General features: G+C 72.5%; 99 protein-coding genes and 1 riboswitch (1 of these 100 running past the window's edge). Of the genes, 43 read left to right on the top strand and 56 right to left on the bottom strand.

Features of this window, described 5'->3' with window-relative positions:
* Positions 1-507, top strand: the end of a protein-coding gene (locus P3T41_RS21085; RefSeq protein ID WP_280691531.1) for an alpha/beta hydrolase-fold protein. It extends 654 nt beyond the left edge of the window; only the last 507 of its 1,161 coding nucleotides appear in the window; its start codon lies beyond the left edge, outside the window; the stop codon is at positions 505-507.
* A 43-nt stretch (positions 508-550) separates the two neighbouring features.
* On the opposite strand, the gene P3T41_RS21090 is transcribed toward P3T41_RS21085, so the two are convergent.
* Complete coding sequence (locus P3T41_RS21090) at positions 551-2,143, bottom strand: PucR family transcriptional regulator (RefSeq protein ID WP_280691532.1); 1,593 nt, start codon at positions 2,141-2,143, stop codon at positions 551-553.
* 486 nt (positions 2,144-2,629) lie between these two features.
* Between P3T41_RS21090 and P3T41_RS21095 the strand changes: the two genes are divergently transcribed.
* The 9 genes from P3T41_RS21095 (at position 2,630) to P3T41_RS21135 (ending at position 13,784) form a co-directional block, all read left to right on the top strand.
* The gene (locus P3T41_RS21095) at positions 2,630-3,517 is read left to right on the top strand and encodes an FAD binding domain-containing protein (protein WP_280691533.1); all 888 of its coding nucleotides are present in this window, start codon (positions 2,630-2,632) and stop codon (positions 3,515-3,517) included.
* Positions 3,514-3,999, top strand: coding sequence for a 2Fe-2S iron-sulfur cluster-binding protein (locus tag P3T41_RS21100; protein ID WP_280691534.1), 486 nt, complete (start codon positions 3,514-3,516; stop codon positions 3,997-3,999). Before P3T41_RS21095 ends, P3T41_RS21100 begins: the two co-directional genes overlap by 4 nt.
* On the top strand, positions 3,996-6,356 hold the full coding sequence (gene pucD / locus P3T41_RS21105) for a xanthine dehydrogenase subunit D (protein WP_280691535.1): 2,361 nt from the start codon (positions 3,996-3,998) through the stop codon (positions 6,354-6,356). Before P3T41_RS21100 ends, pucD begins: the two co-directional genes overlap by 4 nt.
* Before the next feature lie 262 nt (positions 6,357-6,618).
* Positions 6,619-8,115, top strand: a complete 1,497-nt coding sequence (locus P3T41_RS21110; RefSeq protein WP_280691536.1) for an NCS2 family permease — start codon at positions 6,619-6,621, stop codon at positions 8,113-8,115.
* A gap of 124 nt (positions 8,116-8,239) precedes the next feature.
* Positions 8,240-9,421 (top strand): XdhC family protein, encoded by a 1,182-nt coding sequence (locus P3T41_RS21115; RefSeq protein WP_280691537.1) that lies wholly within the window; start codon positions 8,240-8,242, stop codon positions 9,419-9,421.
* A gap of 329 nt (positions 9,422-9,750) precedes the next feature.
* Positions 9,751-10,335, top strand: a complete 585-nt coding sequence (locus tag P3T41_RS21120) for an RNA polymerase sigma factor (RefSeq protein WP_280691646.1) — start codon at positions 9,751-9,753, stop codon at positions 10,333-10,335.
* On the top strand, positions 10,332-11,429 hold the full coding sequence (locus P3T41_RS21125; RefSeq protein ID WP_280691538.1) for a hypothetical protein: 1,098 nt from the start codon (positions 10,332-10,334) through the stop codon (positions 11,427-11,429). Before P3T41_RS21120 ends, P3T41_RS21125 begins: the two co-directional genes overlap by 4 nt.
* Positions 11,430-11,925: 496 nt before the next feature.
* Entirely contained in the window at positions 11,926-12,546 is a 621-nt protein-coding gene (locus tag P3T41_RS21130) for a pyridoxamine 5'-phosphate oxidase family protein (protein WP_280691539.1), read from the top strand.
* A gap of 17 nt (positions 12,547-12,563) precedes the next feature.
* Positions 12,564-13,784 (top strand): globin domain-containing protein, encoded by a 1,221-nt coding sequence (locus P3T41_RS21135; RefSeq protein WP_280691540.1) that lies wholly within the window; start codon positions 12,564-12,566, stop codon positions 13,782-13,784.
* A 31-nt stretch (positions 13,785-13,815) separates the two neighbouring features.
* Here P3T41_RS21135 and P3T41_RS21140 read toward each other — a convergent pair whose 3' ends face one another.
* The 5 genes from P3T41_RS21140 to P3T41_RS21160 form a co-directional block, all read right to left on the bottom strand.
* On the bottom strand, positions 13,816-15,534 hold the full coding sequence (locus P3T41_RS21140) for an SDR family oxidoreductase (protein ID WP_280691541.1): 1,719 nt from the start codon (positions 15,532-15,534) through the stop codon (positions 13,816-13,818).
* Positions 15,531-16,364, bottom strand: a complete 834-nt coding sequence (locus tag P3T41_RS21145; RefSeq protein ID WP_280691542.1) for a M24 family metallopeptidase — start codon at positions 16,362-16,364, stop codon at positions 15,531-15,533. Before P3T41_RS21145 ends, P3T41_RS21140 begins: the two co-directional genes overlap by 4 nt.
* 3 nt (positions 16,365-16,367) lie before the next feature.
* A complete protein-coding gene (locus tag P3T41_RS21150; RefSeq protein ID WP_280691543.1) occupies positions 16,368-17,552 on the bottom strand; it encodes a PDR/VanB family oxidoreductase in 1,185 nt (394 codons plus the stop codon).
* A gap of 20 nt (positions 17,553-17,572) precedes the next feature.
* On the bottom strand, positions 17,573-18,457 hold the full coding sequence (locus P3T41_RS21155; protein WP_280691544.1) for a metal-dependent hydrolase: 885 nt from the start codon (positions 18,455-18,457) through the stop codon (positions 17,573-17,575).
* A 215-nt stretch (positions 18,458-18,672) separates the two neighbouring features.
* Entirely contained in the window at positions 18,673-19,407 is a 735-nt protein-coding gene (locus P3T41_RS21160) for a polyprenol monophosphomannose synthase (RefSeq protein WP_280691545.1), read from the bottom strand.
* A 232-nt stretch (positions 19,408-19,639) separates the two neighbouring features.
* Here P3T41_RS21160 and P3T41_RS21165 point away from each other — a divergent pair, with 232 nt between their 5' ends.
* Positions 19,640-20,074, top strand: a complete 435-nt coding sequence (locus P3T41_RS21165; RefSeq protein ID WP_280691546.1) for a CBS domain-containing protein — start codon at positions 19,640-19,642, stop codon at positions 20,072-20,074.
* Positions 20,075-20,188: 114 nt separating this feature from the next.
* Here P3T41_RS21165 and P3T41_RS21170 read toward each other — a convergent pair whose 3' ends face one another.
* The 7 genes from P3T41_RS21170 to P3T41_RS21200 form a co-directional block, all read right to left on the bottom strand.
* Positions 20,189-20,938, bottom strand: a complete 750-nt coding sequence (locus P3T41_RS21170) for an IclR family transcriptional regulator C-terminal domain-containing protein (RefSeq protein ID WP_280691647.1) — start codon at positions 20,936-20,938, stop codon at positions 20,189-20,191.
* A 274-nt stretch (positions 20,939-21,212) separates the two neighbouring features.
* Positions 21,213-22,673 (bottom strand): catalase, encoded by a 1,461-nt coding sequence (locus P3T41_RS21175; RefSeq protein ID WP_280691547.1) that lies wholly within the window; start codon positions 22,671-22,673, stop codon positions 21,213-21,215.
* 95 nt (positions 22,674-22,768) lie between these two features.
* Positions 22,769-24,043 carry an allantoicase gene (gene alc, locus P3T41_RS21180; RefSeq protein ID WP_280691548.1) on the bottom strand — a complete coding sequence of 425 codons (1,275 nt, stop codon included), beginning with the start codon at positions 24,041-24,043 and terminating at the stop codon, positions 22,769-22,771.
* Between the two features lie 30 nt (positions 24,044-24,073).
* Positions 24,074-25,426 carry an allantoinase AllB gene (allB, locus tag P3T41_RS21185; protein WP_280691549.1) on the bottom strand — a complete coding sequence of 451 codons (1,353 nt, stop codon included), beginning with the start codon at positions 25,424-25,426 and terminating at the stop codon, positions 24,074-24,076.
* A gap of 138 nt (positions 25,427-25,564) precedes the next feature.
* Positions 25,565-26,710 carry a glycerate kinase gene (locus tag P3T41_RS21190; protein ID WP_280691550.1) on the bottom strand — a complete coding sequence of 382 codons (1,146 nt, stop codon included), beginning with the start codon at positions 26,708-26,710 and terminating at the stop codon, positions 25,565-25,567.
* 319 nt (positions 26,711-27,029) lie between these two features.
* Positions 27,030-27,923, bottom strand: coding sequence for a 2-hydroxy-3-oxopropionate reductase (locus P3T41_RS21195; RefSeq protein WP_280691551.1), 894 nt, complete (start codon positions 27,921-27,923; stop codon positions 27,030-27,032).
* Between the two features lie 41 nt (positions 27,924-27,964).
* Positions 27,965-28,822 carry a TIM barrel protein gene (locus P3T41_RS21200; RefSeq protein ID WP_280691552.1) on the bottom strand — a complete coding sequence of 286 codons (858 nt, stop codon included), beginning with the start codon at positions 28,820-28,822 and terminating at the stop codon, positions 27,965-27,967.
* Between the two features lie 173 nt (positions 28,823-28,995).
* Between P3T41_RS21200 and P3T41_RS21205 the strand changes: the two genes are divergently transcribed.
* The 7 genes from P3T41_RS21205 to P3T41_RS21235 all read left to right on the top strand — a co-directional run bounded on the left by P3T41_RS21205 (position 28,996) and on the right by P3T41_RS21235 (position 35,158).
* Positions 28,996-29,268 (top strand): thiamine-binding protein, encoded by a 273-nt coding sequence (locus tag P3T41_RS21205; RefSeq protein WP_280691648.1) that lies wholly within the window; start codon positions 28,996-28,998, stop codon positions 29,266-29,268.
* Positions 29,265-29,648: a helix-turn-helix domain-containing protein gene (locus tag P3T41_RS21210; protein ID WP_280691553.1), complete on the top strand. Its 384-nt coding sequence runs from the start codon at positions 29,265-29,267 to the stop codon at positions 29,646-29,648. Before P3T41_RS21205 ends, P3T41_RS21210 begins: the two co-directional genes overlap by 4 nt.
* 186 nt (positions 29,649-29,834) lie before the next feature.
* Positions 29,835-30,365, top strand: coding sequence for a 2-oxo-4-hydroxy-4-carboxy-5-ureidoimidazoline decarboxylase (gene uraD, locus P3T41_RS21215; RefSeq protein WP_280691554.1), 531 nt, complete (start codon positions 29,835-29,837; stop codon positions 30,363-30,365).
* Positions 30,366-30,446: 81 nt separating this feature from the next.
* Positions 30,447-30,782 (top strand): hydroxyisourate hydrolase, encoded by a 336-nt coding sequence (uraH, locus tag P3T41_RS21220; protein ID WP_280691555.1) that lies wholly within the window; start codon positions 30,447-30,449, stop codon positions 30,780-30,782.
* Positions 30,783-30,799: 17 nt separating this feature from the next.
* Entirely contained in the window at positions 30,800-31,720 is a 921-nt protein-coding gene (gene pucL / locus P3T41_RS21225) for a factor-independent urate hydroxylase (protein WP_280691556.1), read from the top strand.
* A 194-nt stretch (positions 31,721-31,914) separates the two neighbouring features.
* Complete coding sequence (locus P3T41_RS21230) at positions 31,915-33,297, top strand: 8-oxoguanine deaminase (protein WP_280691557.1); 1,383 nt, start codon at positions 31,915-31,917, stop codon at positions 33,295-33,297.
* A gap of 220 nt (positions 33,298-33,517) precedes the next feature.
* Positions 33,518-35,158, top strand: coding sequence for an MFS transporter (locus tag P3T41_RS21235; RefSeq protein ID WP_280691558.1), 1,641 nt, complete (start codon positions 33,518-33,520; stop codon positions 35,156-35,158).
* A gap of 125 nt (positions 35,159-35,283) precedes the next feature.
* On the opposite strand, the gene gcl is transcribed toward P3T41_RS21235, so the two are convergent.
* The 3 genes from gcl to aceB all read right to left on the bottom strand — a co-directional run bounded on the left by gcl (position 35,284) and on the right by aceB (position 39,520).
* Entirely contained in the window at positions 35,284-37,071 is a 1,788-nt protein-coding gene (gcl, locus tag P3T41_RS21240) for a glyoxylate carboligase (RefSeq protein WP_280691559.1), read from the bottom strand.
* Between the two features lie 327 nt (positions 37,072-37,398).
* Positions 37,399-37,788, bottom strand: coding sequence for a gamma-glutamylcyclotransferase (locus P3T41_RS21245; RefSeq protein WP_280691560.1), 390 nt, complete (start codon positions 37,786-37,788; stop codon positions 37,399-37,401).
* A gap of 82 nt (positions 37,789-37,870) precedes the next feature.
* Complete coding sequence (gene aceB / locus P3T41_RS21250) at positions 37,871-39,520, bottom strand: malate synthase A (protein WP_280691561.1); 1,650 nt, start codon at positions 39,518-39,520, stop codon at positions 37,871-37,873.
* Between the two features lie 194 nt (positions 39,521-39,714).
* Between aceB and P3T41_RS21255 the strand changes: the two genes are divergently transcribed.
* Entirely contained in the window at positions 39,715-40,512 is a 798-nt protein-coding gene (locus tag P3T41_RS21255) for an IclR family transcriptional regulator (RefSeq protein WP_280691562.1), read from the top strand.
* An 88-nt stretch (positions 40,513-40,600) separates the two neighbouring features.
* Here the strand turns inward: P3T41_RS21255 and P3T41_RS21260 are convergent, their stop codons facing one another.
* Positions 40,601-41,815 carry a glycoside hydrolase family 16 protein gene (locus tag P3T41_RS21260; protein ID WP_280691563.1) on the bottom strand — a complete coding sequence of 405 codons (1,215 nt, stop codon included), beginning with the start codon at positions 41,813-41,815 and terminating at the stop codon, positions 40,601-40,603.
* A 2-nt stretch (positions 41,816-41,817) separates the two neighbouring features.
* A riboswitch (cyclic di-AMP (ydaO/yuaA leader) is annotated at positions 41,818-42,008 on the bottom strand.
* A gap of 245 nt (positions 42,009-42,253) precedes the next feature.
* Between P3T41_RS21260 and P3T41_RS21265 the strand changes: the two genes are divergently transcribed.
* Complete coding sequence (locus P3T41_RS21265; protein ID WP_280691564.1) at positions 42,254-42,646, top strand: ribonuclease domain-containing protein; 393 nt, start codon at positions 42,254-42,256, stop codon at positions 42,644-42,646.
* 522 nt (positions 42,647-43,168) lie between these two features.
* Here P3T41_RS21265 and P3T41_RS21270 read toward each other — a convergent pair.
* From P3T41_RS21270 to P3T41_RS21280, 3 genes are all read right to left on the bottom strand, one after another.
* Entirely contained in the window at positions 43,169-43,918 is a 750-nt protein-coding gene (locus P3T41_RS21270) for a helix-turn-helix transcriptional regulator (protein ID WP_280691565.1), read from the bottom strand.
* Between the two features lie 73 nt (positions 43,919-43,991).
* Entirely contained in the window at positions 43,992-45,050 is a 1,059-nt protein-coding gene (locus P3T41_RS21275; protein WP_280691566.1) for a class I SAM-dependent methyltransferase, read from the bottom strand.
* Positions 45,051-45,250: 200 nt separating this feature from the next.
* Positions 45,251-45,445 (bottom strand): DUF1059 domain-containing protein, encoded by a 195-nt coding sequence (locus P3T41_RS21280; protein ID WP_280691567.1) that lies wholly within the window; start codon positions 45,443-45,445, stop codon positions 45,251-45,253.
* A 189-nt stretch (positions 45,446-45,634) separates the two neighbouring features.
* Between P3T41_RS21280 and P3T41_RS21285 the strand changes: the two genes are divergently transcribed.
* Positions 45,635-45,970 carry a MoaF N-terminal domain-containing protein gene (locus tag P3T41_RS21285; protein ID WP_280691568.1) on the top strand — a complete coding sequence of 112 codons (336 nt, stop codon included), beginning with the start codon at positions 45,635-45,637 and terminating at the stop codon, positions 45,968-45,970.
* Positions 45,971-46,056: 86 nt separating this feature from the next.
* Here the strand turns inward: P3T41_RS21285 and P3T41_RS21290 are convergent, their stop codons facing one another.
* The 3 genes from P3T41_RS21290 to P3T41_RS21300 form a co-directional block, all read right to left on the bottom strand.
* The gene (locus P3T41_RS21290) at positions 46,057-46,998 is read right to left on the bottom strand and encodes a phosphotriesterase (protein ID WP_280691569.1); all 942 of its coding nucleotides are present in this window, start codon (positions 46,996-46,998) and stop codon (positions 46,057-46,059) included.
* Positions 46,995-47,405 carry a carboxymuconolactone decarboxylase family protein gene (locus tag P3T41_RS21295; protein ID WP_280691570.1) on the bottom strand — a complete coding sequence of 137 codons (411 nt, stop codon included), beginning with the start codon at positions 47,403-47,405 and terminating at the stop codon, positions 46,995-46,997. Before P3T41_RS21295 ends, P3T41_RS21290 begins: the two co-directional genes overlap by 4 nt.
* Positions 47,406-47,477: 72 nt before the next feature.
* Positions 47,478-48,056 (bottom strand): DUF4865 family protein, encoded by a 579-nt coding sequence (locus P3T41_RS21300; protein WP_280691571.1) that lies wholly within the window; start codon positions 48,054-48,056, stop codon positions 47,478-47,480.
* A 401-nt stretch (positions 48,057-48,457) separates the two neighbouring features.
* On the opposite strand from P3T41_RS21300, the gene P3T41_RS21305 reads away from it, so the two are divergent.
* Positions 48,458-49,354 (top strand): NAD(P)-dependent oxidoreductase, encoded by an 897-nt coding sequence (locus P3T41_RS21305; protein ID WP_280691572.1) that lies wholly within the window; start codon positions 48,458-48,460, stop codon positions 49,352-49,354.
* 62 nt (positions 49,355-49,416) lie between these two features.
* Here the strand turns inward: P3T41_RS21305 and P3T41_RS21310 are convergent, their stop codons facing one another.
* From P3T41_RS21310 to P3T41_RS21335, 6 genes are all read right to left on the bottom strand, one after another.
* Positions 49,417-50,220: an ABC transporter permease subunit gene (locus P3T41_RS21310; protein ID WP_280691573.1), complete on the bottom strand. Its 804-nt coding sequence runs from the start codon at positions 50,218-50,220 to the stop codon at positions 49,417-49,419.
* Positions 50,217-51,164 (bottom strand): ABC transporter ATP-binding protein, encoded by a 948-nt coding sequence (locus P3T41_RS21315; RefSeq protein WP_280691574.1) that lies wholly within the window; start codon positions 51,162-51,164, stop codon positions 50,217-50,219. The genes P3T41_RS21310 and P3T41_RS21315 overlap by 4 nt, the downstream gene beginning before the upstream one ends.
* Before the next feature lie 54 nt (positions 51,165-51,218).
* A complete protein-coding gene (locus tag P3T41_RS21320; protein ID WP_280691575.1) occupies positions 51,219-51,686 on the bottom strand; it encodes a MarR family transcriptional regulator in 468 nt (155 codons plus the stop codon).
* A 100-nt stretch (positions 51,687-51,786) separates the two neighbouring features.
* A complete protein-coding gene (locus tag P3T41_RS21325) occupies positions 51,787-52,344 on the bottom strand; it encodes an LURP-one-related family protein (protein WP_280691576.1) in 558 nt (185 codons plus the stop codon).
* A gap of 431 nt (positions 52,345-52,775) precedes the next feature.
* Complete coding sequence (locus P3T41_RS21330; protein WP_280691577.1) at positions 52,776-53,126, bottom strand: metalloregulator ArsR/SmtB family transcription factor; 351 nt, start codon at positions 53,124-53,126, stop codon at positions 52,776-52,778.
* Entirely contained in the window at positions 53,123-53,569 is a 447-nt protein-coding gene (locus tag P3T41_RS21335) for an SRPBCC domain-containing protein (RefSeq protein WP_280691578.1), read from the bottom strand. Before P3T41_RS21335 ends, P3T41_RS21330 begins: the two co-directional genes overlap by 4 nt.
* 260 nt (positions 53,570-53,829) lie before the next feature.
* Here P3T41_RS21335 and P3T41_RS21340 point away from each other — a divergent pair, with 260 nt between their 5' ends.
* From P3T41_RS21340 to P3T41_RS21360, 5 genes are all read left to right on the top strand, one after another.
* Positions 53,830-54,330 (top strand): pyridoxamine 5'-phosphate oxidase family protein, encoded by a 501-nt coding sequence (locus tag P3T41_RS21340; protein WP_280691579.1) that lies wholly within the window; start codon positions 53,830-53,832, stop codon positions 54,328-54,330.
* A gap of 244 nt (positions 54,331-54,574) precedes the next feature.
* Positions 54,575-55,339 carry a hypothetical protein gene (locus tag P3T41_RS21345; RefSeq protein ID WP_280691580.1) on the top strand — a complete coding sequence of 255 codons (765 nt, stop codon included), beginning with the start codon at positions 54,575-54,577 and terminating at the stop codon, positions 55,337-55,339.
* A 1-nt stretch (position 55,340) separates the two neighbouring features.
* Positions 55,341-57,023, top strand: coding sequence for a DNA polymerase Y family protein (locus tag P3T41_RS21350; protein ID WP_280691581.1), 1,683 nt, complete (start codon positions 55,341-55,343; stop codon positions 57,021-57,023).
* A 71-nt stretch (positions 57,024-57,094) separates the two neighbouring features.
* Complete coding sequence (locus P3T41_RS21355; protein WP_280691582.1) at positions 57,095-60,373, top strand: error-prone DNA polymerase; 3,279 nt, start codon at positions 57,095-57,097, stop codon at positions 60,371-60,373.
* A gap of 146 nt (positions 60,374-60,519) precedes the next feature.
* On the top strand, positions 60,520-61,509 hold the full coding sequence (locus P3T41_RS21360; protein ID WP_280691583.1) for an aldo/keto reductase: 990 nt from the start codon (positions 60,520-60,522) through the stop codon (positions 61,507-61,509).
* Positions 61,510-61,624: 115 nt separating this feature from the next.
* Here the strand turns inward: P3T41_RS21360 and P3T41_RS21365 are convergent, their stop codons facing one another.
* The 5 genes from P3T41_RS21365 to P3T41_RS21385 form a co-directional block, all read right to left on the bottom strand.
* A complete protein-coding gene (locus P3T41_RS21365) occupies positions 61,625-62,359 on the bottom strand; it encodes a winged helix-turn-helix domain-containing protein (protein WP_280691584.1) in 735 nt (244 codons plus the stop codon).
* 500 nt (positions 62,360-62,859) lie between these two features.
* Positions 62,860-63,471 (bottom strand): ATP/GTP-binding protein, encoded by a 612-nt coding sequence (locus tag P3T41_RS21370; protein WP_280691585.1) that lies wholly within the window; start codon positions 63,469-63,471, stop codon positions 62,860-62,862.
* Positions 63,452-63,913, bottom strand: coding sequence for a DUF742 domain-containing protein (locus tag P3T41_RS21375; RefSeq protein ID WP_280691586.1), 462 nt, complete (start codon positions 63,911-63,913; stop codon positions 63,452-63,454). Before P3T41_RS21375 ends, P3T41_RS21370 begins: the two co-directional genes overlap by 20 nt.
* The gene (locus tag P3T41_RS21380) at positions 63,910-64,317 is read right to left on the bottom strand and encodes a roadblock/LC7 domain-containing protein (RefSeq protein WP_280691587.1); all 408 of its coding nucleotides are present in this window, start codon (positions 64,315-64,317) and stop codon (positions 63,910-63,912) included. The genes P3T41_RS21375 and P3T41_RS21380 overlap by 4 nt, the downstream gene beginning before the upstream one ends.
* On the bottom strand, positions 64,314-67,025 hold the full coding sequence (locus P3T41_RS21385; protein WP_280691588.1) for a nitrate- and nitrite sensing domain-containing protein: 2,712 nt from the start codon (positions 67,023-67,025) through the stop codon (positions 64,314-64,316). Before P3T41_RS21385 ends, P3T41_RS21380 begins: the two co-directional genes overlap by 4 nt.
* A 443-nt stretch (positions 67,026-67,468) precedes the next feature.
* Here P3T41_RS21385 and P3T41_RS21390 point away from each other — a divergent pair, with 443 nt between their 5' ends.
* Entirely contained in the window at positions 67,469-69,298 is a 1,830-nt protein-coding gene (locus tag P3T41_RS21390; RefSeq protein ID WP_280691589.1) for a long-chain fatty acid--CoA ligase, read from the top strand.
* A gap of 201 nt (positions 69,299-69,499) precedes the next feature.
* Positions 69,500-70,810, top strand: coding sequence for a carbohydrate-binding protein (locus P3T41_RS21395; protein WP_280691590.1), 1,311 nt, complete (start codon positions 69,500-69,502; stop codon positions 70,808-70,810).
* A 143-nt stretch (positions 70,811-70,953) separates the two neighbouring features.
* On the opposite strand, the gene P3T41_RS21400 is transcribed toward P3T41_RS21395, so the two are convergent.
* From P3T41_RS21400 to P3T41_RS21415, 4 genes are all read right to left on the bottom strand, one after another.
* Positions 70,954-71,715, bottom strand: coding sequence for an SGNH/GDSL hydrolase family protein (locus P3T41_RS21400; RefSeq protein WP_280691649.1), 762 nt, complete (start codon positions 71,713-71,715; stop codon positions 70,954-70,956).
* Positions 71,716-71,990: 275 nt separating this feature from the next.
* Positions 71,991-72,350, bottom strand: coding sequence for a glyoxalase (locus tag P3T41_RS21405; protein ID WP_280691591.1), 360 nt, complete (start codon positions 72,348-72,350; stop codon positions 71,991-71,993).
* A gap of 181 nt (positions 72,351-72,531) precedes the next feature.
* Complete coding sequence (locus P3T41_RS21410) at positions 72,532-73,140, bottom strand: hypothetical protein (protein WP_280691592.1); 609 nt, start codon at positions 73,138-73,140, stop codon at positions 72,532-72,534.
* A 182-nt stretch (positions 73,141-73,322) separates the two neighbouring features.
* Positions 73,323-74,255, bottom strand: coding sequence for a hypothetical protein (locus P3T41_RS21415; RefSeq protein ID WP_280691593.1), 933 nt, complete (start codon positions 74,253-74,255; stop codon positions 73,323-73,325).
* Between the two features lie 197 nt (positions 74,256-74,452).
* Between P3T41_RS21415 and P3T41_RS21420 the strand changes: the two genes are divergently transcribed.
* Together P3T41_RS21420 and P3T41_RS21425 are read left to right on the top strand one after the other, a co-directional pair.
* Positions 74,453-75,622 carry an exonuclease SbcCD subunit D gene (locus tag P3T41_RS21420; RefSeq protein WP_280691594.1) on the top strand — a complete coding sequence of 390 codons (1,170 nt, stop codon included), beginning with the start codon at positions 74,453-74,455 and terminating at the stop codon, positions 75,620-75,622.
* Positions 75,619-78,663, top strand: a complete 3,045-nt coding sequence (locus tag P3T41_RS21425) for an SMC family ATPase (protein WP_280691595.1) — start codon at positions 75,619-75,621, stop codon at positions 78,661-78,663. Before P3T41_RS21420 ends, P3T41_RS21425 begins: the two co-directional genes overlap by 4 nt.
* 99 nt (positions 78,664-78,762) lie before the next feature.
* Here P3T41_RS21425 and P3T41_RS21430 read toward each other — a convergent pair whose 3' ends face one another.
* From P3T41_RS21430 to P3T41_RS21440, 3 genes are all read right to left on the bottom strand, one after another.
* Positions 78,763-78,984, bottom strand: coding sequence for a hypothetical protein (locus tag P3T41_RS21430; RefSeq protein ID WP_280691596.1), 222 nt, complete (start codon positions 78,982-78,984; stop codon positions 78,763-78,765).
* A gap of 8 nt (positions 78,985-78,992) precedes the next feature.
* Complete coding sequence (locus P3T41_RS21435) at positions 78,993-79,415, bottom strand: YjbQ family protein (RefSeq protein WP_280691597.1); 423 nt, start codon at positions 79,413-79,415, stop codon at positions 78,993-78,995.
* 111 nt (positions 79,416-79,526) lie between these two features.
* Positions 79,527-79,793, bottom strand: coding sequence for a hypothetical protein (locus P3T41_RS21440; RefSeq protein WP_280691598.1), 267 nt, complete (start codon positions 79,791-79,793; stop codon positions 79,527-79,529).
* An 805-nt stretch (positions 79,794-80,598) separates the two neighbouring features.
* Here P3T41_RS21440 and P3T41_RS21445 point away from each other — a divergent pair.
* Positions 80,599-81,636, top strand: a complete 1,038-nt coding sequence (locus tag P3T41_RS21445; protein ID WP_280691599.1) for a glycosyltransferase family 2 protein — start codon at positions 80,599-80,601, stop codon at positions 81,634-81,636.
* A 15-nt stretch (positions 81,637-81,651) separates the two neighbouring features.
* Here the strand turns inward: P3T41_RS21445 and P3T41_RS21450 are convergent, their stop codons facing one another.
* Positions 81,652-83,229, bottom strand: coding sequence for a Na+/H+ antiporter (locus tag P3T41_RS21450; protein WP_280691600.1), 1,578 nt, complete (start codon positions 83,227-83,229; stop codon positions 81,652-81,654).
* Between the two features lie 104 nt (positions 83,230-83,333).
* Here P3T41_RS21450 and P3T41_RS21455 point away from each other — a divergent pair, with 104 nt between their 5' ends.
* Entirely contained in the window at positions 83,334-84,002 is a 669-nt protein-coding gene (locus tag P3T41_RS21455; protein ID WP_280691601.1) for a lysophospholipid acyltransferase family protein, read from the top strand.
* Here P3T41_RS21455 and P3T41_RS21460 read toward each other — a convergent pair.
* The 6 genes from P3T41_RS21460 to P3T41_RS21485 all read right to left on the bottom strand — a co-directional run bounded on the left by P3T41_RS21460 (position 83,975) and on the right by P3T41_RS21485 (position 91,351).
* Entirely contained in the window at positions 83,975-85,876 is a 1,902-nt protein-coding gene (locus P3T41_RS21460; protein ID WP_280691602.1) for an ABC transporter ATP-binding protein, read from the bottom strand. The two genes, P3T41_RS21455 and P3T41_RS21460, sit on opposite strands and share 28 nt — an antisense overlap.
* A gap of 114 nt (positions 85,877-85,990) precedes the next feature.
* Positions 85,991-86,764 carry an SDR family oxidoreductase gene (locus P3T41_RS21465; RefSeq protein ID WP_280691603.1) on the bottom strand — a complete coding sequence of 258 codons (774 nt, stop codon included), beginning with the start codon at positions 86,762-86,764 and terminating at the stop codon, positions 85,991-85,993.
* 46 nt (positions 86,765-86,810) lie between these two features.
* The gene (locus P3T41_RS21470; RefSeq protein WP_280691604.1) at positions 86,811-87,860 is read right to left on the bottom strand and encodes a glycosyltransferase family 2 protein; all 1,050 of its coding nucleotides are present in this window, start codon (positions 87,858-87,860) and stop codon (positions 86,811-86,813) included.
* A gap of 115 nt (positions 87,861-87,975) precedes the next feature.
* A complete protein-coding gene (locus tag P3T41_RS21475) occupies positions 87,976-88,872 on the bottom strand; it encodes an SDR family oxidoreductase (protein WP_280691605.1) in 897 nt (298 codons plus the stop codon).
* A complete protein-coding gene (locus P3T41_RS21480) occupies positions 88,869-89,813 on the bottom strand; it encodes an alpha/beta hydrolase (RefSeq protein WP_280691606.1) in 945 nt (314 codons plus the stop codon). The genes P3T41_RS21475 and P3T41_RS21480 overlap by 4 nt, the downstream gene beginning before the upstream one ends.
* Positions 89,810-91,351 carry an NAD(P)/FAD-dependent oxidoreductase gene (locus P3T41_RS21485; protein ID WP_280691607.1) on the bottom strand — a complete coding sequence of 514 codons (1,542 nt, stop codon included), beginning with the start codon at positions 91,349-91,351 and terminating at the stop codon, positions 89,810-89,812. Before P3T41_RS21485 ends, P3T41_RS21480 begins: the two co-directional genes overlap by 4 nt.
* Before the next feature lie 153 nt (positions 91,352-91,504).
* Between P3T41_RS21485 and P3T41_RS21490 the strand changes: the two genes are divergently transcribed.
* The 3 genes from P3T41_RS21490 (at position 91,505) to P3T41_RS21500 (ending at position 94,984) form a co-directional block, all read left to right on the top strand.
* Complete coding sequence (locus P3T41_RS21490; protein WP_280691608.1) at positions 91,505-92,260, top strand: MerR family transcriptional regulator; 756 nt, start codon at positions 91,505-91,507, stop codon at positions 92,258-92,260.
* Between the two features lie 375 nt (positions 92,261-92,635).
* Entirely contained in the window at positions 92,636-93,865 is a 1,230-nt protein-coding gene (locus tag P3T41_RS21495; RefSeq protein ID WP_280691609.1) for an MFS transporter, read from the top strand.
* A 318-nt stretch (positions 93,866-94,183) separates the two neighbouring features.
* A complete protein-coding gene (locus P3T41_RS21500) occupies positions 94,184-94,984 on the top strand; it encodes an inositol monophosphatase family protein (protein ID WP_280691650.1) in 801 nt (266 codons plus the stop codon).
* A gap of 76 nt (positions 94,985-95,060) precedes the next feature.
* Here P3T41_RS21500 and P3T41_RS21505 read toward each other — a convergent pair whose 3' ends face one another.
* The 4 genes from P3T41_RS21505 to P3T41_RS21520 all read right to left on the bottom strand — a co-directional run bounded on the left by P3T41_RS21505 (position 95,061) and on the right by P3T41_RS21520 (position 100,830).
* Positions 95,061-96,272 carry a cytochrome P450 gene (locus tag P3T41_RS21505; RefSeq protein ID WP_280691610.1) on the bottom strand — a complete coding sequence of 404 codons (1,212 nt, stop codon included), beginning with the start codon at positions 96,270-96,272 and terminating at the stop codon, positions 95,061-95,063.
* Positions 96,273-96,336: 64 nt separating this feature from the next.
* Complete coding sequence (locus P3T41_RS21510; RefSeq protein ID WP_280691611.1) at positions 96,337-97,101, bottom strand: tRNA-dependent cyclodipeptide synthase; 765 nt, start codon at positions 97,099-97,101, stop codon at positions 96,337-96,339.
* Positions 97,102-97,876: 775 nt separating this feature from the next.
* Positions 97,877-99,472 (bottom strand): pyridoxal-dependent decarboxylase, encoded by a 1,596-nt coding sequence (locus tag P3T41_RS21515; RefSeq protein WP_280691612.1) that lies wholly within the window; start codon positions 99,470-99,472, stop codon positions 97,877-97,879.
* Entirely contained in the window at positions 99,469-100,830 is a 1,362-nt protein-coding gene (locus P3T41_RS21520) for a diaminobutyrate--2-oxoglutarate transaminase family protein (protein WP_280691613.1), read from the bottom strand. Before P3T41_RS21520 ends, P3T41_RS21515 begins: the two co-directional genes overlap by 4 nt.
* Before the next feature lie 120 nt (positions 100,831-100,950).
* Between P3T41_RS21520 and P3T41_RS21525 the strand changes: the two genes are divergently transcribed.
* Positions 100,951-101,559: a class I SAM-dependent methyltransferase gene (locus tag P3T41_RS21525; RefSeq protein WP_280691614.1), complete on the top strand. Its 609-nt coding sequence runs from the start codon at positions 100,951-100,953 to the stop codon at positions 101,557-101,559.
* A gap of 32 nt (positions 101,560-101,591) precedes the next feature.
* Here the strand turns inward: P3T41_RS21525 and P3T41_RS21530 are convergent, their stop codons facing one another.
* Complete coding sequence (locus P3T41_RS21530; protein ID WP_280691615.1) at positions 101,592-102,269, bottom strand: HAD-IA family hydrolase; 678 nt, start codon at positions 102,267-102,269, stop codon at positions 101,592-101,594.
* Between the two features lie 109 nt (positions 102,270-102,378).
* On the opposite strand from P3T41_RS21530, the gene P3T41_RS21535 reads away from it, so the two are divergent.
* Positions 102,379-102,879, top strand: a complete 501-nt coding sequence (locus P3T41_RS21535; protein ID WP_280691616.1) for a nuclear transport factor 2 family protein — start codon at positions 102,379-102,381, stop codon at positions 102,877-102,879.
* Here the strand turns inward: P3T41_RS21535 and P3T41_RS21540 are convergent.
* Positions 102,870-103,895 carry a hypothetical protein gene (locus tag P3T41_RS21540; RefSeq protein ID WP_280691617.1) on the bottom strand — a complete coding sequence of 342 codons (1,026 nt, stop codon included), beginning with the start codon at positions 103,893-103,895 and terminating at the stop codon, positions 102,870-102,872. The two genes, P3T41_RS21535 and P3T41_RS21540, sit on opposite strands and share 10 nt — an antisense overlap.
* A gap of 106 nt (positions 103,896-104,001) precedes the next feature.
* Positions 104,002-105,069, bottom strand: a complete 1,068-nt coding sequence (locus P3T41_RS21545) for an RNA ligase (ATP) (protein WP_280691618.1) — start codon at positions 105,067-105,069, stop codon at positions 104,002-104,004.
* Positions 105,070-105,486: 417 nt separating this feature from the next.
* On the opposite strand from P3T41_RS21545, the gene modA reads away from it, so the two are divergent.
* Genes modA through P3T41_RS21560 form a run of 3 tightly spaced genes read left to right on the top strand, consistent with a single transcriptional unit; the run spans position 105,487 to position 108,204 of the window.
* The gene (gene modA / locus P3T41_RS21550) at positions 105,487-106,335 is read left to right on the top strand and encodes a molybdate ABC transporter substrate-binding protein (RefSeq protein ID WP_280691619.1); all 849 of its coding nucleotides are present in this window, start codon (positions 105,487-105,489) and stop codon (positions 106,333-106,335) included.
* Between the two features lie 10 nt (positions 106,336-106,345).
* Positions 106,346-107,137 carry a molybdate ABC transporter permease subunit gene (gene modB, locus P3T41_RS21555; protein ID WP_280691620.1) on the top strand — a complete coding sequence of 264 codons (792 nt, stop codon included), beginning with the start codon at positions 106,346-106,348 and terminating at the stop codon, positions 107,135-107,137.
* Positions 107,134-108,204, top strand: a complete 1,071-nt coding sequence (locus tag P3T41_RS21560; RefSeq protein ID WP_280691621.1) for an ABC transporter ATP-binding protein — start codon at positions 107,134-107,136, stop codon at positions 108,202-108,204. Before modB ends, P3T41_RS21560 begins: the two co-directional genes overlap by 4 nt.
* Positions 108,205-108,474: 270 nt before the next feature.
* On the opposite strand, the gene P3T41_RS21565 is transcribed toward P3T41_RS21560, so the two are convergent.
* Complete coding sequence (locus tag P3T41_RS21565; RefSeq protein ID WP_280691622.1) at positions 108,475-109,446, bottom strand: LysR family transcriptional regulator; 972 nt, start codon at positions 109,444-109,446, stop codon at positions 108,475-108,477.
* Positions 109,447-109,704: 258 nt separating this feature from the next.
* Here P3T41_RS21565 and P3T41_RS21570 point away from each other — a divergent pair, with 258 nt between their 5' ends.
* On the top strand, positions 109,705-110,871 hold the full coding sequence (locus P3T41_RS21570) for an MFS transporter (RefSeq protein WP_280691623.1): 1,167 nt from the start codon (positions 109,705-109,707) through the stop codon (positions 110,869-110,871).
* 958 nt (positions 110,872-111,829) lie between these two features.
* Positions 111,830-112,339, top strand: coding sequence for a hypothetical protein (locus P3T41_RS21575; protein WP_280691624.1), 510 nt, complete (start codon positions 111,830-111,832; stop codon positions 112,337-112,339).
* Positions 112,340-112,609 lie beyond the last annotated feature (270 nt).

Raw genomic sequence — 112,609 nt, forward strand, 5'->3', positions numbered from 1 at the left:
ACCGGCTGCGCCAACGTGCCGGGCAAGGTCAACGCCGACACCTGGCTCTCCACCGACGTGCCGCAGATGATCCTGGACAACTTCCGGGCCGACCCCTCGCCGAACAGCTGGGCGGTGGCCGGCTATTCGGCCGGGGCGCACTGCGCGGACCGGATGGCGCTGCTGCACCCCGATCGCTACCGCGCCGCGATCAGCCTTTCGGGGTACAGCGACCCGGGCGCGCTCTCCTCCTCGCTCACCGCGAAGGACTCCAAGCTGCGCCAGACCGCCAACCCGCTCTACATCCTGGAGCACGCCCCGACCCCGCCGAAGGTGGCGCTCTTCCAGAGCGGCGACAAGGGCGACGGCTACGAGGACGGCCAGGCGCTGGCCACCGCCGCCAAGGCGCCGACCACGGTGCAGGTGCAGCTGACCACCGGGCCGCACACGCCCTCGACCTGGCGGCCGATGGTGCCGAGCGTCTTCAAGTGGCTGAGCGGCATCATCCCGGCGCCCAAGCCGTCCTGACGGTGCATCATCCCGAGGACGGTGCCGCTGGCCTGACCGACCGTCAGGCCAGCTCCAGGGCCAGGTAGAAGTCCACCCGGTCCTCCAGTCGGGACAGGTCACGCCCCGTCAGCTCCTCGATCCGGCCGATCCGGTAGCGCAGCGTGTTCACGTGCACGTGCAGCTGGGCGGCGCAGCGGGTCCAGGAGCCGTCGGAGCGCAGGAAGGCCTCCAGGGTGCGGACCAGGTCGGCCTGGTGCTCGATGTCGTAGCCGATCACCTTGTCGAGCAGCCGGCTGCGGAAGGCCCGGCGCACCTCGTCGGGCACCGCGGCGAGCAGCAGCACGTGCGAGGCCAGCTCCTCGGGGCCGGCCACGCAGACCCGGCCGACGCGGGCGGCGGCGATCCGGCGGGCGTGCCGGGCCTCCTCCAGGGCGCCGCGCAGACCGCCGGCCTCCAGCGCGGGGGCCGAGACGCCGACGGTGATCCGCCCCTCCGAGCCCAGGCCCGCCTCCAGCGGCGCGAGCAGCTCGCGCAGCGCGTCGGCGGGCACCGCGGTGCCCGGTGCGGGCAGCACGATCACCGCTCCGGCGCCGGTGCCGGCCACCAGCGCGCGGTCCGAGGTGTCGGTGAGAGCTTCCTCCAGGATTGAACGCACCGCCCCGTCGGGTAGACCTGTTCCTTCGGCGCTGAGCACCAGCCAGGAGCCCTGCGCCTGCTCGCCTTCGGGCGTGCTCCCCTCGTAGCGGGCGGCCATCGCCGAGGAGGCGAAGAGGGTGCGGCTGATCTCGGCCGGGTCGGCGTCGCGCTGAAGCAGCGTCAGCACCTCGTCGGCCAGCCGGCGGCGCAGCCGTCGGCTCTCGTCACGCCGGTTGCGCTCGGCGGCCACCAGCCGGGCCAGGTTCTCGGCGAGCTGCTGGCGCTTGGTGGTCCACTCGGTGACGTCGCCGGCGACGGCGAGCACCCAGTCGGCCAGCGGCGCCTCCTCCTCGGGGTGCGCGGGCGCGGGCAGCAGCGAGTAGGAGCCGGAGACCAGGCGGGCCCGGTGCGGGGGGCGGCGGCGCTGGCGCTGGGCGGCCAGATGGGCGCGGACCAGCTGGTCGCGGTCCTCGGCGCTCAGGTGCTCGGCGGGCCCGGCGACCACCCGGCCTGTGGGGGTGAGCACCCAGCAGTCCAGGTCGAGGTCGCCGCCGAGCAGGTCGAGCACCGCGTGCAGGCCCCCACCGCCGGCCGCCGAGACCAGCATCCGGTGCCGGTCGACCAGCGCGGCCAGGTCGGCGGCCCGGTCGGCGGAGACCTGCCGGCCGATGAACTCGGTCAGGGTCGAGAAGGCGATGTCGTCGGGCACCGCCAGCAGCGGCATCCGGTGCCGGCGGCAGGCCTCGATCAGGTCCTCGGGGATCGGTCCGACCTCGGCCTCGCCGGCCGCCAGCGCGACCGCCCCGCCGGCTGCCAGGGTGCGCACGAAGCGCTCGGAGTCCTCCGGCCCGGTGCGCCAGAGCATGCCGGTGAGGACCAGCTCGCCACCGTGCAGGTAGCGGCCGGGGTCGTACAGGTCCGTGGTCATCACACCGCTGACCTGTCGGTCGAGCTCGTCCTCGGCCGCGAGCAGCCGAAGTCTCGGGGCACCGGGGGCGAGTAGGTCACGGACGCGCATCCGCTGACTCCTTCGTCAGAACCGAAACGTGCGGGCAAGGAAACACCTGGGGCGGATCCGCGCAGGTCGGGGTGACAGTGTGCCCGACTTCCAGTCGTTCGGCGGTATGTATCAGCGCCCATCCGGGTCACGGGCCCGTCGCTTCGTCGTCACGGCCGGATTACGGTCGTAAGCGGCGGTTGGCAGACCGCTCAGCAGCAGTTTCATCGCCCTTAGAGGAACGTACAGGATGCCGGGCGGCACCGGCGCACGGGCTTCATGCCATCGGTGACTGCCAGTGGGCCCCGTCACAGCGGTTCACTGGCAAACACGCCGCCGGACACACCCCGGTGACCAGGACTCAACGCCCCGGCAACGCTTCGGAGGCCAGTCCGAGCACCGGAGGTTTGCGAATCCCGCGCCGACGCCCCCAACCGGGCGATGATCCGTGGATTCCGGGCACAGTGCCCACTGGTTCGATTGGCGACGACTTGAGGAGACACCCGCATGGAGTTCCTGCGGCCCGCTACCTGGGACGAGGCTCTCGCGGCTAAGGCTGAGCACCCGACCGCGCTGCCGATCTCGGGTGGCACGGATGTGATGGTCGAGATGAACTTCGACGTCCACCGGCCATCCGCGTTGCTCGACCTGAACCGCATCACCGAGCTGACCGAGTGGTCGATCACCGACGGTGTGGTGAGACTCGGGGCCGCGGTCCCGTATTCCCGGATCATCGACGAGCTGTCCGAGCCCCTGCCGGGGCTGGCGCGTGCGGCGCACACGGTCGGCTCACCGCAGATCCGCAACCGGGGCGGCGTCGGCGGGAACCTGGGCGGCGCCTCGCCCGCCGGTGACGCCCACCCCGCGCTGCTGGCCGCCGGGCGCGACGTCTACGTCGAGGCCTGCTCGGTGCGCGGCACCCGGCTGATCCCGATCGACGAGTTCTACGTCGGGGTGAAGCGCAACAGCCTGGAGAAGGACGAGCTGATCCGCTCGGTCTTCATCCCGGTGGCGGACGGCCCGCAGCAGTTCTCGAAGATCGGCACCCGCAACGCGATGGTGATCGCGGTCTGCGCCTTCGGCTTCGCGCTGCACCCCAAGAACCACACCGTCGGTACCGGTATCGGCTCGGCTGCCCCCACGCCGCGTCGCGCCGTCGAGGCGGAGCAGTACCTGCAGGGCGTGCTCGAGGAGCGCGGGCTGTGGGAGTCCGGTGACCTGCTGGGCACCGAGGTGATCCAGAAGTTCGGTGAGCTGGTGAAGGCCGCCGCCTCGCCGATCGACGACGTGCGCGGCACCGCCGACTACCGCCGGCACTCGCTGGCCGTGATGGCCCGCCGCACCCTCACCTGGACCTGGAACGACTACAGCAAGCAGATCAGGAGCGCGGCATGAGGGTCACTTTCACCGCCAACGGGAAGCCGGTCGAGGCCGACGACGTCTGGGAGGGCGAGAGCCTCCTGTACGTGCTGCGCGAGCGGGTCGGCCTGCCGGGTTCGAAGAACGCCTGCGAGCAGGGCGAGTGCGGCTCCTGCACGGTCTACCTGGACGGCACCCCGGTCTGCTCCTGCCTGGTCGCGGCCGGCCAGGTGCAGGACCGCGAGGTCCGCACCGTCGAGGGCCTGACCGACGGCGAGGAGCTGGGCCTGGTCCAGCAGGCGTTCGTCGACGCCGGCGCCGTCCAGTGCGGCTTCTGCACCCCGGGTCTGCTGGTGCAGACCGACGCGCTGCTCGACCGCAGCCCGCAGCCCAGCGACACCGACATCCGCGAGGCGCTCAGCGGCAACCTGTGCCGCTGCACCGGCTACGAGAAGATCATGGACGCGGTGCGGCTGGCGTCCGCCCGCAAGTGCCAGAAGGTGGGGACCTCCGAATGAGTGCTCGTACCATCCAGGGTCAGAAGAACCTTCAGGACATCACCACCGGCAGCCCGCACGGCATCGGCGGCTCGCCGCTGCGCCCGGACGGCACGCTGAAGGTCAAGGGCGAGTTCGCCTACTCCTCGGACATGTGGCACGAGGACATGCTCTGGGGCATGGCGCTGCGCTCGCCGCACCCGCGGGCCAACATCCTGAGCGTGGACATCTCCGAGGCGCTCAAGACGCCGGGCGTCTACGCGGTGCTGACCCACGAGGACATCCCGGGCTCGAAGTACTACGGCCTGGAGATCCAGGACCAGCCGGCGCTGGCGATCGACAAGGTCCGCTACCACGGTGAGGCGATCGCGCTGGTCGCGGCCGACCACCCGGAGACGGCCCGCCGCGCGGTGAAGAAGATCAAGGTCGAGTACGAGGTGCTCACCCCGATCACCACCGAGGAGCAGGCGCTCAACCCCGAGGTGCACGGCTACGTGCACGAGCCGCACGAGTACAAGTCGCACGGCTCGGGCAACATCTGCCACTCGCAGAAGCTGGTCTACGGCAAGGGCGTGACCGACGAGGTCAAGGCGCTGGCCGACGTGGTCGTCAAGGGCGAGTACGAGGTCGGCATGCAGGACCAGGCCTTCCTCGGCCCGGAGTCCGGCCTCGCGGTGCCCGCCGAGGACGGCGGCATCGACCTCTACGTGGCCACCCAGTGGCTGCACGTGGACCGCCAGCAGATGGCCCCGGTGCTCGGCCTGCCCGAGGAGAAGGTCCGCCTCACCCTGGCCGGCGTCGGCGGCGCCTTCGGCGGTCGCGAGGACCTGTCGATGCAGATCCACGCCTCGCTGCTGGCCCAGCGCACCGGCAAGCCGGTCAAGATCGTCTACGCCCGCGACGAGTCCTTCTTCGGCCACGTGCACCGCCACCCGGCCAAGATGAGCTACGAGCACGGCGCCACCCGCGACGGCAAGCTGGTCTACTCCGACGTGCGCCTGGTGCTGGACGGCGGCGCCTACGCCTCCGCCTCCCCCGCCGTGGTCGGCAACGCGGCCTCGCTGGGCAACGGCCCGTACAACATCCCGAACGTGCGGATGGAGGCCATCGCCCTCTACACCAACAACCCGAGCTGCGGCGCGATGCGCGGCTTCGGCGCGGTGCAGGCCTGCTTCGGCTATGAGACCCAGATGGACCGGCTCGCCGCCGAGCTGGGCATGGACCCGGTCGAGCTGCGCCAGCTGAACGCGATGTCGGAGGGCGACTACCTGCCCACCGGCCAGCAGATCGACTCGCCCGCCCCGGTCGCCGAACTGCTGCGCCGGGTCAAGGACATGCCGCTGCCGCCGCCGCTGGACCTGACCAACCTGGACATCCGCGAGCTGCCCGGCGCGCTGTCGAACACCTCGCACGGTGAGGGCATCGTGCGCGGCATCGGCTACTCGGTCGGCATCAAGAACGTCGGCTTCTCCGAGGGCTTCGACGACTACTCCACCGCCCGGGTCCGCCTGGAGGTCATCGGCGGCGAGCCGGTCGCCATGGTGCACACCGCGATGGCCGAGGTCGGCCAGGGCGGCGTCACCGTGCACGCCCAGATCGCCCGCACCGAGCTGGGCGTCGAGCAGGTCACCATCCACCCGGCCAACACCGAGGTCGGGTCGGCCGGTTCCACCTCCGCCTCGCGGCAGACCTACATGACCGGCGGCGCGGTCAAGCTCGCGGCCGAGGCCGTGAAGTACGCGCTGATCGAGAAGGGCCGCAAGCGCTACGGCTGGGCGCAGAACGACCTGAACCTGGTCGGCGGCAAGGTGGTCTCCGAGTCGGCCGGTGTGCTGGTCCCGATGGTCGACCTGCTCGGCGACGAGGCGATCGACCTGACCCGCGAGCACCACCACCGCCCGACCGAGGCGTTCGACAAGGAGACCGGGCAGGGCTTCGGCCACGTCCAGTACACCTTCTGCGCCAACCGCGCCGTGGTCGACGTGGACGTCGAGCTGGGCCTGGTCAAGGTGGTCGAGCTGACGGCGGCTCAGGACGTCGGCAAGGCGCTCAACCCGCTCTCGGTGGTCGGCCAGATCCAGGGCGGCTGCACCCAGGCGCTGGGCCTGGCGGTGATGGAGGAGATCATCGTCAAGGACGGCAAGGTGCGCAACGCCTCGTTCACCGACTACCTGATCCCGACCATCCTGGACGTCCCGCCGATCCCGGTGGACGTGCTGGAACTGCCGGACCCGAACGCCCCGTACGGGCTGCGCGGGGTCGGCGAGGCGCCCACCGTCTCGGCCACCCCTTCGATCGTCGCCGCGATCAGGCAGGCCACCGGCATCGCGCTCAACCGGATCCCGGTTCGGCCCGAGCACCTCACCGGGACGCTCTAGCCGCACCCCCACAACCTCCCCGGGGCGGTGACCACGTCTTCCCCACCGCCCCGGGGCGCACCAAAGGAAGTACCGAGCAAGTGTCCGTGCACCATCCCGCTGCCTCTCCCACGCCGGGGCTCTGCAGCGGTGCGCACCACCCCACGCACCGCACGCACACCGAGTGCACCTCGTGAGTCGAGCAAGTCCCCCTGCGCCGTCACCCCTCTGACGGGCGGGTCGGCTCGCCCACCCCAACCCCCTATGAACCTTGGGAGTGGACATGACCCGGATCCCCACGGAGCCCGGCACCACTGAATCCCCCACGACCGTCGACGGGCCCGACGAGGCCGGCACCCCCACGCCGCCCCCGACACCCGCGACCAGAAACGCGCTGGACGCGTATTTCAAGATCTCGGCCAGAGGTTCGACCTTCGGCAACGAGATCCGCGGCGGACTGACCACCTTCATGGCGATGGCCTACATCGTCCTGCTCAACCCGCTCATCCTGAGCGGCGCCGACGTCACCGGCGTCAAGCTGGACCACGCCCAGCTCACCACCGCGACGGCGCTCGCCGCCGCCGTGACCACGATCCTGATGGGCGTGGTGGGCAACGTGCCGCTGGCGGTCGCCGCCGGCCTGTCGGTCTCCGGGGCGGTCTCCGCACTGGTCGTACCGCACACCACCTGGGCCCAGGCGTTCGGCCTCTGCGTCATCTACGGTCTGCTGATCGTGCTGCTGGTGCTCTCCGGACTCCGCGAGAAGATCATGAACGGCATACCGCTGCCGCTCAAGCACGCGATCACCATCGGCATCGGCCTCTTCGTCTCGCTGATCGGCCTGCACAAGGCCGGTTTCGTGCAGAGCGGCGGGCCCACCCTGGTCTCGCTCGGCCCCGAGGGCGAGCTGGCCGGCTGGCCGGTGGTCTGCTTCGCCGTCACGCTGCTGATCATCTTCGTACTGCTGGCCCGCAACGTCCGCGGTGCCATCCTGATCGGCATCACGGCCGGCACGGTCTTCGCCTTCATCGTCAACGCGGTCGGCCACATCCCCGGCAAGTCCTGGGGCAGCGCCCCGCCGGTCTGGCCGGGCAGCCCGGTCGCCGCGCCCAACTTCGGACTCTTCGGCCACGTCGACCTGTTCGGCGCCTTCGGTTCCAAGGGCATGGGCGCGATCAGTGCCTCGGTCGCGGTCTTCACCCTGGTGCTGGCCGGCTTCTTCGACGCGATGGCCACCATCATCGGCGTCGGCACCGAGGCCGGCCTGGCCGACAAGCAGGGCCGGATGCCGGGCCTGTCCAAGGCACTCCTCATCGACGGCTCCGGCGGCGCGATCGGCGGCCTGGTCGGTGCCTCCGGCCAGACGGTCTTCGTGGAGTCCGCCACCGGCGTCGGTGAGGGCGCGCGGACCGGTCTCGCCTCGGTGGTCACCGGCGGCGTCTTCGTCCTGATGCTCTTCTTCTCCCCGCTGGCCGGCATCGTGCCGGTCGAGGTCGCTTCCGCCGCCCTGGTGGTGATCGGCTCGATGATGATGAGTCAGGCCCGGCACATCGACTGGGCCGACCGCGACGTGGCCATCCCCGCCTTCCTGACCTGCACCATGATGCCGTTCACCTACAGCATCACGGCGGGCGTCGCCGCCGGTGTGATCTCCTACACGGTGATCAAGGCCGGCAAGGGGCAGTGGCGCGAACCAGGTCCGCTGATGTGGATCCTGACCGCCGTCTTCGTCCTCTACTTCGCCCTCACCCCGGTCAAGGAGTGGCTGGGAGTCCACTAGGAGTTCGCCGGCGCGGCGCGCGGGGGCCGTCGGCCTCCCCGCGCCGCGCCGGACCGGCTGCCACCCCCCTCGACACCCCCGACAGCAACCGACACCCTCGACACCACCGATAGGAGCCACGGACATGCAGGACATCGCCGAGCAGTTGCAGGCCTGGCACGCCTCCGGGCGCTCCTTCGCGGTGGCCACCGTGGTCGGCGTCTCGGGCAGCGCGCCGCGCGACCCGGGCGCGGCGCTGGCCGTGGACGCGGACGGCGAGGCCGTCGGCAGCGTCTCGGGCGGCTGCGTCGAGGGCGCGGTGTACGAGCTGTGCCGGGAGGCGATCGACTCCGGCCGACCGGTCCTGGAGCGCTTCGGCTACAGCGACGAGGACGCCTTCGCGGTCGGGCTGACCTGCGGCGGCATCCTGGACGTCTTCGTCCAGCCGGTGGTCCCCGGCGCGGATGCCGGGCTGGACGCCGGGATCACCTACATCGCCTCGGGCACGCCGGTCGCGCTGGTCCGGGCGATCGAGGGGCCCGCCGGGCTGCTCGGCGCCACCGTCGCGGTGACCGCCGGCACCCATCACGGCACCCTCTCCCCCGGCGGCCCGAGCACCACCGGGGCGCTGGAGCGCTCGGTGGTCGCCGAGGCCCGCGCGCTGCTGGACGCCGGCAAGACCGCCACGGTGACCCTGGCGCTGGACGGCCGGCCCTGCGACCCGACGGCAGCCAGCACCGTCACCTTCTTCGTCGAGTCCTACGTCCCCAAGCCGCGGATGCTGGTCTTCGGCGCGATCGACTTCGCCGCCGCCGTGGTGCGGATCGGCAGGTTCCTCGGCTACCACGTGACGGTCTGCGACGCCCGGCCGGTCTTCGCCACCGCACGGCGCTTCCCCGAGGCCGACGAGGTGGTGGTCGACTGGCCGCACCGCTACCTGGACTCCCAGCTCGAGGCGCTGGACGGCCGAACCGTGCTGTGCGTGCTGACCCATGACGCCAAGTTCGACATCCCGCTGCTGGAACGCGCGCTGCGGCTGCCGGTCGGCTTCGTCGGCGCGATGGGCTCGCGCCGCACCCATCTGGAGCGCAACGCCAAGCTGCGCGACGTCGGCCTGAGCGAAGCCGAGATCGCCCGGTTGCGCTCGCCGATCGGCCTGGACCTGGGGGCCCGCACGCCCGAGGAGACCGCCGTCGCGGTCGCCGCCGAGATCGTCGCCAGCCGGCGCGGTGGCGGCTGCCTGCCGCTGTCTTCCGGCGCCGGCCCGATCCACCACGACCTGCAGCGCGCCGACGCCGGCGCACCGAAGGCCTGGCGGGTCGCCTGACCCGTCCGACCACCCTGACCCATGTCCCACCCACGCCTGACACCGCGTCAGCACCCAGCGAACTCCCAGGAAAGCCGCTCGTTCACGGCAGCCGGCTTCGAATGTCCCGCCCGGATGATCTCTCCGGGCGGGACATTGCATGTTCAGGCCCAGCGAGAGGGGATGATGGCCCGGTGCAAAACGCAGATCAGTTCGGGTACGCCGACGCCGCCGGCCCACCACCGAGCTCACCGACCTCACCGACCACGCCGACCGCCGATCCCTCGGAGACCGAGAGACTCGGGCGCGCGGTACGGGAGGCGCAGGCCGGCGACGAGCAGGCGTACCGGCTGGTCTTCCGGACCGTGCAGCCGCTGCTGCTGCGGTACCTGCGGGTCATGGTCGGCGGGGACGGCACGGACGCGGAGGACATCGCCTCCGAGGCCTGGCTGCAGATAGCCCGGGACCTGCACACCTTCCAGGGCGACGGCGACGGCTTCCGGGGTTGGGCGGCGACCATCGCCCGGCACCGGGCACTGGACCACCTGCGGGCCCGGCGGCGCCGGCCGACCGCCGATCTGCCGGTGGAGGAACTGCTCGACCTGCCCGCCCGCGACGACACCGAGGGCAGCGCGCTGGCCACCATGGGCACCCGCGAGGCGCTGGACCTGATCGCCGGGCTGCCCAAGGACCAGGCCGAGGCGGTCTTGCTGCGGGTGGTGCTGCAGCTGGACGCGGAGAGCGCGGCCCGGGTGCTCGGCAAGCGGGCCGGCAGCGTCCGGATGGCCGCCCATCGGGGCCTGCGCAAGCTGGCCAAGCTGCTGGACTCCCCCGCCACCGTGCCGGTCCAGCGGGGTCCCTCGAGGCGGCTCGAAAAAAAATCCGCCGAAGGTGTGACACAGCCCGGAGCTTCGACGCTGAAGGACATGAGATGAGCACCAACCGATCCCGTCGGATCGACCGCGACGCCGCCGAGCAGCTGCTGGCCGGCGCCGTGGACGATACGCAGGGCGGTCTGGACGCCCTCTCCGGATTGCTCGCCGCCGCGGCCGCTCCTGCCACGACGCGTGAACTGGCCGGGGAGGAAGCGGCCGTGACCGCGTTCCGGGAGGCCGCCCGCCTCACCGCGCCCCACCAGAACGCCGTGCCCCACCAGACCGCTGTGCCGCACCAGAACAGCGGCGCCCCGTCCCTGTCCCGGGCCACCAGGTCCAGCACCAACTCGCCCGCCTCGTCCAAGCCCCGGAGTCGCCCGATGGCCAGCTGCGCACCGCAGAGGTTCCGCGTGCCCACGCGGTTCCTCAGTGCGAAGGCCGCCGCGGCAGCGTTCGCGGTGACGGCGATCGGCGGGGTCGCGGTGGCGGCCGGGACCGGGCACCTGCCGGCCGCACTCGGCGGGCCCGGCCTCTCGGGCAGCACCGGGCGCGCCGACAACACGGCCGCCACCGGATCGGCGTCGGCCGCCCCGACCAGCAGTTGGGCCGGTCAGGCCGCCGGGCAGCTGCCCGGTACCGGTCGAGCCTCCGCCGGCGCCCGGCCGCTGCCCGGCGGCTCGAGCACCGGTCCGAGCGGTGGCGCCGCGAGCAGCGGGTCCACCCGCGGCGGTACGGACGGTGGCAGCACGCCGGCCACGGCCGATCCCTCGGGCGCCGGGCAGTCCGGCAAGGGCGTGCCGCCCGGGCAGCAGGCGACCGGCGGGGCCGACATCCCGTCGATCCTGCTGCCGCTCTGCCAGTTGTGGCCGGGCACCAGCCAACCAGGCGCCGCCGACTCCCGGTTCGAGCCGCTGACGCGCGCGGCGGGCGGCTCGGACCGGGTCCGCACGTACTGCGCCGCGCTACGGAGCGAGAGCGGCAAGCAGACGTCGGGGACCTCCCCGCTGCCCGTGCTGCCGGGCGGTACGCCCACCGCGGCCCACCCGCCGACCCCCGACCCCGGCACGTCCACCGCGTCCCCGCCCGGCGGGGACGGCCACGGCTACACCCCGCAGGGGCAGGCCATCGGCGGCAACGGCCCAGGGGGGTCCTGAGCCGCACCGAGCACAACCAGTAGTACCCCTCAGACTCCGGGACGGGTGGTGGCTTCCCCGGGCACACCACCCTCCCGGAACTCCGGCGGCCCCGACTGTGCATGAGTTTCGGTCGCCGGTGCCGACGGGGTGACGGACTCCCCCGGGTCCGTCACCCCGCGGCGCGAGTTCGGGCCCGGCCAGGTTGGGGTCGGCCGGGCCGGGTCCGGACTCGCCTTCGCCGCTCTGCCCTGCCTGCGCTCTGCTGAGCAGAGCCCTACGCCCGGGTATCGCTCACACCCTGCCTGCCCTGCCCGACCGGCGAGGAACTCGCCGCCGGTCCCGGCCGGTTGGCAGCGCGCCGACCGTCTGCGGCACGGCCGACCCACCCGCAGGTGACGCTCCATCGCGCTACGTGTAGGGTGCGCTGAGGAGTTCGAACGGGGGTGCGCTCAACGGCACTTGTGGAGGTCCGGGGGATATATTGTCATGCCCTTGACATAGACACGGAGAGTCGATGCCCGAGCACCTCCTGCACCAACCCGGTTCGGCCGGCGAGCACCGCCTGCAGCAGGCGTACGGGTCCACCGAGCGCGCCGAACGGTTCTACCGGGACCAGGTGTTGGACCACCTCAACGCGCGGATGCGGGAGTTCGTCGCCCGCCAGGAGATGGCCTTCGTCGCCAGCTCGGACGCCCACGGCGAGTGCGACGCCAGCTTCCGGGCCGGACCGCCCGGCTTCCTGCACGTGATCGACGAACGGACCCTGGCCTACCCCGAGTACCGCGGCAACGGCGTCATGGCGAGCCTGGGGAACATCAGCGAGAACGGCCATGTCGGGCTGCTGCTGGTCGACTTCGTCCATGACCTGATCGGCCTGCACGTCAACGGCCGGGCCCGGATCGTTTCGGACGCCGCATTACGCCCCGCGGCCCCCGGGCTGCCACTGGAGACCGCCCCCGGCCGAAGGGCCGAGCACTGGGTGCTGGTCGACATCGAGGAGGCCTACCTGCACTGCGCGAAGCACATCCCCCGGTTCATCCCCGCCCCCCGCACCCGGGCCTGGGGCACCGACGACGTACGACGCAAGGGCGGCGACTTCTTCGGCGCCAAGGAAACCAGCGGACAAGGAATCTGACCCAGCGTCATCAAGCCATGACTGATCAGAACGACAACCTCACCCTGATCCGCGAGAGCTTCGCGCTGGTCCAGCAGCACGCGGACAAGCTCACCGGCCACTTCTACGCCACCCTCTTCCTGCACCACCCCGAGGCCCGCGCCCTCTTCCCGCCCGCCATGGACCTGCAGCGTGACCGGCTCTTCCGGGCCCTGGCGGGCGCGGTCCGGATGCTCGACCGGCCCGCCGAACTGACCACGTTCCTCCAGCAGCTGGGCCGGGATCACCGCAAGTACGGGGTGCAGAGCGCGCATTACGACGCGGTCGGCGCGGCATTGCTGAGCACCCTGCGCCGGTTCGCCGGCGAGGCCTGGACGCCCGCCCACGAGCAGGCCTGGACCGAGGCCTACGGCCAGATCGCCGCGGCGATGAGCGGGGCCGCCGAGGCCGACGCCGCCGGCAGCCCGGCGAGTTGGCTGGCCGAGGTGGTGGGCCACGAGCAGCGCTCGGCCGACCTGGCGGTGCTGACCCTGCGCCCGGAGTCGCCGTTCCCCTACCGGGCCGGGCAGTACACCACCGTCGAGACCGCCCGCTGGCCGCGGGTCTGGCGCCCGTACTCGATCGCCAACGCGCCGCGCCGAGACGGCCTGTTGAACCTGCACGTGCGGGCCGTCCCGGCCGGCTGGGTGAGCAACACGCTGGTGCACCACACCCGGGTCGGCGACGTGCTGCGACTCGGCCCGGGCCGCGGCGCGATGACGCTGCCCGAGCGGCCGGCCCGCCGGGTGGTCTGCGTGGCCGGCGGCACCGGGTTGGCGCCGGTGAAGGCGCTGGTCGAGGAGATGATCGCGCGCAACCGGCCGCTCACCCTGCACCTGTTCGTCGGCGCACGGCGCGAGAGCGACCTGTACGACCTGCGCAGCCTGCGGCAACTGGCCAGCGTCTTCCCCCGGTTGCTGCTGGTCCCGGTGGTCTCCGAGCAGATCGAGTACCCGGGCGTGGTGGGCCGGCTGCCCGAGGTGGTGCCGGCCCAGGGGCACTGGGTGCACCATGAGGTCTTCGTCAGCGGGCCCGACGACATGGTGGTCAGCATGGTCGAGCGGTTCCAGCGCGACGGCGTGCCGGCCGAGCGGCTGCACTACGAGCTGAGCACCACGCCGGCCGAGCTGGACATCACCTCCGGACTGCTGGACGGCGGCGTCCCGCCGTTCCAGCAGCAGCCGCAGCAGCGCACCCGCACCGACGGCCCGTCGCGCTAGAACAGGGCGGCCCGGGTCAGCTGACGATCCGTCAGCCGGCGTTGATCCGGGCCGCCCGGCGCAGCAGTCCGGGCGAGATCCGGCCGGCCCAGCGCGCGAGCTTGGCCTCCACCGTCACGGGCACCACCGGCTTGCCGGTCCGCACCGCCTTGACGATCTCGGCCGCCACCTTCTCGGGCGGGAAGCCCCGGCGCGCGTAGAGCCTGGCCGCCCGGTCCTGCTTGGCCGTCTGCTCGCTCGCCGAGAGGCCGGAGAAGGTCGAGGTCCTGGTGATGTTGGTGTTGACGATGCCGGGGCAGATCGCGCTCACCCCGATGCCGCTGTCGGCGAGTTCGGCCCGCAGGCAGTCGGAGAGCATCAGCACGGCGGCCTTGCTGGTCGCGTAGGCGGCGAGCACCTTGGACGGCAGGTAGGCGGCCGCCGAGGCCAGGTTGACGATGTGGCCGCCCCGGCCGCGCGCCACCATCAGGGCGCCGAAGGCCCGGCAACCGTGGATCACGCCCCACAGGTTGACGTCCAGGACCCGCTGCCACTCCTTCTCGGTGGTCTGCAGGAAGGTGCCCGAGTGCCCGATCCCGGCGTTGTTGACCAGCACGTCCGGCACCCCGTGCTCGGTCGCCACCTGCTGCGCGAAGGCGTCCATGGCCGCGCCGTCGCTCACGTCCACCCGGTAGGCGTGGCCCGCGCCGCCGACCAGGGTGACCAGCTCGGCGGTCCGCTCGGCCGCCACCTGGTCCAGGTCGCAGACCACCACGGTGGCACCCTGCTCGCCGAAGGCCAGCGCGGTGGCCCGGCCGATCCCGCTGCCGGCGCCGGTGATCACCACCAACTTCTCGCCCGGGGCCGGCGGTTGGCCGGTGCTCTCGATCCGTGCGGTGAACTCGCGCACCAACCCCGCCACCACCGGGCCCTGTTCGAGCAGCGCGGACCAGTGGGTGGCGTTCAGCTCGCGCCGGGTCAGTCGGGGCACCCAGCGCTCCAGGCCCTCGGAGAGGAACGGGCTGACGTAGTGGTCACGGCGCAGCGTGATCAGCTGCACCGGGACCTCGGTGTGCCGCTCGCGCGGGTTGCGCAGCGTCGGGCGCATGTTCGCCCGGTACAACTCGATCCCGCGCACGGCATCCTGACGGATCGTCGGCTGGGGATGCCCGGCCCGTGGCCGCACGCCCTCCAGATCGCGCAGCACCCGCGGCCAGGCCCGGGCCAGGCCCAGCCGCCAGCCGGCGGGAGCCAGGAAGGGCAGGTGGAAGGCGGTGATGTACCAGGAGTGCGCGCCCTGGACCAGGAGTTGGCGCAGGTGCCGGGGGGTGGGGCGGCGCAGCCGGTACCGGATCCAGTGGCCCATGTGATCCAGGCAGGGCCCCGACATCGTGGTGTAGGAGGCCAGCCGGCGCTCGGCGCCGGGCTCGGTGACCGCCTCCCAGGACTGCAGCGAGCCCCAGTCGTGCGCGACCACGTGCACCGGGCGGTCGGGGCTGACCGCGTCGGCCACCGCGAACAGGTCGGCGGCCAGCAGCTCCAGGCGGTACTCGGCGCGCCCGGCCGGCACCGAGGACTCCCCGGCGCCGCGCACGTCGTAGCGGACCACGTGGTGGTCGGCGGCGAGGTCCTCGGCCACGTCGTCCCAGACCCGGTGGGTGTCCGGATAGCCGTGCACCAGCAGCACGGTGGGCGCCGCGGGGTCGCCCTGCTCGAAGACGGCCAGGTCGACGCCGGCGCTGTGCACCGTACGACGTGTCACCGGGCTCATGCGGCGGCCTCCTCAAGGCTCGTCCAGCGCCGCACGTGCGGCAGATCGTCGTCCAGCCAGTAGGCCTCGTCCTCGGTGACCACCAGCAGTTCCTCGAACTTGATACCCACCTCGCGGAACCCGATGTGCGGCTCGACCGCCCACAGGCCCGGCGTGGGCGCGTGCCGGGAGGCGCGACCGTCGGCCCAGAGCGGGGAGCGGCCGTGCAGCCGCTCGCTGATCAGCTCCCGGCCCAGCGTCTGCAGGGTGCGCAGGCCGAAGCCGAACAGGTTGACGCCCTTGGGCGCGCGGCTGGTGTTGCGGGTCACCTGATGGCCGATCACCCGCCCAGGGTAGACCTGGTGGCGGTTGTCGTAGCCGTGCGCGGCGAGCTGGGCGTCCACCGCCGCGTAGACCTCGTCCAGCGGCCTGCGGGCCCGCACCTCGCGCAGGATCAACTCCCGGTAGACCTTGAGGTCCTGGGCGAGCCGGTCCCAGACCGGGTTGGCGCCGACCTTGCCGCCGTAGCCGATGTCGGCGGTGTAGCCGTCCACCACCGGGGCGCAGTCCAGCACGTAGGGCATGCCCTCCTGGAGCACCCGGGAGCCGGCGAAGAACTGCAGCGGGGTGTGGAAGTGCCGGAAGGCGGTGCGGTCGCCGAACCAGGCGAACGGCACGTGGAAGAAGTCGTCCACGCCCTCGGCCACCAGGCACCGGCACAGCTTCTGGGTGGCCTGCCGCTCGGTCACCCCGGGCTCGATCCAGGCGGCGACCTGTTCGGCGCAGTGGTAGGCGAGTTGCTGGACCTCGCGGAACCGGTCGAGGTCGGCGGCGGAGTAGTCGAACGCCATCGGTCAGTCCTCCAGGACCAGGGTCTCGCCCTCGGCCGCGCGGGAGACGCACGGCAGCAGGGCGCCGCTCGCGCGCTCCTCGGCGGTGAGCCGGCGGTCACGGTGTTCGGGGGTGCCGGCCAGCAGCTGGACCCGGCAGGTGCCGCAGAAGCCCTGGTGGCAGGAGTACGGCAGGTCGGGCCTCGCCTCTCGCAGCACGTCGAGCGCGGAACGGTCGGCGGGGACGGGCAGCCGCGGTCCTTCCTGGCCGAGCTGGAGGGTGAACGGGCGGCCGTCCAGGATCGGGGCGGCGCCGAACCGCTCGTAGTGCAGGGCGGCGGCGGGTGAGGCCTCGAAGGCGGCTTGCACGGCGGCCAGCATGGGGGTCGGGCCGCAGCAGTAGACGGCGGTGCCGGGGCGGGCCGCGGCCAGCAGCTCGGCGCCGGTCGGCAGGCCCTCGGCGTCCTCGGTGCGAAAGCTCACCCGGTCGGGTGCCAGCGCGCGCAGTTCCTCGGTGAAGGGCATCGAGGCGGCGCTGCGGCCGGCGTGCACCAGGTGCCAGTCCAGGCCGCGCCGCTGGGCCTCGCGGGCCATCGGCAGCAGCGGGGTGATGCCGATCCCGCCGGCCACCAGCAGCAGCCGCGGCTCGCCACAGAAGGCGAAGCCGTTGCGCGGCCGACGGACCGTCAGGCGGGCGCCGAGGTGCAGTTCCTCGTGGATCTCGCGGGAGCCGCCGCCACCGTCGGCGATCCGGCGCACGGCGATCCGGTAGGTGGTGCGGTCGGCCGGGTCGCCACAGAGCGAGTAGTGGCGCTCGCGTCCCGAGGGCAGGATCAGCCGCAGGTGGGCGCCGGGCTGCCAGGACGGCAGGCGGTCGCCGGACGGGTCGGCCAGCCGCAGCTCGACCACCTCCTCGGCGACCGCCCGGTGTCCGGTGATCACCAGGGACAGCGGTGCCCGCGCCCGAGGCGCCGGCAGCCGCGGGTTGCGGCGCAGCAGCGGGCGGCCCATCGCCGGGGTGTAGAGGTCGCTGAAGGTGGTGACGGCGCGCATGAAGCGGTCCGGCTGCGGGCGGCCGTAGAGGTCCGGCGGCGGGTTGTCCACGTCCAGCTGGGTGGTGCGGCCGAAGACGGCGGTGGGTGCGGGCGCGGTCTCGCGCGAGGGCGTGCTCGGCTTCTTCGGGATCTTCTTCATCGGGTGCCCGTTCATCGGTCGGCTGCCTGGCGGCGTCAGCGGGCGGCGGCGCGGGCGGCCGGCGAGCTGGCGAGGTAGCTCAGCGCCTGCGCGCTGGAGCCCTCCTGGGTCGGGTGGTAGCCGCGCCTGAGGTAGCGCAGGCCCGAGCGCAGCGACGCCATCGGCTCCGGCAGCAGCCCGCGCCGGGAGATGTCCAGGGCCTTGCGCCAGGTCGGCACGATCCGGCCGTCCAGCGTCGGGTCGGCGGCCAGCAGGAACCGCACCCCGCGCACCCACAGGTGCACCAGCAGCGGCCCGGAGACCGCCATGCCGCGCACCCGCCGCAGGTAGCCCGGGTCCAGGTGGGTCATCAGGTCGAACGCCACGCTGCGGTGCTCGACCTCCTCCGCGCCGTGCCAGCGCAGCAGGTCCAGCATCGTCGGGTCGGCCTCGGCGCGGTCCAGGCCGGGCGAGTTGAGCGCCCAGTTGCCGAGGAAGGCGGTGAAGTGCTCGATCGCGGCGACGAAGGCCACCCGCTCGATGATGTTCTCCCGGCGCTGCCGGGGGCCGAGCTTCGGCTTCTCCCCCAGCACCCGCTGGAAGAGCCAGGCGATCTGCCGCACGTACGGGCGCGGGTCGAGCCCCTGGGCGAGCAGGTGGTCGAGCACCTCCTGGTGGGCCTCGGCGTGGATGGACTCCTGGCCGATGAAGCCGAGCACCTCCTCGCGCAGCTGCTCGTCGGTGATCAGCGGCAGCGCGTCCTTGAACACCTTGATGAACCAGCGCTCACCCTCGGGCAGCAGCAGGTGCAGCACGTTGATCGTGTGGGTGGCGAGCGGCTCGTCCGGGATCCAGTGCAGCGGCAGCCCGCTCCAGTCGAACGTGACGTCGCGCGGCTCCAACACGAGGTCGGCGTGCACCTCGGGGGCGGTTCTGGGCATGGGAGGACCCTCCTGACCTGCGGGGGTGGCGTCAGGACCTCAAACTACTGGCGGGTATCGCGGGCCACAAGGGTTTCGACCGTTTCTATCGACATCGAGTCTAATAAGCCGATCAAGGCCGGCCCTGGACCCGGACCCCGGAGGGGGCGGACACGCGGCGGGGCGGGCGACGCCCCGCGCCGTCACCCGCCCCTGCCGCGCACCCGCCCGACGGCTCAGCCCTGGGTGACCCCGCTGTGCTTGGCGCGCAGCCGCCACGGCATCCAGGCCGACTCCAACTGCGTGCTCAGCGACATCTTGGAGGTCCCGGCGACGCGCTGCCCGAAGCGGATCGGCACCTCGGCGATCCGCACCCCGGCGCGCGAGGCGAGGTACTTCATCTCCACCTGGAACGAGAAGCCGTTGGACTCGATCCGCTCCAGGCCGACGGCCGCCAGCGCGTCCCTGGACCAGAGGTTGAACCCGGCGGTCACGTCAGCGGCGGGCACCCCGAGGATCGTCTTGACGTAGAAGTTCGCCCACTGGGAGAGCAGCCGGCGGTGCAGACCCCAGGCCTCGTCCAGCGAGCCGCCGGTCGTGTAGCGCGAGCCGATGACCAGTCCGGCACCCCGCTCCGCGGCCTCGATCATGGGCGCCAGCGCCGTGGGCGGGTGCGAGAAGTCGGCGTCCATCTGGACCACCAGGTCGGCGCCGTCCTCGATCGCCTTGCCCATGCCGGCCCGGTAGGCCCGGCCGAGGCCGTCCTTGGTCGTCCGGTGCAGCACGTCGACCACGCCGGGGTGGGTGGCGGCGAGCTTGTCGGCCACCTCGCCGGTGCCGTCCGGGCTCCCGTCATCGACCACCAGGACACCGAGGCCCGGGACGTCCTGGCCGAGTATCTCCTGGACGATGCGCGGGAGATTCTCGACCTCGTTGTAGGTCGGGATCACCACGACGGTCTTGAGGGTCAAGGAACGCTCCGTTCAACGGGAAGGCAGTGGTCACGCGGTCGACTCCCAGGCGGTGCACCGCGCCGGCTAACTCACATATTCGCAAAGGCACATGAGAGCCGATCATGCCACCCCGGCCTCCCGGGCCCCGCGCCGCGGGCACCGCCGAACGGCCTCGGCTCCGCTCGCGGGCCCTCCGATCGCCACCTACCGTGAACGAGCCGGTACCCTCCGGCAGCGGAAGGAGAGAACAGTGATCACAGCGCGTGACATCATGCACCGCGGGGCCCAGTGCGTCGACGCCAGTCAGACGCTGATGGCGGCGGCCAAGATGATGCGGGACAAGGGCGTGGGCGCCCTCCCGATCTGCGGGCCGGACAAGAAGCTCAAGGGCATCATCACGGACCGCGACATCGTCACCCGATGTATCGCCGAGGGCAAGGACCCGTCGACCATGACGGCGATGGACCTGGGCGGCCACCTGCACTGCGTGCGCGCCGACGACGACATGGCGACGGTGCTCAAGAAGATGGAGCAGCACCAGATCCGCCGCATGCCGGTGATCGAGGACGGGATGCTGGTCGGCATGATCACCGAGAAGGACCTGGCCGACGCCCACAAGACGTCCAAGGGACTGACCGACAAGCAGATCATCGAGTTCATGGACAGCATGTTCGTCACGCACTGACGCGCTGTCACACGGCGGTCGTCGCACGGGTGCGGGCCGGGTCCGGAGTTCCGGACCCGGCCCGCACCCGTGTCGCTGCCCGACCCAGGTCGCCTCAGGCCGCCTCAGGCCGCTCTACACCGCCATCGCGAGCATCAACGGGGCGGCCCGCTCGGCCAGCAGCTCCGCGGCAGCGCGCAGCCGGTGGGCGTTGTCGACCGGGAGCGACATCGCCAGGCAGCCCACCGTGCTGCCCGCGGTGACCGGGACGGCGGCGCAGACCGTGCCCAACGCGTACTCCTGGAGGTCCAGCATCGGGACGGTGGCGGGCTGCCGCTCCAGACGCTGCATCAGCTGGTCGGCGTCGGTGATGGTGCGCGAGGTGAGCCGGGCGATCGGATGCCGGGCCAGGTGGTCCAGGCGGCCGTCGTGGTCGAGCTGGCTGAGCAGGCACTTGCCGATCGCGCTGGCGTGGGCGGTGGCCTTGAAGTCGACCCACTCGTGGACGGCGGGCGCGTGCGCGGCCTCGGCCACCGCCTCCACCCGCAGCTCGCCGTCGTGGTAGCGGCTGAAGTAGACGGCGGCGCCCAGCTCGTCGCGCAGCTCGGTGAGCTTGTGCTGCAGCCGGATCCGGATCAGCTGCTCGCGGTTGTACTGGCCGAGCATCGCGAAGGTGCCGCCCAGCACCCAACCGCCGTCGCTCGGCTGCAGGTAGCCCTCGGCGCAGAGCACGCCGACCAGTTCGCGCACCACCGGCTCGGGCAGCGCGGTCTCCCGGACCAGGTCGGGCAGCCCCGCGCCGTAGGGGTGGCGGTCGGCGGCCTCCAGCACCCGCAGGGCTCGCCGCAGCGAGGTGTGCGGGCCGGACTCGCCCTGGTCCAGCATGATCTGATGACCTTGTCCGTGTGCCGGCATGGCCTCCCCTTCCGCCGTCCCCGGGTATCCTCCCCCAGCCTATCCACCGAGCCGTCGTCGTACCCGACGGTCGGGCGAGAATCCCGCAGGTGACGGCTATTGGCCGAATGGCATATGCCAGACGGTCGACCGGGGCGTGAAACAGGCGATGGGCCCCTCCCCCACTGCCCGGGGGGAGGGGCCCATCTGAGGGTGTGTCAGTCAGCCTCTGGTCCTACGCGTCCTGACGGAACCTGAGGGTGGTTCAGCCCTCGTCGCCGGCACGGAGCTTGGCGACGGCCGCCTCCAGGCGGGAGCCGTACTCCTCGTCGGCGGCGTGGAAGTGCGCCAGGTTCTTCTCGATGACGTCCTCACGGCTGACCTGGGCCAGGAAGCCGGCCAGGTTGTCGATCAGGCGGCTCTTCTCGCCCTCGGACATCACCCGGTAGAGCTCGCCGGCCTGGAAGAAGTCGTCGTCCTTGGTGTGCGCCGGGGTGGTGTAGCTCCCGGTGTAGCCGTTCAGGGCGACCGGTGCGGCCAGCGCCCGGTCGGTCTGCGCCGGGCCGTCGTACGAGTTGGGCTCGTAGTTCTTGCCGCGGCCGGCCTTGTTGACGGCCGAGAAGCCGTCCCGGCCGTAGTTGTTCGCCTCGGTCGCCTTGGGGGCGTTGACGGCGAGCAGGGTGTGGTTGACGCCGAGGCGGTAGCGCTGGGCGTCGGCGTAGGCGAACAGGCGGCCCTGGAGCATCTTGTCGGGCGAGGGGCCGATGCCGGGCACGAAGTTGTTCGGCGAGAAGGCGGCCTGCTCGACCTCGGCGAAGACGTTCTCCGGGTTCTTGTTCAGGACCAGGCGGCCGACCTTGACCAGCGGGTAGTCGGCGTGCGGCCAGACCTTGGTGAGGTCGAACGGGTTGAAGCGGTACTCGGCCGCCTCGGCCACCGGCATCAGCTGGACGTAGAGGGTCCAGGACGGGAAGACGCCGCGCTCGATCGCCTGGTGCAGGTCGCGCTGGTGGCTGTCGGCATCGCCGCCCACCAGCTCGGCGGCCTGGGAGCCGTCCAGCGAGCGGACGCCCTGGTTCGTCTTGAAGTGGTACTTGACCCAGAAGGCCTCGCCCGACTCGCTGACCCACTGGTAGGTGTGCGAGCCGTAGCCGTTCATGTGGCGGTAGGAGGCGGGGATGCCACGGTCGCCGAAGAGCCAGGTGATCTGGTGGGTGGCCTCGGGGGCGTGCGCCCAGAAGTCCCAGACGTTGTCGGCCTCGGTGATGCCGGTGAACGGGTCGCGCTTCTGCGAGTGGATGAAGTCGGGGAACTTCAGCGGGTCCTTGATGAAGAAGACCGGGGTGTTGTTGCCGACCAGGTCGTAGTTGCCCTCGGCGGTGTAGAACTTCAGCGCGAAGCCGCGCGGGTCGCGGACCGCGTCGTTGGCGCCCAGGTTGCCGGCCACGGTGGAGAAGCGCAGGAAGACCTCGGTGCGCTTGCCGATCTCGGAGAGGAAGTCGGCGCGGGTGTACTGGGAGACCTCGTCGGTCACCTCGAAGTAGCCGTAGGCGCCGGAGCCGCGGGCGTGCACCACGCGCTCCGGGATGCGCTCGCGGTTGAACCGGGCGAGCTTCTCGATCAGCTGCTGGTCCTGGATGAGCAGCGGGCCGTACTCGCCGGCCGAGGCCGAGTTCTGGTTGTCGGCGATCGGGGCGCCGGACTCGGTGGTCAGGTTCTTGGGCATGGGGGTCCTTCAGGTACGAGAGTTGCTGGTCTGCAGACCTTGCAAAGCCACCGGAACGCGCTTGGCAGAGTCTGCAAAAGCCAAGAGAGGGAAGGTCAGACGCCCAGCAGGCGCCAGATCGCGGCGGCCCGCCGCGAGGTCTCGGTGCCGTCAGGGCCGTCGCTCGGCTGCAGCGCCGACACGGCCGTGGTCAGCTCCGCGGCGTCGGCCAGCGGGCGGACGGCGGTCAGCGTCCACGCCTCGGCCTCGGCCAGCCCGGCCTCGGTCAGCGCCTGCGCGGCCTCGGCGGCCGGCAGCGCGTTGAACCAGCGCAGCGCCAGGGCGCCGCGGCCGGCCTCGGTGAGCTTGCCGGTCAGCCGCAGCCGGGCCAGGCCGCCGTCCGGGTAGACGTTGATCCGCACATGGGTCACCGGACGGGCGGCGGACGACGCGCCCAGCCGCAGCCGGTGCCGGGTGTCCGGCTGCAGCCGGGTCCGCGGCAGCAGCTCGAACCAGCCCGCGGCGTCGGTCCGCGGGTCACCGCCGTTCGAGGCGTCGTAGCCCATCAGGTCGGCCCAGCCGGGAGCGTTGGCGACGAAGTGGGTGGTGTCCACCTCGACGGCAAGGACCTCGCCGCCCCCGGCCAGGGCGATCTGCACCCAGTCGTTGGCCTTGTCGCGCCGACGCCGGGTCTCCCAGCCCTCGCCCATGACGGAGGCGCGGCCGGGAGCGTTCAGGTTGTGCGGGGAGGAGAAGTACCGGTCCGAGGCCGCCTCGGCCACGCCGCCGTACTCCTGGGCGGCCAGGTCGAAGGTGAGCCCGTCCAGGTCGCGCGGGTCCGGCAGCACCTCGCCGTGCACCCGCAGCCGGGCCACGCCACCGTCCGGCCAGATGTTCAGCCGCACGTGGGTGTACCGGGTCGGGTCCTCGACCGCGAACTCGTGCGCGGTGTCGCCGCGCAGCGCGGTGCGCGCCACCAGGTCGGTCCACTCGGCCGCGGCCAGTTCCTCGACCGAGGGGATCCCGGGTATCGAGGCGGCCTGCACCGAGGCGGTCTCCGGGTAGTTGCCGGTGAAGTGCGCGGTGTCCACGATCACGCCGTGGATCCGGCCCGCGACGCCGAGCCGGACGATCGCCCAGTCGTGGTCCTCGTCGGTCGGGTGCGGCTGCTCGGCGCTGACGCCGCGGCGGCGCTTGCTCTCCCAGCCGTCCATGATCTGGCCCTTGTGGCCGAAGGTGTGGGCCCGGAACTCGGCGGGCTTGGCGACCAGCAGGTTCTCCGCGTCCGCGAAGGTGTCCTCGTTGGTGGCCACCACACCGGCGCCCAGCAGGCGGGAGGCCAGGTTGACCAGCTCGGTGAAAGGAGCGGCCGGGGTCTGACTGTCACTCATGTCGTCGTCGCTCCTCAGCGAGATCAGGGGTCAGCGGGTGCGCAGGAGCTGGCGGCCGAAGGGCTCGGCGTGCACGTCCACCACCCGGCCGCGCAGCCAGGTGGTGCGGACGGAGCCGGTCAGCGTCTTGCCGGCGTACGGGGTGACGGGGTTGCGGTGGTGCAGCCCGGCCGGATCGACCGAGAAGTCGGCATCCGGGTCGAAGGCGACCAGGTCGGCGTCGTGCCCGACGGCGATCGCGCCCTTGGTGCCGTCCAGGCCGACCAGCGAGGCCGGGCCACTGGACATCCAGCGCACCAGGTCGCCCAGCGTGTGGCCGCGCTTGCGGGCCTCGGTCCAGATCGCCGGCAGGCCCAGCTGCAGCGAGGCGATGCCGCCCCAGGCCTTGGCGAAGTCGCCGCTGCCGCCGTACTTCTGAAGCTGCTTCAGGTCGGGCGTGGAGGGCGAGTGGTCGGAGACGATGCCGATGAACTCGCCGCGGGCGAGCGCCGCCCAGAGCTGGTCGCGGTTGGACTCGTCACGGATCGGCGGGCAGCACTTGAAGGCGGTGTCGCCGTCCGGCACCTCTTCGGCGGCCAGCGTCAGGTAGTGCGGGCAGGTCTCCGCGGTGACCTGGACGCCGTCGGCGCGGGCCTGGGCCAGCAGCGGCAGCACCGCCGCCGAGGAGACGTGCAGGATGTGGACCCGGGCGCCGGTGCGCCGCGCGGTGTCCAGCAGCCGGGCGACGGCCGTCGTCTCGGCGTCGTCGGGGCGGGAGGCGAGGAAGTCGCGGTAGTGCGTGCCGGGTACCTGCGGGGCCGCGTCCAGCACCGCCGGGTCCTCGGCGTGGATGATCGCCAGCGCCCCGATCCGGGCCTGCTCGGCGAGCACGGCCGTCAGGTCGGCGGGCCCGACGTGCGGGAACTCGTCCACGCCGGACGGGGCCAGGAAGCTCTTGAAGCCGAACACGCCGGCCTGGTGCAGCGGTTCCAGGTCGCCGGTGTTGCCCGGTATCGCCCCGCCCCAGAAGCCGAGGTCGACCCAGGCCTGACCCTCGGCGGTGCGCCGCTTGGCCGCCAGCCCGGCCACCGTGGTGGTCGGCGGTATCGAGTTGAGCGGCATGTCGATGATCGTGGTGACGCCGCCGGCCGCGGCGGCCCGGGTGGCGGTGGCGAAGCCCTCCCACTCGGTCCGGCCCGGCTCGTTGACGTGCACGTGGGTGTCGACCAGGCCGGGCAGCAGCGCGATCTCGCCGAGGTCGGTGAGTCGTGCGTCGCCTGCCGGGACCGAACCGTGAGCGGCGATCCGCGCGATCCGACCGTCCTGGACCAGCACGTCGGCCGGGCGCTCACCGTCGGGGAGGACCACGCGACGGGAGCGGATCACCGCGGTCGACTGCTGCATCAAGACCTCCGGACTCAACTGCTGCGGTGGGAGTGGCTCGGAGCCTAGGCCCGCCTTCAACAAAACGTCAATGTAGGAAAATACGATGAACGCTTGGGGACTTAACGACGCGGGGACTTCATGCCGGACCGCGCGTTCCTACCGACCCACGAGCAGGTCCCTGGCCAGCGTCTCCCCCGCCAGCTCGGCCAGCTCCGCCGCCTTGGTGATGCTGTCCCCCGGCTGCTCGGCCAGCTCGACCAGCGCGTACGCGGCCGCGAAGCCGGCCCCGCGCCACTCGTCCTCGGCCAGCTCGAGTCGACCGGCCACAGCGGCCACCGGAACCCCCGCCCCGGTGGCCGCCGCGGCTACTCCGGCGGGGGCCTTGCCATGGAGCGTCTGCGCGTCCAGGCATCCCTCGCCGGTCACGACCAGGCGTGCCCCACGCACGGCCTCGTCGAAGCCCAGCAGTTCGAGCAGCAGCTCGATGCCGGGCCGCATGGTGGCGCCGAGCAGGGCCAGGGCGGCGAAGCCGACCCCGCCTGCGGCCCCGGCGCCGGGGGCGTCACGGAAGTCTGTTCCGGTGCTCTCGCGCACCACGTCGGCCCAGCGGGTCAGGCCCGCCTCCAGCACCACCAGGTCCTCGCCCTCGGCCCCCTTCTGGGGACCGTAGACGGCGGTGGCACCACGGGCGCCGAGCAGCGGATTGTCCACGTCGCAGGCGACCACGACCTCCACCCCGCGCAGCGTGTCGGCCAGCGCGCCCGGATCCAGGCGGTGCAGCCGGCGCAGGGCCGCACCGCCTGGCGGGAGCTCGGTGCCCTGGGCGTCGAACAGGCCGACGCCCAGCGCCTGGACCATGCCCGCGCCACCGTCGGTGCAGGCGCTGCCGCCCAGGCCCAGCACGATCCGCTTGGCGCCCAGCTGGACCGCCCGGCCGATCAGCTGACCGACCCCGAAGGAGCCGGCCGCGAGCGGCGCGGTGCGTCCGCCGGGCAGCCGGGCCAGGCCCGAGGCCTGGGCGAGCTCGACCACGGCGAGATCGCCCTTGACGGCGATCGCGGCGTCCACCGGCAGACCGGTCGGACCTGCCACCTTCGCCGGGATCCGGACGAAGCCGGCCGCGAGGGCCGCGGCCAGGGTGCCCTCGCCGCCGTCGGCGACCGGCAGTTCGCGGACCTCGACGCCGGGGACCACCCGGCGGATGCCGGCGGCCAGCCGGGCGGCGACCTCGGCGCCCTCCAGGGTGCCCTTGAACTTGTCGGGAGCTACGACCACATGGCCCTGAGTGGGGGTGGCGGGCATGGTGCTGGCCTCACTTCCGGGATGAGCTGATGGTCTTTCAATCATGCGGACTCACACCCGCCGAAGCGGGGTGCGACCCCCTCCCCGCCGTTCCTCCCGTCCCGCTTCCGACGTACGGGAGGCTCCCCTCGGCGAGGGAGGGGGCCGGGCGGCGCGTCGCGCACGACCGAAGTGCGCTTGCGCCGCCGGTTGGCACGACCAGCAGGCGAGGGAATATGAGCCCCACGGTCGCCTGCTGGTCGAAAGTGCCCTCCTGGTGACGCGGGCACGACCGGACAGGTACACGCCACCAGGAGGAGTTCAGTGGTAACCCTGCGGGTTACTTGACCTCGCGGCCCGCCAGGCGCTCCACACCGCGCAGCAGCGCCGAGTGGTCCAGCGAGCCGTCACCGTTGGCGCGGGCCGAGGCGACCAGCTGGGCGACGAGCGAGCCGACCGGCAGCGGGGCCTCGACGGCGCGCGCGGCGGCCGTCACGATGCCCATGTCCTTGTGGTGCAGGTCGATCCGGAAGCCCGGGGCGAACTCGCGGTCGACCATGTTGGCCTTCTTGCGGTTCAGCACGGTCGAACCGGCCAGGCCGCCCGCGAGCACGTCCAGCGCGGCCTGCAGGTCGACGCCCGCGTTCTCCAGGAAGACCACGGCCTCGGCCACCACCTGGATGTTCACGGCCACGATCAGCTGGTTGGCCGCCTTCACGGTCTGGCCGGCGCCGGCCGGACCCACGTGGATCACGGTGGTGCCCAGCACGTCGAAGAGCGGCTTGGCCTCGGCGAAGTCCTCGGCCGCGCCACCGACCATGATCGAGAGCACTGCCTCGATCGCGCCGGCCTCGCCGCCGGAGACCGGGGCGTCCAGGGTGCGGACGCCCTTCTCCTTGGCGGCGGCCTCGACCTTGATCGAGGTCTGCGGGGTGATCGAGGACATGTCGATCACCAGGGCGCCGGCCTTCGCGTTCTCCAGCACGCCACCCTCACCGAGGATGACCTGCTCGACGTGCGGGTCCGCCGGGACCATGGTGATGACGACCTCGGCGTCCTTGACGGCCTCGGCGATGCTGCTCGCACCGTGACCGCCGGCCGCGACCACGGCGTCGATCGCGGACTGCTCCAGGTTGAAGCCGGTGACGTGGTGGCCGGCCTTGACCAGGTTGATGGCCATGGGCTTGCCCATGATGCCCAGGCCGATGAAGGCGATCTTGCGGGAGGCGCTCATCGCGTCAAATCCTTTTGTACGAGGGGAGATTGTCCGATGGGTCAGCTGGCGCGCAGCTCGCGCGGCAGCCACCCGAAGCTGTCGGCGCTGACGCCGCCTGCGGGCTTGTACTCCAGGCCGATCGGACCGGTGTAACCGGCGGCGGTCAGCCGGTCCAGCAGCGCGGCGAGGTCGAGGTCGCCGGTGCCGGGCTCGTTGCGGCCCGGGTTGTCGGCGATCTGGACGTGGCCGATCTTGTCCGCGTGGGCGTCGATGACGGCGTTCAGGTCCTCGCCGTTGACCGACAGGTGGTAGAGGTCGCAGAGGAACTTGGCGTTGCCGAGCCCGGTGGCGGCGTTGACCCGGTCGACCACCTCGACGGCGGCCTCGGCGGTGTGCAGCGGGTAGTCGGGCGCGTCGTTCCGGTTCAGCGCCTCGATCAGCAGGATCGCGCCGATGGAGTGCGCGGCCCGGGCGGCCAGGACGAGGTTCTCCAGCGCGAGCGCGTCCTGCTCCTCGGCGGAGACGCCCTCGGTCCGGTTGCCGTAGATCGCGTTCAGCGCACCGGCACCGAGCGACTCGGCCAGCGCGGCGGCGACCGGGACGTTGGTGCGGAAGCGCTCGCGCTCGGCCGGGACCGAGGCGGTGCCCTTGGCGCCCACCGAGAGGTCGTCGAGGAAGTTGAGGCCGGTGAGGCGGACACCCGCGTCGCCGAAGGCCTTGCGCAGCGCGTCCAGCTCGGCCTCGGCGGGGGTCGTCTCGGTGCCGAAGGGCCACCAGAGCTCGGCCGCCGTGAAGCCGGCGGCGGCAGCCGCGGCGGGGCGCTCCAGGAGCGGGAGCTCCGTGAAGAGGATGGACAGGTTGATCGTGGCGCGTCCATTCACAGACGCGTACTCGGAAGCGGCCGTCACGTCCCTCACCTTTCAGTTCACCATCATCACAACTTCCATGATGCGGAAGAGGGATTCTGCTTGGTGGAAGCTTGCCACGAGTACCCGAGGAAGTGTCAAGGGCAATGCAACAGTTTGTTGAATCTCTTTCGCCCGACCGGTGCCACGGGCCACCCGCTCGCTACAGTGACCTGGTGCGATTGATGGTGGAGTTCACGACAGAACCGTTCGAACTGGTCAACTTCCCGGACCACGCGGTCGCGGCCCGGCGGGTGGTCGACGAGGCGGGCCTCGCCGTCTCGGTCGGCCCGTTCGGGACCAGCGCCGAGGGCGACGCCGAGCAGGTGCTCACCGCGGTGACCCGACTGCTGCACGACTCCCTGGACGCCGGCGCCAGCCGGATCTCGTTCCAGGTCAGCGTGGTTCCCGATGCCGAAGCCGGCCCCGAGACCCCCGAAGGAGTGGGTACACCGTGACCGACGCCCTGGAGCACCCGCTCAGCCGAGCGATAAAGCCGCTGCTGGACGCGGTCGGGGCGACCGCCCTCGACCTCGCCGAGGCGAAGCCGGACGACGTGGTCCTCGAGTGGGACGGCGAGGCGGCACTCGCCGTCCGCCTGCCCCACCTGAGCAGTGCGCTCGACCGGCTGCTGGCCGAGATGATCCGCCAGTTCGACGGCCGACCGCTCAGCGAGCTGGACCGGCTGGAGAAGCAGCGGGTCGTCGCCCTGCTGGAGGAGCGCGGCGCCTTCACCGTGCGACACGGTGTGGAAACCGTCGCCTCCGCGCTGGGCGTCAGCCGCTTCACGGTGTACAACTACCTCAACCGTCAGGTGGACGGACCGAAGAGCGGCTGACACCCCGGCCGACCAGGCAATTCTCACCGAGGGACGAGTCCGGCACACTTGGCGGATCGCACACGAAAGCGGTCGGCGAGCACCGGCGGTTCGAAACGTAACCACCAAGGCTTCAACAAAGTGTTGACGGCCGGAGGTGGTGGATCTAGCTTGTGCGGGTGGCACCACTCTTCAGGAGGTCCACCCGTGACCAACCACCCTCACGCGTCAGTTGACGCACCCGGCGCCCTCGGGGCGCTGGCGGCGGCCCCGGCCGCCGAGCTGGAGCGGACTCTGTTGGAGGTCTGCTCCAGCCCCACCTGGGCCGCCGCCGTCGCCGGCAGCCGGCCCTGGTCCGACCGCGACGCCCTGCTGGCCGCCAACGCGGCCGCCATGGCGGACCTCGCGGTCACCGACCTGGACGACGCGATGGCCGGCCACGCCCGGATCGGCAAGCCCAGGACGGGCGACGCCACCTCGGAGCGCGAGCAGGCCGGCATCCACGGAGTGGACCAGGCACTCCTCGATGAACTGCACGAGGCCAATGCCGCCTACGAGGCGAAGTTCGGCCACGTGTTCCTGATCTGCGCCACCGGGCGCACCGCGGCCACCATGCTCGCCGCACTGCGCGAGCGCTTCCCGAACGACGCGGCCACCGAGGCCGAGATCGTCCGCGGCGAGCTGCGCAAGATCAACGACATCCGGCTCAACCGCCTGCTGGACGAGCCGGCCGTCTGACCTACCGACGCACCGTCGGCCGGCTGTCGAACCATCAGCTGACGATCCGTCACTCCTGCCACCAGTAAGGTCACTTCCGCCATGACTGGCATCTCCACCCACGTGCTCGACACCAGCCTCGGCCGCCCGGCCGAGGGTGTGCCGGTCGAGCTCGCACTCAACACCGAGGGTGGCTGGACGGTGCTCGGCACCTCCGCCACGGACTCCGACGGCCGGGCCAAGGACCTGCCGGCCGTGGAGGCGGGCTCGGTCGTCCGGCTCCGCTTCGACACGGCGGCGTACTACGCCGCCAAGTCCAGCGAGACGCCGTTCTTCCCCGAGGTCTCGATCGTCTTCACGGTCGCGCCCGCGCAGCACCACTACCACGTGCCGCTGCTGCTGAACCCCTTCGGATATTCCGTCTACCGCGGAAGCTAGACAGCAAGGAGCCGACGATGGCCCACGTGCTCGGTCAGAACCAGTACGGCAAGGCGGAGAACCGCATCGTCCGGGTCTACCGTGACAGCACCCGTCACGAGATCAAGGACCTGAACGTCTCGGTCGCCCTCCAGGGCGAGTTCGAGGACGTCCACCTCACCGGCTCGAACGCCAACTGCCTGCCCACCGACACCACCAAGAACACCGTCTTCGCCTTCGCCAAGGAGCACGGCATCGAGTCGGCGGAGGCGTTCGGCATCACGCTGGCGCGCCACTTCGTCGACAACACCGAGCGTGGCGTGGTGCACAGCGCCCGGATCCGGATCGAGGAGTACACCTGGAACCGGATCAAGACCCCGGACAACACCTCGCGTTTCATCGGCTCGGAGGAGGTCGGCCACTCCTTCGTCCGCGACGGCGGTGAGACCCGCACCACCGAGATCGTGTACGACGGCGAGACCGTCCAGGTGATCTCCGGTCTCAAGGACCTGGTCGTGATGAACACGACCAACTCCGAGTTCTGGGGCTACATCAAGGACAAGTACACCACCCTCCAGGAGGCGTACGACCGGATCCTTGCCACCCAGGTCACGGCGCGCTGGAAGTACTCCTACAGCGGCCGCGAGGACGAGGCCCAGCCGAACTGGAACCGCTCCTACCAGCACGTGCGCCGCCACATGCTGGAGGCCTTCGCCGAGACCTACTCCTACTCGCTGCAGCAGACCCTGCACGCGATGGGCACCCGGGTGCTGAACAACCGCGCCGAGGTGGACGAGGTCCGCCTGGAGCTGCCGAACAAGCACCACTTCCTGGTCGACCTGTCGCCCTTCGACCTCAAGAACGAGAACGAGGTGTACTACGCCGCCGACCGGATGTACGGCCTGATCGAGGGCACCGTGCACCGCGACGGCGTCACCCCGGTCATCCCGGTCGTCTGACACCTCCCGGCTCACGACCGGCCCCCCACCCGAGGGATTCTCGCTCCGCCGTCCCGCCCTCGGGACCCCGGTACCGCTGACGGCGGTGACACCCTGGCCGGACCGCGCGGCCTGACGGCAGGCCTCCCGCCTCCCCGGCGCGCCGTCGGACCGCGCGGTCCCGCACAACGCCCCCCACTCCACAGGAGTCACCCATGGCAGTCCAGCCCCCGCCCGCCGATCAGCGGATCGTGATCGAGAACGTCGCGATCGCCACGGTCGACGCCGCCGACACCGAGTACGCCCGCGGCCACGTGGTGATCAAGGGCAACGTCATCGAGTCGGTCGGCGACGGCCCCGCGCCGCAGTGGCTGGACAACGTGGTACGCCGGATCAACGGCGAGGGGCACCTGGTCACCCCGGGCCTGGTCAACACCCACCACCACTTCTACCAGTGGATCACCCGCGGCCTGGCCCAGGACAACATCCTGTTCGACTGGCTGGTCGCGCTCTACCCGACCTGGGCCCGGATCGACGACAAGCTGGTGCACGCCGCCACCCTCGGCTCGGCCGCCGCACTGCTCAAGTCCGGCTGCACCACCGCCTCGGACCACCACTACGTGTTCCCGAAGGACGGCGGCGACATCCTGGGCGCCTCGATCGAGGCCGTCCAGTCGCTCGGCATGCGCTTCACCGCGCTGCGCGGCTCGATGGACCGCAGCAAGAAGGACGGCGGCCTGCCGCCGGACCACGCGGTGGAGACCACCGAGGACATCCTGATCGCCTCCGAGGCGGCCGTGGACACCTACCACGACGCCTCGTTCGGCTCGATGCTGCACGTCGCCATCGCGCCCTGCTCGCCGTTCTCGGTCTCCACCGAACTGATGCGCGAGGCCGCCGTGCTGGCCCGCCGCAAGGGCGTTCGGCTGCACACCCACGGCTCCGAGACGGCCGAGGAGGAGCAGTTCTGCAAGGAGCTGTTCGGCATGGGCCCCACCGACTACTTCGAGTCGACCGGCTGGCTGGGCGAGGACGTCTGGATGGCGCACTGCGTCCACATGAACGACTCCGACATCGCCAAGTTCGCCGAGACCGGCACCGGTGTGGCGCACTGCCCCTCCTCCAACGCGCGCCTGGCGGCCGGCATCGCCCGGGTCCCGGACATGCTGAAGGCCGGCGTCCCGGTGGGTCTGGGCGTGGACGGCACCGCCTCCAACGAGTCCGGCGAGCTGGGCACCGAGCTGCGCAACGCGCTGCTGATCAACCGGCTGCACGGCCGCCCCGACGCGCTGACCGCGCGCGGCGCGCTGCGCCTGGGCACCATGGGCGGCGCCCGGGTGCTGGGCCGGCAGCACGAGATCGGCTCGATCGAGGTGGGCAAGCTCGCCGACCTGGCGCTCTGGAAGGTCGACGGGATCATGCACTCCTCGATCGCCGACCCGGTGGCCGCGCTGACGCTGGGCGCGCTGCCGCCGCTGGCCGCGCTCTTCGTCAACGGCAACGCGGTGGTGGAGAAGGGCAACCTGACGACCGCCAACGAGGACCAGATCGCCCTGGCCTGCGCCCGCGCCGCCAAGGAGCTGGCCGCCCGCGGCTGACCGCCACTCAGCAGGCTCCCAGCTAAATCCCCCAGACTCCGGGCCGCCCAGGGACGGTGCGTGACCCGGACTCCGGACGACCGTCAGGTCGGCCGGAACGCAGCCCCGGACCCACGGCGAGGGTCCGGGGCTGTGGCGTACCGTGCGGGACGGCACCGTAGGTTACTGCTACTCAGCCCAGCTGACCGCACACCGCTCCTCGACGGCCGAAAGAGACCATATGACCACCGTGGGGTCGGCGATTCCCGCTGCCCGCCTGCCCGCCGCACTGCGCCACCCGGTGTTCGCCGCCACCCTGCTGGCCGCTGTGCTGCACCTGATCTGGGCCGTCGCCCTGGCCAACGACGCGGGCGATCTGGCCGCCCAGTACGCCTGGACCGAGTTCACCCGCCAGCACCCGGACGCGGCCTACAACCTGTCCTGGTACGGCGGGATGCACACCGCCTCGTACAGCGTGCTGTCGCCCTATCTGATGGGCCTGCTGGGAGTCAGGACCACCGGCATGCTGGTCGGCACCGCCTCCGCGGCGCTGGCCGCCACCCTGCTGACCCGCTCGGGTCTGCGGCGGCCGCTGGCCCCCGCGCTGTGGACGGCGTTCGCCCTCTGGTGTGACGTCGCCTCAGGACGGGTGACTTTCGCGATCGGGGTGGCCTTCGGTCTGGCGGCCACCGTGCTGGCCGTCGACCGCGGCGGCCCGCGGCGGCTGCGCGGCACCTGGCTCTTCGCGCTGGCGGCGCTGGCCACCATGGGCAGTCCGGTGGTCGGTCTCTTCCTGGAAGTGCTGGCCGCCGCGCTCTTCCTGACCGGGCGTCGCCGGGAGAGCTGTCCGCTGGCGGCGGCCCCGGTCCTGGTGGTGGCCGGCACCTCGGTGCTCTTCCCGTTCTACGGGGTGCAGCCCTTCGACTGGTGGGCGGCCGCGCCGGTGGTGGCGGCCGCGCTCGCGGTGGCCCTGCTGGTGCCGGGCGACTGGCTCGCGGTGCGGCGCGGGGCGCTGGTCTACTCGGCCGGGGTGGTGCTGGTCTGGCTGATCCCCTCGCCGGTGGGCAGCAACGTGGAGCGGCTCAGCCTGCTCTTCGCCGGCACCGTGCTGCTCGCGGTGCTGCTGAACGTCCGGCTGGCCCGGCGTCGGTCGCTGCTGGTGGGGGTCGCCTTCATCTCGGTGGCCGCCTGGCTGGCCGGGCGGACGCTGGGCGACCTGCTGGTGACCGTGCCGGTGGCCAGGGCGGCCTCCGACGGCAAGGCGCTGATCAACGAGTTGCACACGGTCGGCGCGGACCGCACCCGGGTGGAGGTGGTCCCGCTCGCCTCGCACTGGGAGGCCAGCGGGGTGGCCCCGTACGTGGACCTGGCCCGTGGCTGGAACCGGCAGACGGACGTCACCCGCAACCCGCTCTTCTACGCCGACAAGCTGGCCCCGAGCGACTACCACGCCTGGCTGCAGCGCTGGGGCGTCGGCTATGTGGCGCTCTCCAGCGACAAGCCGGACGACGCGGCGAAGGAGGAGGCGGCGCTGGTCGCCGCCGGGCAGCCCTGGCTGGACCCGATCTGGCAGCACGGCAGTTGGCGGCTGTACCAGGTCACCGACGCCACCCCGCTGGCCGCGCCGCCCGCCGTGGTGCAGCAGGCCGGCCCCGCGGCGCTGACCGTCCAGGTGCCCAGCGCGGGCTCGGTCCACCTGCTGCTGCCCTGGTCGCCGTGGCTGGGCATCGCGGGCGACCAGGGCGACGCGAACGGCTGCCTGGCCCAGCAGGGCGAGTGGACGGTGCTCTACGCGCCGGCCCCCGGCACCTACCGGATCACCGGGAAGTACTCGTTCGACCGGGGCAACCCGTGCCCGTCGGGCCTGGCCAAGGCGCGCTGAGCCGCACCGAACCACGCACGGCCAGAAGGCCCGTCGACTCCCCCGGGAGGTCGACGGGCCTTCGGCTTTCGCTCGGTCGGACTTTCAGCCAGAGCTTCCAGTCCGACCTTCGATCAGATCCTCGATCAGACCTTGAGCGTCTTGATCGCGGTCGGGGCGTGGCCCGGCTCGGTGGCCAGCTCCTCGAACTCGCTGATGTCGCTGATGTCGGCCGTCTTGCTCATCGCGATGTTGGTGATCCGCTCCAGGATCGCCTCGACCACGACCGGCACCTGGAACTCGGCGGCGAGCTTCTTGGCCTGCTCGAAGGCGGCGCCCAGCTCGTTCGGGTCGGTGACCCGGATCGCCTTGCAGCCCAGGCCCTCGACCACCTTGACGTGGTCGACGCCGTAGACGCCCAACTCCGGGGAGTTGATGTTCTCGAACTCCAGGTTGACCTGGAAGTTGATGTCCAGGCCGATCTGCGCCTGCCGGATCAGGCCCAGGTACGCGTTGTTCACCAGCACGTGCACGTACGGGATCTTGTGCTGGGCGCCGACCGCCAGCTCCTCCAGCATGAACTGGAAGTCGTAGTCGCCGGAGAGCGCGACGACCGGGCTCTCGGGGTCGGCGGTGGCGACACCGAGGGCGGCCGGGATGGTCCAGCCGAGCGGGCCGGCCTGGCCGCAGTTGATCCAGTGGCGCGGCTTGTAGACGTGCAGCATCTGCGCGCCGGCGATCTGGGAGAGGCCGATGGTGGTGACGTAGCGGGTCTCCGGACCGAACGCCTTGTTCATCTCCTCGTAGACGCGCTGCGGCTTCATCGGGATGTTGTCGAAGTGCGTGCGGCGCTGCAGGGTCGCCTTGCGCTCCTGGGTGGCGGCCACCCACTCGCCGCGGTCCGGCAGCTTGCCGGCGGCCTTGAGCTCCTTGGCCACCTCGACGAAGAGCTCCAGCGCGGCCTTGGCGTCGGAGGCGATGCCGAAGTCCGGGGCGAAGATCCGGCCGATCTGGGTGGGCTCGATGTCCACGTGGACGAACTTGCGCTCGCCGCGGTAGACGTCCAGCTTGTAGCCGGTGTGGCGGTTGGCCCAGCGGTTGCCGATGCCCAGGACGAAGTCCGACGCCAGGAAGTTCGCGTTGCCGTAGCGGTGCGAGGTCTGCACGCCGACCATGCCGGCGTTCAGCTCGTGGTCGTCGGCGATGGCGCCCCAGCCCATCAGGGTGGGGATCACCGGGGTGCCGGTCAGCTCGGCGAACTCGACCAGCAGGTCGGCGGCGTCGGCGTTGAGGATGCCGCCACCGGCGACGATCAGCGGCCGCTCGGACTCCAGCAGGAAGCCGATCGCCTTCTCGATCTGGGCGCGGCTGGCGGCCGGCTTGTAGACCGGCAGCGGCTGGTAGGTCTCCGGGTCGAACTCGATCTCGGTCAGCTGGACGTCGATCGGCAGGTCGATCAGGACCGGGCCGGGACGGCCCGAGCGCATCAGGTGGAAGGCCTGCTGGAAGACGCCGGGGACCTGGGCGGCCTCCAGCACGGTGGTCGCGGCCTTGGTGACCGGCTTGGCGATCGAGGCGATGTCGACGGCCTGGAAGTCCTCGGTGTGCAGCTTGGCGACCGGCGCCTGGCCGGTGATGCACAGGATCGGGATCGAGTCGGCGATCGCCGAGTACAGGCCGGTGATCATGTCGGTGCCGGCCGGGCCCGAGGTGCCGATGCAGACACCGATGTTGCCGGCCTTGGTGCGGGTGTAGCCCTCGGCCATGTGCGAGGCACCCTCGACGTGGCGGGCCAGCGTGTGCTTGATCCCGCCGCCGGCCTTCAGCGCGGCGTAGAAGGGGTTGATCGCGGCGCCCGGCACGCCGAACGCGACCTCAACGCCTTCGCGCTTGAGGATCTCCACTGCCGCACGGGCGGCTGTCATTCGTGGCATCGGGGTACTCCTGCGGGTCGGCTCTTATTCCACAATACGGAATATTGCTTTTAGGATGCGAAATAAAAGGTAGGCGGCGGCCCGACGGGGCGTCAAGGGTTCCGAGCACCCATCTTCAACAACTCGTTGAATCCGTGGCTATTGGCGATCCACCCAGCGCAGCCCCCGCGACCAGCCGACTCTTCGGAGCGAACACACCATTCGTATACGCACCCCTGGGGTGTGGTGGGCCCCCGATCCACCCCGAGGCCCGCTGGCAGGCCAACGGCCACCAGCGACCCGGTCATGGTGCCCGGGTCGCTGGTGGCCGTACTGGTGGTCAGGGGGTCAGAAGGTGCGCCCCAGCGTGGCCAGGTAGGCGCGCCAGCCGCCGAACTCGGTGATCTCGCGGTGGACGCCACGCTCCAGCTCGCCGCGGGCCAGCACCATCGAGAAGCAGGCGCTGCCGTCCGCCAGCTTGATCACGCCGAACTCGAGCTCTCGCGGCTCGCCCGGGAGCAGCTCGTCCCGCAGGAGCTCCAGGCTCACCTCGTACAGCTCGCCCTCGATCGCGGTGTCCGCCTTCGGGTCGGGCAGCACGCCCGGGCAGACGTCGCGGATGGAGAAGAAGCGGTGGCCGGGCGCGGTGCGGACCACGCCGAGGAAGGGGGCGTCGGCGACCAGCGGGTGGAACTCGCCGCCGCGCATCGCCTGGCCGTTGAGGAACATCCGGACCATGGGTGGAGCCTTTCTGGAAGGACGTGCATGGTCCACCGGGGCGTGTTCGCTCCGGTGGACCGTACGAAACGGCAGTAAGTGCTCAGCCGAGCAGTGCGTAGCCTGGCAGCGTCAGGAAGTCGACGAAGTCCTCGGCGAGCGAGACCTGCTCGAAGAGGTCGCGCGCCTCGGTCCACCGGCCGGCCGCGTACGCCTCGTCACCCAGCTCGGCCTTGATCACCGCGAGTTCCTCGGCGACCAGGCGGCGGGTCAGCTCGGCGGTGGCCTTCTCCCCGGTGTCGGCGAGCACCACGCCGTTGTGGATCCACTGCCAGATCTGCGAGCGGGAGATCTCGGCGGTGGCCGCGTCCTCCATCATGTTGAAGATGCCGACCGCGCCCAGTCCGCGCAGCCAGGCCTCGCAGTAGCGCAGGCCCACGGCGACCGCGTTCCGCAGACCGGCCTCGGTGCAGGAGCCGCCCGCGCCGGCGATGTCCAGCAGCTGAGCGGCCGTCACCTGCCCGGCGGAGCCGGGGTTCTCCTTCTGGTGGGGCCGCTCGCCGAGCACCGCGTCGAAGCAGGCGCGGGCGACCGGCACCAGGTCGGGGTGGGCGACCCAGGAGCCGTCGAAGCCGCCGGCGGCCTCGCGCTCCTTGTCCGCCCGGACCTTGACCAGCGCGGCCGCGTTGACCTCGGGGTCCTTGCGGCTCGGGATGAAGGCGGCCATCCCGCCGATCGCGTGCGCGCCGCGCCGGTGGCAGGTCTGCACCAGCAGGCCGGCGTAGGCGGCCATGAACGGCGAGGTCATGCCCACGCTGTTGCGGTCGGGCAGGATGAAGCGCTCGCCGGCGTCCCGGAAGTTCTTGACGATCGAGAAGAGGTAGTCCCAGCGGCCCGCGTTCAGCCCGGCTGCGTGGTCGCGCAGCTCGTAGAGGATCTCCTCCATCTCGAAGGCGGCCAGGATCGTCTCGATCAGCACGGTGGCCCGGATGGTGCCGTGCTCGATGCCCAACTGCTCCTGGGCGTAGGTGAAGACGTCGTTCCAGAGGCGCGCCTCCAGGTGGCTCTCGGTCTTCGGGAGGTAGAAGTAGGGCCCGGAGTTGGGGTCCTGCGCTCCCTTGGCGAGCAGCCGCGCGGCATTGTGGAAGAAGTAGAGCCCGAAGTCGAAGAACGCGCCGGCCACCGGCACGCCGTCCACCATCAGGTGGTTCTCGTCCAGGTGCCAGCCGCGCGGGCGGACCACCACGGTGGCGAGTTCGGCGGCGGGCTTGAGCCGGTACTCCTTGCCCTCGGGCGAGGTGAAGTCGATCCGGCCCTCGAAGGCGTCGATCAGGTTGACCTGCCCGGAGACCACCGACTGCCAGGTGGGCGAGGTGGCGTCCTCGAAGTCGGCCAGCCAGACCTTCGCGCCGGAGTTGAGCGCGTTGATCACCATCTTGCGGTCGGTCGGGCCGGTGATCTCCACTCGGCGGTCCTGCAGCGCCCGGGGGGCCGGGGCGACCTGCCAGTCCGCAGCGCGGATCTCGGCGGTCTCGGGCAGGAAGTCGAGGGTCCCGGCCTTGGCGATCTCGGCCCGACGGGTGTGGCGTCGGGCGAGGAGTTCCTGCCGGCGGCTCTCGAAGGTCCGATGGAGGCCCACGACGAACGCGACCGCCTCGGGCGTGAGCACCTCCTCCGCACGGGGGACGCGCGGACCGGCGACAGTGACGACCGGAGCGGCGGAAGTACCGACGGGTCCCTGGTCTGCAGCCATGGGCAGGACACTCCTTGAACGGTAGAACCTGTGTAGGGAGCTCCGGTAGGGGCTTCCCTCATCTGATCTGACCCACCTACTGGCGAGTTCGATTCTGTAAGGTGGACACTAGTTTCCGCGATACAGAATTTCAACGGTTTGTTGAGGTAGATCGCTGGGACTCTACTCCTCCCCCGACAGCAAAGGGAACGCCGGTGGCAAGCACCCCCGCCGCAGCTTCGACCGGATCCGAGCGCGCCGCCGCGGGCGGCGTGCAGTCGGTCGATCGCGCCTTCCAACTCCTGGAAGCACTAGCCGACTCGGGCGGCGTCGCGACCCTCAGCGAGCTGTCCACCACCTCGGGCCTCCCGATGCCGACCATCCACCGATTGGTTCGTACCCTCGCACAGCAGGGCTACGTCCGCCAGGACACCGCGCGGCGCTACACCCTGGGGCCGCGGCTGATCCGGCTCGGCGAGACCGCGGGCCGGCTGCTCGGCAGCTGGGCCCGCCCCTACCTGGCCGAACTGATGGAGGCCACCGGCGAGACCGCGAACCTGGCCGTCCTGGAGGGCGGCGAGGTGGTCTACGTCGGCCAGGTGCAGTCGCGCCGCTCGATGCGGATGTTCACCGAGGTCGGCCGCCGGGTGCAGCCGCACTGCACCGGCGTCGGCAAGGCGCTGCTCGCCCAGCTCACCGAGGACGAGGCCCGCGCCGTGCTCGGCACCCAACCCCTGCCCGCGCACACCGAGTTCACCGTCACCGATCCCGACGCCCTGCTCGCCCAGCTCGTCACCGCCCGGGAGGCCGGCTACGTGGTGGACGACCAGGAGCAGGAGATCGGCGTGCGCTGCATCGCCGTCGCGGTGCCGGGCGCCCCGACGCCGACCGCACTCTCGGTCTCCGGCCCGGAGGCGCGGATCCGGGCCCTGGAGGAGCAGATCGCTTCGACGGCGCTGGTGCCGGTCATGCGGCAGATCGCGCAGCGGCTGGGCGGCGTGCTGGCGCCCTGATCCTTCGCCCGTCATGACCGTGGCCCGGATCCAGGAGCGGATCCGGGCCACGGTCATGACGGCACGCCATCTGACGGTGCGTCAATTGTCAGCGGTACACCCGCACGTAGTCCGCGGCGAAGCTGATCGGCGCGGAGCCGCTCGGGGCCGGGTGGTACTGGCCGGCGCTGATCGACAGGTTGAGGATCAGGTAGGCCGACCAGTTGGCGCCGACGCCGGTGTTGTCGGAGAAGACCTTGACGCCGTTGACGTAGTAGTCGACGGAGTTGGCGCCGTAGTAGGTGCCGATGGTCACCCACTGGCCCGGCTTCACGGCGTTCGCGTCGGTGTAGTACTTCTGCGCGAAGTTGACGTGGTTGGTCAGCTCAAGCAGGTTCGGGTTGTCCGGGTGGTACTCGAAGGAGTCGATCTCGCTGCCGCCGTTCGACCAGGTCCACAGCGCGGGCCAGGCACCGGGCGCGGACGGCATCTGGACCCGGGCCTCGGCGTAGTCACCGGTCTTGACCTTGAAGCCCTGCCCGCTGCCCTCGGTGGTGAGCAGACCGGTGGTCCAGGCCTGCTTGCCGTTCTCCAGGGTGTGGCTGGACGGCTGCGCGGTGAAGGTGGCCACGCCGCCCGCGACCGAGACGCCGGACGGGTCGATCCAGTCGAGCTTGTTGTCGTCCGGGTTGTGGTTGCCGTACTTGTACGAGGTGGTGGAGCTGTCGTTCCACTTCGTGCTGTCGAGCGCGCCGTTGAACTCGTCGGACCAGGTCAGCGACTTGCCGGGGACGGGCGAGCTGCTGGGGGCGGGCGCCGGAGTCGGGGCGGGGGCGGGGGTCGGCGTGGGGGTCGGCGCGGGTGCGGGGGTCGGCGCCGGGGTGCTGCCGCCGCCGGCCGAGACCGTCAGGGTCTGCGACGCCAGGTTGTGCCAGGCACCGGCCTGGTCCTGGTAGAAGCCGAACATGGTGTACGTCCCACCCGCGAAGGTCCGCGCGGCGGTGGTCAGCGACAGCCCGCTCGGGCAGATCTGCTGGTTGCTGAGGTTCCCGGGGAAGTCCAGGTTGTTGCCGGCGGCGTCCCGCACGCCCACGCCCACCGTCTTCGCGGTGAAGCAGGAGCTGGCGTGCAGCGTCAGGGCGGCGGTGGTCGCCGCGCCGGTGGTGGCGGTGGCCGGGGTCAGCCGGTCCTGGGTCACGGTGGGCGCGGCGCTCGTCGACGGGTACCAGCTGAGGGCGTTCGCCTGGCCGACCATCGGGACGGCGAGCAGGCCGAGCGCACCGGCGAGGATGCCGAGGCGCGCAGGGGTGGCGGAAGGGATCACGGAGGTTCCTCTTGCGACGCCTACGAGGTGAGCTGTCGGGTTCGGACCGCAAGATGGCCCGGCCGAGTCGGCGACTGCCGGTCGGCCTCACCCCGAGCCGCACCCTCACCCGGCCTGGCGGTACGCAGGCGAGCGGGGACACGGCAGTACTACCTGGGTCCCCCGCTCCTGCCTGGTGCGGTGCTCTGGTTCCGACCCCGGGCAGGCAGGACTAGGCGTCCCGGGACTGGGCCCGCCGCTGCGTGGCGAGCAGCCTGCAGAGTAGGCAGATGACATGATCATCATCAATGTCACACGAGTCACACCGGCCACCCCGCGCATCGAAAGCGACGCACACCTGGCGCCTGCCCCGCGCGCTAGTTACATGCACATGAAGACTCTCTCAGCCCCCTCCCAGCACCTTCCCAGGCTTCCTGACGCCCCCTCAAACTGCTGTCCATGCAGACTCTTCTACGCGCGTTGAAGTCGCGTACCGCGTCCGTCGTCACCGTCGGCCTGCTCACCCTGGCCCCCACCGCCATGTTCGCCTCCGCCGCCCACGCGGACGTCAGCGGCAACATCTGCCAGACCGCCCTGCCCAGCCAGGCCGACGACACCCTCAACCTGATCGCCCAGGGCGGCCCCTTCCCGTACTCCCAGGACGGCGAGACCTTCCAGAACCGCGAGGGCGTCCTGCCCAGCGAGCCGAACGGCTACTACCAGGAGTACACGGTCATCACCCCGGGCGCCCCGACCCGCGGCACCCGCCGGATCATCACGGGCGAGGACGGCTCGGACTACTACACCTCGGACCACTACGTGTCGTTCTACCTGATCGACACCACTTGCTGAGGTAGCAGGGCCCACCGCTGCGTGAGGCCCGCACGGCCACCCGGAACGGGTAGCGCACTGGCCCGCGGTTCGCGAGACCGCGGGCCAGTGGGTGCCTAGGGCAGATAAGTGGTGAGGTGGCCGTCCTGCGCGGGGTCGGGGATCGGTCGTGCCTGGTCGAGCGACACGGTCGGCACGGTCGGGGATCGGCGACGCGTCGCGCGCGGGGCCCGGTGGGCGTCCGCCGTGCCCGGCGGGGCTCACTGATGAGGTGAACACGTCCCCACCCCTGGGGGCGTGCCGTTCATGGTGTCGAAAACGCTGTGAACGCGATCCCAGGTACACCGCGGAGTCGCTTGATCGCCATACCCCTCGGGCTCCACGGAGCCGGCGCCCGGATGCCGGATCACGCGCGGTCGCCGTCGGGCCCCGGGGTTCGTCTCCTCCGGGTGGATGTGGCGGCCGCGGTCGCCGAAGTTCGTCTCCTTCGGCACCCCTTCACCTCCATGGTGCCACCGCGGTCAGGTCCGCTCAATGCCGCGGTCAGGCCCGCTCAATGCCGCGGCTCACGTCCCGCCACACCGCGGCGGCCGCCACCCGGCTGTGCACCCGCAGCTTGGCGTAGGCGTGCTCCAGGTGCTTGTCCACGGTGCGGGCGGAGACGGCGAGCCGGTGCCCGATCTGCACGTCCGTCATGCCTCGGGCCAGCAGGTCGAGGACGTCCGCCTCGCGGGCGGTGAGGTCGACCGGCGGCGCCGCGACAGGCGGCGCCAGGCGGTCCAGGGCGTGGGTCAGCCGGGTGCGGAGCAGCACGGCTGAGTCCAGGTCGGCGTCGGGGAAGTCGCTGCCGGTCCGGTTGACGATCAGTGCGACGGTGCGACGGCCGCCACCGGGTGCCCAGCCGGCCGGGAAGGCCATCGCCAACTGGTACTCGGCACCGATCGGACCGAGCGTCGCACCATAGGTGCCCAGACGGTGGTACTCGGTGCGGGACATCAGGTCGGAGCGGCGCAGCGGGACGCCGCTACCGCTGTTGGTGTGCCGGAACAGCGCGTCCTCGGGGGCGTACCGGAAGAAGTCCGCCATCGCCTGCGGGGTGAAGAGCGCGCCGGGCAGGGTGACCGGATGGCGCCCGCTGGGGGTGCGGGTGGACCAGGTGAGGCTGTCGCCCGGAACCGCGCGCAGCAGCACGGGGAACAGCGCCGGCAGGAGGGTCTCCTCGTCGACGGCGTCGAGCAGCAGGTCGATCACGGCGCAGATCCGCCGCAGCCCGGCCTCCCCGGACGGTGTCACGCAACGAGCGTGCTCCCGTGGCGGAGGCCGGGTCAAGCCGGGTCCCGACAAACCCGGCCGGAGTGGGACGGCGCTACCGGGCGGCGGCGTAGACCCGGTTGACCGGGCTCTCGGCGGCCAGCTTCCAGTGGTGCAGGCCGGCGTCGTCGGCGAGGTGGCGCATGGCCTCCTCACCGGCGTGGTTGCCCATCGCCTGCGGCCCGTGCTGGGCGAGGGCGGAGGGCAGGCAGATCGCCACCGAGGCGGAGACCAGGGCGCGGCCGACCGGATTGATGTTCTCCTCGACCTCCGCCGAGGCGTTCGGCTCGACGATCATGCAGGCGCCGTCGGTGGCCAGCGCCCGCTCGGCGTGGTGCAGCGCGGCGCCGGGGTCGCCCATGTCGTGCAGGCAGTCGAAGAAGGTGATCAGGTCGTAGCCGTCACCGGGGAAGTCCTGCGCGCCGGCCACCTCGAAGCTGACCCGGTCGGCCAGCCCCTGCTCCGTCGCGAGCTCCCGGGCACGGTCGATCGAGGGCTGGTGGAAGTCGAAGCCGTGGAAGCGCGAGGCCGGGTAGGCCTTGGCCATCAGCATGGTGGACCAGCCGTACCCGCAGCCCACGTCGGCGACCTCGGCACCCGCCATCAGCCTGCGCTCGGTGCCGTTCATGGCGGGGATCCAGTCGGCGACCAGGGAGCCCGCGTAACCGGGGCGGAAGAACTTGGCGGTGCCGGCGAACAGGGCGTCGCTGTGCTCCTCCCAGCCCACCCCCTGTCCGGTGCGGAACGCGTCCATCAGCAGGTCCTCGGTGCCGTAGAGCGCCTGCATCATCGTGAAGAACCCGGCCGCGTAGGTGGGCGCGGTCGGATCGGCCAGCACGGCCGCGTGCTCGTCGGGCAGCAGGTAGCTGTCGGTGTCCCGGTCGTAGCTCACGTACTCACCGGCCACCTGGGCGGCCAGCCACTCGCGCAGGTAGCGCTCGTGCAGTCCGGTGCGCGCGGCGAGTTGGGCGGCGGTCATCGGCCCGGCGCCGGCCATCGCGGTGTACAGGCCGAGCCGGTCGCCGAGCGAGGTGCACAACCCGGCCACGGCGGCTCCGCCGTCGGTCACCACCCGGCCCAGGAACTCCATCACCTTGTCCTCGTCAACCGCCATCGGACCCACCTCCTAGGTGCTCCTCCCAGCCCAGCAGAAGGCGCCCGCTCCGGGCCATACGGGATTCTCCGTACGGACCCGGGGCGGGGCGTGTGCTGTTGACCGTCCGTCCCCAGATGGAACCGGTGTGCCAGGTGTTCCAGGTGCATCCGGTGTGCCAGGTGGGACAGATGTGTCAGGTGTTCCAGGTACATCCGGCGTCAGGTGTGCTGAAGGATCAGCTCGTCCTTGAGTCCGGACCGGATCTGGTCGCGGAGCTCCTTGGAGTCGGTGTGGCTGTGGACCGAGACCGCGTGCTCGGCGGCGGCCCGCACGACCTCTTCCTCCTCGCCGGAGATGGCGAGGGTGCAGTTCATCTCACTCGGGAATTCCCGGCAGTCGGCGACCTTGCGCATGATCGACCTCCCGACCGCGCCGTGCCGCACCCGTCGGCGGGCCACCCGCTGGCCGGAGGACCGGCGCGCGGCAGCACACGCGTGTCGCGGAACCATTGTCTCTCCGCCGGGCCGGTCGGATAGCTTTGGGGGCGCACGACCTCCGGGCTCCGGACCGGACACCCGCCAGAGAAGAGGACCTCCCCCAGCATGACCGAGACCGCTGCCCTGCCCGGCTTCGCCGGCCGGACCTACCTCTTCCAGGTCGACAACGGCGCCACCTTCCGCAACGCCTACTCGGCCGACGGCCGGCGGCTGCGCTGGGAGGGCCTCGGTGAGTCGGCGGGCCAGTGGGAGGACGTGGCGCTGCACGTCGCGCAGGTCGCGCCGGAGGTGTACTTCGTGAGCTGGACCGAGCAGAGCGGCATGACGATCAGCCACGTGATGGACCTGGCGGCGCTGACGGTCCGGGTGTTCTGGACCTACGAGGGCGAGGGCGGCCGGGTCGGCGAGCTGCACACCGGGACGCTGCAGCCGGTGGCCTGACGCTCCGGACATTCCTGATGTTCCGTCAGGTCTGACCGCCCGAGCCCGCGTGCGGCCGTCGTCGCCATTGCCACTTCCGCCGCCGCTCAGCGCCACTCGGCCGCGAAGGCGCGGGCCGGGTTCTGCCGGAAGATCAGGTCGGTCCGCTCCTCGCCCAGCGCGCGGTGCAGCCTCGGGCGCAGGCCGGTGAGCAGGAACGGCATCCCCGGGCCCGCACCGTCGGCCGCCCGCGCCGACCTGACCACGGTGTCCCCGCCGAGCAGCAGGCGCTCGCCGTAGCCTGCCTCGGCGAGCGTGACCAGGCAGTCGAGCAACCGCCAGTCGGTGGCGTGGTGCGCGCGGGAGGGTCCGTCGAAGGCCAGGTACGCGCCGGTGGCGGCCAGGTCCTGGTGGACCCTCGGCTCGGGGTAGCGGTTGAGGTGGCCGAGGATCAGGCTGCTCGGCGGCACGCCGAGGCGGTCGCAGAGCAGTTCGGCCACCTCGGGGGCGGCGGTGCCGTGCTCGTGGTGGACGGCGATCGGCGCGCCGGTGGCGTGGTGCGCCTCGGCGGCGGCCGTCATGGTGCGGCGGGCGTGCGCGTCCAGGCCGTGGTATCCGCCCGCGACCTTGATCAGGCCGGCCCGGGGAGCGTCGGGTCCGGTGCCGATGCCCACGGTCAGCTCGCGGACGAAGAGTTCGGCGAGGGTGTCGAGGTCGGGGAGCCGCTCGTAGTGCCCGGCCTGGTGCAGCCCGGTGGCCGCGACCAGGTGCACGCCGGCCGCCCGGGCCAGGGCGGGCAGTTCGGCGGCGCGACGGCCCATGCCGTACGGCGTCCACTGGATCACCGCCTGCCCGCCCGCCGCGCGGAACGCCACGAGTTCGGCGCCCGCGGCGACCGGGTCGTCCAGCTCCTGACCGGGGAGCCTGGGGCTGCGGAGGAAGAGATGGTCGTGCGCGTCGGTGACGCCCAGCTCGGCCGGATCGAGATCGCCGAGCACGGTGCGGACGGCGGCGGTGCTTTCGGCGGTGGCGGTGCTTTCGGCGGTCATGCCTGCTCCCGCGCGTCCAGCGCCTCGAAGGTGGCCGCCGCGACGCGCAGCGCGGCGAGCGCCTTCGGGGTGCCGAGGTAGGGCGCGAGGTGGACGAAGACCTCGACCACCTGCTGCCGGGTCAGCCCGACCCGCAGGCCGCTGCGGATGTGCCCGGTGAGCTGCGGGTCGACACCGCCGAGGGCGGCCAGCGCGGTGATGTTGATCAGCTGACGGTCGCGGTGCTCCAGGCCCGGGCGCTGGTAGGTGCCGCCGAAGAGGCTGGTCACGATCCAGTCCGGGAAGCCCGGGGCGATCCGCTCCAGCGCGGGCAGGGCGGCCTGCTGCGTCTCGCGGTCCTGCAGTTCGTCCAGCAGGCGGTAGCCGGCCGCGCGATCGAGGCGGGCCCGGGTCAGATCGAAGTCCATGGGGATGCTCCTGGCTCTTGAGGTCGGGGCGGCTGTGGCGGGCGGCTGTGGCTGTGGCGGGGTGACTGTTCGTCACCAGTGCCGGCCGCGCGGCAGTTGAGCCAGTTCGGGACGGCTCAGGTGCAGGACCTGGTAGCGCTCGCCGTACTCGGGGCCGGGCGTCGCGGTCCAGAGGGTGAAGGTCAGCAGCTCCCAGCAAGTGGTGTCGACGGCCAGCGCGGTGGTGTGCGCGCCCGGGCGGTCGGCGGGCAGGTCGGCCAGCGCCGACTCGATCGCCTCGGCCGGGTCCTGGTCGGGCCCGATGGGTGTACGGAGGCGGGTGGCGGCGGTCGGGGCTCCCTCGCGCCCAGGTCCGTCCTGGACGGCCAGACCGAGCCAGGAACGGACCACCGGCCGCCCGAAGTCCTCGCTGAGGCCACGGAATCCGGGTCCCCAGAGAAAGCGGTTCGCCCCCTCGTCCGCCCGCCAGAGATAGAACGGCGCGTACTGGTTGACCGGTGAACCGGCCACCCCGCGCTCCCGGAGCAGATAGGCCTTCAGCGCCAAACCCGGGAACTGGTCCAGCAGTTGACCCTTCATCGCGACCCGGCGGCGAATGATGTCCAGGTCGTAGTCGGCCGGCAGCGTGATCTCGTACTGCATCGCGTGCATCGGGTGCGTCCTCTCTCCTGTCTTCGACTGCTTCGCAAGGCTACTGTACATACTGGTAGGTACAGCGAGTGCGCGTTAATGTTCGAAAAAGGCTGGACAGGGACATGCAGACACGGAATAGTGTGATCTGAATTGTTGAATCTTCACGCGTTGTTCGCCACGCCCACCCATCTGCGTGGTGCCGCTCGACGCGTTCGCCCGAACTGCTGCTCCCCCACCTGACCGCCGCCCGCCCGCACCCCCACGCGGGCGGGCGGCTCGCTGAGCGGCGAGCCGAGCCAGCTGCCGAGCAGCCGGGCTGACACATCACCAGGTCGACATGCCGTCAGACCGACATGCCTCTTGATCGACACGCCGGATCGACATATCGGCATCACCGTCAAGCGAAAGAGAGCACCATCATGCGCATCCTGCTCGCCGGGGCCACCGGCGCCATCGGCCGCCGGCTGCTGCCGTTGTTGCTGGACTCCGGTCACCAGGTCGTCGCCACCTCGCGCTCCGCCGAGCGCCTGGCGCGGCTGCGCGAGCGCGGGGCCCAGGCGGTGCGGCTGGACGTCTTCGACCGGGCGGCGGTCGAGCGGGCCGTCGCCGAGGCCGCGCCGGACGCGATCATGCACCAGCTGACCGCGCTCGCCGACGTGGACCTCGCCGCGAACGCCAGGATCCGCCGCGAGGGCACCCGCAACCTGGTGGATGCCGCGCAGCGCGCCGGGGTGGGCCGGATCGTCGCGCAGTCCATCTCCTGGGCGTACCAGGGCGGCGATGCCCCGGCCACCGAGGCCACTCCGCTGGACGACACCATCGAGGAACCGCGCGCCACCACGGTCGGCGGGCTGCGCGCGCTGGAGCAGGCCGCCGCCGAGCTGCCCGAGCACGTGGTGCTGCGCTACGGCATCCTCTACGGCCCGGGCACCTGGTATGCGCCCGGCGGGCTGATGGCGCAGCGGCTGCACCGGGGCGAGCTGGCCGCCGGCGCCGCGGTGAGCTCGTTCCTGCACGTCGAGGACGCGGCGCTGGCGGCGCTCGCGGCGCTGGACTGGCCCAGCGGGACGGTCAACATCGTGGACGACGAGCCGGCCCCGGCGCGTGACTGGGTCCCGGCGCTGGCCGCCGCCCTCGGGGCACCGGCGCCCGCGGCGGTCCCGGCGACGGGGGATGCGACCGGGGACGGCACCGGGCGGGCCGGCTGGGAGCGCGGCGCCGACAACACGCTGGCCCGGGTGACCCGGGGCTGGCGCCCGACCCGGGCGTCCTGGCGGGACGGGTTCGCCGACTTCCGCTCCGGCAAGGACCGGTGAGAGGTGGTCAGAGACCGGGGAACCGCCCGGCGGGGGACGCGCGCCGAAGTCCGGGTCGGGCGTCAGCCTCCCTGCGCCACGTCCCGCCGGTCGAAGCCCCGGATCCCGACGGCGGCGCAGCAGAGGCTCAACCCGGCAAGCAGCGCGCAGTGCGTCCACTGGATGCCGTTGCGCAACGGGTCGCCTCCCAGGTACCAGGAGAACGGTGAGATGGCCTGGACCCAGTGCAGGCCGTTGATCTGCGGCAGGAACGAGTCGCACAGGTAGGACGCGACCGTCGCGTAGGCGCCGCCGACGACGGCGTAGAGCCGGCGGCCGGTGTAGGCGCCGATGCCGAAGGCGATCGAGGCGAAGCAGCATCCGAACAGGACCAGTTGGAAGGTCATGGCGGCCAGGTTCGCCGTGCTGATCGTGGTGAACTCGGCCGGTACCCGGATGGCGAGCTCCACGAGCAGCAGCACCACTCCGACCAGGACGATCGCGGCCAGCACGGCGAGCCAGCGGGCGGCCGCCAGCCGCACCCGCCGGACGGGGTGGGCCAGCACCAGGTCGAGCGTCCCGGCCTCCTCGTCACCGGCGATCGACTTCGTCCCGGCGGCGACGGCGAACACGGCGAGCAGGATCGGGACGAGCAGGCCGAAGACCGTGGAGCCGAAGTAGCCTGCGGCGGTGCCGTAGTCCTGGAGGTGGAACGCGTCGCGCATCGCCGTCGGGAACGAGTTGATCGCGCTGGACAGGCTCGAGTTCCGCCCCAGGACCGGCCACATCGACGAGTACATCGCCGCCACCGCGGTGATCGCCAGCGCCCAGCCCAGGAAGCCGCGCCGGTTGTCCGTCAGGTGTTTGCGGAAGACGGTGCTGCTCATGCTGCGAACTCCTTCGATCCGTTCCCGGTGGAGCCGTGCTCGTAGAAGGTGAAGAAGATCTCCTCCAACTCCGGCTCCTCGGCCAGCAGACTGGTCACCTCGAACCGGGCGGCGGCCTTCAGCAGCGCGTCCGGGCTGCCGGTCAGGATCGCGCGCAGCACGCTCGCGCCGTCGGGGGTGTCGGTGACGACGGTGTTCTGCAGCCCGGGCAGTGCCTCGAAGACCTCGGCGCCGACCCGCTCGGCGAAGGCGATCTCGACCTTGCGGTGCGCCGACTGGCGCAGCTGCTCGACATCCGCGACGGTGACCAGTTCACCGTCGCGGATGACGCCGACTCGTCGGCACGTCTGCTGCACCTCGCTCATCACGTGGGAGGAGAGGAAGACGGTCTGGCCGTTGGCGCTGGCCTCCTGGACCAGCTCGACGAACCGCTGCTGAAGGAACGGGTCCAGGCCGCTGGTCGGCTCGTCCAGGATGAGCAGTTCCGGGGCGTGCATGAACGCCTGGACGACGCCGACCTTCTGCCGGTTGCCCTTCGACAGGGTGCTGATCCGGCGGGTCAGGTCGAGGTCGAGGCGCTCGGCGAGCTCGGCTGTGCGGGCGGCGGGGACGCCGCCGCGCAGGTCGCCGAGGTACGTCAGCGCCTCGCGTCCGGTCTGGCGGCCGTCGATCCGGAAGTCCCCGGCGAGGTAGCCGATCCGACCCCGCAGCTGCGCGTTGTCGCGCGGATCGGCGCCCAGCACGCGGACCGTGCCGGACGTGGGCCGGATGAGGTCGAGCAGGAGGCGGATCGTCGTGGTCTTCCCGGCGCCGTTGGGCCCGAGGAACCCGAACACCTCGCCACGCTCCACGGTCAGGTCGAGGCCGACCAGGGCGGTCTTGCCGGTGCGGGCGTTCCCGTACCGCTTGGCCAGCCCGGCCGTTTCGACGGCGATGTCGGTCATCGCCACCCCCTTCTTCCTGCTTCTGGCTTCCGGCTCCGGTTCTGCCCGGTGCCGCTACAGCCCGTTGTCCCGCTTGAATTCCTCGATGAGGTCCGGCACCCGCTCGGCGATGAAGGCGAAGAAGTCCCTCGCGATGCGCACCCGCCGGGCCTCCGGCGCGTCCTCGTCCCCGATCAGCTCAACGCCCTTGGCCATCAGGACACTCAGGGCGCCCCAGATGGCCTTGCCGTTCATGGTCCCGGTGATCAGGGCGTCGGGGAGCACCTCGTAGGCATGCCCCCGCTGCCCCGGCCGGGTCACCCGCCGGGCGAGTTTGGCGCCCTCCAGCATGCGCATGCCGGTGGACACCGAGCCCTTGGAGAGCTGGAGCGCCCGGGCCAGTTCGGTGCTGGTCTGGTCCGGCGGGTCGCAGATCATCAGCCAGCCCAGGAGCTTGCCGTACGCGGGCGGCATGCCCAGCGTGGAGTAGAGCAGGCCGAACTCCTCGGCGTACCGCTGTTTGGCTTCCCGATCCATTGCCATCGCATCCGGTTTCGAACGTTCAGAATCTACTGAACATTCAACGCCTCCGGCAAGCCCAGGGCAAGAGAGCTGGAGCGGCGGGGCGGATCCCGGCGCCGCGTCAGCCGCCGTTCTCCTGGTGCACCAGGTGGTCGACGCAGACCGCCACCGCGAGCAGCAGAGCGGTGTCCGCGTCGTCGGCGATCCGGACTCCGTAGGTGTCGCGGAACCGGAACCACTTGCGGGAGATCTCGGCGACCCTCTCGCCGTGCCGCTCGATCCGGTAGTCCTTGTCGATCAGGTCGCCGTGGATCTCCAACTCCCCACCGTCACGCAGCTCGACGTGGTACTTGTCGCGGAACGGCGTGAAGAGCTTCTTGCGCACCGTGGCGACCACCTCCCCGTGCGCGTCCTCGATCTTCATGGCGTCCCGGATCGACAGCGCCTTCGCCTTGATCACCGCCGCCACCCGGCCGTTCGGGTCGCGCAGCTCGAAGGTGTCACGGATGCGCAGCACCTTGGCGTCCACCAGGAACGCCTTCTCGCCGTGCTCGTCCTCGATCCAGTAGTCGTCCCCGATCGCGAAGATCTTCTCCCTGACCTGGTACTTCCCCACCGGCCCGCTCCTCGTCTCGTCCTCGTCGCGCGGCACCACCGCGCCAGGGACATCCTGGCCCATCGCGCGCGGAACACCCGGCTACCACGGTGTGACCGCGATGCGCGGCGCCGCTCGGCGGTTCGCGGTCAGGGTGCGGGTGACGGCGCAGCCGGCCGGGGGGAATCCCGGCCGGCTGCGAGCCGCTGTTCACGGTGGATCCGGTGCGCGGCTGACACCGGTGACCGCTGACGGTCACTCACCGGGACCCGTTCGGGTGCCGACGCCAGCTCGTGCGGGGTGCTGCTGAACGGTCTTCCGGCTAGGGCCTCTCGTACGGATCTTGCCGGGCGCGCGACGCCGGGCATCCCGCCTGGACGCACCGGCGAATCATCCAAGTACGACCCAGTACGAGGACGATCCGCCGGCACGCCCAGCCGGGCGCCGTGGGGGCACCTCCCGGCCGAAGGCTGGGGGAGCCGCGCGCTGATCCGACAAGATCCGTAAGAGAGGCCCTAGGACGAATCCTGTTCCGCCGCCTCGGCGAGGCGCTTGATGGTTGCCAGTCGCCGATCCCAGTCGGCCGCGAGCGAGGCCATCCAACGCGCGGTCGCGTCCAGCGCTGCGGACCGCACCGCGTACCGCACCTCACGGCCGACCCGGCTTCCGGAGACCAGCCCGGCGGCGTCCAGGACGGCGAGGTGCTTGACCACCGCCTGCCGCGAGACGGGAAGCCTTTCGGCGAGCGTGGTGGCAGTGGCCTCGCCCTGGGCGGCCAGCAGATTCAGCAGCTGACGCCGCGTCGGGTCGGCCAGTGCGGCCAGGACGCTGTCGACCGGCCCGGCGGCGCGGGGTTCCTCCGTCACGCGGACGACTCCTCCGCGCGCTTCTTGAGCGCGTCGAGCTCCAGGGGCCAGCCGCCGGTGTTGTCCGTGACCGCCTTGCCGCGCAGCTCCTCGGACCCGGCCAGCGCCGCGAACCCGCTCTCCACGACGCGCAGCCTCGTCCTGTCGCCTTCCGGGGTCAGCGTGAACTCCACGAGGGTGCTGTTGTCCTCGCGCAGCTCCGCCCCGGGGAACGCGCTGGCCCAGCGGTACGCCAGGTACGTCGGCGGTTCGACCTTCTCCACGCGCACCGGAAAATCGCCGTACTCGGAGTTCTTCGCCACCATCGACTCGCCCGCCCTGGCCACGGTGCCGGGCAGGCTGGCCTTGTCGGCCACCCAGAAACCGGGTTGGGCCACCAGCGACCAGACCCGCTCCAGGGGCGCCCCGATCAGGGTTTCGCGTTCGATCCGGTCCTCGCTCATGAGGGGATCTCCTTTCCGTCCACTACTTCCGCCATTGGATGCAACTTCAGAGTTGCACATCGTCTCTTCAGGTGCAACCTAGAGGTTGCACGCCGATCGAGAGCCGCTCTCCATCGGCCTCATCGGATGCGGCCGGCATCCGGCAGCGGGGCCAGGGCTGCGCAGATCCGCACCAGCACTCTCGCGACCAGGGCCCGGGCTCCCGGGACCTCCTAAGCTGGGGAGACTGGTGGACGACCGTTGGAAGGTGGGTCCGAACCATGCGGCCGAGCGAGATTTCCGAGGTCCTGAACCGTCCGATCAGCCAGGAACTCCTGGCCCGCGACCTGACCCGCCTGGCCTACGTCGCCAAGGACGGCACACCCCGGGCCATTCCGATCGGCTTCGTCTGGAACGGCTCGGAATTCGTCATGTGCACAGCGAAGAACGCCGCGAAGCTACCGGCCCTGCGCCACAACCCGGCGGTTGCCCTGACGATCGACACCGAGGTGCACCCACCGAAGATCCTGCTCATCCGCGGTCGGGCCGAGCTGGACGCCGTCGAGGGCATCCCGGACGAGTTCCTCCAGATGAACGGCAGTTACACAATGACGCCCGAGCAACGGGTCGAGTGGGAGGCCGGCGTCCGCTCGCTCTACGACGGCATGGTCCGGATCGTGGTGACCCCGACGTGGGCGAAACTGATCGACTTCGAGACGACCCTCCCGAGCGCGGTCGAGGAGCTGGCCCGGCAGCGGGACGAGCGCGAACGCGGCGCCTGAACACCCTCACTCACGAGTCGCGTTGACCTGTGTGGACCGGCGTCCCGTCGCAGCGGAGGTCGACCTGACCGCAGGTAGCCCCGCCGGGAGGAGACCGAGCCACCGACGGCCTCACACCCTGGTCGATCCCGGTGACAGTTTGCACCCCGGCGCCGTGACACCGAGCGTGACCGCGCCCATCGAATTGGCGCACTAGTTCGATTCTGACTTGAATCTTTGCGAACGGATGTTCGATCCTGGACCCATGGCCACCCCCGTCCTCCTCCAGCCACAGGCGGCACCGGCGCCGGCGCCCGTGCCGGTGCCCGCCGCGCTGGCCGGGATGCTGCCTGCGGGCGGATTGCGGCGTGGGGTGGCGGTGTCGGTGCAGGACGACGCCGGGCTGCTGCTGGCGCTCGCCTCGGGGAACCGGGACGGGTGGTACGCGGCGGTGGGGCTGCCCGAGCTCGGGTTGCTGGCGGCCAGCGGGTACGGGATCGACCCCGGGCGGCTGCTCCTGGTGGACGCGCCCGGGCGGCAGTGGCCCGAGGTGGTGGCGGCGCTGGCGGGGGCGGTGGAGGTGATCCTGCTGCGCCCGTCCGGGGTGGTGGCGCCGCAGCTGGCGGCCCGGCTCGGGGCGGTGCTGCGGCGGAGCGGGTGCGTGCTGCTGGTGGCCGGCGAGTGGCCGGGGGCGGAGCTGCGGCTGAGCGTGCGGGAGAGCCGCTGGGTCGGGCTCGGGCCCGGGTACGGGCTGCTGGCCGGGCGGCAGGCGCTGGTTCAGGTCGAGGGCCGGGGCGCGGCCGCGCGTGGGCGGACGGCGCGGGTCTGGCTGCCGGACGAGCACGGGGTGGTCCGGGCGGCGGCGGAGGCCCCGGGGGCGGCATCTGGTGCGGCTCCGGGGATGACCTCCGGGATGGCTTCCGGGATGGACGAGACGCGGGACGGTGCCCTCGGGCCCGCCGCCGTCGGGGTGGGGCTCGACGAGGAGTCGGGCGACGCGGTGGGACGGGAGCGGCTGACGGCGGTGTGAGATGACTGCTGTCGAGAAGAGTGACGCCGCCGGTACCGGTGCGGCCCTGGCCGATGACGTCCTGGTCGACCCGGTGCGCGTGCTGGTGATCTGGTACCCGGACTGGCCGATCGTCGCCACCGGTGGAGTGGCGGAGCCCGGCCAGGCGGTGGCCGTGGTGGAGGGCGGCCGAGTGCTGGCCTGTTCGAACGCGGCGCGGCTGGCCGGGGTGCGACGCGGGCAGCGGCTCCGGCTGGCCCACCGGCTCTGCCCCGAGCTGCGGCTGCGGGAGCGGGACCCGGCGGGCGAGACCCGCTGCTTCGAGCCCGTGCTGGTCGCCGTCGAGTCGTTCACGCCTCGGGTGGAGGTGCTGCGGCCCGGGCTCTGCGCGATCCAGGTGAAGGGACCGGCCCGCTACTTCGGCGGGGAGCGGGCACTGGTCGCGGCGGTGCTGGCGGCGCTGGCCGAGCTGCGGGTGGGCGAGGGGGCGGAGGCGGACCGCGACACGGACTGGGGCGGGCCGGTGACGCCGGTGACGGCGCCGGCTGCCGCCCCTGAGCCCACCGCTGCCCCAGCCCCGCAGGCCGGGGTGGCGGACGGCGTCTTCGCCGCCGCGCTCGCCGCCCGCGCCGGGGTGCTGGTGCCCGCCGGCCGGACGGCCGAGTTCCTGGCCCCCTACCCGGTCGCCGCGCTGGAGGACGAACCGCTGGCCGAGCTGCTGGTGCGGCTCGGCGTGCCCACGCTGGGCGACTTCGCCCGGCTGCCGGCGGCCACCGTGGCCGACCGGTTCGGGCCCGCCGGGCGAGCCGCGCACCGGCTGGCCCGAGGCCGGACCGCCCGCCCGCCGGCCGGTCGAACGGCTGGGCCCGACCTGGCGGTCGAGCAGCGCTTCGACCCGCCCGAGTTGCTGGTCGAACCGCTGGTCTTCGTCGGCCGCGCACTCGCCGAGCGCCTGCACGAGGCGCTGGCCGGGGCCGGGCTGGCCTGCCGCCGGGTGGCCGTGGAGGTGACCTGCGCGGACGGCAGCAGCGCCGCCCGGCTCTGGCAGCACGAGGGGAGGCTGTCCGCGCCCGCGCTGGCCGAGCGGGTGCGCTGGCAGCTGCAGGCCTGGCAGGGCTCGGGGTTCTTCGCGCCCACCACCGGCGGGTTCACCGCGCTGCGGCTGGCGCCGGACGAGCTGGTGGCCGACCACGGGCGGCAGTTGGCGCTCTGGGGCCAGGCGGTGGTCGAGGACCGGGTGGAGCGGGCGGCGGCCCGGGTGCAGGCGCTGCTGGGGTACGGCGGGCTGAGCCGGGTGGAACGGATCGGCGGGCGCGGTCCGGACGAGGTGCTGGTCAGGGTGCCCTGGGGCGAGCGGCCTGCGCCGGCCGCCGACCGGGACGCGCCCTGGCCGGGACGGCTCGGCCACCCGGCGCCCGGCGTGGTGCCGTCGGCACCGGTGCCGGTGACCGTGCTGGACACGGCCGGACTGCCGGTCACCGTGACCGGGCGGGCCGAGGTCTCCGCGCCGCCGGTCCAGTTGGTGCTGGACGGACGGGTGACGGTGATCACCGGCTGGGCCGGGCCGTGGCCCGCCGTCGAGCGGTGGTGGGACCCGGACCTGGCGCGGCGCCGGGCCCGGTTCCAGGTCACCCTCGCCGACGGGCGGGCGCTGCTGCTCGTCCTGGAGGGCGGGGGCTGGGCGGTGGAGGCGGCCTATACCTGACGATCCATCAGTCGACGGTGAGATTTCGAACGGAACTTCCGAGCAGCACGAAGAACGAACGGCCCGGCACCATGGGATTCGACAGTCAGTCCAAGCTCCCCTGGAGCGAACTCCGGGACCGGATGCACGGCCGCGACCGGACGCACGGCCGGGACGGCGGCCACCACCCGGACCCGGGTGCGGGCGCCGACGTGCTGCGCCTGCCCGGGCCACCCCGGCCGTCCGGGCCCCGTAAGGGCGTCCCCTGGGCCGAGTTGCACGTGCACTCCGCGTTCAGCTTCCTGGACGGCGCGAGCGAACCGGAGGACCTGGTCGCCGAGGCGCTGCGGCTGGGCGTGGAGACCCTGGCGATCACCGACCACGACGGGCTCTACGGCGCGGTCCGGCTCCATCTGGCCGCCAAGGACACCGGCCTGCGCACCGTCTTCGGCGCCGAGCTCAACCTGCGGGGCTCCCCCGACGCGGCCCATTCCCCCGGCGTACCCGGCATGCCCACCGCACCTGGTGCGCCAGGCCTGCGTGGCGAGCACCTACTGGTCCTGGCCCGCTCCGCCGAGGGCTACCAGCGCCTGTCCGCCGCGATCGCCACCGCCCAGCTGGCCGGCGAGGGCAAGGGCCGGCCCGCCTACACGTTCGAGGAACTCGCCCAGGCGCACGGCGGCGAGTGGGCGGTGCTCACCGGCTGCCGCAACGGCCGGGTGCGGCGGGCCCTGGAGGAGCGCGGACCGGACGCAGCGCTGCGCGAACTGCTGCTGCTCACCGAGGCGTTCGGGACGGCGAACGTCTTCGTCGAGCTGATCGACCACCGGCTGCCCGGGGACGACCCGCGCAACGACGCGCTGGCGGCACTGGCCGCCCGGGCCGGCCTCGCGGTGGTCGCCTCCAACAACGTGCACCACGCCTCCCCCGCCCAGGGGCGGCTGGCGCAGGGGCTGGCCGCACTGCAGGCCCGGAAGACGCTTTCCCAGGCCGCCGGGTGGACCAGGGCGGCGGGCACCGCGCACCTGCGCTCGGGGGCCGAGATGGCGGCCCGGCTGGCCCGGTTCCCCGGGGTGCGGGCGGCCACCGCCGAACTCGGCCGCGCCTGCTCCTTCGAATTCACCACCTTGAAGCCGGAGTTGCCGGTCTTCCCGGTACCGGACGGGCACACCGGGTTCAGCCGCCTGCGCGAACTGACGCTCCAGGGCGCGGAGCGCCGCTTCGGCCCGGGCCACCAGGCGGCTCAGGCTCAGCTGGCCAGGGAACTCGACGTGATCCGCCAGCGGGACCTGGCGGGCTACTTCCTGATCGTCCACGACCTGGTGGAGTTCTGCCACAAGCAGGACATCTGGTGCCAGGGGCGCGGTTCGGCCGCCAACTCGGCGGTCTGCTACGCGCTCGGCATCACCGCCGTCGACCCGATCCACTACGGGCTGCTCTTCGAACGCTTCCTCAGCATGGAGCGGGACGGCCCGCCCGACATCGATCTGGACATCGAGCACCGGCGCCGCGAGGAGGTGATCCAGTACGTCTACCAGCGCTACGGCCGCGCGCACGCCGCCCAGGTGGCCAACGTGATCACCTACCGCCCGCGGCTCGCGCTGCGCGACGCGGCGCGGGTGCTCGGCTACCCGATGGATCAGGTGAACGCTTTCTCCCGGCAGGTCGACTTCCACTCCGCCCCCGGCGCGGACGCCGTGATCCCGGCCGACGTGCTCGATCTGGGGAGCCAACTCAGCGGACTCCCACGCCACTTGGGCATCCACTCGGGCGGCATGGTGCTGACCGGACAGCCGATCGGCCAGATCTGCCCGACCGAGTGGGCCCGGATGCCGGGCCGTTCAGTGCTGCAGTGGGACAAGGAGTCGACGGCCGGTGCGGGCCTGGTCAAGATCGACCTGCTGGGGCTCGGCATGCTCTCCGCCCTGCACGACGCCTGCACCCTGGTGGCCGAGCACCACGGTCGCCGACTCGACCTCGACAGCATCCCGAAGGAGGACGAGAAGGTCTACCGGATGCTCTGCCGGGCCGACACCGTCGGGGTGTTCCAGGTCGAGTCGCGGGCCCAGATGTCCACCCTGCCGAGGCTGAAGCCGACCGAGTTCTACGACCTGGTGGTGGAGGTCGCCCTGATCCGGCCCGGTCCGATCCAGGGCGGTTCGGTCCACCCCTACCTGCGCCGCCGGGCCGGGCAGGAGAAGGCCGACTGCCCGCACCCGCTGATGAAACGGGCCCTGGACAAGACCCTCGGAGTCCCGCTGTTCCAGGAGCAGATGATGCAACTGGCCATCGACTGCGCGGGGTTCACCGGCGCCGAGGCCGACCGGCTGCGCCAGGCGATGGGCGCCAAGCGCTCGCACCAGCGGGTGGCCGAGCTGCGCCAGCGGCTGCTGGACGGGATGGCGGAACGCGGCATCCCGTCACAGATCGCCGAGGACATCTTCACCAAGATCGAGGCCTTCTCCAACTACGGCTTCCCGGAGAGCCATTCGATCAGCTTCGCCTACCTGGTGTATGCCAGCGCCTGGTTGAAGTACCACTACCCGGCGGCCTTCACCTGCGCACTGCTGGCGAACCAGCCGATGGGCTTCTACTCGCCGCTCAGCCTGATCACGGACGCCCGTCGGCACGGCGTGACGGTGCACCCGGTGGACGTCAACCTCAGCGCGGCGGGCCCGACCCTGGAGGGACCTCGGGACGACCCGGCGATCCGGCTCGGGCTGGCCACCGTGCGCGGTCTCGGCGAGGAGCAGGCGCAGGCGGTGGCCGCCGGGCAGCCGTACCGGGGGCTGGAGGACTTCGCGCACCGCACCGCCCTGTCGGCTCCGGTCCTGGAGGCGCTGGCCACCGCAGGGGCGTTCCGCTGCTTCGGGTTGACCAGGCGTCAGGCCCTGTGGTCGGCTGGCGCCCTGGCCCTCGGTGGCGACAAGGGCCTGCTGCCCGGCACCACTCCGGGGACGGTCGCGCCCGAACTCCCGGCGATGACACCCGTCGAGGAGACCATCGCCGACCTGTGGGCCACCGGATCCTCCGCCACCAGCCACCCGGTCGAGCACGTCCGCCCCGACCTGACCCATATCGGCGCCACCTGCGCGGTCGACCTGCCCGCGCTGGCCCACGGCAGCCCGGTCCTGGTCGGCGGACTGGTGACGCATCGTCAGCGACCGCCCACGGCGGGCGGGGTGCTCTTCCTCAGCCTGGAGGACGAGACCGGTCTGATCAACGTGGTCTGCAACCGCCCGGTCTGGGAGCCCCAGCGTCGCACCGCCCTCGACCGGGCCGGGCTGCTCATCCACGGCCATGTCGAACGCAACCAGGGCGCCACCAACGTGGTCGCCACCAGGATCCGGCCGCTGCGGGTGGCGATCTGATCCGGCACCGACGAGACGAAGGAGCATCGCGCGGCGCCACGTCCTCACCGGCACCGCCTTCCCGGGAGTCCGCGATGATGACGCCGGCGTGCGACAGGGCCGTGGCGCCGCTCCCGGTACCTGGCACGGCCTGGCAGGATGCCGCTATGAGCTACCTCGCGGTCGACTCCCGCTACACCTCGATGACCTACCGCCGCGCCGGGCGCAGCGGCGTGCAGCTGCCCGCCGTCTCGCTCGGGCTGTGGCACAACTTCGGCGACACCCAGCCGCTGGAGGTGCAGCGCGCCGTGCTGCGCCGTGCCTTCGACCGGGGCGTCAACCACTTCGACCTGGCCAACAACTACGGCCCGCCGTACGGCTCGGCGGAGCGGAACTTCGGCACCCTGTTCGCCCAGGACTTCCGCCCGTACCGCGACGAGCTGTTCATCGCCTCCAAGGCCGGGTTCGACATGTGGCCGGGCCCCTACGGGGACGGCGGCAGCCGCAAGTACCTGCTGGCCAGCCTGGACCAGTCGCTGGCCCGGATGGGCCTGGACTACGTGGACGTCTTCTACTCGCACCGCTACGACCCCGACACGCCCCTGGAGGAGACCATGGGCGCCCTCGCCTCAGCCGTCCAGCAGGGCAAGGCGCTCTACGCGGCGATCTCCAACTACCCGGCCGAGCAGCACCGGGAGGCGGTGGCGATCCTGCGCGAGCTGGGCGCTCCGGCGCTGCTCAACCAGTCCCGCTACTCGATCCTGGACCGCTGGGTCGAGGACGGCGTGCTGGACGCGGTGGGCGACACCCAGACCAGCCTGATCGCCTACTCCCCGCTCGCCCAGGGTCTGCTGACGGACCGCTATCTCAGTGGCGAGGTGCCGGCCGGCTCCCGGATGTCGGTCGGGCACTTCCTCAAGGAGGAGGCGCTGACCCCGGCCAAGCTGGAGCAGCTGCGGGCCCTGGACAAGCTCGCCCAGCAGCGCGGGCAGAGCCTGGCCCAGCTCGCGCTGAGCTGGGTGCTGCGTGACCCCCGGGTGGTCTCGGTGATCATCGGCGCCAGCAGCGTGGCCCAGCTCGACCAGAACCTCGACGCGTTGGCGGCCGGACCGCTGAGCGCCGAGGAACTGGCCGAGATCGACCGGCTGAGTAGCTGAACCACTGAACCGCTGAACCACTGAGTCGCAGTGCTGCCGAGTTCGGCTCCGCAGGGCCGGCAGCACGGCAGCACGGCAGCACTGCGGCACTGCGGCACTGCGGCACGACTGAACGTCAGAACTGGCTGATCGGCGTGTACTTGTAGCCGACCCGCCGCACGGTGACGATGCTGTCCCGGTGCCCGACCCCCAACTTGCGGCGCAGGCGGGCGACATGAACGTCCACCGTCCGGCCGTCGCCGACGTGGCCGTAGCCCCAGACGGCGGAGACCAGGTGGTCGCGGGTGTGCACGCGCTGCGGGTACTGGGTCAGGTGGGCGAGCAACTCGAACTCCAGGTAGGTGAGATCGAGCAGCTTGCCGTCGACGTGGGCGCTGCGCCGGTCCAGGTCGACGCTGAGCCCACGCGGGGCCGGACGGCCTCCGCGCTCCGGGGCGGCGAGCGCGATCGGAGCGGTGGGCGTCGCGTCGGCCATGGCAGGCGCCAGTTCAGCCGGTACCAGCACCAGGTAGCCCACCATCGCTGGGGCCGCCCCGCCCGGTGTGCCCAGCTGAGCCCCGTACTGCGCGAGCAGGGCCTGTGGCAGGGCGGAGTGCGGAAGCGAGGCGACCACGGTGGCACCCTGCGGCAGGACGCCGAGCAGTTCGGGAGTCACGCCCGGCTGCCCGGTCAGCTGGGCATGACCGATCGGCAGCAAGGTCGGCAGGATCGGTGCGGCTGGTGCAGCCGGCCCGGCCGCCGCCGGGTGCCGACGTTCGGCGGTGGTCGGCGCGGCAGTGACCGAGCGGACGGCGCGCAGGTGCGGGGTGGCGGCGGGAGCGGTCAGGGTGGCCGAGGAGGAGGAAGGCATGAGGCAGCTCTTTCGCACAGAACGATGGGTGGACGTCGTCTGCGCGTCGGACCGGACTCCGCAGCCCGTAGCTGACCGGAGGTCGTAGGACCTGGGGTCAGCGGTGGGCGAGCCGGGACGCGCGAGGCCAACCCGGACAGGTCTGGTCGAAGAGGTGCGGCTGCCGGGACGGCCAGAACGGCTCGAGGTCCTGACGGCCTCGGCTGCTGTCCACGGTGGCGTGCATGCCGCCAGTGAAGCAGATCCCCTGGGCACGGCGGTGCACCGGCTGTCGTGCGACAGATGAACGCTCCGCCGTCATGGTGCTGCCCTCCCCCGGGTGATCCCGCCGGACGCGTTGGATGCGGCGCGGCGTGCTGACCCAGAGGCTTCCATGCCGACCGGCTCCAGGGCAAGCACCGTTCCGATATTCGGACGCGATGCTGAGACGACGGCGCGGGCCACGGTGCGCGCGGCGGCCCGGGCGGCGGGCGTCCAGCAGCGCGCCCTCGAACGCACCGTCAACGGCGGTCGGCCGCATGGCGCACCAGCTGGATCAGCACCTCCTTGCCGTCCTCGCGCTGCCTGGCATCGCAGAGCACCACCGGCACACCGGAGTCGAGGTCGAGCGCGGCCCGGACGTCGTCCACCGCGAAGACCTGGGTGCCCTCGAAGCAGTTCACCGCGATCACGAACGGGATGCCGCGCTGCTCGAAGAAGTCCACCGACGGGAAGCAGTCGGCCAGTCGGCGGGTGTCGGCCAGCACCACCGCGCCGAGAGCGCCACGGGCCAGCTCGTCCCAGACGAACCAGAACCGGTCCTGGCCCGGGGTGCCGAAGAGGTAGAGGGCGAGGCCCGGGCGCAGGTCGAGCCGCCCGAAGTCCATCGCCACCGTGGTGGTGCGCTTGGCGACCACGGCGCTGGTGTCGTCCACCGGGCGGCCCAGTTCGCTCAGCCGCTCCTCGGTGCGCAGCGGGCGGATCTCGCTGACCGCGCCGACCAGGGTGGTCTTGCCGACCCCGAAGCCGCCGGCCACCAGGATCTTCAGCGCGACGGTCGGCGCACCGTCAGCAGTGCGCCAGGGAACGGAGCCTGATGATCCGTCAGAGGCTCTAGAGTGCTCGGAGGCCATTGATCACTTCGAGAAGCAGGCGCTCGTCCGGCAGTTCGGCGAGCGGAACGGGGCGGGTGACGCCGATCAGCCCGGCATCGTGCAGGTCCCCGAGCAGCACCCGGACGATGCTGACCGGCAGGTCGGTGTACGAGCCGAGCTCCGCCACCGAGAGCGTTCCCTGGGCACAGAGGTCCAGGATCGCGTGGTGTTCCGGGTCCAGCACCGGCTCGGGCTGGAGGGGCTCGCGTTCCGCACGGTCGGCCGGGTCGGCGAGCGAGATCATCGAGATCAGGTCGAAGAACTCCTCGCCGGCCGGTCTGGTCCGACCCCTGGTCATCGAGAAGAGCCGCACCACCGGGCCCGCCTCGTCGTCGAACCACTGCTCCTGGTCGGAGAGTTCGTCGAGGTCGGCGGCCTCGGCGGGGCCGGTCGGATCGCGATCCGGTGGCTGCCCGATCATCCGGCCGGATGCCGGGGCTCGGCGGCGAGGTGCTCCCCGACCCGCTTGACCAACAGGGCCATCTCGTAGGCGATCTGGCCGATGTCGGAGTCCGCGTCGCTCAGCACGGCCAGGCAACTGCCGTCACCGGCGGCGGTGATGAAGAGGAACGCCTCGTCCAGCTCGACCATGGTCTGCCGCACCCCGCCGACGTCGAAGTGTCGGCCGGCGCCCTTGGCCAGGCTGTGGAACCCGGCGGCGACGGCGGCCAGATGCTCGGCGTCCTCCCGGTCCAGTCCCTGCGACGCTCCGGTGGCCAAGCCGTCGCTGGAGAGGATGACGGCGTGCCGCAGCGACGCAACCCGCCCCACCAGGTCATCCAGAAGCCAGTTGAGGTCGCCGGACGGCTGGGTCATTGCGGTCATCGATCAGGTCCTTCCGCTGGTGCGGGTGGTGCTGGGCGTGGAGCAGCCGGCAGGGCCGGAGGTACGGGGGACGCCGCCAGCGCGCGGCGGGCGTCCGGGAGGGGTGGCCGCCGGTCGAACGGCGGCACTCCGACCGATCCGGGGGTGCCCGGCGACGGCACCGCGGGTGCGGCGGGCCGGGAGCCGGCGGGCGGGGGCGCTGCGGCCGAGGGCGTGGCCCGCCCCCGGCTGAAGCCGCGCTGGAAGGAGCTGAAGGTGGCCCGCGCCTCCTCGGGCGAACGCTCGCGCGCGGCCTGCGGGTCGCCCGCGCGGTCGGCCGACCGGTCCGCCTCGCGTGCGGCGGCCTCCTTCAACTGCGGTGCGAGATTGGCCTGCCGGACCCGGCGCGGCAGCAGTCCGCCGGCGGCCGGTTCGGACTGCTGTGGCAGCACGTCTGCTGACGCATCGTCAGCTCCGGGGAGGTCGGGCGCCGTGTCCTGGCGCCGGTGCCGCCCCGTGCCCCCGGACGCGGGCACCAGGACAGGCCCGCCGGACGCCCGGCGCCGCGGCAGTCCGCCAGGCGTCCGCGCGGGCTCGGCGCCGGCCGGCTGCGGCCCGGTGACCGCACGCTGCTGCACCCCGCGCTTGGGCTCGCCGGCACGCGACGTCACGCCGCCCGCCACGGCCACCAGATCGCGCTGCCTCGGCACGGCCGAGGCGCTCCCGGCACTACCGCCCGACAGGCCACCGGACCCGGCACCGGACCCGCCGCCCGCTGACACTCCATCGGAGGCGCCGCCCGCCGGAGCACCGCCGGACAGCAGCGCGCCGCCCGGCACCTCCGCCAGCAGCTCCCTGGGTATCAGCACCACGGCCGTGGTCCCACCGTAGGGCGAGGCCCGCAGGCTCACCCGGATCCCGTGCCGCCGGGCCAACCGGCTGACCACGAAGAGCCCGAGCCGGTCGGTGTCCGTCAGGTCGAAGGCCTGCTCGACCTCCAGGCGCTGGTTGATCTCCACCAGCGCGGGCTCGCTCAGCCCGAGTCCGCGGTCGTCTATCTCCAGCGCGAAGCCGTGCGCCACCACCTCGCCCTGCACCGTCACCTGGGTCTGCGGCGGCGAGAACACCGCGGCGTTCTCGACCAGTTCGGCGATCAGGTGGGTGACGTCGGCGACCGCGCTGCCGAGCAGCCCGGTGCTGGGGAACGGCCGCACGATGACCCGCGCGTAGTCCTCCACCTCGCCGACCGCCGCGCGCACCACGTCGACCATCCGCACCGGCTTGCGCCAGGCCCGCCCGGGCGAGCCGCCGGAGAGGATGATCAGACCCTCGGCGTGCCGCCGCATGCGGGTGGTCAGGTGGTCGAGCTTGAACAGGTCCTCCAGCTCCGCCGGATCCTCGGTGCGCCGCTCCATGGTGTCGAGGAGGGTCAGCTGACGGTGCAGCAGCACCTGGCTGCGCCGGGCCAGGTTGACGAAGACGGCCGAGACGCCGCGCCGCAGTTCGGCCTGTTCCACCGCGGCCCGCACCGCGGTGCGCTGCACCTGGTTGAAGGCCCGGCCGACCTGCCCGATCTCCGCGTCGCCGAACTGCAGGTCGGGTGCCTCGGCGGCGATGTCCACCGGTTGTCCGTCGCGCAGTCGCAGCATCACCGAAGGCAGCCGGACAGCGGCCAGTTCGTGTGCGGCGTTGCGCAGTCCGATCAGCTCCCGGGCCAGCCCGCGGCCGATCCGCAGCGAGACCACCACCGAGAGCGCGATCGCCAGCAGGCCGACCACACCGGCGATCGCACCGCGCCAGAGCAGGCCCATCGCATAGGCGGTGGCGCGGGTGCCGAGCGAGTCGGCCAGCTTGCTGTTCTCCTGGGCGAGGTCGTCGAGGATGTGGTCGGCGGTCGTCCGCCAGGCCGGCTCGCTGATGCTGGCCACCGCGTCGGCAGGTTCGCTGGCGCTCTGGAACTCGCGGTCGGCCAGGTCCAGCGCCCGCCAGTCGTCGCCGCCCTGCAGCGCCAGGTAGTCGCCCTGGTCGGGCTGGTCCAACTCGCCGATGTAGACCTGGAAGAGCGCCTGCTGGTCGTGCATCGGGTCGAGCACGGCCTGCTCCTGCAGCAGGATCGGGTTCTGGGTGCCGAGCAGGCCCTCCATCGCCGCGTCCTGCTGCGAGAGGTACTCCCTGGCCCGGGTCAGCTCGATCAGGATCGTTCCCTGGCGCGGCAGTTGGCCGTTCTGCTGGCTGACGAACGCGGCCCGGAAGTCGAACGCGGGCTGGATCAGTCCGCTGTACTGGGTGATCGCGAAGCCCCAGCTGATCGACTGCTGCCCGACCTGGCCGCGCAGCAGGGTCAGCTGGCTCGCAGCGTTCAGCAGGTCCTGCAGCCGGGCCCGTTCGCTGCCGTTCAGCCGGCCGGAGCCGGCGCCGGTCGCCTTCTGCCGCAGCGCCGCCAGGTCCTGGTCGGTGGCCTTCTGCGCGTTCAGGTAGTCGCTCTGCACGTCCGAGGCCTGCGGTCGGGCCAGCAGCACCACCGCGGTGCGACGCTCGCCCTGCAGATCGCGGACCACCTGGTCGACCGGGGCGCCGAAGGCCTTGTAGGTCGAGGCCACGTTCAGCTGGTTCCAGAAGTCGCTGGTGGTGACCAGGGTGGCATAGGCCCAGAGGCTCACAAGCGCCACGATGGGCACGAGGAGCAGCGCGATGATCTTCGCGCGGATCGAGCTGCTGCGCAGACGCATGGAGTCCTCGGTCGGGTGTGCCCGGGTGGGAGTCTGCGCGAGCTTACTACTCGATCCTGACTGGTTCGACGGGTCTTGGAGATCGATCCTGATCTGTTGTTCACGGGTTTCTGATCCGTTGTTGGCAGACGCATGATCCAGCATTGGCAGGCACATGTCGGCTGGCACGGGTGACCGCTGATGATGTCTCTCCCAGCGCGCTCCCATCGCGCTCCCACTCTGCTCCCGCCGCGCTCCCACGGTGCTCCCAGGCAGTTCTCTCCTGACTTTCAGACAGCCGGCAGCCCGACCAGCGGACGCGTGCGAACCCATCCGACCCGGCCCGGCTCTGGGCAGCGCCGCGACGATCCGCTACGGTCGCTACCGAGCCCCTGGAGATCACCGCCGGTCTCCGCACGGGCCACGGAGCGTGGTCGGCAGCGGGGCCGGAGAGGGCCGGTTGGATGCTGCGCGAGCTGAGCACCCCACCGCTGGCACAGCCCGCGGCCGGCGGGCTCGCCGACTCGGTCTACGAGACGGCCGAACTCACCCCCGCACTCGTGCAGTTGTCCCGTTGGGCGGGCGGCTCCGAGCGCTGGGTGCCGGTCACCGCGGCCGCCTTCCGGGACCAGGTGCTGGGCTTGGCCAAGGGTCTGCTGGCCCGCGGCGTGCGGTTCGGCGACCGGGTCGCGCTGATGTCCAGGACCCGTTACGAGTGGACGCTCTTCGACTACGCGCTCTGGTCGATCGGCGCGATCCCGGTACCGGTCTACCCGACCGCCGCCCCCGAGCAGGTGCGCTGGATCCTGGCCGAGACGGACGCGGTGGCCTGCGTGGTGGAGAACGAGGACCACGCGATGACCGTCGGAGCGGTCTGCGACGCGCTGCCCCAACTGACCGGGATCTGGCAGCTCGACCAGGGCTGCGTGCGCACGCTGACCGCCGAGGGCGCCGCGGTGCCGGAGAGCCTGGTGCACCGTCAGCGCGCCGCGGTCACCGCCGAGTCGATCGCCACCGTGATCTACACCTCCGGCACCACCGGACGCCCCAAGGGCTGCCTGATCAGCCACGCCAACTTCACCGCCGAGGCGGACAACCTGCTGGCGTGCTGGGGGCCGGTCTTCAGCGACCGGGCCGATGAGCAGGCGGCCACCCTGCTCTTCCTGCCGCTGGCCCATGTCTACGCCCGGGTGGTGCAGGTGGCCGCGCTGCGCGGCGGGATCCGGCTCGGGCACCAGTCCGAACTCGGCGCCGAGGTGCTGCTGCCCGCGCTGGCCTCGTACCAGCCGACCTTCCTGCTCACCGTCCCCTATGTCTTCGAGAAGCTCTACGACTCCGCGCGGCGCAAGGCCGAGAGCGAAGGACGCGGCGAGCTGTTCGGCCAGGCGGAGGAGACCGCGCTGCGCTGGGCCCGGGCCGCCGAGCGGAAGGGCCTGGGCCACGGGGGCGGCCCGGGGCCCGCGTTGCGGATGCGCCACCTCGCCTTCGACCGGCTGGTCTACCAGAAGATCCGGGGCGCGCTGGGCGGGCGGGTGCGCAGCGTGATGTGCGGCGGCTCGACGCTCCGCCGCGAGCTGGGCCTCTTCTTCGCGGGCGCCGGGATGACCGTGTACGAGGGCTACGGGCTGACCGAGACCACCGCGGCGATCACCGCCAACCCGCCCGGCTGCCCCAAGTTCGGCACGGTCGGCAAGCCGATCCCGGGCGCGCAGGTGGCGATCGCGGACGACGGCGAGGTCTGGGTGCGCGGCGGCGGCGTCTTCGGCGGCTACCTCAACCATCCGCTCTGCACCGCCGATGCGCTGCGCGAGGGCTGGCTGGCCACCGGCGACCTGGGTTCGCTGGACGACGACGGCTATCTGACCATCACCGGGCGCAAGAAGGACGTGATCGTCACCAGCAGCGGCAAGAACCTGGCGCCGGCGGCGTTGGAGGACCGGGTCCAGGCGCATCCGCTGGTGGCGCACTGCGTGGTGGTGGGTGACAACCGCCCGTACGTGGCGGCGCTGATCACCCTGGACCCGCGGGCGCTGGAGCACTGGCACCTGTCGCACCGGCGGGCACCGGCCGACGAGTTGACGGCGCTGGCCGACCCGGAGCTGCACGCGGAGATCCAGCGCGCGGTGGCGGGCGCCAACACCGCCGTCTCACGGGCCGAGTCGATCCGCGCGTTCCGGCTGCTGCCGGGCGGCTTCACCGTCGAGCAGGGGCTGCTGACGCCCTCGCTCAAGCTGCGCCTGCAGGTGATCGCCGAGTGGTACGCGGCCGACATCGAGGCGCTCTACACCCCCTGACGGGACGCCACCGGAGCTCGCGCGGCGCCGCCGCCCCAAGTCCGTCCTCGCCTCAAGTCCGTCTTAAGTCAGGGCCGAACCCTTGACCTCCCAGTTGGTCTAGTCCACTTTATTGGCAGGTCCGTACGACACCCCGCCCCCGCGCTCCCCCACACCGTGCGCGGGCCGGGTCCCCCACTGCCATTTCCTGGAGAGGTTCCGATGGAACGCGCCCAGCTACCCGCCGCTCCCGCCACCCCGACCGCCCCCTCGACCGACACAGCAGGGCGGCACCGCAGACGCCGCACCACCGCCGTCACCACCGGTCTGGCCACCCTGGGCCTGCTGGCGGGCACGCTCGCCGCGCTGGCCGGCGGCGGCTCCGCGCTCGCCTCCTCCGTCGCCCCGACCGCTGCCGGCGGCGCGCTGACCAGCAACTGGTACGCCTCCGCGCCGTATCTGATGCCGGAGGACAACAGCGCGCCGGACGCCGGCGCGGTGATGGACGCCAGCGGCCAGAAGGCCTTCCAGCTGGCCTTCATGCTCGACTCCGGCGGCTGCAACCCCGCCTGGGGCGGCACCTCCTCGATCGACACCGACACCACGATCCCGGCCGTGATCCAGCAGATCCGGGCCAAGGGCGGCGACGTCTCGGTCTCCTTCGGCGGCTACGGCGGCAACAAGCTCGGCCAGGGCTGCGGCACGCCGGAGGCCACCGCCGCCGCCGAGCAGAAGGTGATCACCAAGTACGGGCTGCACGCGATCGACTTCGACCTCGAGGAGCCGGAGTACGAGAACAGCGCGGCGATCCACAACGAGATCGGCGCGGCGAAGATCCTGCAGGCGAACAACCCCGGGATCTACATCTCGATCACCACGGCCGGCACCACCGCCGGCACCGGCTGGTTCGGCACCCAGATGCTGAACGAAGCCAAGTCGCAGGGCTTCACGCCGAACAACTACTCGATCATGCCGTTCGACGGCGGGTTCAACGGCGGCGCCGCCCAGGTCGCCGCACTGACCTCGTTCAACAGCATCCTGCAGACCACCTTCGGCTGGAGCGCGGCGACCGCCTACGCCCACGAAGGCGTCTCGATGATGAACGGGCGCACCGACGCGGCCGAGTACTTCAGCCAGGCGGACTTCCAGACCGTGTTGAACTTCGCGACCGCCAACGGGCTGGCCCGCTACACCTTCTGGTCGGTCAACCGGGACCGGCAGTGCACGCCGGTGGTCGACCCCGGGCTGTCCGGCTCCTGCTCCGGTGTGGTGCAGAACCCCTGGGACTTCACCAAGTACACCGTGCAGTTCGCCGGGGCCACCCCGCCCACCACGCCGCCGACCAGCGCGCCGCCCACCAGCGCGAGCCCGGGGATCTGCACCCTGCCGGCCTGGAGCGCGAGCAGCACGTACACCAACGGCGACAAGGTCTCGTACAACGGGCACGACTACCACGCCAAGTGGTGGACGCAGAACGAGGTCCCGACCGCCAGCGGGCAGTACGGGGTCTGGGCCGACGACGGTCCGTGCTGACGAGGGTCTGACCTCGGCTCATGAACGGCGACCGCCCGGGCGAGAGAGCACCCGGGCGGTCGCCGTTCTCATGGTTGCGCCGTTCTCATGGTTGCGCTGTTCTCACGGTTGCGCCGGTCCGAGGGCTGTCGGAGGGCTGCCGGTCAGGCGGCGTTCTCGAAGACCGGCAGGTAGCCGAGCGACTGGCCGTCGGCGGTGGGGTGGTAGCTCTCGTCGATGGGCAGCGTGGTGCTGTGCAGCCACTCGTCGTTGCTGCAGATCTCGTGGCCGCTGAAGGCGCTGCGGACGTCCGCGAAGGTGAAGCCGGCGTTGGCCGCCGCCTTGTTGATCACCGTGTCGAGGGTGTCGGCGGCACCGTTGATCGCGGTGCGCGAGGTGTCGCTGATGCCGAACCAGCAGCTCCCGGGGACCTCGTAGAGGTGCGGGTAGCCGAGCACCACGACGTGGGCGTTCGGCGCCTTGGCTCTGATCGCCGAGTACACCTGGCCGAGCTGGCCGGGCAGGGTGTTGTCGGCGTAGGACTCGTCGGTGGCGACCGAGCTCAGGCAGGCGCTGGTGCCTTGGAGCACGCAGGTCTCCATGGTGCTGGCGAATCCGGCGTCGTTGCCGCCGATGGTGATGCTGATCAGCGTGGTGCTGGAGTTCACCGCCGAGAGCTGGCTGTTCAGCACGTCACCGGTCTTCGCGCCGGAGCAGGCGACGAAGCTGAAACTGGCCGGGCTGTTGGCCGAGCTCCACAGCTCGGGGAAGGCGTTGTAGCTGCGGCTGCAGTTGCCGCTGGAGCTGTCGTAGTTTCCGGCGCCTACGCCGGCCGCGTAGGAATCACCGAGGGCGACGTAGTTGACCGACGCCGCGTTGGCGGGTGAGGCGAGAAAGAGGGTGGCCACGGCGAGCAGCAGAGCCATGACGCCGCCGGAGACAGCACGGATGGGACGCATTGCACCTCCATCGAAGCGGGAGCGTGACGCGGGTTACTCCGTGGTACCAGTGACGCCGAGTCTCGGGAAGTGCCCATGCCAAATATGTTGACGGGAATTCTCGTTCAGGGAGCTGAAGTTGGCCGCGATGTCGGTTCTGCGTCGAATTTCCGGAGCGAGGCTTGAGGCGGGCTCGAAATACGCCGGAAATACGCCGGCCGCCCGCCGCCCGTGTGCCGATCGTGTGGACGAGCCAGGAACCTTTACGCGCAGACCACTTCGAGTTCAAATCCTTGACGGTCCACCAGGTGCACGGTCTCGCCGGTGTCCACCCGCAGCGTCCAGCCGGCGGCGAGCGCGGCGCCCACGGCCGAGCGTGAGCCGTGCACCGCCAGATGGTTGAGCCCGGCGCGCAAGCGGTCGTGCCCGCCGGGGCGCAGCGCCGGTGACTGCTCCAGCACCAGGTAGGAGTCACCCAGTCGCCAACTGCGGCCGGCCTCCCAGCTCTGGAACGGCGCACAGCCGAGCGCGAGCATCACTGGTGCCCACTGCCCCTCGGCCGCCGCCAGGTCGTCGACCCAGAGTTCGACGTGATGGATGAGACCGCCGTTCGGCCCAGGCATGTGAACGTCCCCCCTCGAATGGCCATCAGATGGTCACCGACCCTAACCGACCGTGCGTGGCGACTCACCGGAAAACCGCACACCTCGCCGCACCTGTCGCCGGACCGATCGGCGCACCACGGCCACCACACGCACACCCCACGCACACCACGGCGCCCTGGCGTCGGCTGGTGGCGACGCGTCAGCCGGCTGCGGGAAAGACCTCACACCCCGTCACCGGCAGCTCCTCGATCACCTCGTTGGCGGACTCCGGCACGCCGAGCCGGCTCACCGCCACCTGCACCGCGGCGCGCGCCTGCCGCAACCCCGGGGCGCCCCAGCCGAGCAGTTCGACGGCCAGACCCGGGGCCACCAGCAGCCGCCGGTAGTGCCGCCCGGACGCCGGATCCGGCAGGCTCGGGCCCACCTCGCGCAGCGCGGCGGCCATCCGGACCCGGGCGCACTCATGGCCGCCGTTCGCCGAGCCGACCCGGTCGTACAGGTAGCCCAGGTAGTGCGCGGGACCGATCACCGCCTGCGCCTCCTCGGCCGCCTCCCGGGCCAGCGCCGCCCCCGGGTCGCCGGCATCCTCCGCCTCCAGCGAACCGCCGGGCAGGCTGACGATGCCGTCCTTGGGGTTGACCAGGGTCAACACCCGCCCGTCGGGCGCGAAGAGCCAGCCCCAGGACTGCTTGACCGGCAGCCACTCCGGCACCGCCTCACCCGGGCGCCATGGCCAGCCGGCGGCGGGGCGACGCCGGATGAGACCCAGCAGCTCGGCGATCTCCGCGCTGTACTCGATCCGCTGCATAGCTCCCCCTCCGGTGTCGGGCCCGTCGGGCCGGCTGGTCAGCTGCGGTGGTCGGCACTCCGGCGCGGGATCGGGGTTCGCGCGGGGTCCGACCTGTTGATCTTCCCCGAACAGGAGGGCGATGAACAGTCCTCACACCCGCTCGGGGCACGCCGGCGCGCCACCGGGAGCCGCTGCTCAGCTCACGCCCACGGCTCATTCCCGCTCCACGAAGCGCCCGGCAGCGGGAACCCGGGCCGCACCCGGATCGGCCCGCCCGCCGCCGGCCCCGCCGCCCGGTTCGGCAGCCGGGCCAGCGCCACCCGCACCCCGCCCGCGTCCAGCGGCAGCAGCCGCCCGGCGTCGAGCGCCCACCCGCGCACCGTCGGCCCCCGGGCCGGCGGGCGCTCGCTGCGGGCCAGCAGCTCGCCGCCGCCGCGCGCCGCCAGCCCGGCCGCCAGCGCGGTCTGGAAAGCCGCCACCAGCCGCGGCCCGGCCGCCCAGCACCCGCGCTCGACGCACGCCGCCAGCACCGCCGTCTCCCCCTCGCCCGGCACCAGGCTGAGCCGGTGGCACCCCTCCCCCAGCCCGGCGGCCAGCGCCCGGAGCAGCACACCGGCCCGTTCCAGGATCCGCGCCACCGACCCGGCCGCCCCGCCCAGCGCCTGCCGCAGCCGCTCCCGGGCCAGCGAGATCCGCACCCGGGCCAGGTGGTCCTCGACCAGCTCGGGCAGCAGCTCGGCCAGCGGCTCGCCGCGGTACACGAACGGCTCGCCGGCCAGCTCCGGATCGCCCGCGTACGCGACCCGGGCCGACGCCTCGCCCGGCACCAGGCCGCGCACCGCGCAGAAGTCCGCGTAGTCCGTCGGCTCCAGCACCCGCAGGTGCACCTCGACGCCCTCCGCCGTCATCGCCCGCAGCCGGCGCTCGGTCCGCCGCAGGTAGCGGCCGAACTCCCCACCGCGGAAACCCTCGCCGCCGAACTCCCCACCGGCGAACAGGCCGAGCCCGCGGAGCGCCCGGTAGTCCACCGGGTCGGCCACCACGGCGACGGCCACCGGCTGCGCGGCCCCGCCGCCGTGCCCGAACGGCCCCGGCAGGCCGAACAGCACACCCACCGCCGGCTCGCGAGGCACCGCCCGCACCGTCCTCGTCATGATCATCACGCCCTTCCGGGAGCCGCCCAGGTGATCCGGTCGATCGCCGTCGAACATACAGAGCGCCACTGACAGTCGACGCTCGGTCATCACTCCGGCTCGCCTGGGGCCCCTGGGGCGGTCGACCATCCGTGAGTTGGCCATCAGTGTCAGGGCTCCCCGCTAGGGTCGGGGCCATGCGACTGCTGCATACCTCCGACTGGCATCTGGGCCGCTCCTTCCACCGGGAGAGCCTGCACGACGCCCAACGCGCCTTCCTCGACCACTTGGTGGCCGTGGTCGAGGCGCACGACGTCGATGCCGTGCTGGTCGCCGGCGACGTCTACGACCGGGCGCTGCCGGGCCTGGAGGCGGTCGCGCTCTTCGACGAGGCGCTGCACCGGCTCGCCGACCTCGCCGTGCCGACGGTCTTCATCAGCGGCAACCACGACTCGGCCCGGCGCCTGGGTGTCGGCGCCGGGCTGATCGAGCGGGCCGGCATCCACCTGCGGACCGATCCCGACTCCTGCGCCACCCCGGTGCTGCTCGCCGACCGGCACGGCGAGGTCGCCGTCTACGGCCTGCCGTATCTGGAGCCGCTGCTGGTGCGCGAGCGGTTCGGCCTGCCGCGCGGCGGGCACGCGGCCGTGCTCGAAGCGGCGATGGACCAGGTCAGGGCTGATCTGGCGGTCCGCCCCACGGGCACCAGGGCGGTGGTGCTGGCGCACGCCTTCGTCACCGGCGGCGCGCCCAGCGACAGCGAGCGGGACATCGCGGTGGGCGGCGTGGCGAGCGTGCCCGCGAGCGTCTTCGACGGCGTGCACTACGCGGCGCTCGGCCACCTGCACGGCGCGCAGACCCTGGCCCCGCACCTGCGCTACAGCGGCTCCCCGCTCGCCTACTCCTTCTCCGAGGCCCGCCAGCGCAAGACCATGTGGCTGATCGACCTGGCCGCCGACGGCTCGGTGGCCGCCGAGCGGATCGACTGCCCGGTGCCGCGCCCGCTGGCCTGCCTGCGCGGCCCGCTGGAGCAGCTGCTCGGCGACCCCGAGCTGGCCGAGCACGAGCAGTCCTGGGTCCAGGTCACGCTGACCGACCCGGCCCGCCCGAGCGAGCCGATGGAGCGGCTGCGTCGCCGGTTCCCGCACACCCTGCAGCTGCTCTTCGAACCCGAGCGGGCACCCGACCAGAGCCCGGCCTCCTACGCCTCGCGGGTGCGCGGGCGCGCCGAACTGGAGGTGGCCGAGAGCTTCGTGCGCCATGTCCGCCCGGGCGTCGAGCTGGCACCGCGCGAGCGCGACTGGCTGCGCGACGGGTTCGAGCGGGTCCGCACCGACCAGGAGCAGCGGGCGGAGCTGCCCCGATGAGACTGCACCGGCTCTCCCTCACCGCCTTCGGCCCGTTCGCCGGCCGCCAGGAGGTGGATTTCGACGCGCTCGCGGCCGGCGGTCTCTTCCTGCTGCGGGGCGCCACCGGCGCGGGCAAGAGCAGCGTGCTCGACGCGGTCTGCTACGCCCTCTACGGCGAGTTGCCCGGCACCCGCCGGGCGAACCGGGTGCGCAGCGACCACGCCGACCCGCAATGCCTGACCGAGGTCACCCTGGAGCTGACGCTGGGCGGCCGCCGCCTGGAGATCACCCGGCTGCCCGAGCAGCCGCGCCCGAAGAAGCGCGGCAGCGGCTGGACGATCGAGAAGGCGCAGACCCTGCTGCGCGAGTGGGCTGCGGACGGCGACCGGGGCGAGCCGGGCTGGCGGGCGGCCAGCAAGTCGCACCAGGAGACCGGCGAGGAGATCCTGCGGCTGATCGGGATGAGTCGGGAGCAGTTCTGCCAGGTGGTGCTGCTGCCGCAGGGCGATTTCGCCCGCTTCCTGAAGGCCGACGCGACCCAGCGCGCCGAGCTGCTCGGCAAGCTCTTCGACACCGAGCGCTACCGCCGGCTGGAGGCCTGGCTCGGCGAGCGGCGCCGTGACCACGAGACGGCGGTCCAGGCCGACCGGCGCCGGCTGCGCGAGCTGGTCAGCCGGATCGAGCAGGCGGCGGGTCCGGCGGCCCGCCCCGCCGCGGCGTTCCTGCCCGCCGAAGGCGAGGTGGGCACCGACGACGGCGCGCTCACCCAGGCGGCGCTCGGCTGGGCCGCCCTGCTGCGCACCGACGCCACCGAGTGGGCCCAGGTCAGCGCCTCGGCACTGACCTGGGCCGAGGCGCGCCAGCTGGCCGCCGAGCGCGAGTTGACGGTCCAACAGGAGCTGGCCGGCCGTCAGCAGCGTCACGCCGAGGCGCTGCGCCAGGCCACCGAGCTGGCCGCGACCCGGGAGCAGGAGGAGTCCGAGCAGCGCCGGCTGACGCTGGCCCAGGCCGCACTCGCGGTCGAGTCCGCACTGCGGGGGCGCCGCGCGGCGGCCATCGCCGACGAGGGGGCCCGGGCGGGCGAGGAGCGGAGCCGGCAGCGGCTCGCGGCGCTCTGGGATCCGGCGCAGGCCGTCGCCGCCCCCGTCGAGTTGCTGGCCAAGGTCGAGGGTGAGGTACGGGCCGCGATCGGCCGGCTGGAGTCCGCGGCCGCCGACGAGCGGCGCGGCACCGCGCTGGCGGCGGACCAGCGGCGCGAGGCCGCCGAGCTGCGCCAGGCCGAGGAACTGGCCCAGGAGGCCGAGCGCTGGCTGGCCGAGCAGCAACTGGCCGCCGAGAGCCGGGCGCTGCGCGAGGAGACGGCGCGCGCCGCCGCCGCCCGGGCCGAGCAGCTGAGCGGCCGGCGCGAGGAGGCCGAGCACTGCCTGGCCGCCGCCCACCGGCGCGACGAGCTGCGGGCGGCCGGCGAGCGCGCCGAGCGCTCCCTGCTGAGCCTGCAGCGGGTCGCGCTCACCGCCCGCGAACACACCCTGGACCTGCGGCAACGCCGGCTGGACGGGATGGCCGCCGAGCTGGCCGACCGGCTGCGCGCGGGCGAGGCCTGCCCGGTCTGCGGCGCGAGCGAGCACCCGGCGCCGGCCGCCCCCACCGCCGCACCGGTCCGCGCGGCCGACGAGCGGGCCGCGGTCGAGGCCCAGCAGCGCGCCGAGCACGAGGCCGCGGCGGCCGAGGAGGAGCTGACCGGGCTCCGGGTCGCGGCGGCCGCGGCCGAGGCGACCGCCGGCGAGGAGCTGGTCGCCGCGATCGGCGCACGCCTGGACGAGCTGACCCTCGCGCACCGCGCCGCGCTGCGCGGCGCCGAGGAGCTGACCGCGCTGCTGCAGGAGCGCGAGCGGCTGGAGCGCCAGCAGCAGCACTACAGCACCCAACTGCACGAGAACCGCGAGCGGGTGGCCGCCCGGACCGCCCGGCTGGAGAGGCTGGCCACCGAACGGACCGAGCTGGCCGAGCGGGTCGCCGAGGCGCGCGGCGACGCCCCGTCGGTGGCGGCCCGCGCCGAGCGGCTGGGCCGGCTCGCGGACGCCCTCGCCGGCACCGCCCAGGCAGCCAGGGCCGCCGAGCAGGCGGCGGCCCAGCTGCGCGAGGCCGAGCGGGAGTTGGCGCTGACCGCGCGCAACGCCGGCTTCGCGAGCCCGGATCAGGCAGCGGCGGCCGGGCTGCCCGCCGAACAGCTGGCGGCACTGCGCCACCGGCTGGCCGAGCGCGCCGCCCATCGCCGCGCCGTCCAGGACGAGTTGGCCCGCCCCGAGGCAGCGGCCGCCGCCGCGTTGCCGCCGGCCGACCCGCCGGGTGCGCAGCAGGCGCTGCGCCAGGCCGTCGCCGCGCTGCGCGGTGCGGCCGCCACCGAGCACGAGGCCCGTGAACGGCGCACCGCCCTGGCTGGGCTCGGGCAGCAGCTCGGCGGGCTGGCCACCGAGTTGGGCCCACGGCTGGCGACCTTCGGCGAGATCAGCCGGCTGGCCCAACTGGCCGGCGGTACCAGCGGCGACAACCGCCTGAAGATGCGCCTGGAGTCCTACGTGCTGGCCGCCCGGCTGGAGCAGGTCGCGGCCGCGGCCAGTGCCCGCCTGGTCCGGATGTCCGGCGGCCGCTACACCCTGGTGCACAGCGACGAGCGGGGCCCGGGCAGCCGCCGCTCGGGCCTGTCCCTGCTGGTGGTCGACGCCTGGACCGGCACGGAACGGGACACCGCCACGCTCTCCGGCGGCGAGAGCTTCTTCGCCTCCCTGGCCCTGGCCCTGGGCCTGGCCGACGTGGTGACGGACGAGGCGGGGGGCATGCCGCTGGACACCCTCTGCATCGACGAGGGCTTCGGCACCCTGGACGAGCAGGCCCTGGAGGAGGTGATGGACGTGCTGGACGGGCTGCGCGAGCGTGACCGCGCGGTCGGGATCGTCAGCCACGTCGCCGACCTGCGCCAGCGGATCCCGACCCAGCTGCTGGTCCGCAAGTCCCGCCACGGCTCGACCCTGCAGCTCACCGGGCCGGACGCGGCCTGACGCGACTCCCCGACCGGCCGGAGGTGCCCGCCTCGGACGGCGCGGATGACGCGAACGCCTCGGACGGCGCGGACGGCGCCCGCCGACTGCTGCTCGCCGTCAGCCCGAGCAGGCCCCGCGCTGCGCCTGCTGCCAGGCGCAGCGGGCGCACAGGGTGCTGCCCGGCGTACCCGCCGGGAACTCGGTGGGCTCGCCGCACAGGACGCAGTCCGCGCGGGGGCCGGCGGCCGGGTCGGCGGCGGCGAGGGCGATCAGGGTGGCGTCGGCCGCAGCCGGGGCAGCGCAGTAGGAGGTGTCGGTGCTCTCGCCGGCGTCGGTCATGCCACCCATCATCCCAGGAACGAGAGCCGCACCGTCCGGCGCGGGTTGTCGCGGTTGGTGTCGATCAGCACCACCGACTGCCAGATGCCGAGGGCCATCCGGCCGTCGATCACCGGCAACGTGGCGTGCGGGGCGACCAGGCCGGGCAGCACGTGGTCGCGACCGTGGCCGGGACTGCCGTGGCGGTGGCGCCAGCGGTCGTCGGCGGGCAACAGGTCGCGCAGCACGGCGAGCAGGTCGTCATCGCTGCCGGCGCCGGTCTCCAGCACCGCCACGCCGGCGGTGGCATGCGGGACGAACACGTTGAGCAGGCCGTCCCGGCCGGGCGCGACCTCAGCCAGGAAGTCCGCGCAGCGGTCGGTGATGTCCAGGGCGACCTCGCGGTCGCCGGTGGTGATCTCGAAGGTCCGGGTCTGGAAGGTGTCGGCCATGGCGCCATCCTCCGTCGCGGGCCGGGCCGGCGACAAGCGTGGTCGCCGACGGCGGGACAGGGATTCAACTCCCGTCGACGGCGCCCGGCGACCTGGCACCGGCCGGGTGACCTACCCCCGGCTGCCGAAGAGACTGCGCTTGAGTCGCCGCAGCGGGGCCAGCAGCAGCACCCGAGTGGTGCGGCGCGGCGCGGCATGCGGGCTCACGCCACGAGGCGTCAGCTCTCTTATCAGGCCGAGCGCCTCCGCGGTGTCGACCACGGGGACGGCAGGCGCGCCGAGTACGGACAGGTGGCGCTCGATGCGCCGCCCGGTCGTGCCCACGCCGCACTGAATGGCCGGCACGCGGGGCCTGTTCCGCACTTGCATCTGTTCCATGATTTTCCCACCCCTACGAGGCGCCAGGGCCGTGAGGCGAAGACTATCCGTGAGAGACGGTCCTCACGCAACCGTCCTGGTGTTCAGTCACCGTATCGCGTGATGACAACTCACGTGGCATCAGGGACCCCTGGCTCGGTCACGACTGAGCATCGATAAGCGTCCGCGATCCGGGCAAACCACCCGATCCCGGTCGGCATTCGCCACGTCCACGTCACTTCCGCAGCGCCGACGAGGTTTCTGACGGGCCGTCGAACCCGTGCCCTGACGTGACGTCAGACCGACAGACCGTCAGATCGGCCGGACCGGCCGGACCGGCCGGACCAGCGAGCCTTCGGAACCGCCCACCCGAGCCCACCCGAGCCCACCCGAGCCGCGCCGGGACGCGCCGGGACGCGCCGGGCCGCACCCTGCCGCCCGGCGCGTCTCCAGGCCGGTCAGCTTTCGGAAACTGAATGCTCACGGGGGATTGACGCGCCCGTTATGTCCAAGCAGTATCTGTTCTGAGCCAGCACGAGTGGGCGGGATCACAGTATTCTCACTCAAGGTTTCGACTGGTGAACATAGAGCTTCCACCACTTTCCTGGGTCCACTGTCCGGCCGCCCCGATGTCGCGGCGGCCCGGCTTCAGGCGGTGGAGGATCGGCGGCCGGCCGCTGAGGGTCGGCCAGGCCGCCAACGGCCGCCGGTGTCGCCGCTTTCGGCGCGGCACCGGCGCCCGTCGTGTCCGGCGTCGTGCCGTGACATGCCGGAAGCATTTCACCGCCGTGCCGGCGCGTTCCACGGCCTCGATAGAGTGACGGACGTGCCTCCCCTCCTCAGCATCGTCGTCCCCGTCCATGGCGTGGAGCAGTTCCTGCCGCGCTGCCTGGACTCGATCCTGGCCGGCCAGCGGAGCGAGGACTTCGAGGTGATCGCGGTCGACGACCGCTCCCCCGACGGCTGCGGCGCGATCCTGGACGACTACGCCGCCCGCGACCCGCGCCTGCGGGTGCTGCATCTCACCGAGAACCAGGGCCTGGGCGGCGCCCGGATCGCCGCGCTGCCCGAGGCGCGCGGCAGCTACCTCTGGTGCGTGGACAGCGACGACTGGCTTCCCGAGGGTGCTCTGGACGCCGTCCTCACCGAACTGCGCGCCGAGCGACCCGGCGAGCTGGACGTCCTGCTGACCGGCTTCAGCCACGTCTACCCGGACGACAGCACCGAGCCCAACCCCTGGCGCCACCTGCTGGCCGGCTCGCCGCTGGAGCGCCCCGAGGGCGCCACCCTGCGCGAGCACCCGGCGCTGCTGCGCACGGTGCTCTCGGTCTGGAACAAGATCTTCTACCGCGAGTACCTGGACGGCCTGGACGTCTCCTTCGGCCGCGGCTTCTACGAGGACATCTCGGTCACCTACCCGGCCCTGCTGGCCGCCCGCCGCCTGCGCTACCTCGACCGCGACTGCTACAACTACCGCCGCGGCCGCCCCGGTGCGATCACCGCCACCGCCTCCGCCAAGCACGCCGACGCGTTCGCCCAGTACGAGGCGATCTTCGCCTTCCTGGACCGCCGCCCCGACCTCGCCGACCTGCGCGGCCTGGTCTTCGATCGGACCGTCCGGCAGGCGCTCACCATCTACGACACGCCCGGCCTGGTCCCCGCCGAGCTGCGCCGGGACTTCTTCCACCGGATCGCCGCGCACTTCGCCGCCCACCGCCCGCCCGGCTACCGCTACCCGGGCGGCGTGCAGGGCGTGCGGTACCGGCTCGCGGCCCGCGACGCACGCCTGGGCTACGACGAACTGCGCCGGGCGGGGCGGCTACCGCGCACCCTGAAGGCGAGCCTGCGCGGAAGCCGCGGCTGAGAGCGGCCGAGCGTTTCAGGCCTCCCCCAACCCCGCCTCCTCCAGGTCCAGCGCGTGCTGCAGGGCCGCCCGGGTGGCCTCGGTGATCCGCCGGTCGGCGTACAGGCGGTGCAGCTCGCCGCTCTCCAGCGCGATCAGGTCGCGCCGCAGCCGGCGGTAGTCGAGCACGGTGGCCTCGTCCTCGGGCGGCTCCTCGTCCGAGAGCCGCATCCGGGCGTGGTCGAGGCGAGCCTCCAGGTCGCGTCGCATCCGCTCGGCCACCACCTCCTGGACCGCCTCGGCGTCCACCATCGACTCCAACCGCTCCAGCGCGACCCGCAGCACCGCCTTGGCGGCCCGCGCCTCCTCCCGCGCGGTGGCCTCCGGCTCCAGCGCGATGCCGGAGGCCCGCACCACCGGGGCCAGTGTGAAGCCCTGGACGATCAGGGTGCAGGCGACCACGGCGGTGGTGAGCACCAGGACCAGCTCGCGATAGGGCAGCGGGGCGCCGTCCGGACCCAGCAGCGGGATGGTCAGCGCCGCCGCCAGCGGCATCACGCCGCGGGTGCCGGCCCAGGTCATCACCGCCGGCACCCGCCAGTTGACCGGGGGACCGCCGGCCGCGGCCCGGCGTCGTTGCAGGAACCAGGCCATCGGGAAGACCCAGATCAGCCGGATCAGCAGCACCGCCACGGCGATCAGCAGCGCCTGCCAGAACCAGCCGCCCTCGGCCGCGGTGAGGTCGTGCAGCAGCCCGGGCAGCTCCAGGCCGATGATCGCGAAGACCACGCTCTCCAGCATGAAGACCACCGTGCGGTAGACCGCGTGCACCTGGAGCCGGATCCGGGCGTTGGTCAGCCGGTGCCCCTGGGCGCCCAGCGCCACGCCGACGACCACCACGGCGGTGACTCCCGAGGTGTGCAGGTCCTCGGCCACCACGTACGCGGCGTACGGGGTGACCAGGGCGATCACGGTCTCCAGCACCGGGTCCTCGGTGCGGGCCCGGATCGCCGCGATTACGCCCGCCAGCAGGCCGCCGACCGCCGCGCCGCCACCGGCCAGCAGCAGGAACTCGCCGCCGGCGGCGGGCAGCGACAGGGCCCCGGCCGTGGTCGCCAGGCCGACCGCGACCTTGAAGAGCACCAGGCTGGTGGCGTCGTTGAAGAGGCTCTCGGACTGCACCAGGGTCTGCACCCGGGCGGGCAACGAGAGCTTGCGCCCGAGCGCGGTGACCGCGACCGGGTCGGTGGAGGCCAGCACGGCGCCCAGCACGAAGGCCATCGAGGACGGCAGCGGGGTGAGCCAGGCGGCTATCGCGCCGACCGTGAAGGCGCCGGCCAGCACCAGGCCGAGGGCGAGCAGGGTGACGGGCCGCCAGACCGCCTTCAGCTCACGCCAGGAGATCTCCTCGGCGGAGGCGTAGAGCAGCGGCGGCAGCACCACCACGCTGATCACCTCGGGCGGCACCTGGAATCGCGGCATGAACGGCAGCAGGCCCGCCAGTACCCCGGCCACCACCAGCAGCGAGGGCGCCGGGATGCTCCAGTGCCGGGCCCCGGTGGCGACCGCCGTGGCCAGCACCACGAGCAACAGGACCGTCGTGACTCCGCTCACCCTGCCGCGTCCTCCTGCCTAGCTGATGGTATGAAAGGTCATTCTAGAAAACGTGTCAGTCGGCGCCGGGACGGTCCAGGACCGGGTGCCCGGGGAGGGTCCGCATGATCAAGATCGTCACCAAGCTCGTACTCAAGCCGCTCGCCAAGGCCGTCTACCGGCCGACCGTCGAGGGCCTGGAGAACGTGCCGCGCAAGGGTGGGGTGATCCTGGCCAGCAACCACCTGTCGTTCATCGACAGCGTGGTGATCCCGCTCACGGCACCACGTCCGATCAGCTTCCTGGCCAAGGCGGAATATTTCACCGGGACCGGCTTCAAGGGCCGGATGTCCCGGGCTTTCTTCAAGGCGATCGACGCCGTCCCGGTGCAGCGCGGCGAGATCCACCTCGCCCAGGCCGCGTTGAACGCCGCGCTGGAGATCCTGGAGGAGAAGAACGCCTTCGGGATCTACCCCGAGGGCACCCGCTCGCTGGACGGGCGGCTCTACCGGGGCAAGACGGGCGTCGCCTGGCTGGCGCTGACCGCGGGCGTCCCGGTGGTGCCGGTGGCGCTGGCGGGCACCGAGGAGATCCTGCCGGTGGGCAGGCGCCGGCCCCGGCTGCGCAAGGTGACGGTGCGCTTCGGTGAGCCGCTGGACTTCTCCGAGCTGCACGGCCAGGCCCGCTCGGCCAAGGTCCGCCGCCAGGTGACCGACCAGGTGATGGCCGCGATCCACGAGCTGTCCGGGCAGGAACTCGCCGAGGTCTACAACGAGTCGCCCAAGGCCGCCTGAGCCGAGGCGCCCACGGCGACCGGCTCGCCGCCCGCCGCCCCGACCGCCGCCGCCCCGACCCCCGCCGGCTCGCCCTCCCCCGGTGCCTCCCGGCGCAGCAGCGCCGCGTAGCGGCCGCCGCGGTCGAGCAGCTCCTGGTGAGTACCCAGCTCCACCACCCGGCCGGCGTCCAGCACCGCGATCTGGTCGGCCTGCCGGACCGTGGAGAGCCGGTGCGCGATGGTGATCGTCGTGCGCCCCACCGCCAGCGCGTCGATCGCCTGCTGGACCGCCCGCTCGGTCTGGTTGTCCAGCGCGCTGGTGGCCTCGTCCAGGATCAGCACCGGCGGATTGCGCAGGATGGTCCGGGCGATCGCCAGCCGCTGCTTCTCGCCGCCGGAGAAGCGGTAGCCGCGCTCGCCGACCAGGGTGTCGTAGCCGTCCGGCAGACCGGCGATGTGGTCGTGGATCTGCGCCGCCCGCGCGGCCTCGACCAGCTCCTCGTCGGTGGCGTCGGGCTTGGCGAAGCGCAGGTTCTCGGCGACCGAGGCGTGGAACAGGTAGGTCTCCTGGGAGACCACGCCGACCGCCGAGGAGAGCGTCTCGAAGGCCAGCTCGCGCACGTCCACGCCGTCGATGGCGACCCGGCCGCCGGTCACGTCGTACAGGCGCGGCACCAGGTAGCTGAGCGAGGTCTTGCCGGAGCCGGTCTCGCCGACCAGGGCCAGCGAGCTGCCCGCCGGCACGGTCAGGTCGATGTCGGCCAGCGTGCCGGCCGGGCGCTCGGGGTCGTAGCCGAAGTCCACGTGGTCGAACCGGACCTCGCCGTGCACGGCGGGCAGGCGCACCGCGTCGGCGGGCTCGGCGATCTCCACCGGCAGGTCCAGGTACTCGAAGATCCGCTGGAAGAGCGCCAGCGAGGTCTGCACGTCCACGCCGGTGGAGAGCAGCTGGACGGAGGGGCGGAAGAGCGCCTGCTGGAGCGTGACGAAGGCGACCAGGGTGCCGATCGAGACGATCGGCGCGCCACCGCTCGCGGCCAGGCCGGCCGCCCAGTAGATGACGGCGGGCATCGCGGCCATCACGATCTGGATCACGTTCATCCGCCAGCGCCCGGCCATGCTGGCGCGGACCTCCAGCTCGGCCAGCTCGTCGCTCTGCTCGGTGAACTCGCGGGAGAGCGAGCCGGAGCGGCCCATGGTGCGGCCGAGCAGGATCCCGCTGACCGACAGCGACTCCTGGACGGCCGAGGAGAGCCGGGCCAGCTGCCGCTGCCGCTCGGTGGTGATCTTGCGGCGCTCGTTGCCGACCCGGCGGCTGATCCAGACGAAGAGCGGGAGCAGCAGCAGCGAGACCACGGTCAGCCGCCAGTCCAGCGCGGCCATCGCGACCACGGTGGCGACCACGCTGGTCAGGTTGGAGACCAGCGAGGTGGCGGTGGAGGTGACGGTGGACTGCATGCCGCCGATGTCGTTGGCGATCCGGGACTGCACCTCGCCGGTGCGGGTCCGGGTGAAGAAGGCCAGCGACATCCGCTGCAGGTGGGTGTAGACGCCGGTGCGCAGGTCGTGCATGACCCGCTGGCCGACGGTGGTGGAGATCAGCGTCTGCAGCACGTTGAAGACGCTGTTGACCACGGCGGCCGCGATCATGCCGAGCGCGAGCAGGCTGAGCAGGCCGGTGCGGCCCTGCGGTATCGCCACGTCGAGTACGGCGCGCAGCAGGAACGGGGTGGTCACCGAGACCACGGCGGAGGCGCCGACCAGCAGCCCGACCACCGCCAGTCGCCCTCGATAGGGACGGAACAGCGCCAGGATCCGGCGCATCTGCGCGGGTGGGCGCGGCTCGTCCGGTTCGCGGGCGGGCGGTGTCCAGTTGATGGTGTCGGGCCTCATGAAACCTCCGAGGGGACGGCGATATGAAGAGGATAGCTCATTGTTAGCTGACCTAATAATGAGCTACGCCCACTCGTTATTCCGAGCCTCCCCACTTCGGTCTACAGAACACTGTCAGTCCGCCCGATATGTCCGGGCCGCCTTCGAGGAGAGGCCGCCGAGCCCGCCCGCCGGCAGCAGCCGGGCGATCGCCACCACCAGCTTGTACCGCCTGCTCGGCACCGACAGGCTGCGGCCCCGGGCCAGGTCGCGCAGCGCCTCGTCCACCACGCGCTCGGCCGAGAGCCAGCCCCAGGCCGGGATGTTCCTGGTGCCCATGCCGGCCCGCTGGTGGAACTCGGTACGGGTGAAGCCGGGGCAGAGCGCCAGCAGCCGCACCCCGCTGCCGGCCAGGTCGCGTGCCGCGCCCAGGGTGAAGTTGACCATCCAGGCCTTGCTCGCCCCGTAGGTCCCGCGCGGCACGAAGGCCGCGACGGAGGCCACGTTGACCACGCCGCCGAAGCCGCGCTCGCGCATCCCGGGCACCGCCGCCGTGGTCAGCCGCAGCACCGCCTCGATGTGCACCTTGACCATGTCCAGCTCCTGCTCCAGCGGGACGCTCAGGTAGGCGCCCTTGTTGCCGAAGCCGGCGTTGTTGACCAGGATCCCGATCGGTCGCTCGCCGTCCCACAGCCGCTCCTCGACCGCGCCGATCCCCGCCTCGGTGGCGAGGTCGGCGGTGAGCACCTCGGTCCGCACGCCGAAGCGGTCGGCCAGCGCCGCGGCGGCCGCGGTCAGCCGCTCGGTGTCGCGGGCGACCAGCACCAGGTCATGGCCGTCACCGGCCAGGCGGCGGGCGAAGGCGGCGCCGATACCGGCGGTCGCGCCGGTGATGAGAGCAGTTGTCATGGCGCGACGCTAGCGGGTCGCGCCGACCCGCGTCACTGACGGGTCGTCAGGCCTTCGCGGCCGCCGCCCGGGCCCGCAGCTGGCGCATCCGGCGCCGGTACAGGCGGTGGAAGCGCTGCAGCGCGACGAACTCGTCCATCCGGTTCGCCAACGTCAGCTGGTACTTGACCCGCAGCGGGGTGCGCAGGTCGCGGATCCGCTCGACGCCGATCGCCTCCAGCAGCCGGCTGACGTGCTGCTGGTAGAGCGCGCGGTACGCCTTGTCGCCGTCCGGCACCCACCAGAAGAACATCGGGATCTCCTCGACCAGGCAGTTGTGGTCGTAGGAGCGCAGGTGCTCGGCGAACTTCGGCTCGGGGCGGGCCAGCAGCCACTCGCGGACCAGCTCCATCGAGCGGACCCGGTCGACCAGGCCCCTGGGGTTGGTGCGCCCCTGGGTGATCGACGGGTCGTCCAGCTCGCGCTCGCGCCAGTGGTAGATGTGCTCGGCGAGCACGTCCACGGCGCCGGCCAGGTAGTGCAGCGGCACGCTGACCGGGGCGTCCTCGTACAGGATGCCCTCGGGGTACAGGATCCCGGCGCCGTCGAAGAAGTCGCGCCGGTAGACCTTGTTCCACGCGGTGCGGTCGGTGACCAGCGACGGCAGCTCGGTGACGTGGGTCTTCAGCCGGGTCTGCCGGAACGGCTTGACGTGGGCGCCGGACTGGTAGGAGCCGGTGGAGCGGAAGCGCAGCACGTTGCCGGCCGCGAAGTCCGAGCCGGTCTTGTCCAGCGTGCCGATCATCAGCTGGTAGGCGCCGGGCGGCAGGGTGTCGTCGCTGTCCACGAAGGCCAGGTACTCGGTGCCCTCGGTCAGGTGCCGCCAGCCGGTGTTGCGGGCCGCCCCCAGGCCCTTGTTCTCCTGCTGGACCAGCCGGAACCGCGCGTCCTTGGCGGCGTACACCTTCGCGATGGCGGCGCTGGTGTCGGTCGAGCCGTCGTCGACCATGACGCACTCGAAGTCCTCGAAGGTCTGCGTGGCGATCGAGTCGAGGCACTCCTCGAGGTAGCGCTCGACGTTGTAGATCGGGACGACGACGGAGAGGCGAGGGGCCATCGGCTGCGCGGGCCTTTCGACGATCAGGGGGCGCGATCGGACGATCGAGGGCGTGCGATCGGCCGGTGGCCGGTCACCGGAGAGCGACCGGCCGACGGTGGGACGACGGCCGATCCTACCGCTCGGCCCGACTGCCCCGGGACGCCTCGTCGGCGGCCCCGCCCGCACCCACCGGGCGCAGCCGGGCGGCGGCGGTGGCGGCCAGCCGGGGGGCCATCCGGGCCACCTCGCGGGAGCCGACGGCGGCGACCAGCGGCGGCAGGATCCAGCGCACCGGCTGCATGCCGCGCAGCCAGGCCTGGGCATAGACGTGCGCGGAGCGGCGGGCGATCCCGGCCACCAGCCGGTCCACCGCGGGCCCGATCGGGTAGGTCCGGTTGGCCGGCCAGGGCAGCTTGGCGCGCATCTCGCGCATCACGTCGTCCTGGTCGGCGCCGCGCACCATGTCGGTGTCGGTCCAACTGAGGTAACCGACCCCGACCTTGACGCCCTGGTACGCCACCTCGGCGCGCAGCGCGTGCGCGAAGGCCTCGACGCCCGCCTTGCTCGCGCAGTAGGCGCTCATCAGCGGCGCGGGGGTCATCGCGGCCAGTGAGGCGATCTGCAGCAGGTAGCCGCGGGTCTCGGTGAGCGCGGGCAGGAAGGCGCGGGCGGTGGTGACGCTGCCGAGCAGGTTGACCTCGATCACCCGGCTGTAGGCGGCCGGGTCGCTGTCCAGCAGCGGTCCGCCGATCGCGATGCCGGCGTTGGCCACCACGGTGTCGATCCGGCCGTAGCGCTCCTTGATCTGCTGGGCCACGGCGCTCAGCGCGACCAGGTCGGTGACGTCGGCCTCCCAGCTGCTGGCCTCGGGGCCGCACTGCTCGGCGGCGGCCTTGAGCTCGGCGGGCTCCAGGCCGACCAGGGCCACCCGGGCCCCGCGGTCGGCCAGCCGGCGGGCCATCAGGGCACCGAGGCCGCGGGCGGCGCCGGTGACCACGACGACCTGGGCGTTCAGCGGCGGAACAGTCATGCGACGTCGATCCTCTCGCGGGTCACGTCAGTGGTCCGGTCAGTGGTCAGGTACGTGGTGACGAGGCGGCGGATCTCGGCGCCGACCTCGTCGGGGCGCTCGACGGGGGCCATGTGCCCGACGCCGGGCAGTTCGGTCAGGCCGTCGGACCGGCGCAGCGCGGCGCGCATGGCGTGGGCGTGCACCGGCGGGGTGAGCTTGTCGTGGCTGCCGACCACGATCGCGGTGGGCGCCTCGATCATGGTCAGGCCGGGCCGGACGTCCAGTTCGCCGAGCACCCGCGCCCAGTGGGCGCGCACCGGGGTGGGGCAGGTGTGCACGATGGCGGCGCAGGCGGCGACCCGCTCGGCGGGGGTGGCGGGCCCCATCGTGCCGTACTTGAGCAGCGCCTTGGAGAGGCCGGTGACCGGGCCGAGCGGCAGCCGGGACTGCAGGACCTGACGGTGCAGCAGGCGCCGCACGGCCGGTGCGCGCACCGCCGGCGGGACCAGGAGCAGCAGGTCGGTCAGGTCGTTCGGGCCGGTGCTGCAGAGCAGCACCGCCGCCGTCCGGGCGGCCACCGCACCGCGGCCGCCGGCCGCCATGATGGTCATCCCGCCCATGCTGTGACCGGCCAGCACGGCCCGCTCCCCCTCGGGCAGCACCCGGGTGACCACCGCCTCCAGGTCCTCGGCCAGGGCCTGGGTGGAGTAGCCGTCCCGGGTGGCGGGTATGTCGCTGCGGCCGTGGCCGCGCTGGTCGTAGGCGATCACCCGGTGGTCGGTGGCCAGCCGGTTGACCACCGGGGCCCAGAACGCGGTGTTGCAGGTCCAGCCGTGGGAGAGGACGACGGTCGGGGCACCGGCGGGGCCGAAGGCCTCGACGTTCAGCCAGCTGCCGTCGGCGGAGCGGACCCGCAGGCGCTCGGCGGGCTCGGGCAGCACGAGATCGGAGTGGTTCACGCGTGGACCTCCACGGGGGCGGCGGGCACCTGACGCTTGATCAGGTCGTACTCGGCCAGGTCGATCCGGCGGGTGGCGCGGCGGAAGGCGCCGGTGGAGCCGGGCCACAGGGTGGTGTTCTTGCCGTCCTCGGTCAGGTACCAGCTGCGGCAGCCGCCGGTGGTCCAGACGGTGCGGGACATCTTGTGCTGCAGGCGCTGGTTCCAGTGCCGCTGGGCCCGTTCGGTGGGCTGCAGGGCGGTGGCGCCCACCGAGCGCAGCGTGCTGAGCGCGTCGATCAGGTAGTTCAGCTGGGACTCGATCATCAGGATCATCGAGCTGTTGCCGAGCCCGGTGTTCGGACCGATCACGAAGAAGAGGTTGGGGAAGCCGCGCACGGTGGAGCCGCGCAGCGCCTCCATTCCCTCCTTCCACTCCTCGGCCAGGCTCTGCCCCTGGTCGCCGAAGACCTTGGCGCCGATCGGCATGTCGGTGACGTGGAAGCCGGTGCCGAAGATGATCACATCGGCCTGGTGCTCGCTGCCGTCGGCCGCCACCAGGGTCGAGCCGCGCACCTCGCGCAGCCCGGACGCCACCACCTCGCTGTTGGGCGCGGCCAGCGCCGGGTAGTAGGTCTGGCTGAGCAGGATCCGCTTGCAGCCGATCCGGTAGTCGGGGGTGAGCTTGGCCCGCAGCCGCGGGTCGCGGACCTGCTGGGCCAGGTGCCGCTCGGCCAGCTTCTGCACCAGCTTGAGCGCGCCCGGGCGGCGCACGAAGGCGTCCACCTGCAGCTCGCGGGTCGCGAAGAGGGCCGCCCGGCGCAGCGCGGTGGTGGCCGGCAGGGCCCGGTGCACCCGCTTCTCCAGCGCGCTGATCTCCCGGTCGATCTTCGGCAGCACCCAGCCGGGAGTGCGCTGGAAGAGCGTCAGCTTGCCGACCCTGGGCTGGATCGCGGGCACGATCTGGACCGCGGAGGCGCCGGTGCCGACCACCGCGACCCGCTTGCCGGTCAGGTCGAGGTCGTGGTCCCACTGCGAGGAGTGGAAGACCTGGCCGGGGAACTCGGCCAGCCCCGGCACCTCGGGGACGGACGGGTCGGAGAGCGGCCCGGTGGCGGAGACCAGCGCGTCGGCGGTCCACTCGCCGCCCGTGGTGGTGACCCGCCAGCGGGTCCGCTCGGCCTCCCAACGGGCCTCGGTGACCTCGTGGTTCAGCCGCAGGTGCGGGCGCAGGCCGAAGGTGTCGGTGACCCGCTCCAGGTACGCGCGGATCTCCCCCTGTCCCGAGAAGCTGCGCGGCCAGTCGGGGTTGAGCGCGAAGGAGAAGGAGTAGAGGTGCGAGGGGACGTCGCAGGCGCAGCCCGGGTAGCTGTTGTCGCGCCAGGTGCCGCCGACCGCGTCGGCCCGCTCCAGGATCACGAAGTCGGTGATGCCGGCCCGGCGCAGCCGCACGCCGGCGCCGATTCCGCCGAAGCCGGAGCCGATCACGGCGACACTGACGTGCGGGGTGGCGTCGGGTGACTGCGGGCTGGTGCGTTGCTCGGAGCTGCTGGCTGCCATGCGGCGGGTCCTCTCTGGGGGGCGCCTAAGCGTACGAGGAGGCCAATCGCGCCAGTGATTACTGGCACGATTGGCAGGGTAGCTGTTGACAGCGCGTCTAGGAAGACGTCCGACCGAGCCGATTTCCCGCCCCTGGCGCCCTATGCTGACGACGTGGCGGAGATCGAGAGCGAAGCGGCCGGTCCGCGCGAGTACCGGGTGGCGGAGCTCGCGGCGGCCGCCGGCATCACCACCCGCACCCTGCGCTTCTACCGCGAGCGCAAGCTGCTGCCGCCACCGCGCAAGGAGGGCCGGATCGCCTGGTACGGCGAGGCGCACCTGGCCCGGCTGCGGGTGATCGCCGAACTCCTGGAGCGCGGTCACACGTTGGGCGGCATCGCCGAGCTGATCGGCGCCGGCGAGCGCGGCCGGGACGTGGCCGAGCTGATCGGCCTGGAGGCCGCGATCATCTCCCCCTGGTCGGACGAGACCCCCGTCTCGCTGAGCTGGGACGAGCTGCGCGACGCCTTCGGCGATCAGCTCACCGAGGCCAACACCGCCGAGTCGCTGGCCCAGGGGTACATCACGGTCACCGACGACGGCATCACCCATGTCAGCCGGCGGCTGATGGACGCCACCGTCGCGCTGATCGAGGAGGACATCCCGCTGGCCGCCGTGCTGGACGCCAGCCGCAAGGCGCAGGAGTACGCGGACGCGATGGCCGAGGTCTTCGTCGGCCTGATCCGCGACCAGCTGCTCGCCGCGCTGGCCGCCGACCAGCCGCTGCCGCCGGGCGAGGCCGCCCACCTGACCGAGCAGGTCACCCGGATCCGCCCGCTGGCCCGCACGGTGGCGGACGCCCAGTTCGGCCTCGCGCTGGACCGCCGGGTGCACGCCGAGTACGACGGGCTGCTGCGCCGACGACGCTAGGGCCTGTCGTCAAACCCCCTTCGTCGCCCGCAGGGCGGCTTGGCGGCGTCAGGTGCGTGCTCTCGGCGTGCCGGGCGCGGGCCCTCGTACTGGGCGTACTCGGGCCTGTGCCCGGTGCGGCGAGAGCGCGTGCATGGCGTCGCCGAGCAGAAGGGGGTTTGACGACAGGCCCCAGGGCGCACGGAGCAGCACCTCGCGCAGTGCCGGTGCGTACGACCTATCGCCGCGCTCGGCCCGAACCTGCTGGATGATCGTACGATTACCCTCCGTGCATAGCCGCCCCTAAGGTCGAAGCCACCCGCTGGACGATCACCCGTGGGCCGACGGCGGGGAGGCGGGCGCCCCGAGTCGGCCCGGCTGGGGGCTCGAAAGCGTATGAGTGCCGTGGGGAAGTGCCGTTCGGCCGTCGAGCTGACGGGTGGCCAGGTGCTCGCCTGGTCGTTCCTCGGGCGGCTGCCGGCCGCGATGTGCGCGATCGGCACGCTGCTGATGGTCAGCCAGCAGACCGGCAGCGTCTGGCGCGGCTCGGCCGTCGCCGGCGCCCTGGCCCTGGGTCAGGCCACCGGCGGGCCAGTGGTCGGCCGGACCGCCGACCGGCACGGTCAGCGCCGGGTCGGCCTGGTCGCCGCCGGGGTCAACGCGCTGGCCATCCTCGCCCTGGTGGCCGCCGTGCGGGAGCACGCCGCGTTCGGCTGGCAGTTGGCGCTCGCCGCGCTGGTCGGGCTCTCGGTGCCGCTGGTCGGCCCGCTCTCGCGCAGCCGCTGGCTCTGGCTGGCGGACGGACAGGAGGAGCAGACGGCGGCGGCCCTCTGGCTGGACGGCCTGCTCGACGAGATCAGCTTCACCAGCGGTCCGGCGGTGGTCGGCGTGCTGGCCACCCTGATCGACCCGGCCGCCGGGCTGCTGCTGGCGGCCGCCCTGGTCGGGGTCTGCGGCACGCTCTTCGCCCGGCACCCGACGGCGGCGCCGGGCACCGGGGGCGGCGGCCCATCGCGGACCTCGGCCCGCCTGCTGAGCGTGCCGTACGGGCTGCTGCTGGCCGGGATCGCGCTGCTCGGCGTGGTCTTCGGCTCGATCCAGGTCGGGGTCACCGCGACCACCGGGCACCTGGGCCATGCCGGGGCGGCCGGGCTGGTCTACGGACTGATGGGCGCGGTGAGCGCCTGTTCGGGCATCGCGATGGCGGCGCTGCCGGCCCGCTTCGACCTGCCCGCCAGGCTGCGGGCCGGCACCGTCCTGCTGCTGGCCGCCGCGCTGGTGCTGCCGCTGCTCGGGCACACGCTGGGCGGGCTCGCGGTGGCGGTGGGCTGCGTGGGACTGGCCGTGGCGCCGCAGATGATCACGATGTTCGGCCTGGTCGAGCGGACGGTGCCCACCGAGCGGCTGGGCGAGGCGATGGCCGGCCTGGTCAGCAGCATCACCCTGGCCCAGTCGGCGGGCACCGTGGCGGCGGGCTGGGCCGCGGCCCGCAGTGGCCCGGGCGCACCGTTCTGGGTCACCTGCGCGGCGGCGGGCGCTGCCCTGCTGCTGGCGGCCGGCACCGCGACCAGCCGCCGCTACCAGCGGCCCGAACCCGCCGATCAGGCCGTCCTCTCGACGGTCTGAGGCTCCGCCGGCTCCCAGCTCCCAGCTCCCAGTCACGCTCGGCGGGCCGGCGCTGCGTGGTGTGCCGGCCGACCTGCGCCTGCCTCCTGCTTTCTGCTTTCTGCTTTCTGCCTTCTGCCTTCTGCCTTCCGCCTTCCGCCTTCCGCCTTCCGCCTTCCGCCTTCCGCCTTCCGCCTTCCGCCTTCCGCCTTCCGCCTTCCGCTTCCTACCCCTGCCTCCTACCGCCCCGCCGAGCGCCCAGCCGGTGGCCGGCGCGCGTCGCGGCGCGCCGAGCGTGCGAGAGTGGTAGCCGAGCGAAGGGAGCGGAACGGCGTGCTCATGGAGAAGGTGGCCGAGATCCTCGCCGAGGCTTCGGCGCAGGCCGTTGAGCCGCGGTTCCGGGCGCTGGCGGCCGGCGAGGTGATCGAGAAGGCCCCCGGGGACATGGTGACCATCGCCGACCGCGAGGCCGAGCTGATCATCACCCGGCGGCTGCGCGAGGTGCTGCCCCTTCCGGTGGTGGGCGAGGAGGCGGTGGCCGCCGATCCCAAACTCGCCCGGGCACTGCACAACGAGCCCGCCTGCTGGCTGGTCGACCCGGTCGACGGGACCGCCAACTTCGTCGCCGGGCGCCCCGACTTCGCCGTGATGGCCTCGCTGGTCCGGGACGGCGAGGCGGTCGCGGCCTGGATCTGGCAGCCGATGACCCGCACCGCCTACAGCGCCGAACTGGGCGCGGGCGCCTGGCGCGACGGCCACCGGCTGACCCGCCCGCCGGCCGGCCCGGACCCGGCCCGCTGGCGTGGCGCGGCCAAGCCCTACCTGCGCCGCGGCCGGTTCCCCGGCCTGAGCGCCGACCCGTCCGCCTTCGGGCAGTTGACGGAGGGTCGGCGATCGGTCGGCATCGAGTACCCGCTGATCGCCGACAGCGAGCTGGACTTCCTGGTCTACTGGCGCACGCTGCCCTGGGACCACGCCCCCGGCTCGCTGCTGGTCCGCGAGAGCGGCGGCGTCTCGGCCCGCCTGGACGGCTCCCCCTACCGCCCCGACCCGCCCGGCGGCGAGGACGGTCTGCTGGTCGCCTGCGACCCGCAGACCTGGGAGCGGACCCGCGCGATCCTGCTCGGGCTGCCCGGTTAGACCTGTTCGCAGGGCCCATCCGCTGCGATCATGCTCCCCCGCCCGCGGCAGCCGTTCGCCGCTCCCCCGTCGCCGGTCACCAGAGCACCGGGAGCCGCTCCGGCAGGCGCTTGATGAAGCCGGGTCGCCAGGCCAGCTGCTCCACCGGCAGCGCCAGCCGCAGGCCGGGCAGCCGCTGCACCAGCGCGGTCAGCGCGATCTCCGCGTGCGTGCGGCCGAGGGCGGAGGCGGGGCAGAAGTGTCGGCCGCCACCGAAGGCCAGGTGCGGGTTGCTCACCCGGTCGAAATCGATCTTCTCCGGCTCGGGGAAGACCTCCGGATCGTAGTTGGCACCCTCGATCAGCACCAGCACCAGCTCGCCGGCCCTGATCTCCACCTCGCCGAGCTTGACGTCGGCGAGCGCGATGCGGGGCAGCGCGTCGCCGATCGAGAGGTTGTAGCGCAGCAGCTCGTCCACCGCGCGCCCGATCACGGCCGGTTCGGCGCGCAGCCGGTCGGCCAGCTCGGGCTGTTGGGCCAGCGCGATGATCGCGTGCTGCAGGAAGGCCGAGGTGCTCACCGCGCCCGCGCCGAAGAGCGAGAGGGCCACGGTGGCCAGCAGCTCGTCGCTCACCTGCTCCGAGACCTCCGGCGAGCGCCGCAGCTCGACGAACCGGCCGAGCAGACCCCGTGTGGGTGCCGGGTCGGCGTTCAGCCGGTCCAGCAGGTAGCCGAGGTCCTTGTACCAGTTGGGAGTCGAGCCCTCGAAGGGCTGCGGGCTGGTGATGAAGGCGACGTCGATGCCGGACATCAACCGCCGCCAGTCGTCGGTGGGGATGCCGATCAGCCGGCAGTGCAACGCGGCGGAGTACGGCTCGGCGAAGGCGTCCCGCAGGTCGGCGGGCGCGCCCTCGGCGATCACCCGGTCGAGCAACCGGTGCGCCTGTGCCTCCAGCCAGCTGCCCAACTCCCGGTCGGCGCGCGGCGAGAGGGTCTTCATCACGGCGTCGCGCAGCCCGGCGCTGTTGATGTTGCCCATGTTGTTGACCACCTCCGGCGGGATGGTCAGCGCGTACTGGCGCGGCACGCCGGGGTTGGCGGTGTCCTTGAGGCTGAACCGGTCGTCCTCCAGCACCTGCTTGGCCAGCTGGTAGTTGCTCACCAACCAGGCCTCGTCACCGGTCATGGTCCGGACCCGGGCCACCGGCTGCTCCGCGCGCAGCCGCTCGGCCTCGGCGGGGAGCACGTCACCGCGGCGGGAGAGGGGGAAGGGCGGCAGCTCGGTGCGGGGCGTCGTACTGGTGGTCATGAACGTAGTTCTCCTTGGTTCGATGCGAGTTGGCGCGGGTCAGGTCAGCGGGAGGAACGTGGGCTCAGGCCGCGACGGCCTCCTCCACGGCCTCTCCGGCGGATTCCTCGGTGGCTTCTCCGGTGGCTTCCCCGGAGGCTTCCGCCGCCGCGGTCGGGCGGACCACCGCGTAGCCCTGCTCGGGCACCGCCCGCAGCCCCTCGGTGCGCCCGAACAGCACCGGAGTGAGCGGGAGTTCGACGTGGTAGCAGGAGATCGAACTGGCCTTGCCGAGCAGCGCCGGGGTGTCCAGGAAGAACGGCAGCTCGGCGCAGATGTACCGCAGGCCCGCGGCCAACTGCCGCTCGTCGGCGGCCACTCCGGCCGGCAGCCGGGAGCTCAGGAAGGCCCGCGCCATGCCCTCGGCGGCGGCTCGGAAGACCGGGTCGTCCCGCAGCGCGACCGCGACCTCGGCGTGCAGGCGCCGGTAGGCGGGGTCGGGGAGGAAATCGGAGAGGGCATGCATGGCGACACCGGTCAACCCGGCCTCCTCGACGCCGCGCTGGATCCGCCGGGCCGTGGTCTTGACCTCCTTGGTGGCCCGGCGCCGGGCGTGCTCCGGGGTGTAGCCGAAGGCCTCGAACTGCGTGTCGACGTACAGGTCGGCGTGGACGATGTCGATCGAGTCGAAGAACTCGCGCCCCCAGCTGACGAGTTCGCTGATCCGATGGGTACTGAAGTAGCTGTTTCCGGGACTCACGCCGATCAGCAGGTGGTCACCGCGCTCCCAAACCTGCCGGCAGCGGTCGGAGAAGGGCAGGGCCTGGTACGGGCTGGGCTTGGTGCTCATGAGCGCGTCGCTCATTACGCGGCCTCCGCGTCGCATGGCTGGGTGCACCAAATCATTGGTGTACGCAGCGAATCAGGGATTTAGACAAGGAACAAGCGGCACAAGGGGGCGCGCCAGGGGAATACGCCCGGCCGACGGGAGCCCGACCAGGCGTGGCGGCAGCCCAATGGGGCGCGCGAACTGACGCGCACTCGGCCGGCCGCGCGCAGCAACGCGCACGGGCGCGCAGCCGTGTGCGGCTATTGACGTGCGTTCATCGGAATGTGACGCTGAATTCACGCCCGGCGGAACTCGGCAACCACTCGGCAGGCCGCGCGGTGCGGTCCCCTCCGGACGAGAGGTCGTGGCTCAGCCGGCGCGGCGGGCCGCGCCTAATCTCGGCAGCACCTGGACCGGGGGCGCGCCGTCGGGGATGGACACCACGGACGCCGGGGCCGTGGCCGGCCGCGCCCGATCGCTACGACATGCCGCAGCCACCGCGAACTCGCGGTTGCGCATGACGAGTCCCCCTCGCGCCGCTAGTCCCTGGGAGCCGTGTGCTCCCGGTGTGGCGGCGACTACTAGACGTTATCTCCGCCGCTCGGGAGATCCGCAAGCATTGGCCGCCGGTTGGCGGGAATGTGCGCGAGGCACGGCCGAAAATCGTCGTTTCGGGGCCGCTCCGCGCTGCGCTCCCAGCTTTTTCCGGGCGTTTCGACAGCGCACTGGAATGTTTCCCGGAAATCCTCACACAGAGTCACCACAATGTGGCTTCCTCCAATTTCGGGGCGCTTTTCTAGGTCCGCGCTGTATCCCCCGAGGCTGTCCGGCCGCCGCCCGACCACTCCGTCCGACCGGCCTCCTCGACCACCAGGTCCAGCAGCCGGACCAATTCGGCTTCGGTGGTATGCGGATTGAGCATGGTGAGCTTGAGGCGGACCAGACCCTCCGTCACTCCTGGTACAGGAGAGGGAAGTTCGGTGCGTCCGAGGACGGCTCGCCCGCTCGCCAGCAACCGGCGGCGCAGCTCGGCGTTGAAGGCGTCGACGGCCGCCGGATCCGCGCGCCCGGCCGGGTCGGCGGGCAGCGCGCGGAAGAGCACGGTGGTCAGCAGCGGGTCGCAGTACAGCTCCAGCTCGGTGCGGGTCCGGATCAGCTCGGCCGCCGCCTGGGCCAACTCGTGGCAGCGGTCGACCAGTCGCCCGAGGCCGGCCCGGCCCAGGGTGCGCAGGGTGACCGCGATCGAGAAGGCGTCGGCCCGGCGGGTGGTGCGCAACGAGCGGCCGAGCAGGCTCGGATAGCCGGCCGCCTCGTCGTCGGCCGGGTTGAGATAGGCGGCGCGACGGGCCAGCGAGGCGTAGCTCTCGGCGCGGCGGACCAGGAAGATCCCGGCCGCCACCGGCTGCCAGCCCAGCTTGTGCCAGTCCAGCGAGAGCGAGTCGGCCCGGTGCAGGCCCTCCAGCAGCGGGGCCAGCTTGTCGGAGAGCAGCGCGCCGCCGCCGTACGCGGCGTCCACGTGCAGCCAGGCGCCGTGCTCGGCGGCCAGGTCGGCGCAGCGGTGCAGCGGGTCGATCGCCCCGGTGTCGGTGGTGCCGGCGGTGGCGACCACGGCGAGCGGCAGCCAGCCGGCCCGCCGTGCGGCGGTGAGCGCTGCGGCGAGCGCCGCCGGGTCCATCCGCTGGTCGCGGTCGACCTCGATCGGGACCACCGCGCGCTCGCCGAGACCGAGCACGGCGGCGGCGCGCTGGATCGAGAAGTGGGCGGCCCGGGAGGCGAAGATCCGCGGCTGGAGCGCGGGGTCGACGCCGTCCAGCTCCACCTGTCCGGGCAGCAGCTGGTCGCGGGCCAGCAGCAGGCCGAGCAGGTTGGACTCGGTGCCGCCCGAGGTGAGCACGCCGGCTGCCAGCTCCGGCCGGTAGCCGACCAGCGCGGCCAGTTCGGCCAGCAGTTCGGTCTCCAGCACGGTCGCGGCCGGGGCCTGGTCCCATGAGTCCAGCGAGGGATTGAGCACGCTGACCGCGAGGTCGGCGGCGACCGCGACGGCCAGCGGCGGGCAGTGCAGGTGCGCGGCGCAGGCCGGGTCGGCGGGGTCGGCGGCCCCGTGCGCCAGCAGTTCGGTGAGCGCGATCAGCGCGGCGGCGTCGGTCGGTGCCGTGGCGGCAGGCGTCATCGTGACCTCGGTGCCGCCCGGCGCGCCGAAGGCCTGGACCACCTGCGCGGCCAACTCGCCCGGCTCGCCGGCCGCCAGCGGGCCGCCCCGGCGAGCCGCGCCGACGGTCAGCGCGTCCAGCACGGCGGTGAGCAGCGGCCGCAGCGCCGCCGGGCCGGCCACCCCGCCCGCCAGCGGTGGCAGCTCGCCCTCTTGATGCTCCGTCAGCTGACGGTCGGTCACGCCGCACCCGCGGTGGCCGCCGCGATCGCCTCGGCCAGCCGCTCCAGCACCGCGTCCGCCTGCTCGTCCGTGATGGTCAGCGGCGGCAGCAGCCGCAGCACCGCGTCGTGCCGCCCGCCCAGCTCGACGATCAGCCCGCGCGCCAGGCAGGCCGCCCGGACCCGCACCGCGAGCGCGGGGTCGGCCGGGTGGGCGCCGCAGGAGTCCGTCTCGCCCGCCGGGTCGACCAGTTCGACGCCGAGCATCAGGCCGCGTCCGCGCACGTCCCCGATCACCGGCAGCCGCTCCTGGAGCGCCGTCAGCCCGGCCAGCAGCCGCCGCCCGACCAGCGCCGCCCGCTCCGCCAGGCCGTGCGCGGCCACGTACCGCAGGGTCGCCGCGCCGGCCGCCATCGCCAGCGTGTTGCCGCGGAAGGTGCCGGTGTGCGCGCCGGGGCGCCAACTGTCGTACTCCTCCCGGTAGACCACCACCGCGAGCGGCAGGCTGCCGCCGATCGCCTTGGAGAGCACCATCGCGTCCGGCACGATCCCGCTGTGCTCGACGGCCCACATCGCGCCGGTCCGCCCGACCCCGGTCTGCACCTCGTCCAGGATCAGCGGGATGCCGCGCTCGGCGGTGATCCGGCGCATCTCGCGCAGCCAGCCGTCGGGCGCCGGCACCGCGCCGCCCTCGCCCTGCACCGCCTCCACGATCATCGCGGCGGGTCGCACCACGCCGCCCGACGGGTCGTCGAGCAGCCGTTCGGTGTAGACGGCGGCCAGCCGCTCGGCCGCCGCGCCACCCATCCCGAACGGGCAGCGGTAGGCGTACGGGTACGGCAGCCGGGTGACCTCGCCGCCGCTGGGCAGCGGCTCCTTGACCGCGACGTTGCCGGTCACCGCGAGGGCGCCGGCGGTCATGCCGTGGTAGCCGCCGGTGAAGGCGAGCGCGCCGCGCCGCCCGGTGGCGGTCTGCATCAGCTTGAGCGCGGCCTCCACCGCGTCGGTGCCGGCCGGTCCGCAGAAGTGCACCCGGGCCCGCTCGGCGAAGGCCGCGGGCAGGCTCTCCAGCAGCGCGGTGGTGAAGTCGTCCTTCTCGGCGGTGGCCAGATCGAGCAGGTGCAGCGGTGCCCCGCTGTCCAGGGTGCGGCGGATGGCCGCCAGCACCACCGGGTGGTTGTGGCCCAGCGCCAGGGTGCCGGCACCGGAGAGGCAGTCGAGGTAGCGGCGACCGTCCGCACCCTCGACCGTCATGCCGCTGGCGCGCACCGGCACGATCGGGAAGGAGCGCGCGTAGGTGCGGGCGGCGGACTCGCGGACGCGCTGACGGCGCAGGATCGCGTCGCCGGCGAGCGGGGCGGGTTCGGCGGTGATGGTCACGAGGGAGCTCCCACAAGGCTGGCCAAAGTTAGGTTAGCCTTACCTTAGTTCAGGGCCCGTCGGTTCCCTGCCGTGCTGTCAACGACACGCCCGCCCACAGGTCACGGGTACGCTGCGCGCATGGACGACCATCAGGCCGAACTCGCCCGCACCCGCGACTTCTTCGCCGTGCGCGCCGCCGACTGGGAGGAGCGCTTCCCGGACGACGGGCCGCGCTACGCACAGGCCGTCGTGGCACTCGCGCCCGCGCCGGGCTCGGTGGTGCTGGACGCGGGGTGCGGCACCGGGCGGGCGCTGCCCGCGCTGCGCGAGGCGGTGGGCGAGCGCGGGACGGTGCTGGGCATCGACCTGACGCCCGAGATGCTCCAGCAGGCGGCCCGGCTCGGCCGGGACGCGGTGGCCACACTGCTGGTCGGTGACTGCGGCCGGCTGCCGCTGGGCGACCGGGTGGTGGACACCGTCTTCGCGGCCGGACTGATCACCCACCTGCCCGAGCCCGCCGCCAACCTGGCCGAACTGGCCCGGATCACCCGCCCCGGCGGGCGGCTCGCGCTCTTCCACCCGGTCGGGCGCGCCGCGCTGGCCGCCCGGCACGGGCGAGCGCTCACACCGGACGACCTGCGGGCCGAGCCCAATCTGCGCCCGCTGCTCGCCGGGTCGGGCTGGCGACTGACCGACTATCTGGACCAGGACGACCGCTTCCTGGCCCTCGCCGGCCGCGTCGACTGACGGGGCACCAGCCGCCCGGCGCTGGCGCTTGGTCAGCCGAGCAGCTCCAGCAGCGGGCCGAGTCCGGCCGGACGCTGGTCGACCGGCAGGTGGTCGACCAGGTGCAACGGGCAGCCGAGCGCGGCCGCACCCGCATCGGCCCGGCGGTCATCGCCGACCATCAGCACCTCGCCCGGCGCCAGTCCGAGCCGGTCACAGGCCGCCTGGAAGATCGACGGGTCCGGCTTCTGCGCACCGAACTCGAAGGAGAGCAGGTAGGCGTCGACCAACTCGTCCAGCCCGTGCGCCCGGAAGACCGGGCGCAGGTCCCAGCCGATGTTGCTCACCACCGCGACCGGCAGCCCGCGCCGCCGCAGCTCGCGCAGCGTCGGCTCGGCGTCGGGGTACGGGCGCCAGGCGTCGGGGGTCATATGACGGTCGTACAGCGCGTCGGCCAGCTCCGCCATCGGCGAGCCGGCCGCCCGGACCAGCCCGGCGTACGCCGCCCGGTGCCGCGCTTCGCTCAGGTCCCGCTTCTCCCACGCCTCGGCCAGCTCCGCGGGTATCACCTCCGGCACCGGACCGCCCGGCAGCGCGCCGTAGGTCGCCAACCGGCGTGCGCCCTCGGCCAGTTCCTCGGCGCTCAGGGCCAGACCCTGCGCCGCGGAGACGCTCGCCCACCAGCGCTCGGCCGACTCGATCCGGAAGAGCGTGCCGGAAAAGTCGAACATGACTCCATTGATCATGCGACGATCCTGCCACCCGCGGCTTTGACGTACCGTCAGGCAAGGGGTGTACGAAGGCTCAATTCATCGGCTGTCCACCCCTGGGAGCGACCCCGTGAGTATCCGTGACGACGTGATCGACACCACCATCCGGATGTGCTGGTACACCGACCTGCGCGACTGGGAGCGGCTCGCCGAGGTGCTGGCCGACAAGGTGACGCTGGACTACTCCCGCTTCGGCGCCGGCGCCCCGGCCGAGGTCCCCCGCACCGACCTGATCGCCTCCTGGCGCTCGCTGCTCGGGGGCCTGCGGGCCACCCAGCACATGCTGACCAACCACCTGGTCACCGTCGACGGCGAGCAGGCCCGCTGCACCGCGCACTTCCAGGCCACCCACATCGCCGATCACGACCTCGGCGAGAACAGCTACACGCTCGGCGGCCGCTACGAGTTCGGCCTGCGCCGGGGCGGGGAGCGGTGGCTGATCGAGTCCGTCGTGATGACCCCGCTCTGGTCGACCGGCAACCAGGCGGTCCTCTCCGCCGCACGAGCCGACGCGCAGGCCGACGCACAGGCCGACGCGCAGGCCGACCGGGACCAGCCCGCTCAGTCGTAGTCGCTTCCGCTGACCGCCCAGGCCAGGCCGGTCGCGGGATCCTCCAGCGCGAGGTGCAGGTGCCAGACCTCGTCGGCGCTCTCGCACCAGGTGAAGCAGCGCATCCGGGCCACCAGTGCCGTCACCCCGGCGACCGAGCGGCGCCCCGCCGGCTCGGCCATCGCGGCGAGCACCCGCCAGACCGCCAGCCGGCCCCGCGCCGTGCCGCCCGAGCGGCCGTAGGCACTGGCGCCCGAACCGGCCCGGACCAGCGCGGGATAGGCGGCGGCGAACGGCAGATAGCCCGCGACGGTCTCGCCGTGCGGCGCACCGGATCCGGCGAACAGGGCGGCTGCCTGCGGGGCGGTGCCGCGCAGGCAGCGCGCGTCGAGCCAGTCGCACAGGCCGCGCAGCGCGGCGGTGGCCGGCTGTTCGGGGTCCGGTAGCGCCGCTCCCGGCCTGGGCAGCCGGATCGGGCCGAGGCCCTCGCGGCTTTCGGGCAGCGGGAAGTGCGCGGTGGCCGCGCCGTCGGCCCGGTAGGCGGTGACCCGGTCGGCGCGTTCCCAGCCGGCCTGTTCCCAGGGCAGCAGCCGGAGCGGCACCGTGGCGTCCCGGCCCAGTGTCGGAGTCGGTGCCGGTGCCGGTGTCGGTGCCGGTGTCCGGCCATCCGTCAGGTCCTCACCGAGCAGCACTCTGGTGTGCGCCATCAGGGTGCGCACCGGCTCGGGGAGCGGTAACCCGGACAGCACCGCCCAGGGCTGCCGGACCGCCAGCACCTCCCAGAACGGCCCGACCCAGCCGTCCCGCTCGCCGGCCGCCGTGCCGGGCCCGGCGGCCGGGTCGAAGAGCGCGGCGGCGATCGACACCGGGGCGCCGAGGGCGATTTCGTGGCCGAGCGCGGCGGTCCGCCGGGCCGCCGCCGGTTCGCCGGCCCGCGCGGCGACCCGCGCCCGGGTGCGCCGGTAGCCGTCGAGCAGCCGGGCCCAGTGGCGGTCGGCCTCGGGTTCGCCGACTTTCGGGTCCTGGTACGTGATCACACTTGTCAGCGTACGGTCCAACCGACGCCGTCCCCTGACACCGCGTCAGCGCCGGTGCGTCGCCGCCGGTCCGCCGCTACCCCGGTGCGTCGCCGCCGGTCCGCCGCTACTCGAACTCGGTGCCGCCCTTGCGGGTCAGGTACGCGCCGCTGACCGCCTTGGCGATCGCCCGGCCGCCGAGCACCGGGCTGTGCCGCTCGACGACGGGCCGGATCACCACGCCCTCGCGCAGGTGCAGCGCCCGGCCGGAGACCGTCTCCCGCCCATCGGCCTGGGCCAGCACCACGGCCGGGTCGAACGGTCCGCGCCACAGCTCCGGGACCAGCGGCAGCAGCCCGGCCAGCAGTTCGGCGGCGGACAGCCAGCGCAGCTGACCGTCGATCAGCGCCGAGACGTCGAAGACCGCGTAGCCCGGCAGCTCGGTACGTCCCGAGCTGCCGTACGTCAGGTCCTGCACGCCCGCGCCGAACACCTCGCCGAAGATCCCGATCCGCTCCGCCCCCAACTGCTCGGCCAGCCTCGCGGCCACCGCCGGCACGCCGTGCGCGCGCACCGCCCGCCAGTAGAGGTTGCGGTCGTCGGCCTTCAGCGCCAGGTACTGCGCGCCGATGCCCTTGGAGGAGACCTGCACCTCGCCGCCGGCGGCGTGATAGGTGAGCAGGCAGCAGCTGCCGTGCAGCTTCTCGGTCAGCACCACCGGCTCGCCCGGCTCGAAGATGTCGGGGAACCGCTGCAGGTTCTCGATGTCGACCCAGGGCAGCAGGTCGGGGGCCGCCTCGACGTCACCGTTCATCGCGGTCGGGATCGGCGGCCGCCACTTGGTGATGCCCAGCTGCTCCGCGAAGTCGCGGCCCTCGGCGGCGGCCGCGGCCAGGTCGGTGCCGGCCAGCGCGCTCGGCCGGCAGACGATGCCCTGGGAGAGCTCGCCGCGCAGCCGGACCGCCCTGACCCGGTCGGCATTCGGCCCGGCCAGCTTGCCGGTCAGGCCCAACTCCTCGACCAGTGCGGCGGGCAGCACGGCCTGCTCCGGGATGTAGAGCGCGTGGTCGCCGGTGCGGTAGGCGCCCTTGGCCACCACCGCGCGGTAGAGGCCGACCTGGGCCAGCTCCAGCGCGTCGGCGTTCGGATGGTCGAGCACGGTCAGCCGCTCGGCGGTGACCCGCAGCGTGGACATCGGATGTCCTCCCCCTCGAATCGTTCTCGGCGGCCTACTCTGCTGCCCGGACGAGCACTCCGGCCAGCGGTTTTCGGCCGGAGTGCTCGTCCAGCCGTCCACCGCCCGAAGCCACGGCGTCCGAACGTTCGCACAGGCGGCCCGAGCGTTCGGGGGCGGACACGCTGTGCAAAGGCACAGAGGATTTCAGGCTTGCATCTACGGCACTATGATCGCCACAACGCCCGCAGATACGAGCACACCGAGCCCAGGCGCCACTGTGGCCACCGCCAACCCGGCAGTCACAGCAGACGCACTGGGCCCACGCGCACGTCCCGGCGGCGCCAGGGTCGCCCCCTTCCGTCGCATGGCGCGGCGGACCGGCCCGTACCTGACCGCACCGCCGTGTCCCTGAGGACCCGGCAGGAGGGGAACCACATGCCCACCACCCGGATCCGTACCGCCGCCGCCACCCTCGCCGCGCTCGCGCTGGCCGGTGGCCTGACCGCGTGCAGCAGCTCGACGAAGTCGACCGGAAGCGCCGCCTCCTCGCCGTCCTCGTCCGGCCCGGCCGTCACCGGCACGGTCACCGTCTTCGCCGCCGCCTCGCTGCAGGACACCTTCACCACGCTCGGCAAGAGCTTCGAGGCCGCCCACCCCGGCACCACGGTGAAGTTCAACTTCGGCGGCAGCTCCACGCTGGCCCAGAGCATCAACTCCGGCGCCCCGGCCGACGTCTTCGCCGCCGCCTCGCCGGCCACCATGAAGACCGTCACCGACGCCAAGGGCACCGCCGACACGCCCACCGTCTTCGTCAGCAACACGCTGGAGATCGCGGTCGCCAAGGGCAACCCGAAGAACATCACCTCGCTCCAGTCCCTCGCCGCGCCCGGCATCAAGGTCGCGCTCTGCGCACCGCAGGTCCCGTGCGGCGCGGCCGCGCAGACCGCGCTCAAGGCGGGCAACGTGAACCTCACCCCGGTCACCCTGGAGCAGGACGTCACCAGCGCGCTGACCAAGGTCGAGCTCGGCGAGGTGGACGCCTCGATCGTCTACCAGACCGACGTCAAGTCCGCCGCCGGCAAGGTGGACGGCGTGAACTTCCCCGAGGCCGCCAAGGCGATCAACAACTACCCGATCGCCGACCTCGCCAAGGCCCCGAACCCGACCGGCGCCAAGGCCTTCGAGCAGTACGTCGAGTCTCCGGCGGGCATCGCGGTGCTGACCGCGGCCGGCTTCCAGCCCCCGACCGCCTCGTCCACCGCCCCGTCGCCCTCGGCCTCCTGAGGACCGCTCAGTGCGTAGCCGCGGCTCCCGGATCCCGATAGCACTGCTGCTGCCGGCCCTGCTCGGGCTGCTCTTCCTGCTGCTGCCGCTGGTGGGCCTGCTGGTCAAGGCCCCCTGGCGGTCGCTGCCCCAGGAGTTGTCCAGTCCCGCGGTCTGGCAGGCGCTGCGGCTGTCGCTGATCTGCGCCACCTCCGCCACGGCGGTCTCGCTGGTGCTCGGGGTGCCGCTGGCCTGGCTGCTGGCGCGCACCGACTTCCCCGGACGGCGGGTGATCCGCGCCCTGGTGACGCTGCCGCTGGTGCTGCCGCCGGTGGTCGGCGGCGTGGCGCTGCTGCTGGTGCTGGGCCGCAACGGGATCGTCGGCCGCTGGCTGGACTCCGCCTTCGGGATCACGCTGCCGTTCACCACGCCCGGGGTGGTGGTCGCCGAGGCCTTCGTCGCGATGCCGTTCCTGGTGATCAGCGTGGAGGGCGCGCTGCGGGCCGCCGATCCGCGGTTCGAGGAGGCGGCGGCCACCCTCGGCGCCTCCCGGCTGACCGCCTTCCGGCGGGTCACGCTGCCGCTGATCGCCCCAGGGGTGGCAGCCGGCTCGGTGCTCGCCTGGGCCCGCGCGCTCGGCGAGTTCGGCGCGACCATCACCTTCGCCGGGAACTTCCCCGGCACCACCCAGACCATGCCATTGGCGGTCTACCTGGCGCTGGAGACCGATCCCGAAGCGGCGATCGCGCTCAGCCTGGTGCTGCTCGCGGTCTCGATCGCGGTCCTGGTGGGACTGCGCGAACGGTGGATGAGCGCACCGTGACGGATCGTCAGACTGCCGCCCTGGACGCCCACTTGCGCGTCGAGCGGCCCGGCTTCACGCTCGACCTGGCGCTGCGCGCCGCCGCCGGCGAGGTGATCGCACTGCTCGGCCCGAACGGTGCGGGCAAGTCGACGGCGCTGCGCGCGCTGGCCGGCCTGCTGCCGCTCAGCGGCGGGCACCTGCGGCTGGACGGGCAGACGCTGGAGGAGCCGGCGGCCGGGCGGCACACGCCCGCCGAGCGGCGCCCGGTCGGCGTGGTGTTCCAGGACTACCTGCTCTTCCCGCACCTCAGCGCGCTGGACAACGTCGGCTTCGGGCTGCGCTGCCAGGGCCGCTCGAAGAAGGAGTCGCGGGCCGCCGCGAGCGGCTGGCTGGACCGGATGGGCCTGGCCGACCACGCAGCCGCCCGCCCGGCCAAGCTCTCCGGCGGGCAGGCGCAGCGGGTGGCGCTGGCCCGGGCGCTGGCGGTGCGGCCCCGGCTGCTGCTGCTGGACGAGCCACTGGCCGCCCTCGACGCCCGCACCCGGCTCGACGTCCGCTCCCAACTGCGGCGGCACCTGGCCGAGTTCGAGGCGGTCGCGGTGCTGGTCACGCACGACCCGCTGGACGCGATGGTGCTGGCCGACCGGCTGGTGGTGATCGAGGACGGCGCCGAGGTGCAGTCCGGCACTCCCGCCGAGATCGCCCGCCGGCCGCGCACCGACTACATCGCCCGGCTGGTCGGCCTGAACCTCTATCAGGGCACCGGCGAGGGCCACCTGGTGAGGCTGGCGGACGGCACGGTGCTGGCGACGGCCGAGGAGGTGTCCGGGCCCGCCTTCGTGGCGTTCGCGCCCGCCGCCGTGACCCTCTACCGGGAGCGGCCCACCACCAGCGCCCGCAACGTGTGGGAGCTCACGGTGACCGGGCTCGACCTGCACGGCGACCAGGTGCGGGCCGAGTTGACCGGCGCGCTGACGCTGGCCGCCGACCTGACCCCGGTGGCCGCCGCCGAACTCGACCTGAGCCCGGGCGCGCTGGTCTGGGCCTCGGTCAAGGCGGCGCAGACCCACGCGTATCCGGCCTGAGCAGCGCTTCGCTCCGGGCTCAGCTCGCCGAAGTCGGGTTCACTCCTCGCCGATGCCCACGTCCGCCACCGGCGCGCCCGCACCTTCGCCTACGAGTTCGCCTGCGCTCGACCGCCGTCGGCGGCGCGCTCGGCGCCTGCCGCTGCGTGGAACTGCCGTTCGTCTTCCACCACACCGACCTGCCCGCCCTGAATGGCGACACCGCCCCGCTCGGTCCCCATCGACCGCCGGCCGACGTGTCGGACTGCACGCACGTTGCCTGGGCCGCGTTCATCCGCGACGGCGACCCGGGTCGGACTCCGTACGACCTCGCAGTTCGACGTCCTGAGCTTGTTCTTCCCGGGGGCCGTCCTCCTCGGGTGGGGCCTCCGGTGTGCGTTCGCGCAGGAGCTGGAGGAACGCGCGAGCCGCCGGTGAGGCTGTGGAGGCGACCCAGACCGCACGCACTGTCCGCGGAGGCACGCCCGTCGCAGCCACCGCAGTCACCGCAGGCATGCGTGCGGCGGTAGCGGCGGGGACCAATCCGATGCCGAGGCCGCGCCCCACGAGCTGTTCCAGCAGCGCCATGGTGTCGGCCTCGAAGGCGACGGTGCGGGTGGCGCCGGCCGCCGCGAACGCCGCGTCGTTGTGCCGGCGGATGCCGGAGCCGGGTGGCATGTCGACCATGTCCTCCTCGGCCAGCCGGGCCGGTGTGACGCGCGCCGCCCCGGCCAGCCGATGCCCGTGCGGGACGATGGCGACCAAGTCCTCGTGTGCGAGCACCCGCCCGGCCAATCCGGCCGGGGGCCCCTCCGGGCGGGTGTCGACGAACGCGAGGTCGCAGGCCTGCTCGCGCACCTCTTGCAGCAAGTCCCGGACCAGCCTGGCGCGCAGCGTGACGCGCACGGCCGGATGCCGGTCCCGGTAGGCGGCGAGTAGGTCGGGCAGATCCACCGCGGTGAGCGGGGTGATGGTGCCGATGCTCAGCTGGCCGCGTACCTCGCTGCCGACTGCGGCCACCTCGCAGCGGGCCCGCTCGATCGCGGCCAAGGCCTCACGGGCCGGGCCGAGGAACGCCTCGCCGGCCGCGGTGATGCGCACCTGGCGGCTGGTGCGTTCGAACAGCCGGGTGCCCAACTCACTCTCCAACCGGGCGATCTGATGGCTGAGGGCGGACTGGACCACGAAGCAGCGGTGAGCGGCGCGGGTGAAGCTGCCGGTCTCGGCGACAGCGACGGCGTAGGCGAGCTGGCGGAGTTCCATCCATCCATCGTGTTCCGCGATCGCTGGGATGACAACCATCTGTTGGATTCATCCGGACTGGCCGGAGAGCATGAACGCAGTCCGGACCGACGGGCGCCGCGCGCCCTGTGACGCGGTCCGCGGACGGAGAACTCACGGAAGGAAACGGACATGGCCTCTTCCTCGGCTTCCTCCGCCGCGCAATCCACCACAGGCGCTCCCGGGCCCCGTGCGGGCGGTGCCAGCCCCGACGATCCGGGTCGTGGCACGGTCGTGCTGATGTCTGCGGCCGTCGGGCTGTGCGTGGCGAGCAATTACTACGCCCAGCCTCTGCTGGACACCATTGCCCGCGACCTGCGGCTGTCCGCCGCCTCCGCCGCGCTGGTGGTGACGGTCGCCCAGGTCGGCTACGCACTGGGGTTGATCCTGGTACTGCCGCTGGGCGACCTCATGGAACGGCGTCGGCTGGTCAGCGGCCTGACCCTGGCCACAGCATGCTCCCTTGCGCTGACCGCGGTCGCCCCCAACACAGGTCTGCTGCTGGCCGGCACCGCGCTGACCGGTCTGCTGTCGGTGACCGCGCAGGTCCTGGTGCCGTTCGCCGCCGATCTGGCCACCCCTCATCGGCGCGGTCAGGTCGTGGGAACGGTCATGAGCGGACTGGTGCTGGGCATGCTGCTGGCCCGAACCGCATCCGGTGCCCTGGCCGCGGTCGGCGGCTGGCGCACGGTGTACTGGGCCGCGGCGGCTGCGATGGCCGTCCTGGCCGCCACCCTGCACCGGGCGCTGCCCCAGTACCGGGGATCCGCCGGTCTGCGCTACGGACCGTTGCTGCGCTCCACCGCGCGCCTCCTGGTCGACGAACCGGTGCTGCGGGCCCGGGCGTTGCTCGGCCTGCTGGCCTTCGCCTGCTTCAGCGCGCTGTGGACGTCACTGGCCTTTCTGCTCTCCGGCCCCGGTTACGACTGGTCGGACAGCGAGATCGGACTGCTCGGGCTGGCCGGTGCCGCCGGTGCGATCGCCGCCCAGCTCGCCGGGCGCCTGGCGGACCGCGGACGCACCACGCTGACCACGATGGTCAGCGCGCTGCTCCTGCTCGGTTCCTGGGGTCTGCTGGCCCTGGGAGCGCATCAGGTGGCGGCGCTGATCGCAGGCATCGTGCTGCTGGACCTGGCTCACCAGGGCGTGCACATCACCAACCAGTCGCTGATCTACGCGCTGCGCCCGGACGCACGCGGACGCATCACCTCGGCCTACATGACGTGTTACTTCGTGGGCGGGGCGATCGGCTCAGCGCTGGCTGGCGTGGTCCACGCCCACGCCGGTTGGAACGGGGTCTGCGTGCTGGGTGCCGCGCTCGCCCTGCTGTTGTGCTTGGCGGCGGCCAGCACCGCCCCCGGCTTCCGGAGCTGGTGGCGTGGGCAGACCCGGCTGCGGGAACTGTGAACCGTGGCGAGCGCAGGTGTCCTGGCCGCCGCTGTGCTCACGCTCATCGCCCTGGCGATGCGCCTGGCCCGGTGACACCGGCGGGGCCCGGCAACCCGGCGGACACGGCCTGTCCCGCGCCCACTCCGAGACCGCGCACCCGCCCCGCGCGAGGACGGTGGGCTCGACTTGGCTTGCTGCGTGTGCCTCGGTCCATTGCTGCCTCTCTCACGGTGTCCGTGTTCAGCATCGCGCGTCAGGCTGCGGTTGCTTCCTCGTGTTCGACGAGGACGCCGGCCTCGAACCTGGAACCCTCGGCATTCACTACGCTGAGCGCGGGCCTACTCGGAGACCTCACGCTTCCCGCTCTTATCGTGTTGGTACTTGCCATCGCATCAGTGGTTATGGTCGTGGTCGGCTTGTCCATGAAGCGACGGCAGCGCAAGGAACGCGAGTTGCTGATGCAGCAACACCACGAGTACCCGGCGCAGCCTCCGACGCCCTTTGACCAACCTCGGCCGCCGCAACAGAACCCGTACCAGTAGGCGGACCGCACGGTGCCACAGTGCCGGATCGACTATCGAGCCGGCGGGGCGCCATTACGGACCGTCACCCGGGCTGCCCGCTCCGCCTTCGGCGGCGGACGGCCCGGAGCACGCGAAGCCCGGCCGTGTCGGGCCTGCCCTCTGGACACCCTCGGGCGCGCACACGCAGCTGTGCCTCAAAGTGGCGGGGTCCTGCCCAGGCGCTCGTGCAGCGAAGTGAAGCTACCCCCGCAGGTACGCAAGGGCTCTGACAGAAATCGGTGGCAGGGGTTCTTGAGCGCCCCCGATTCGTACCAGCCGTCCCCCACGTCCGTGCCGGAGCAGGCACCGCTGGTGTCCCGCTGAAGAGTGAACCGCGGAGAAACGGCACGAATCCGTCCATGGGAGCGGTACGTTGGTGTCCCGTCACAGACCCTTTGAGGAGAACCGGCGGCGTGACCAGCGAGCAGGATGCCATCAACACGGCCGTGGACGCGGTCGTCTCCGCAGTACGGGCCGGTGACACCGCCGCTCTGTACGAGGCCGTGATGCCACCGGCTGGCGTGAGAACGCCTCCCGACGAGGCCGCCAGGTGGTTCGGCCTGCTCCTGATCCACCTGGCGCTTGCCGCCTCGGCGGCCTGCGAGTTGGAACGGGGCTGTTCCCGGGAGGCCCTCTCGCGCTGGATCGCGGATGTGCTGGGCCCGCCCCCCACCCCCGCGCTGATCCGCGGTGCGGACCCCACCCACATCGACCACGTCGCGGCCGCCACTGCTGCGGCCGACCACGCCCGGTACGTCGCCTACACCATCGACCTGATGGGAGTGGGCCTTGCCGCGCCGGGCGAGGACGTGGACACGCGGATCGTCGACGCCCACCAGGCAGCGACGAACGACAAGACGGCACGCATCAACGTGATCGCGCTGCTCGCCAGCCTCGCCGCCGCGCCCTCCCGGAAAGGATGAGCCCGGGCGGCACCTTCGCTGTCGACGGCCGGCTCCTGACACGGCTTCACAGCCACACACGATCGGTATGCCACCTGTCCCGGGCCGGGCGAGGCCAAACCGAGTGCCGTCACTCGCGCTCGGGCGCCCCTGTTTCTACCGCCGCGAAGGGCCCGGCAAGACCCTCAGCAGTGTGACGACAGGGCGCACGTTGCTTCCCACCGAGCTGCAGGAGCTCCAGCTCACCCACCTGTCGTCCGTCACCGGGGTGGAGTCGAACTGGTCTCCGAG

This window comes from Kitasatospora sp. GAS204B (genome assembly GCF_029892155.1).
Lineage (GTDB): Bacteria > Actinomycetota > Actinomycetes > Streptomycetales > Streptomycetaceae > Kitasatospora.

What these genes read in the sequence shown, in the direction of transcription:
- P3T41_RS21195 (WP_280691551.1), bottom strand. Translation starts at nt 27,923, where the DNA reads ATGAGCGCCTCCCGCAAGATCGCCTTCATCGGCCTGGGCATCATGGGC.
- P3T41_RS21430 (WP_280691596.1), bottom strand. Translation starts at nt 78,984, where the DNA reads ATGACCGACGCCGGCGAGAGCACCGACACCTCCTACTGCGCTGCCCCG.
- P3T41_RS21095 (WP_280691533.1), top strand. Translation starts at nt 2,630, where the DNA reads ATGGAGTTCCTGCGGCCCGCTACCTGGGACGAGGCTCTCGCGGCTAAG.
- alc (WP_280691548.1), bottom strand. Translation starts at nt 24,043, where the DNA reads ATGAGTGACAGTCAGACCCCGGCCGCTCCTTTCACCGAGCTGGTCAAC.
- P3T41_RS21245 (WP_280691560.1), bottom strand. Translation starts at nt 37,788, where the DNA reads ATGGTCCGGATGTTCCTCAACGGCCAGGCGATGCGCGGCGGCGAGTTC.
- P3T41_RS21355 (WP_280691582.1), top strand. Translation starts at nt 57,095, where the DNA reads ATGGGATTCGACAGTCAGTCCAAGCTCCCCTGGAGCGAACTCCGGGAC.
- P3T41_RS21475 (WP_280691605.1), bottom strand. Translation starts at nt 88,872, where the DNA reads ATGACTGTTCCGCCGCTGAACGCCCAGGTCGTCGTGGTCACCGGCGCC.
- P3T41_RS21380 (WP_280691587.1), bottom strand. Translation starts at nt 64,317, where the DNA reads ATGACCGCAATGACCCAGCCGTCCGGCGACCTCAACTGGCTTCTGGAT.
- P3T41_RS21425 (WP_280691595.1), top strand. Translation starts at nt 75,619, where the DNA reads ATGAGACTGCACCGGCTCTCCCTCACCGCCTTCGGCCCGTTCGCCGGC.
- P3T41_RS21375 (WP_280691586.1), bottom strand. Translation starts at nt 63,913, where the DNA reads ATGATCGGGCAGCCACCGGATCGCGATCCGACCGGCCCCGCCGAGGCC.
- P3T41_RS21435 (WP_280691597.1), bottom strand. Translation starts at nt 79,415, where the DNA reads ATGGCCGACACCTTCCAGACCCGGACCTTCGAGATCACCACCGGCGAC.
- P3T41_RS21100 (WP_280691534.1), top strand. Translation starts at nt 3,514, where the DNA reads ATGAGGGTCACTTTCACCGCCAACGGGAAGCCGGTCGAGGCCGACGAC.
- P3T41_RS21545 (WP_280691618.1), bottom strand. Translation starts at nt 105,069, where the DNA reads ATGTCCACGCTGCGGGTCACCGCCGAGCGGCTGACCGTGCTCGACCAT.
- P3T41_RS21340 (WP_280691579.1), top strand. Translation starts at nt 53,830, where the DNA reads ATGCGGCCGAGCGAGATTTCCGAGGTCCTGAACCGTCCGATCAGCCAG.
- P3T41_RS21470 (WP_280691604.1), bottom strand. Translation starts at nt 87,860, where the DNA reads ATGGCCCCTCGCCTCTCCGTCGTCGTCCCGATCTACAACGTCGAGCGC.
- P3T41_RS21400 (WP_280691649.1), bottom strand. Translation starts at nt 71,715, where the DNA reads ATGGCTCTGCTGCTCGCCGTGGCCACCCTCTTTCTCGCCTCACCCGCC.
- P3T41_RS21335 (WP_280691578.1), bottom strand. Translation starts at nt 53,569, where the DNA reads ATGAGCGAGGACCGGATCGAACGCGAAACCCTGATCGGGGCGCCCCTG.
- P3T41_RS21090 (WP_280691532.1), bottom strand. Translation starts at nt 2,143, where the DNA reads ATGCGCGTCCGTGACCTACTCGCCCCCGGTGCCCCGAGACTTCGGCTG.
- P3T41_RS21405 (WP_280691591.1), bottom strand. Translation starts at nt 72,350, where the DNA reads ATGCCTGGGCCGAACGGCGGTCTCATCCATCACGTCGAACTCTGGGTC.
- P3T41_RS21495 (WP_280691609.1), top strand. Translation starts at nt 92,636, where the DNA reads ATGAGTGCCGTGGGGAAGTGCCGTTCGGCCGTCGAGCTGACGGGTGGC.
- P3T41_RS21365 (WP_280691584.1), bottom strand. Translation starts at nt 62,359, where the DNA reads ATGCCTTCCTCCTCCTCGGCCACCCTGACCGCTCCCGCCGCCACCCCG.
- P3T41_RS21440 (WP_280691598.1), bottom strand. Translation starts at nt 79,793, where the DNA reads ATGGAACAGATGCAAGTGCGGAACAGGCCCCGCGTGCCGGCCATTCAG.
- P3T41_RS21230 (WP_280691557.1), top strand. Translation starts at nt 31,915, where the DNA reads ATGGCAGTCCAGCCCCCGCCCGCCGATCAGCGGATCGTGATCGAGAAC.
- P3T41_RS21370 (WP_280691585.1), bottom strand. Translation starts at nt 63,471, where the DNA reads ATGGCCTCCGAGCACTCTAGAGCCTCTGACGGATCATCAGGCTCCGTT.
- P3T41_RS21265 (WP_280691564.1), top strand. Translation starts at nt 42,254, where the DNA reads ATGCAGACTCTTCTACGCGCGTTGAAGTCGCGTACCGCGTCCGTCGTC.
- gcl (WP_280691559.1), bottom strand. Translation starts at nt 37,071, where the DNA reads ATGCCACGAATGACAGCCGCCCGTGCGGCAGTGGAGATCCTCAAGCGC.
- P3T41_RS21310 (WP_280691573.1), bottom strand. Translation starts at nt 50,220, where the DNA reads ATGAGCAGCACCGTCTTCCGCAAACACCTGACGGACAACCGGCGCGGC.
- P3T41_RS21460 (WP_280691602.1), bottom strand. Translation starts at nt 85,876, where the DNA reads ATGAGGCCCGACACCATCAACTGGACACCGCCCGCCCGCGAACCGGAC.
- P3T41_RS21410 (WP_280691592.1), bottom strand. Translation starts at nt 73,140, where the DNA reads ATGCAGCGGATCGAGTACAGCGCGGAGATCGCCGAGCTGCTGGGTCTC.
- P3T41_RS21135 (WP_280691540.1), top strand. Translation starts at nt 12,564, where the DNA reads ATGACTGATCAGAACGACAACCTCACCCTGATCCGCGAGAGCTTCGCG.
- P3T41_RS21275 (WP_280691566.1), bottom strand. Translation starts at nt 45,050, where the DNA reads ATGGCGGTTGACGAGGACAAGGTGATGGAGTTCCTGGGCCGGGTGGTG.
- P3T41_RS21360 (WP_280691583.1), top strand. Translation starts at nt 60,520, where the DNA reads ATGAGCTACCTCGCGGTCGACTCCCGCTACACCTCGATGACCTACCGC.
- P3T41_RS21390 (WP_280691589.1), top strand. Translation starts at nt 67,469, where the DNA reads ATGCTGCGCGAGCTGAGCACCCCACCGCTGGCACAGCCCGCGGCCGGC.
- P3T41_RS21110 (WP_280691536.1), top strand. Translation starts at nt 6,619, where the DNA reads ATGACCCGGATCCCCACGGAGCCCGGCACCACTGAATCCCCCACGACC.
- P3T41_RS21530 (WP_280691615.1), bottom strand. Translation starts at nt 102,269, where the DNA reads ATGTTCGACTTTTCCGGCACGCTCTTCCGGATCGAGTCGGCCGAGCGC.
- P3T41_RS21235 (WP_280691558.1), top strand. Translation starts at nt 33,518, where the DNA reads ATGACCACCGTGGGGTCGGCGATTCCCGCTGCCCGCCTGCCCGCCGCA.
- P3T41_RS21130 (WP_280691539.1), top strand. Translation starts at nt 11,926, where the DNA reads ATGCCCGAGCACCTCCTGCACCAACCCGGTTCGGCCGGCGAGCACCGC.
- P3T41_RS21145 (WP_280691542.1), bottom strand. Translation starts at nt 16,364, where the DNA reads ATGGCGTTCGACTACTCCGCCGCCGACCTCGACCGGTTCCGCGAGGTC.
- pucD (WP_280691535.1), top strand. Translation starts at nt 3,996, where the DNA reads ATGAGTGCTCGTACCATCCAGGGTCAGAAGAACCTTCAGGACATCACC.
- P3T41_RS21175 (WP_280691547.1), bottom strand. Translation starts at nt 22,673, where the DNA reads ATGCCCAAGAACCTGACCACCGAGTCCGGCGCCCCGATCGCCGACAAC.
- P3T41_RS21455 (WP_280691601.1), top strand. Translation starts at nt 83,334, where the DNA reads ATGATCAAGATCGTCACCAAGCTCGTACTCAAGCCGCTCGCCAAGGCC.
- P3T41_RS21170 (WP_280691647.1), bottom strand. Translation starts at nt 20,938, where the DNA reads ATGCTGGACCAGGGCGAGTCCGGCCCGCACACCTCGCTGCGGCGAGCC.
- pucL (WP_280691556.1), top strand. Translation starts at nt 30,800, where the DNA reads ATGGCCCACGTGCTCGGTCAGAACCAGTACGGCAAGGCGGAGAACCGC.
- P3T41_RS21525 (WP_280691614.1), top strand. Translation starts at nt 100,951, where the DNA reads ATGGACGACCATCAGGCCGAACTCGCCCGCACCCGCGACTTCTTCGCC.
- P3T41_RS21325 (WP_280691576.1), bottom strand. Translation starts at nt 52,344, where the DNA reads ATGGGCCAGGATGTCCCTGGCGCGGTGGTGCCGCGCGACGAGGACGAG.
- modA (WP_280691619.1), top strand. Translation starts at nt 105,487, where the DNA reads ATGCCCACCACCCGGATCCGTACCGCCGCCGCCACCCTCGCCGCGCTC.
- P3T41_RS21280 (WP_280691567.1), bottom strand. Translation starts at nt 45,445, where the DNA reads ATGCGCAAGGTCGCCGACTGCCGGGAATTCCCGAGTGAGATGAACTGC.
- P3T41_RS21420 (WP_280691594.1), top strand. Translation starts at nt 74,453, where the DNA reads ATGCGACTGCTGCATACCTCCGACTGGCATCTGGGCCGCTCCTTCCAC.
- P3T41_RS21115 (WP_280691537.1), top strand. Translation starts at nt 8,240, where the DNA reads ATGCAGGACATCGCCGAGCAGTTGCAGGCCTGGCACGCCTCCGGGCGC.
- P3T41_RS21565 (WP_280691622.1), bottom strand. Translation starts at nt 109,446, where the DNA reads ATGGAACTCCGCCAGCTCGCCTACGCCGTCGCTGTCGCCGAGACCGGC.
- P3T41_RS21290 (WP_280691569.1), bottom strand. Translation starts at nt 46,998, where the DNA reads ATGACCGCCGAAAGCACCGCCACCGCCGAAAGCACCGCCGCCGTCCGC.
- uraH (WP_280691555.1), top strand. Translation starts at nt 30,447, where the DNA reads ATGACTGGCATCTCCACCCACGTGCTCGACACCAGCCTCGGCCGCCCG.
- P3T41_RS21295 (WP_280691570.1), bottom strand. Translation starts at nt 47,405, where the DNA reads ATGGACTTCGATCTGACCCGGGCCCGCCTCGATCGCGCGGCCGGCTAC.
- aceB (WP_280691561.1), bottom strand. Translation starts at nt 39,520, where the DNA reads ATGGCTGCAGACCAGGGACCCGTCGGTACTTCCGCCGCTCCGGTCGTC.
- P3T41_RS21395 (WP_280691590.1), top strand. Translation starts at nt 69,500, where the DNA reads ATGGAACGCGCCCAGCTACCCGCCGCTCCCGCCACCCCGACCGCCCCC.
- P3T41_RS21320 (WP_280691575.1), bottom strand. Translation starts at nt 51,686, where the DNA reads ATGGCAATGGATCGGGAAGCCAAACAGCGGTACGCCGAGGAGTTCGGC.
- P3T41_RS21190 (WP_280691550.1), bottom strand. Translation starts at nt 26,710, where the DNA reads ATGCCCGCCACCCCCACTCAGGGCCATGTGGTCGTAGCTCCCGACAAG.
- P3T41_RS21500 (WP_280691650.1), top strand. Translation starts at nt 94,184, where the DNA reads ATGGAGAAGGTGGCCGAGATCCTCGCCGAGGCTTCGGCGCAGGCCGTT.
- P3T41_RS21485 (WP_280691607.1), bottom strand. Translation starts at nt 91,351, where the DNA reads ATGGCAGCCAGCAGCTCCGAGCAACGCACCAGCCCGCAGTCACCCGAC.
- P3T41_RS21570 (WP_280691623.1), top strand. Translation starts at nt 109,705, where the DNA reads ATGTCTGCGGCCGTCGGGCTGTGCGTGGCGAGCAATTACTACGCCCAG.
- P3T41_RS21205 (WP_280691648.1), top strand. Translation starts at nt 28,996, where the DNA reads ATGGTGGAGTTCACGACAGAACCGTTCGAACTGGTCAACTTCCCGGAC.
- P3T41_RS21510 (WP_280691611.1), bottom strand. Translation starts at nt 97,101, where the DNA reads ATGAGCACCAAGCCCAGCCCGTACCAGGCCCTGCCCTTCTCCGACCGC.
- P3T41_RS21305 (WP_280691572.1), top strand. Translation starts at nt 48,458, where the DNA reads ATGCGCATCCTGCTCGCCGGGGCCACCGGCGCCATCGGCCGCCGGCTG.
- P3T41_RS21345 (WP_280691580.1), top strand. Translation starts at nt 54,575, where the DNA reads ATGGCCACCCCCGTCCTCCTCCAGCCACAGGCGGCACCGGCGCCGGCG.
- P3T41_RS21155 (WP_280691544.1), bottom strand. Translation starts at nt 18,457, where the DNA reads ATGCCCAGAACCGCCCCCGAGGTGCACGCCGACCTCGTGTTGGAGCCG.
- P3T41_RS21505 (WP_280691610.1), bottom strand. Translation starts at nt 96,272, where the DNA reads ATGACCACCAGTACGACGCCCCGCACCGAGCTGCCGCCCTTCCCCCTC.
- allB (WP_280691549.1), bottom strand. Translation starts at nt 25,426, where the DNA reads ATGCAGCAGTCGACCGCGGTGATCCGCTCCCGTCGCGTGGTCCTCCCC.
- P3T41_RS21125 (WP_280691538.1), top strand. Translation starts at nt 10,332, where the DNA reads ATGAGCACCAACCGATCCCGTCGGATCGACCGCGACGCCGCCGAGCAG.
- P3T41_RS21285 (WP_280691568.1), top strand. Translation starts at nt 45,635, where the DNA reads ATGACCGAGACCGCTGCCCTGCCCGGCTTCGCCGGCCGGACCTACCTC.
- P3T41_RS21385 (WP_280691588.1), bottom strand. Translation starts at nt 67,025, where the DNA reads ATGCGTCTGCGCAGCAGCTCGATCCGCGCGAAGATCATCGCGCTGCTC.
- P3T41_RS21315 (WP_280691574.1), bottom strand. Translation starts at nt 51,164, where the DNA reads ATGACCGACATCGCCGTCGAAACGGCCGGGCTGGCCAAGCGGTACGGG.
- P3T41_RS21300 (WP_280691571.1), bottom strand. Translation starts at nt 48,056, where the DNA reads ATGCACGCGATGCAGTACGAGATCACGCTGCCGGCCGACTACGACCTG.
- P3T41_RS21140 (WP_280691541.1), bottom strand. Translation starts at nt 15,534, where the DNA reads ATGAGCCCGGTGACACGTCGTACGGTGCACAGCGCCGGCGTCGACCTG.
- P3T41_RS21150 (WP_280691543.1), bottom strand. Translation starts at nt 17,552, where the DNA reads ATGAACGGGCACCCGATGAAGAAGATCCCGAAGAAGCCGAGCACGCCC.
- P3T41_RS21350 (WP_280691581.1), top strand. Translation starts at nt 55,341, where the DNA reads ATGACTGCTGTCGAGAAGAGTGACGCCGCCGGTACCGGTGCGGCCCTG.
- P3T41_RS21465 (WP_280691603.1), bottom strand. Translation starts at nt 86,764, where the DNA reads ATGACAACTGCTCTCATCACCGGCGCGACCGCCGGTATCGGCGCCGCC.